Source organism: Blautia caccae, from assembly GCF_040095955.1.
GTDB lineage: Bacteria > Bacillota > Clostridia > Lachnospirales > Lachnospiraceae > Blautia > Blautia celeris.
Genome location: NZ_JBBMFP010000016.1, coordinates 1 through 115343, shown reverse-complemented (window position 1 = coordinate 115343; position 115343 = coordinate 1). Strand labels below are relative to the sequence as shown.

Annotated in this window: 111 protein-coding genes, 2 tRNA genes, 2 riboswitches and 1 other annotated feature (1 of these 116 running past the window's edge); of the genes, 12 read left to right on the top strand and 101 right to left on the bottom strand. The window is 48.4% G+C overall.

Annotation, left to right across the window (positions count from 1 at the left end; genetic code table 11):
• The 10 genes from WMO65_RS17325 to WMO65_RS17280 form a co-directional block, all read right to left on the bottom strand.
• Positions 1-302, bottom strand: the 5' end (the start) of a protein-coding gene (locus WMO65_RS17325; RefSeq protein WP_148392102.1) for a methyltransferase domain-containing protein. It extends 1393 nt beyond the left edge of the window; only the first 302 of its 1695 coding nucleotides appear in the window; its start codon is at positions 300-302; its stop codon lies off the left edge, out of view.
• Positions 295-1068 (bottom strand): class I SAM-dependent methyltransferase, encoded by a 774-nt coding sequence (locus tag WMO65_RS17320; RefSeq protein WP_320998329.1) that lies wholly within the window; start codon positions 1066-1068, stop codon positions 295-297. The genes WMO65_RS17325 and WMO65_RS17320 overlap by 8 nt, the downstream gene beginning before the upstream one ends.
• A 175-nt stretch (positions 1069-1243) precedes the next feature.
• Positions 1244-1615 carry a RidA family protein gene (locus WMO65_RS17315; RefSeq protein WP_033142544.1) on the bottom strand — a complete coding sequence of 124 codons (372 nt, stop codon included), beginning with the start codon at positions 1613-1615 and terminating at the stop codon, positions 1244-1246.
• 124 nt (positions 1616-1739) lie between these two features.
• Complete coding sequence (locus tag WMO65_RS17310) at positions 1740-2507, bottom strand: hydroxypyruvate isomerase family protein (RefSeq protein ID WP_148392101.1); 768 nt, start codon at positions 2505-2507, stop codon at positions 1740-1742.
• A gap of 41 nt (positions 2508-2548) precedes the next feature.
• The gene (locus tag WMO65_RS17305) at positions 2549-4921 is read right to left on the bottom strand and encodes a helicase C-terminal domain-containing protein (RefSeq protein ID WP_148392100.1); all 2373 of its coding nucleotides are present in this window, start codon (positions 4919-4921) and stop codon (positions 2549-2551) included.
• A gap of 82 nt (positions 4922-5003) precedes the next feature.
• Complete coding sequence (locus WMO65_RS17300; RefSeq protein ID WP_148392099.1) at positions 5004-5195, bottom strand: hypothetical protein; 192 nt, start codon at positions 5193-5195, stop codon at positions 5004-5006.
• A 23-nt stretch (positions 5196-5218) separates the two neighbouring features.
• Entirely contained in the window at positions 5219-5446 is a 228-nt protein-coding gene (locus tag WMO65_RS17295; protein ID WP_033142504.1) for an HPr family phosphocarrier protein, read from the bottom strand.
• A 363-nt stretch (positions 5447-5809) separates the two neighbouring features.
• Positions 5810-6652 carry an Mrp/NBP35 family ATP-binding protein gene (locus tag WMO65_RS17290; RefSeq protein ID WP_033142505.1) on the bottom strand — a complete coding sequence of 281 codons (843 nt, stop codon included), beginning with the start codon at positions 6650-6652 and terminating at the stop codon, positions 5810-5812.
• A gap of 31 nt (positions 6653-6683) precedes the next feature.
• Complete coding sequence (locus tag WMO65_RS17285) at positions 6684-7058, bottom strand: metal-sensing transcriptional repressor (protein ID WP_033142506.1); 375 nt, start codon at positions 7056-7058, stop codon at positions 6684-6686.
• Positions 7059-7139: 81 nt separating this feature from the next.
• Positions 7140-7370, bottom strand: coding sequence for a hypothetical protein (locus WMO65_RS17280; RefSeq protein WP_033142507.1), 231 nt, complete (start codon positions 7368-7370; stop codon positions 7140-7142).
• A gap of 264 nt (positions 7371-7634) precedes the next feature.
• Here WMO65_RS17280 and WMO65_RS17275 point away from each other — a divergent pair, with 264 nt between their 5' ends.
• Positions 7635-8207: a xanthine phosphoribosyltransferase gene (locus tag WMO65_RS17275; RefSeq protein ID WP_033142508.1), complete on the top strand. Its 573-nt coding sequence runs from the start codon at positions 7635-7637 to the stop codon at positions 8205-8207.
• 115 nt (positions 8208-8322) lie between these two features.
• Positions 8323-8844 carry an ECF transporter S component gene (locus tag WMO65_RS17270; RefSeq protein WP_033142509.1) on the top strand — a complete coding sequence of 174 codons (522 nt, stop codon included), beginning with the start codon at positions 8323-8325 and terminating at the stop codon, positions 8842-8844.
• Between the two features lie 108 nt (positions 8845-8952).
• On the opposite strand, the gene WMO65_RS17265 is transcribed toward WMO65_RS17270, so the two are convergent.
• The 3 genes from WMO65_RS17265 to WMO65_RS17255 are packed head-to-tail and all read right to left on the bottom strand — an operon-like array spanning position 8953 to position 10910.
• Positions 8953-9396 carry a GNAT family N-acetyltransferase gene (locus WMO65_RS17265; RefSeq protein ID WP_033142510.1) on the bottom strand — a complete coding sequence of 148 codons (444 nt, stop codon included), beginning with the start codon at positions 9394-9396 and terminating at the stop codon, positions 8953-8955.
• Positions 9397-9418: 22 nt separating this feature from the next.
• Entirely contained in the window at positions 9419-9613 is a 195-nt protein-coding gene (locus WMO65_RS17260) for a hypothetical protein (RefSeq protein WP_054353512.1), read from the bottom strand.
• Position 9614: 1 nt separating this feature from the next.
• Entirely contained in the window at positions 9615-10910 is a 1296-nt protein-coding gene (locus tag WMO65_RS17255; RefSeq protein WP_148392098.1) for a DNA polymerase Y family protein, read from the bottom strand.
• Positions 10911-11051: 141 nt separating this feature from the next.
• On the opposite strand from WMO65_RS17255, the gene WMO65_RS17250 reads away from it, so the two are divergent.
• Entirely contained in the window at positions 11052-12245 is a 1194-nt protein-coding gene (locus WMO65_RS17250) for a metallophosphoesterase (RefSeq protein WP_148392097.1), read from the top strand.
• Between the two features lie 103 nt (positions 12246-12348).
• Here WMO65_RS17250 and selD read toward each other — a convergent pair whose 3' ends face one another.
• The 3 genes from selD to WMO65_RS17235 form a co-directional block, all read right to left on the bottom strand.
• The gene (gene selD / locus WMO65_RS17245; protein ID WP_148392096.1) at positions 12349-13392 is read right to left on the bottom strand and encodes a selenide, water dikinase SelD; all 1044 of its coding nucleotides are present in this window, start codon (positions 13390-13392) and stop codon (positions 12349-12351) included.
• A gap of 495 nt (positions 13393-13887) precedes the next feature.
• On the bottom strand, positions 13888-14643 hold the full coding sequence (locus tag WMO65_RS17240; protein WP_033142514.1) for an exodeoxyribonuclease III: 756 nt from the start codon (positions 14641-14643) through the stop codon (positions 13888-13890).
• A 20-nt stretch (positions 14644-14663) separates the two neighbouring features.
• Positions 14664-15164, bottom strand: a complete 501-nt coding sequence (locus WMO65_RS17235) for a DNA-deoxyinosine glycosylase (RefSeq protein ID WP_033142515.1) — start codon at positions 15162-15164, stop codon at positions 14664-14666.
• 218 nt (positions 15165-15382) lie between these two features.
• Between WMO65_RS17235 and WMO65_RS17230 the strand changes: the two genes are divergently transcribed.
• Positions 15383-16798 carry an amidophosphoribosyltransferase gene (locus WMO65_RS17230; RefSeq protein ID WP_148392095.1) on the top strand — a complete coding sequence of 472 codons (1416 nt, stop codon included), beginning with the start codon at positions 15383-15385 and terminating at the stop codon, positions 16796-16798.
• A 100-nt stretch (positions 16799-16898) separates the two neighbouring features.
• Here WMO65_RS17230 and WMO65_RS17225 read toward each other — a convergent pair whose 3' ends face one another.
• From WMO65_RS17225 to WMO65_RS17075, 31 genes are all read right to left on the bottom strand, one after another.
• Positions 16899-17645 (bottom strand): sugar phosphate isomerase/epimerase family protein, encoded by a 747-nt coding sequence (locus WMO65_RS17225; RefSeq protein WP_148392094.1) that lies wholly within the window; start codon positions 17643-17645, stop codon positions 16899-16901.
• A gap of 38 nt (positions 17646-17683) precedes the next feature.
• A complete protein-coding gene (locus WMO65_RS17220) occupies positions 17684-17821 on the bottom strand; it encodes a hypothetical protein (RefSeq protein WP_187370564.1) in 138 nt (45 codons plus the stop codon).
• 307 nt (positions 17822-18128) lie between these two features.
• On the bottom strand, positions 18129-18995 hold the full coding sequence (locus tag WMO65_RS17215) for a YitT family protein (RefSeq protein ID WP_148392093.1): 867 nt from the start codon (positions 18993-18995) through the stop codon (positions 18129-18131).
• 19 nt (positions 18996-19014) lie between these two features.
• Positions 19015-20001 carry a diaminopimelate dehydrogenase gene (locus WMO65_RS17210; RefSeq protein ID WP_103731835.1) on the bottom strand — a complete coding sequence of 329 codons (987 nt, stop codon included), beginning with the start codon at positions 19999-20001 and terminating at the stop codon, positions 19015-19017.
• Between the two features lie 100 nt (positions 20002-20101).
• Positions 20102-21439 carry a sodium-dependent transporter gene (locus tag WMO65_RS17205; RefSeq protein ID WP_148392092.1) on the bottom strand — a complete coding sequence of 446 codons (1338 nt, stop codon included), beginning with the start codon at positions 21437-21439 and terminating at the stop codon, positions 20102-20104.
• A 161-nt stretch (positions 21440-21600) separates the two neighbouring features.
• The gene (locus WMO65_RS17200) at positions 21601-22521 is read right to left on the bottom strand and encodes a carbohydrate kinase family protein (protein ID WP_033142522.1); all 921 of its coding nucleotides are present in this window, start codon (positions 22519-22521) and stop codon (positions 21601-21603) included.
• Entirely contained in the window at positions 22518-23894 is a 1377-nt protein-coding gene (locus tag WMO65_RS17195) for a family 4 glycosyl hydrolase (protein ID WP_340299659.1), read from the bottom strand. The genes WMO65_RS17200 and WMO65_RS17195 overlap by 4 nt, the downstream gene beginning before the upstream one ends.
• A 13-nt stretch (positions 23895-23907) precedes the next feature.
• Complete coding sequence (locus WMO65_RS17190) at positions 23908-25452, bottom strand: L-serine ammonia-lyase, iron-sulfur-dependent, subunit alpha (RefSeq protein ID WP_207708205.1); 1545 nt, start codon at positions 25450-25452, stop codon at positions 23908-23910.
• Positions 25439-26638, bottom strand: coding sequence for a M20 metallopeptidase family protein (locus WMO65_RS17185; RefSeq protein WP_187370562.1), 1200 nt, complete (start codon positions 26636-26638; stop codon positions 25439-25441). The genes WMO65_RS17190 and WMO65_RS17185 overlap by 14 nt, the downstream gene beginning before the upstream one ends.
• A 26-nt stretch (positions 26639-26664) precedes the next feature.
• On the bottom strand, positions 26665-27342 hold the full coding sequence (locus WMO65_RS17180; protein ID WP_148392088.1) for a PIG-L family deacetylase: 678 nt from the start codon (positions 27340-27342) through the stop codon (positions 26665-26667).
• Positions 27343-27355: 13 nt separating this feature from the next.
• Entirely contained in the window at positions 27356-28171 is an 816-nt protein-coding gene (locus WMO65_RS17175; protein WP_033142525.1) for a carbohydrate ABC transporter permease, read from the bottom strand.
• A gap of 33 nt (positions 28172-28204) precedes the next feature.
• On the bottom strand, positions 28205-29107 hold the full coding sequence (locus WMO65_RS17170) for a carbohydrate ABC transporter permease (RefSeq protein ID WP_148392087.1): 903 nt from the start codon (positions 29105-29107) through the stop codon (positions 28205-28207).
• Between the two features lie 72 nt (positions 29108-29179).
• Entirely contained in the window at positions 29180-30466 is a 1287-nt protein-coding gene (locus WMO65_RS17165; protein ID WP_349064553.1) for an ABC transporter substrate-binding protein, read from the bottom strand.
• 34 nt (positions 30467-30500) lie between these two features.
• Positions 30501-31502, bottom strand: a complete 1002-nt coding sequence (locus WMO65_RS17160; RefSeq protein WP_081960470.1) for a LacI family DNA-binding transcriptional regulator — start codon at positions 31500-31502, stop codon at positions 30501-30503.
• Between the two features lie 293 nt (positions 31503-31795).
• Positions 31796-32845: an NAD(P)-dependent alcohol dehydrogenase gene (locus WMO65_RS17155; RefSeq protein ID WP_033142529.1), complete on the bottom strand. Its 1050-nt coding sequence runs from the start codon at positions 32843-32845 to the stop codon at positions 31796-31798.
• A gap of 204 nt (positions 32846-33049) precedes the next feature.
• A complete protein-coding gene (locus WMO65_RS17150) occupies positions 33050-34228 on the bottom strand; it encodes a phosphoribosylaminoimidazolecarboxamide formyltransferase (RefSeq protein ID WP_033142530.1) in 1179 nt (392 codons plus the stop codon).
• A 27-nt stretch (positions 34229-34255) separates the two neighbouring features.
• Positions 34256-34969, bottom strand: a complete 714-nt coding sequence (locus WMO65_RS17145; RefSeq protein WP_054353517.1) for an IMP cyclohydrolase — start codon at positions 34967-34969, stop codon at positions 34256-34258.
• A 91-nt stretch (positions 34970-35060) separates the two neighbouring features.
• A riboswitch (ZMP/ZTP riboswitch) is annotated at positions 35061-35139 on the bottom strand.
• Positions 35140-35354: 215 nt separating this feature from the next.
• Entirely contained in the window at positions 35355-36554 is a 1200-nt protein-coding gene (locus WMO65_RS17140) for a class I SAM-dependent rRNA methyltransferase (protein WP_033142532.1), read from the bottom strand.
• A 21-nt stretch (positions 36555-36575) separates the two neighbouring features.
• The gene (locus tag WMO65_RS17135) at positions 36576-37505 is read right to left on the bottom strand and encodes a helix-turn-helix transcriptional regulator (protein WP_158587347.1); all 930 of its coding nucleotides are present in this window, start codon (positions 37503-37505) and stop codon (positions 36576-36578) included.
• A 104-nt stretch (positions 37506-37609) separates the two neighbouring features.
• Positions 37610-38203 carry a M48 family metallopeptidase gene (locus WMO65_RS17130; RefSeq protein ID WP_148392086.1) on the bottom strand — a complete coding sequence of 198 codons (594 nt, stop codon included), beginning with the start codon at positions 38201-38203 and terminating at the stop codon, positions 37610-37612.
• The gene (locus tag WMO65_RS17125) at positions 38197-39069 is read right to left on the bottom strand and encodes a methionyl aminopeptidase (protein WP_148392085.1); all 873 of its coding nucleotides are present in this window, start codon (positions 39067-39069) and stop codon (positions 38197-38199) included. Before WMO65_RS17125 ends, WMO65_RS17130 begins: the two co-directional genes overlap by 7 nt.
• A complete protein-coding gene (locus tag WMO65_RS17120; RefSeq protein WP_148392084.1) occupies positions 39066-39728 on the bottom strand; it encodes an SGNH/GDSL hydrolase family protein in 663 nt (220 codons plus the stop codon). The genes WMO65_RS17125 and WMO65_RS17120 overlap by 4 nt, the downstream gene beginning before the upstream one ends.
• Positions 39729-39731: 3 nt before the next feature.
• Positions 39732-40274: a GNAT family N-acetyltransferase gene (locus WMO65_RS17115; protein ID WP_148392083.1), complete on the bottom strand. Its 543-nt coding sequence runs from the start codon at positions 40272-40274 to the stop codon at positions 39732-39734.
• A gap of 2 nt (positions 40275-40276) precedes the next feature.
• A complete protein-coding gene (locus WMO65_RS17110) occupies positions 40277-40774 on the bottom strand; it encodes a GNAT family N-acetyltransferase (protein WP_148392082.1) in 498 nt (165 codons plus the stop codon).
• A gap of 631 nt (positions 40775-41405) precedes the next feature.
• Positions 41406-42002 carry a rubrerythrin gene (gene rbr / locus WMO65_RS17105; RefSeq protein ID WP_033144017.1) on the bottom strand — a complete coding sequence of 199 codons (597 nt, stop codon included), beginning with the start codon at positions 42000-42002 and terminating at the stop codon, positions 41406-41408.
• Positions 42003-42080: 78 nt separating this feature from the next.
• On the bottom strand, positions 42081-42680 hold the full coding sequence (locus WMO65_RS17100) for a cytidylate kinase-like family protein (protein ID WP_148392081.1): 600 nt from the start codon (positions 42678-42680) through the stop codon (positions 42081-42083).
• 169 nt (positions 42681-42849) lie between these two features.
• Entirely contained in the window at positions 42850-44316 is a 1467-nt protein-coding gene (locus WMO65_RS17095) for an FAD-dependent oxidoreductase (RefSeq protein ID WP_148392080.1), read from the bottom strand.
• Positions 44317-44415: 99 nt separating this feature from the next.
• Complete coding sequence (locus WMO65_RS17090) at positions 44416-44850, bottom strand: MOSC domain-containing protein (protein WP_033144025.1); 435 nt, start codon at positions 44848-44850, stop codon at positions 44416-44418.
• Positions 44851-44855: 5 nt separating this feature from the next.
• Positions 44856-45836 carry a GTP 3',8-cyclase MoaA gene (moaA, locus tag WMO65_RS17085; RefSeq protein ID WP_033144018.1) on the bottom strand — a complete coding sequence of 327 codons (981 nt, stop codon included), beginning with the start codon at positions 45834-45836 and terminating at the stop codon, positions 44856-44858.
• 119 nt (positions 45837-45955) lie between these two features.
• The gene (locus WMO65_RS17080; protein WP_033144019.1) at positions 45956-46495 is read right to left on the bottom strand and encodes a rubrerythrin family protein; all 540 of its coding nucleotides are present in this window, start codon (positions 46493-46495) and stop codon (positions 45956-45958) included.
• Positions 46496-46527: 32 nt separating this feature from the next.
• On the bottom strand, positions 46528-46878 hold the full coding sequence (locus WMO65_RS17075) for an MmcQ/YjbR family DNA-binding protein (protein ID WP_033144020.1): 351 nt from the start codon (positions 46876-46878) through the stop codon (positions 46528-46530).
• 131 nt (positions 46879-47009) lie between these two features.
• Positions 47010-47272: a binding site (T-box leader), on the top strand.
• A 72-nt stretch (positions 47273-47344) separates the two neighbouring features.
• Between WMO65_RS17075 and ilvB the strand changes: the two genes are divergently transcribed.
• Complete coding sequence (ilvB, locus tag WMO65_RS17070; RefSeq protein ID WP_330425239.1) at positions 47345-49063, top strand: biosynthetic-type acetolactate synthase large subunit; 1719 nt, start codon at positions 47345-47347, stop codon at positions 49061-49063.
• A gap of 12 nt (positions 49064-49075) precedes the next feature.
• Positions 49076-49573 (top strand): acetolactate synthase small subunit, encoded by a 498-nt coding sequence (gene ilvN / locus WMO65_RS17065; RefSeq protein WP_033143634.1) that lies wholly within the window; start codon positions 49076-49078, stop codon positions 49571-49573.
• Between the two features lie 62 nt (positions 49574-49635).
• On the opposite strand, the gene WMO65_RS17060 is transcribed toward ilvN, so the two are convergent.
• The 8 genes from WMO65_RS17060 to nikB form a co-directional block, all read right to left on the bottom strand.
• The gene (locus WMO65_RS17060; RefSeq protein ID WP_052099708.1) at positions 49636-51906 is read right to left on the bottom strand and encodes a sensor domain-containing diguanylate cyclase; all 2271 of its coding nucleotides are present in this window, start codon (positions 51904-51906) and stop codon (positions 49636-49638) included.
• Between the two features lie 136 nt (positions 51907-52042).
• Positions 52043-52237 carry a hypothetical protein gene (locus WMO65_RS17055; protein WP_148392079.1) on the bottom strand — a complete coding sequence of 65 codons (195 nt, stop codon included), beginning with the start codon at positions 52235-52237 and terminating at the stop codon, positions 52043-52045.
• 124 nt (positions 52238-52361) lie between these two features.
• Positions 52362-53264 carry a LysR family transcriptional regulator gene (locus tag WMO65_RS17050; RefSeq protein WP_158587346.1) on the bottom strand — a complete coding sequence of 301 codons (903 nt, stop codon included), beginning with the start codon at positions 53262-53264 and terminating at the stop codon, positions 52362-52364.
• 50 nt (positions 53265-53314) lie between these two features.
• On the bottom strand, positions 53315-54274 hold the full coding sequence (locus WMO65_RS17045) for an oligopeptide/dipeptide ABC transporter ATP-binding protein (RefSeq protein WP_148392077.1): 960 nt from the start codon (positions 54272-54274) through the stop codon (positions 53315-53317).
• Positions 54264-55052, bottom strand: a complete 789-nt coding sequence (locus WMO65_RS17040) for an ABC transporter ATP-binding protein (RefSeq protein WP_054353681.1) — start codon at positions 55050-55052, stop codon at positions 54264-54266. The genes WMO65_RS17045 and WMO65_RS17040 overlap by 11 nt, the downstream gene beginning before the upstream one ends.
• A gap of 10 nt (positions 55053-55062) precedes the next feature.
• Positions 55063-56682: an ABC transporter substrate-binding protein gene (locus WMO65_RS17035; RefSeq protein ID WP_243128796.1), complete on the bottom strand. Its 1620-nt coding sequence runs from the start codon at positions 56680-56682 to the stop codon at positions 55063-55065.
• 20 nt (positions 56683-56702) lie between these two features.
• The gene (gene nikC, locus WMO65_RS17030; protein ID WP_148392076.1) at positions 56703-57527 is read right to left on the bottom strand and encodes a nickel transporter permease; all 825 of its coding nucleotides are present in this window, start codon (positions 57525-57527) and stop codon (positions 56703-56705) included.
• Between the two features lies 1 nt (position 57528).
• A complete protein-coding gene (nikB, locus tag WMO65_RS17025; protein ID WP_243128795.1) occupies positions 57529-58467 on the bottom strand; it encodes a nickel ABC transporter permease in 939 nt (312 codons plus the stop codon).
• A gap of 188 nt (positions 58468-58655) precedes the next feature.
• Positions 58656-58835, bottom strand: a riboswitch (cobalamin riboswitch).
• A gap of 196 nt (positions 58836-59031) precedes the next feature.
• Between nikB and WMO65_RS17020 the strand changes: the two genes are divergently transcribed.
• From WMO65_RS17020 to WMO65_RS17010, 3 genes are all read left to right on the top strand, one after another.
• A tRNA-Tyr gene (locus WMO65_RS17020) sits at positions 59032-59113 on the top strand.
• Positions 59114-59148: 35 nt separating this feature from the next.
• Positions 59149-59234, top strand: a tRNA-Leu gene (locus WMO65_RS17015).
• 412 nt (positions 59235-59646) lie between these two features.
• Positions 59647-60576 carry an AraC family transcriptional regulator gene (locus WMO65_RS17010; protein WP_148392074.1) on the top strand — a complete coding sequence of 310 codons (930 nt, stop codon included), beginning with the start codon at positions 59647-59649 and terminating at the stop codon, positions 60574-60576.
• A gap of 233 nt (positions 60577-60809) precedes the next feature.
• On the opposite strand, the gene WMO65_RS17005 is transcribed toward WMO65_RS17010, so the two are convergent.
• From WMO65_RS17005 to WMO65_RS16895, 23 genes are all read right to left on the bottom strand, one after another.
• The gene (locus WMO65_RS17005; RefSeq protein WP_148392073.1) at positions 60810-62936 is read right to left on the bottom strand and encodes a glycoside hydrolase family 13 protein; all 2127 of its coding nucleotides are present in this window, start codon (positions 62934-62936) and stop codon (positions 60810-60812) included.
• Positions 62937-63392: 456 nt separating this feature from the next.
• Entirely contained in the window at positions 63393-65225 is a 1833-nt protein-coding gene (gene ftsH, locus WMO65_RS17000) for an ATP-dependent zinc metalloprotease FtsH (RefSeq protein ID WP_148392072.1), read from the bottom strand.
• Positions 65226-65252: 27 nt separating this feature from the next.
• Complete coding sequence (hpt, locus tag WMO65_RS16995) at positions 65253-65774, bottom strand: hypoxanthine phosphoribosyltransferase (RefSeq protein WP_033143648.1); 522 nt, start codon at positions 65772-65774, stop codon at positions 65253-65255.
• Complete coding sequence (tilS, locus tag WMO65_RS16990) at positions 65767-67110, bottom strand: tRNA lysidine(34) synthetase TilS (protein WP_118594126.1); 1344 nt, start codon at positions 67108-67110, stop codon at positions 65767-65769. Before tilS ends, hpt begins: the two co-directional genes overlap by 8 nt.
• A 41-nt stretch (positions 67111-67151) precedes the next feature.
• Positions 67152-68639 carry a SpoIIE family protein phosphatase gene (locus WMO65_RS16985; protein ID WP_033143649.1) on the bottom strand — a complete coding sequence of 496 codons (1488 nt, stop codon included), beginning with the start codon at positions 68637-68639 and terminating at the stop codon, positions 67152-67154.
• A gap of 120 nt (positions 68640-68759) precedes the next feature.
• Entirely contained in the window at positions 68760-69059 is a 300-nt protein-coding gene (locus WMO65_RS16980) for a septum formation initiator family protein (RefSeq protein WP_186971126.1), read from the bottom strand.
• Positions 69010-69486, bottom strand: coding sequence for a spore cortex biosynthesis protein YabQ (gene yabQ, locus WMO65_RS16975; protein ID WP_225305391.1), 477 nt, complete (start codon positions 69484-69486; stop codon positions 69010-69012). Before yabQ ends, WMO65_RS16980 begins: the two co-directional genes overlap by 50 nt.
• Before the next feature lie 13 nt (positions 69487-69499).
• Complete coding sequence (yabP, locus tag WMO65_RS16970) at positions 69500-69787, bottom strand: sporulation protein YabP (protein WP_033143659.1); 288 nt, start codon at positions 69785-69787, stop codon at positions 69500-69502.
• 105 nt (positions 69788-69892) lie between these two features.
• Entirely contained in the window at positions 69893-70132 is a 240-nt protein-coding gene (locus WMO65_RS16965; protein ID WP_033143651.1) for an RNA-binding S4 domain-containing protein, read from the bottom strand.
• 7 nt (positions 70133-70139) lie between these two features.
• Positions 70140-70415, bottom strand: coding sequence for an HU family DNA-binding protein (locus WMO65_RS16960; protein ID WP_018593723.1), 276 nt, complete (start codon positions 70413-70415; stop codon positions 70140-70142).
• Between the two features lie 181 nt (positions 70416-70596).
• Positions 70597-72333: a phospho-sugar mutase gene (locus tag WMO65_RS16955; RefSeq protein WP_033143652.1), complete on the bottom strand. Its 1737-nt coding sequence runs from the start codon at positions 72331-72333 to the stop codon at positions 70597-70599.
• Positions 72334-72532: 199 nt separating this feature from the next.
• A complete protein-coding gene (locus WMO65_RS16950) occupies positions 72533-73507 on the bottom strand; it encodes a CotS family spore coat protein (protein WP_033143653.1) in 975 nt (324 codons plus the stop codon).
• Positions 73508-74366: 859 nt separating this feature from the next.
• Positions 74367-75704: a CCA tRNA nucleotidyltransferase gene (locus tag WMO65_RS16945; protein ID WP_148394024.1), complete on the bottom strand. Its 1338-nt coding sequence runs from the start codon at positions 75702-75704 to the stop codon at positions 74367-74369.
• 1 nt (position 75705) lies between these two features.
• Positions 75706-77145 (bottom strand): proline--tRNA ligase, encoded by a 1440-nt coding sequence (proS, locus tag WMO65_RS16940; RefSeq protein WP_033140986.1) that lies wholly within the window; start codon positions 77143-77145, stop codon positions 75706-75708.
• Between the two features lie 44 nt (positions 77146-77189).
• Positions 77190-77675 (bottom strand): deoxycytidylate deaminase, encoded by a 486-nt coding sequence (locus WMO65_RS16935; protein WP_148394023.1) that lies wholly within the window; start codon positions 77673-77675, stop codon positions 77190-77192.
• Positions 77676-77701: 26 nt separating this feature from the next.
• Positions 77702-78331 carry a uracil phosphoribosyltransferase gene (gene upp, locus WMO65_RS16930; protein ID WP_033140988.1) on the bottom strand — a complete coding sequence of 210 codons (630 nt, stop codon included), beginning with the start codon at positions 78329-78331 and terminating at the stop codon, positions 77702-77704.
• A 19-nt stretch (positions 78332-78350) separates the two neighbouring features.
• Positions 78351-78779, bottom strand: a complete 429-nt coding sequence (rpiB, locus tag WMO65_RS16925) for a ribose 5-phosphate isomerase B (protein WP_033140989.1) — start codon at positions 78777-78779, stop codon at positions 78351-78353.
• A 104-nt stretch (positions 78780-78883) separates the two neighbouring features.
• Positions 78884-79933 (bottom strand): L-threonylcarbamoyladenylate synthase, encoded by a 1050-nt coding sequence (locus WMO65_RS16920; RefSeq protein WP_103731497.1) that lies wholly within the window; start codon positions 79931-79933, stop codon positions 78884-78886.
• A 96-nt stretch (positions 79934-80029) separates the two neighbouring features.
• A complete protein-coding gene (locus tag WMO65_RS16915) occupies positions 80030-80725 on the bottom strand; it encodes an N-acetylmuramoyl-L-alanine amidase (RefSeq protein WP_033141014.1) in 696 nt (231 codons plus the stop codon).
• A gap of 63 nt (positions 80726-80788) precedes the next feature.
• Positions 80789-82999 carry a bifunctional diguanylate cyclase/phosphodiesterase gene (locus WMO65_RS16910; protein WP_148394022.1) on the bottom strand — a complete coding sequence of 737 codons (2211 nt, stop codon included), beginning with the start codon at positions 82997-82999 and terminating at the stop codon, positions 80789-80791.
• Between the two features lie 145 nt (positions 83000-83144).
• Entirely contained in the window at positions 83145-83939 is a 795-nt protein-coding gene (locus WMO65_RS16905; protein WP_225305365.1) for a hypothetical protein, read from the bottom strand.
• Between the two features lie 15 nt (positions 83940-83954).
• Positions 83955-85673: a glycosyl hydrolase family 18 protein gene (locus tag WMO65_RS16900; RefSeq protein ID WP_148394021.1), complete on the bottom strand. Its 1719-nt coding sequence runs from the start codon at positions 85671-85673 to the stop codon at positions 83955-83957.
• 223 nt (positions 85674-85896) lie between these two features.
• Positions 85897-86112, bottom strand: coding sequence for a hypothetical protein (locus tag WMO65_RS16895; protein ID WP_033141016.1), 216 nt, complete (start codon positions 86110-86112; stop codon positions 85897-85899).
• A 504-nt stretch (positions 86113-86616) separates the two neighbouring features.
• On the opposite strand from WMO65_RS16895, the gene WMO65_RS16890 reads away from it, so the two are divergent.
• Positions 86617-87360 (top strand): adaptor protein MecA, encoded by a 744-nt coding sequence (locus tag WMO65_RS16890; protein WP_054351883.1) that lies wholly within the window; start codon positions 86617-86619, stop codon positions 87358-87360.
• Between the two features lie 77 nt (positions 87361-87437).
• On the opposite strand, the gene WMO65_RS16885 is transcribed toward WMO65_RS16890, so the two are convergent.
• Complete coding sequence (locus tag WMO65_RS16885) at positions 87438-87638, bottom strand: DUF1858 domain-containing protein (protein ID WP_033140994.1); 201 nt, start codon at positions 87636-87638, stop codon at positions 87438-87440.
• A gap of 259 nt (positions 87639-87897) precedes the next feature.
• Here WMO65_RS16885 and fdxA point away from each other — a divergent pair, with 259 nt between their 5' ends.
• Positions 87898-88068, top strand: a complete 171-nt coding sequence (gene fdxA / locus WMO65_RS16880; protein WP_033140995.1) for a 4Fe-4S ferredoxin — start codon at positions 87898-87900, stop codon at positions 88066-88068.
• Between the two features lie 48 nt (positions 88069-88116).
• On the opposite strand, the gene WMO65_RS16875 is transcribed toward fdxA, so the two are convergent.
• The 16 genes from WMO65_RS16875 to argC all read right to left on the bottom strand — a co-directional run bounded on the left by WMO65_RS16875 (position 88117) and on the right by argC (position 104879).
• Positions 88117-88842: a helix-turn-helix domain-containing protein gene (locus tag WMO65_RS16875; RefSeq protein ID WP_148394020.1), complete on the bottom strand. Its 726-nt coding sequence runs from the start codon at positions 88840-88842 to the stop codon at positions 88117-88119.
• A gap of 98 nt (positions 88843-88940) precedes the next feature.
• Positions 88941-89723 (bottom strand): SDR family oxidoreductase, encoded by a 783-nt coding sequence (locus tag WMO65_RS16870; RefSeq protein WP_181014417.1) that lies wholly within the window; start codon positions 89721-89723, stop codon positions 88941-88943.
• On the bottom strand, positions 89716-89886 hold the full coding sequence (locus WMO65_RS16865) for a hypothetical protein (RefSeq protein WP_187370720.1): 171 nt from the start codon (positions 89884-89886) through the stop codon (positions 89716-89718). The genes WMO65_RS16870 and WMO65_RS16865 overlap by 8 nt, the downstream gene beginning before the upstream one ends.
• A gap of 48 nt (positions 89887-89934) precedes the next feature.
• Positions 89935-90888, bottom strand: a complete 954-nt coding sequence (locus WMO65_RS16860) for a uroporphyrinogen decarboxylase family protein (RefSeq protein WP_033140997.1) — start codon at positions 90886-90888, stop codon at positions 89935-89937.
• A 64-nt stretch (positions 90889-90952) separates the two neighbouring features.
• On the bottom strand, positions 90953-92122 hold the full coding sequence (locus WMO65_RS16855; protein ID WP_033140998.1) for an iron-containing alcohol dehydrogenase: 1170 nt from the start codon (positions 92120-92122) through the stop codon (positions 90953-90955).
• A 14-nt stretch (positions 92123-92136) separates the two neighbouring features.
• Positions 92137-93624: an alpha-L-fucosidase gene (locus tag WMO65_RS16850; RefSeq protein ID WP_033140999.1), complete on the bottom strand. Its 1488-nt coding sequence runs from the start codon at positions 93622-93624 to the stop codon at positions 92137-92139.
• A 16-nt stretch (positions 93625-93640) separates the two neighbouring features.
• On the bottom strand, positions 93641-94474 hold the full coding sequence (locus WMO65_RS16845; protein ID WP_052099383.1) for a carbohydrate ABC transporter permease: 834 nt from the start codon (positions 94472-94474) through the stop codon (positions 93641-93643).
• An 11-nt stretch (positions 94475-94485) separates the two neighbouring features.
• Positions 94486-95370, bottom strand: a complete 885-nt coding sequence (locus tag WMO65_RS16840; RefSeq protein ID WP_148393895.1) for a carbohydrate ABC transporter permease — start codon at positions 95368-95370, stop codon at positions 94486-94488.
• Positions 95371-95437: 67 nt separating this feature from the next.
• Entirely contained in the window at positions 95438-96841 is a 1404-nt protein-coding gene (locus tag WMO65_RS16835; protein WP_052099386.1) for an ABC transporter substrate-binding protein, read from the bottom strand.
• A gap of 51 nt (positions 96842-96892) precedes the next feature.
• A complete protein-coding gene (locus WMO65_RS16830) occupies positions 96893-98095 on the bottom strand; it encodes an ROK family transcriptional regulator (protein WP_052099388.1) in 1203 nt (400 codons plus the stop codon).
• Between the two features lie 279 nt (positions 98096-98374).
• The gene (locus WMO65_RS16825) at positions 98375-99589 is read right to left on the bottom strand and encodes an ROK family transcriptional regulator (RefSeq protein WP_243128873.1); all 1215 of its coding nucleotides are present in this window, start codon (positions 99587-99589) and stop codon (positions 98375-98377) included.
• Positions 99590-99848: 259 nt separating this feature from the next.
• Positions 99849-100283 (bottom strand): DMT family transporter, encoded by a 435-nt coding sequence (locus WMO65_RS16820; protein ID WP_033141002.1) that lies wholly within the window; start codon positions 100281-100283, stop codon positions 99849-99851.
• A gap of 167 nt (positions 100284-100450) precedes the next feature.
• A complete protein-coding gene (locus WMO65_RS16815) occupies positions 100451-101653 on the bottom strand; it encodes an aspartate aminotransferase family protein (RefSeq protein ID WP_033141003.1) in 1203 nt (400 codons plus the stop codon).
• Entirely contained in the window at positions 101637-102536 is a 900-nt protein-coding gene (gene argB, locus WMO65_RS16810; protein ID WP_033141004.1) for an acetylglutamate kinase, read from the bottom strand. The genes WMO65_RS16815 and argB overlap by 17 nt, the downstream gene beginning before the upstream one ends.
• 58 nt (positions 102537-102594) lie before the next feature.
• Positions 102595-103818 carry a bifunctional glutamate N-acetyltransferase/amino-acid acetyltransferase ArgJ gene (argJ, locus tag WMO65_RS16805; protein WP_033141005.1) on the bottom strand — a complete coding sequence of 408 codons (1224 nt, stop codon included), beginning with the start codon at positions 103816-103818 and terminating at the stop codon, positions 102595-102597.
• A 20-nt stretch (positions 103819-103838) separates the two neighbouring features.
• The gene (argC, locus tag WMO65_RS16800; protein ID WP_187370709.1) at positions 103839-104879 is read right to left on the bottom strand and encodes an N-acetyl-gamma-glutamyl-phosphate reductase; all 1041 of its coding nucleotides are present in this window, start codon (positions 104877-104879) and stop codon (positions 103839-103841) included.
• A 456-nt stretch (positions 104880-105335) separates the two neighbouring features.
• On the opposite strand from argC, the gene WMO65_RS16795 reads away from it, so the two are divergent.
• Entirely contained in the window at positions 105336-106565 is a 1230-nt protein-coding gene (locus WMO65_RS16795) for an argininosuccinate synthase (protein WP_033141008.1), read from the top strand.
• A 246-nt stretch (positions 106566-106811) separates the two neighbouring features.
• Here WMO65_RS16795 and WMO65_RS16790 read toward each other — a convergent pair whose 3' ends face one another.
• The 6 genes from WMO65_RS16790 to WMO65_RS16765 all read right to left on the bottom strand — a co-directional run bounded on the left by WMO65_RS16790 (position 106812) and on the right by WMO65_RS16765 (position 115061).
• Entirely contained in the window at positions 106812-109184 is a 2373-nt protein-coding gene (locus tag WMO65_RS16790; protein WP_033141009.1) for a ribonucleoside triphosphate reductase, read from the bottom strand.
• A 244-nt stretch (positions 109185-109428) separates the two neighbouring features.
• A complete protein-coding gene (gene hflX / locus WMO65_RS16785) occupies positions 109429-110670 on the bottom strand; it encodes a GTPase HflX (RefSeq protein ID WP_033141010.1) in 1242 nt (413 codons plus the stop codon).
• A gap of 271 nt (positions 110671-110941) precedes the next feature.
• The gene (locus WMO65_RS16780) at positions 110942-111568 is read right to left on the bottom strand and encodes an ABC-2 transporter permease (RefSeq protein ID WP_187370708.1); all 627 of its coding nucleotides are present in this window, start codon (positions 111566-111568) and stop codon (positions 110942-110944) included.
• Entirely contained in the window at positions 111546-112457 is a 912-nt protein-coding gene (locus WMO65_RS16775; RefSeq protein WP_148393891.1) for an ABC transporter ATP-binding protein, read from the bottom strand. The genes WMO65_RS16780 and WMO65_RS16775 overlap by 23 nt, the downstream gene beginning before the upstream one ends.
• Positions 112450-112833, bottom strand: a complete 384-nt coding sequence (locus WMO65_RS16770) for a GntR family transcriptional regulator (protein WP_033141013.1) — start codon at positions 112831-112833, stop codon at positions 112450-112452. The genes WMO65_RS16775 and WMO65_RS16770 overlap by 8 nt, the downstream gene beginning before the upstream one ends.
• A 44-nt stretch (positions 112834-112877) precedes the next feature.
• On the bottom strand, positions 112878-115061 hold the full coding sequence (locus WMO65_RS16765; protein WP_148393889.1) for a family 78 glycoside hydrolase catalytic domain: 2184 nt from the start codon (positions 115059-115061) through the stop codon (positions 112878-112880).
• Between the last annotated feature and the right edge of the window lie 282 nt (positions 115062-115343).

The following is a 115343-nucleotide window of genomic DNA, read 5'->3' as shown; positions in this document are numbered from 1 at the left end:
TCCACACCCAGGCTTCCGCCCCTGCATTCAAATGCCTCCCTGCATATGACCTTGACGATCACCACCGTCCCGTTGATCTTCTTTATTTTCAGTTTTTCCGCCAGCTCCATGGCTGCCTGTATGCCCACATATTCCCCAGCATGGACACCAGCCATGATGAGAACGGTCTTCCCCGGCTTTTCTCCGTTTAAAATAGCTGCCGGCAGTTTAAATTTTCCCTCCGCCAGTTCCAGTAATCCACTGCAGGATTCCCCCGGTCCCGCTTTCATATTGCCAATCGTAAATGTTTTCGTATTAAGCATAAACTTTGCTGTCCCCTTTCCGTCCATGAATCATAAACATGGGTGTGGAGCCGTAGTTCAGCTTCTCCTCTTCACTCCAGACCCGTTCCCAGACCTTCGTATCTGTATGTATCTCGGCAAATCCTGTTTCTTTTAATATCTCTGCATCCCAGCCCGGACGCGTTTTGGCGGACAGGGGCATCTCAAGGGCGATCTGCTCCATGGCGTCAATATCTGTACACAGGTAATGATCATCCAGGCTATGCTGCTCCACATTTTTCCTGTCCTGCTCATAGGCCTTCCGCTTTTCCTCATCGTAGAGATAGCCGTACCAGTTGGCATCAAAATTCAAAAGCCTGCCGCCGGGTTTCAGCACCCGGTACCATTCCCTGTAAGCCTGCCACGGTTTTTCCAGATTCCAGGTCAGGTTTCTGGAGATCACCACATCGAAAGTATTGTCCTCAAACCCGAGGTTCTGGGCATCCATCCGGTAAAAGTCAATCCTTTCACACAGACTGCCCGCGTTTTCCATAGCCTTATGAAGCATCTCCCTTGTATAATCCACTGCAGTGACACGGTATCCCGCCTCTGCCAGGATCATGGGGAAAAAGCCCGGGCCTGTGCCAATGTCCAGTATCTTGATTTCCTCCTTGGGCATCTTGGGAAATTCTGCCTCCAGCACATCCAGCCAGGCTTCTTTCTGCATTCCCTCCAGCTCCTTGTGATTCACTTCGGAATACCCCTCCGTGCGGGTACTCCAGTATTTTTCTATTTTTTCCAACAGCATTTTCATTCTTCCGTCCTTTATATACTCTCAAGGATATCAAAAGGTTTCGGGGCAGAACAAGACAGTCCCCCTGCCCCGGAGCCTTTTGATATCCTGACCACTTTACTTTATCAGAACAAAAAAAATGCCACAAGCCCCATGGGGGGATTATGGCATTTCAATATCCGCATTTTTGTTAAATTTCAGCGATGGCTTCCACTTCGCACAGCACATTCTTAGGCAGAGTCTTTACTGCCACGCAGGAGCGTGCTGGTTTGCCTGTGAAATATTTTCCATATATTTCATTGAATGCTGCGAAATCGCCCATATCTGACAGAAAACAGGTTGTCTTAACTGTCTTCTCATAGCTGCTTCCCGCCTCTTTCAGCACTTCGCCCAGGTTCTTCATCACCTGTTCTGCCTGCTCCTCGATAGTCTTGGCTGTGATCTCACCTGTAGCCGGGTCAATGGGAATCTGGCCGGATGTGAAAACCACACCGTTTAAAATCATTGCCTGTGAATATGGTCCGATCGCCGCCGGAGCCTTATCTGTGCTTACTACCTTCATAAAAATATCTCCCTTCTGAATTACAAATCTTCCCCTTTTATCCCGGGGAATGTATATATTATACGTTTCCAAAAGGGAACGGTCAAGTCAAAGTAACGCTGTTTCCTCTGTATGCCCCCAGAATTTACTGCCGATATAGCCCTCCCGCCAACTTCTTTGCGTAGGCAAGTCCTGTCCCCGGCACGTCCTCCGGGAAATATTCCAGTCCCATGTAACCCTCATATGCCCCGTCCTCGATTGCCTGAAATACATAGGGGTAATTGATCTCCGACTGATAAAGCTCATGCCGTCCCGGATTACCTGCCGCGTGGAAATGCCCTATATATGGAAGATACTCCCGGATCCTCCGGACCAGATCTCCCTCTGTGATCTGCTGATGATAGATGTCAAACAGCATTTTTACATTTGGACTTCCCACCTCTTTTATGATCTCTGCCGCCTCATCCGAACCGGAGAGAAAATATCCCCGATGGTCCACTCTCAGATTCAGCGGCTCCACCACCAGGGTGACCCCTTTCTTTTCCAACAGAGGCGCACAGGCTTTCAGTCCTTCCACCAGTGACTTTCTCTGCAGTTCCCTGCCTGCCCCTGTATCCGCCCCGGTCTGTGTTATCAGGCATCTGCAGTTTAAACGCTCTGCAATGTCCAGCGTCTCCTCCAGTCCTTTCACATAGTCACTGCGAAGCATAGGGTCCATAAGGCTGATGAATTTTGTACAGAATGCCGCAACACAGAACCCTTTTTCTTCCTGGTATTCCCTGAGCTTCTGTATATCCTTATCCTCCCAGCCCCAAAATTCAATGGTATCCAGCCCGTTTGCCAGCACATCATCAATGGCATCCCTCATGTCTTTTCCTGCATAGACTGCGTCCACGCACACAGAAATCTTCAAATCGTTTCCCTCCTTTTGTCAGTAAGTCAGCATAACCTGTATCACCTGTCCCGGGTCTCGGCCTCCCAAAATTTTTCCACCCTCTCCCTCTCATCCCCCAACGAACAAACCTCATACCCTTCCCATTCCCCCGGAAACAACTCCCTATAGGCCCTCTGCAGAAATCTCTCATCCAAAAGCAGCACAACCCCTCTGTCCTCCTTCGTCCGTATCACCCTCCCGGCGGACTGCAGCACCTTATTCATCCCAGGATATCTGTAGGCATACTCAAACCCCGCCTTATTCTTCTCATCATAATAATTTTTCAAAATCTCCCTCTCATACCCCACCTGCGGCAGCCCTGTCCCCACCAGAATTGCCCCGATCAGCTTCTCCCCGGTCAGATCTATCCCTTCCGAAAAAATACCGCCCATCACACAAAATCCTACCAGCGTCCCATCCGATTCTCCCTCAAACCGTTCCAGAAACGCTTCCTTCTCCCCCTCGGTCATATTTCCTGACTGCAGCACACACTCCAGCCCCATCCCCAGACTCTTCTCCTCAAAGATTTCATACACATCCTGCAGCATCCGGTAAGAAGGAAAAAACACCATATAATTCCCCCTCTTCACGGTTACGGTCTGCAGAATATACTGCGCCAGCTTACCATACTCCTCCTCCCCCCGCCTGGTATACTTACTGCTCACATCCCTGGCAATGAGGAGCTTCAGATTCTCCCGCGGAAACGGGGACGCTGCGCAGATGGCATAATCATCCTCCCTGGTGCTGAAGAGCGACCTGTAATATCCCATAGGCAGCAGCGTAGCGGAAAAGAACACGCTTCCTCTCCCCTTATTCAAACACTCCTGCAGATTCACCTTGGGATTCACACAGAACAATGTCAGATAAAATCTCCCCTCTGCCCCGTGATGCGTATAGATCACATAGTTCTCATCCACCAGATCATACATATTTAAAAAATGCCGCACTGCAAAGGAAAACTCCAGCACAGTAATGCGCACCTTTTCCTCCTGCTCTCTCTCCAGAAAATTTTCCATCTCTCCCAGAAGATTCATAAGCTGCAGCGCCAGCGCCCCTATATTTTCCATTACCCTGTACTCATCCTGGCACTCCCTCTTATATTCCAGCAAAACCTTATTACACTTTTCCAGAATCCTCTCCAGCTTTCTGCTGTGCTCCTTCACTGCTTTCTTCACTTCCAGAAAATCCTCTTTACAGAGCACCGCGCTGTACATATTCCTTCCCCGGTCTACCAGGTTATGGGCCTCGTCAATCAAAAACAGATAATCCCCCTTCACGCCATCCCCAAAAAACCGCTTCAGATACACATTCGGATCAAACACATAATTATAATCACAGATCACCGCGTCCACCCAGGTGGAAGTATCCAGACACATCTCAAAAGGACACACCTGCCACTTCCGTGCCTGCATAAGCAGTTCCTCCCGCTGATACGTGTCCTGCTCTGTCAGAAGCTCATACACCGCGTCATTCACTCTGTCAAAATGCCCATTGGCATAAGGACACTTCTCAGGATTACACTCCACCTCATCCATCAGGCACATTTTTTCCTTGGAGGTGATCGTGAGTGTCTTATACGACAGTCCTTTCCCTTTGAGAATAGAAAACGCCTCCTCCGCCACCGTCCTGGTGATCGTCTTGGCTGTCAGATAGAAAATCTTATCTCCATAACCTTCCCCCACAGCCCGCACAGCCGGAAAAAGGGCTGCCATAGTCTTCCCAATCCCGGTAGGCGCCTGAATAAACAGTTGTTTCCCGCTCCTGAATGTGTGATAGACCCCGGCTGTCAGATTCTTCTGTCCCTCCCGATACACATAAGGAAACTCCAGCCCCTGCATGGACTCCCTGCGTTCCATCCTTCTTTTATACTGAAAATAAGCCCATTTATAATACTGCCCCATCAAATCCGAGAACCACTTTTTCAGCGCAGACACAGACATCTCTTCCCGGAAGCGCTTCACCTGTTCCGTCTCCAGCTGGCAATACGTCATCTGCACCCCGATCTTTTCTAATTCCTTCTGCGTCCCGTAAATATAGGCATAACACATAGCCTGTGCCCTATGAACCGGCACCGGCTCCTCCAGGAATTCCAGATCCCTGTAAACACCCTTGATCTCATCAATGGTAACTCCATCCTTCTCCTCTATGATCCCATCTGCCCTGCCTTCCAGCCGGACAACAAATTCATCAAATTCTTCCTCCCACACCAGGGGAACCTCTGCCCGATAAGACAGCCCCATCTGCTTCTGTATTTTCCGGTGTACCTTACTCCCTTTCCTCATAGCCTCCCGGTCCGCAGACACTGTCCTCCGGTTATCCAAATTCCCACTGCGCAGTATAAACTCCACCAGATTCCTAACCGATATCCTGATAACTTCCTTCATCTCATCCATACCCTTATTCTAACACAGAACCTATGTTCCTGTACATCCCCTCTCCCCCAAAGCCTCTTCTTCCATCTCCGCCCTATTCTCTTCAATCTTTTTCACTCCCCTCCTCTTTTTTCACCCATACCACAGCCAGCCCCAGGGTAAGCGCGGCGGAAGCGGGAGGGGGAAGGGAATTCCTGTGGGCGGTGCGCTTACCCGTCCACCAACCTGTTGTCTCCACAAACAAAAAAAGAGCGGAAGCCCCACCAACGGTGTTCTTCCGCTCAAAAATTAACATATCAGTTCCTGAGAAATCCCCCTCTAAGCAATCGCATATCTGTCCAGAAACCTATCGAATCTCTCATCATGCCCATTGCATCTTACTGTGAGCACACGCGTCAAATCCATGCTCAAAACCCCAAGGATTGACTTCGCATCAATGATTACTCTGTTGTAAAAAACATCGATATCAAATTCACATTTGCTCGCTTCGCTGACAAACTCTTTCACGTCGCCTGTCTCGTTCAGCTTAATCTGGCGTTGTACCATATTTACCATCCTTTCTTTAAGAAACAACACGCCAACTGATATTTTAGTTATGTCTTGATTCTTTGTTGTTAGGACGTATTATGACAGTTCTTCCTGATTTTGTCAATATTTCGACATAATTTTCCTTTCTTCACCAAAAGCCGCTGTTTTCCCACGTTTTTTAGTAAAAAGAACAGGAATATTTTTGTCGAAACTTGTCTAAACTGTGCAGATTGACGTTTCCCTTTATCCATGATATACCAGTTTTCATTTTACACAGAGAAATATTCCTAAATCAGGCACCCAAATTTTGTCACTGTATCCGTTTCCTGCCCTCTGTAAGTGCTTACTGCCGCACATTTTCAGGCTGCACACCTGCATTTCTCAGGCTTTCGGCAGATACTGCAGGGAGCCTTTCAGATATTCATTGATGACGTCCGCATAACCGCCGGCGTCCACAATGGCAGCCAGTTCAGGCTCCAGAGGCATCTTGGCAATAACCGGAACACCCAGTTCCGCGCCGATAGCGTCCACTTTGCTCTCACCGAACACGTAAATCTCTTTACCGCAGTCAGGACATTTTACAAAGCTGTAGTTTTCCACCAGACCGATCACCGGCACATTCATCATCTTGGCCATGTTGTAAGCTTTTCTCACAATCATATGCACCAGATCCTGGGGAGATGACACAATGACAATACCGTCCACCGGCAGAGACTGGAACACAGTCAGCGGAACATCTCCGGTTCCCGGAGGCATATCCACGAACAGATAATCCAGCTCGCCCCATATAACATCTGTCCAGAACTGCTTTACCATGTTGGCAAGGATCGGACCTCTCCAGATGACCGGAGCCTCCTCCTGCGGCAGAAGCAGATTGATGGACATAATTTTAATATCATTCTTTGTCAGAATCGGATAAATGCCGTTGTCATCTGCTGTCGCAGAACCTTTGATGCCGTACATCCTGGGAATGGAAGGCCCTGTGATATCCGCATCCAGAATACCCACACGGTAACCTTTGGATGCCATCTCATTGGCCAGTGACGCAGTCACAAAGGATTTGCCTACGCCGCCTTTTCCACTGACAACCCCGATAACCTTTTTAATATCGGAATATGCATTCAGCTCTTCTTTGGGGATTCCGCCGCCGTTTGCATGGCTGCATCCCTCACAACTTTTTTTATCACAGCTCTTGCTGTCGCATTGTTTCTTTTCTTCACTCATGATTCTTTCCTTTCCCACTGCGGTTTATACTTTATTTCATAAACCTGTCAATGGCTTTATTTAATTCTTCCAGGGCCTCTTTATCCCCGCTCTCCACTGCATCCACGATACAGTGCTCAATATGATCCTGCAGGATCACCTTTCCCGTATTGTTGATGGCCGCCTTCACTGCCGAAAGCTGTATCAGCACTTCACTGCAGTCTCTGCCGTCCTCCACCATGCGGCGGATGGATTCCAGATGGCCGATGGCTCTGGACAAACGGTTCAGCACCGCCTTGGTATGGGTGTGGGTGTGAGTATGGGAATGGGAGTGCCCATGCCCCTGTGCGCCGGCATCTTCATGCACATGCTCAATCACTGTACCGTCCGGAAGACTGTGTGTATGGACATGTTTTGTCTCTTCCATTGTGGTTTCCTCCTCGCGCTTTCTCTATTATATCAAACCCAGAAAAAAAAGCAACGCCTTCCCTGTTTATAATATAAGAAACTAAATTTCCGAAAATGTAAATCTCTGATGTACATCCGCTGTCATCACATCATAGACCACACTCCCGTCTTCCTTCTCTGTTTTCTCCATGCGGAGTTCTTTCTCAGACCTGAATTTTGCCTCCAGCCATACCTCGGGACTCTCCATATCCACTTCCCGGATGAAATTATCCCTGGAATGGTTTCCGGGACACTGGTTAAATATCTCATGTATCACTTCATATGTTTTCATATCTTTTCTTCCTTTCCTGGTGCCGCACAGAACCTGCCGTTCCATGTAGACAGTCTTAATCCAATTTCTTATATCTTATCACAATCGTGCAGATTTTGTGTCATTTTTCCCTCATATTTTACAAAAAATTTAAAAACAAATTGCCAAGCCAGGATAAATATCGTATTATGATAGTTACCAGAAAAAACGGAAGGCCTCTGACATCTGCCTTATACGGCAGCATAGGGCGCAGCTTCCGACACGTAAAATCAGGGAGGAATTCAAATGCAGCTTTTAAAAGAGCGTATTCTAAAAGACGGCACGGTAAAGCCGGGTAATATACTGAAGGTGGACAGCTTCCTGAACCACCAGATGGATATACCATTCATCAACGAGATTGGCAAAGAGTTCAAAAACAGATTTGCCGACTCCCCTATCACTAAAATCCTGACCATCGAGGCCTCCGGCATAGGCATTGCCTGTATCGTGGCACAGTATTTCGGCGTCCCGGTCGTATTTGCCAAGAAAGCCCAGAGCCTGAATCTGGACGGTGAGATGTACACCACCAAAGTCCAGTCCTTTACTCATAAAAAAGTATATGATGTAATATTATCAAAAAAATTCCTGCAGCCTGAAGACCATGTGCTCATTATTGATGATTTCCTGGCTAACGGATGCGCGCTCCAGGGCCTCATTGAGATTGTGGAGACAGCGGGCGCAACCCTGGAAGGGGCCGGCATCGTCATTGAGAAAGGCTTCCAGCACGGAGGAGACGCGCTGAGAGAAAAAGGCATCCGTGTGGAATCCCTGGCGATCGTGGATTCCATGAGCGATGATTCCCTCACCTTCCGCGACTAGGTTTTACGGGGCAGTCCAAAACTGGACTGCTCTTTTTTTATGAAACTGGCTCTTTATAGAATGCCAATTTTCCGCTATATTGGGTAAAAGAAAGTCTATATAAAGGAGTGGTTTTATGGAAAACAAAACGAAAAAGATAGTAATGACCGCACTTTTCGCGGCACTGGCCTGTGTTGCCACCATGTCCATCCGCATTCCCACACCGGGTACCAGCGGTTACATTCATCCCGGAGATGCCATTGTCATTCTGGCCGGAATCATTCTGGGGCCTGCCTACGGATTCCTGGCAGCGGGAATCGGTTCCTGTCTGGCCGACCTGCTGGGCGGATACTTTGTCTATGTTCCCATCACCTTTGCCATCAAGGGTCTGGTTGCACTGTTCGCTGCCCTTGCCTATAAAAAAATAGCAAAAGACAGTAAAACAGCCTGGGCAGGCGTCTTTGCAGGCGGAATCATTGATATGGTTCTCGTGGCAGGCGGCTACTGTCTCTGTGAATTCTTCCTATACGGCACAGCCGCTTTCCTGAGCGTTCCCTCCAATCTGATCCAGGGTGCCAGCGGACTGATCATCTCCCTGATCCTCTACCCGCTTCTCACAGCGGTACCTGACATTAAACGTATGATTGCCTCAGCGTGATATCTGAATAACAAAATTTTACATCACATAAAAGATGCGGCCGGGATGCCGCGGCTCTTTGTTCCCAGACGACAGCCGCAGTGCGATCCAAACCGCATCTTTTTTATCTTATAAATCTTTTATCATCTGAAAATAATGCAGCTCTTCATATCCCAGCCTCTCATACAGCGCGATCGCTCTTTTATTGCTGTATGTGGCTTCCAGGCGGAATCTCTTTGCATGGGCATATTCCTGCTCCAGCCAGGCAAAGACCTCACTGCCGTATCCTTTTCCTCTGGCGTTCTCCATAAAATACAGCTCTTCCAGCCATACCGTAAGGCCGCCGGCCTCGTTGCTGAAGGTAAAGGCAAGGAGCAGATATCCAACCACACCGCTTTCATCCTCCAGCATCAGTACTCTGGCATGCTCCCTGCTTCTCAGGCACTCCTGAAGTGTTGCTTCAAAATGCTCCTGGGGCACTGTGTGGATGCATGCCTCCCCGCCGTAAAATTCTTTCTCCATCTTAAAGAATATCTCTCTGTCTTCTTCTCTGATATCTCTGATCGTCAGCATAAATACGATTGTCCTTTCTCTGCTATTTTTCTGTTTCCATTTCAAAAACTTTTTTCATCATCTCACAGTTTCCGCTGTGGGGACACTTACCGTAATCACAGTCGATCCTGTCAAAATGCAGTCCATATTCATCCTGTACAAATTCGCATATGGCGCTCCTGGCCATATCATAGTTCTTACAGTATCCGTTTACGAATTCTTCCACTATCCCGCTCATTTTACTCTTCCTTCTCTTTCTTCTCCCAGTTTTGGGTTATGCCCTCGGCGGCACTTATCTCAGGAGCCGGAAGTTTACCCTCCGGATGGCCTCCGGCCATATTTTCGATGGGCTGTTTCAGGAAAGATGCCCGCATAATAGACCCTGTCCCGAATTTCCTGCGGATCTCATCCACCGCCTGGTCCATCTTTTCCAGTTTATCATAATCCGTATGGTCAAACAAGGACAACTGCCGCCCGCTTTCTTCTCTGGAAACACGGCTTGTCCGCACGCCCAGAAGACGGATCGGTGCTCCGTCCCACAGCTCATCAAACAATCTGCAAACCTGCAGGTAAAGCTCTGAGGTAATATTGGTAGGCGCTCTCAGCACGGTCTGGTGAGAGACCGACTGCAGTTCATAGTCCTTGATCGTGACCGATACCACCTCAGCCTTCATGCCGTCGCTGCGCAGCCTGGATGCCACTGTCTCACACAGGGAAAGCAGCACCTGCTTGGCGGTATCCTCATCCACCACGTTAAACGCTATGGTTGTGCTGTTGCCGTATCCCTTGTTATCCTCCTGCACTGCCTCCACCACTGCACTGTCCCTGCCGTTGGCTGAATTCCAGATAGCTTCCCCGTGTTTTTTCAGATGATGCTTCAGAATTTCCACATCCGCGGCAGCCAAATCTCCGATGGTATAGATTCCCAGCTTCTTCAGCGTATTTTCCGTGGACCTTCCCACAAACAGCAGCTCAGATACGGGAAGAGGCCACATCTTCTCCTGAATTTCCTCCGGAAACAGGGTGTGTACCTTGTCCGGCTTCTGAAAATCAGATGCCATTTTTGCCAGAAGCTTATTGCTGGAGATTCCTATATTTACAGTAAATCCCAGGTCTGTTTTAATACGGTCCTTGAGTTTATAGGCAAAGGCCACGGGGTCTCCCAGCAGCCGCTCCATACCTGTCATATTCATAAATGCCTCGTCAATGCTGTATTTTTCCACCTCCGGCGTATATTCTCTCAGGATATCCATAAACTGTTTGGAAAATTCCCTGTACATCCCGTGATGTGAAGGAATAATCGTCAGGGACGGGCATTTCCGCATGGCGTCCACAATAGGCTCCCCTGTCCTGACGCCGAATGCCTTGGCCGGAATGGATTTTGCAAGAATGATACCCCGCCTTTTCGACTTGTCCCCGCCCACTGCGCTTGGTATTTCACGAAGGTCCACACTCCCTCCGTTTTTCAGCCTGTAAACTGCCTCCCAGGAGAGAAATGCACTGTTTACATCAATATGAAAAATGACGTTCTCCAATTCTATCCCACTTCCTTGCTCTTCCTTAATCTTTCTTAATCTCTATTATATCAGAACATATGTTCTATGTAAATACTTGACAAAACTTCCAACCTATTCTATTCTGGAAGAAATAAACTGAACCCACAAAAGGAGTCTGCTATGCTGGCTATCATACTCGCACCATTTTATCTCTTGATCAATTATTATGTTGTCCGCTGGATCATCCGCTGGACAGGCACCTGCCACAGACATTTGAAGTCCCGGCCATTCCGGGTGGTTTTTCTCAGCATTTATATTTTCATGTGCCTGACGCCCCTGACCTCCTATCTGGTCTCTGCCAATCCCTGGCACAGCTGGCTGAAACGTCTTTTCAACTACTGGCTGGGCACATTTTTGTATATTGTACTTATCATTCTTATCTTTGACCTGGTAAGGATCATACTGAGACATACAAACCGGATCAAACAGGAAACTCCTTCCAAAAGGAGCACCTTTATCCTGAGCGGCGGTGTGGCTGCCTGCCTCATCATCTGCCTGAGTGCCTACGGAATCATCCACGAACACAAGGTCTATGTAAACCACTATGAGGCCCAAGTGGAAAAATCCGGCGGAAAACTGGACCATCTGAGAATCGCCCTGACTGCGGACCTTCACCTGGGCTACAGCATCGGCACCTACCATGTAAAATCCATGGTAGACAAAATAAACGCTGAACATGTGGACCTGGTCTGCATTGCCGGTGACTTCTTCGACAACGAATATGACGCTGTGCAGTACCCGGAAAAAACCATTTCCATCTTAAAGGAGATAAAGAGCACCTATGGCGTATATGCCTGCTGGGGCAATCACGACTTCAAGGAAAAACTCCTGGCCGGATTCACAGTCCCCATCAAAAACGGCCAGCACACAGACACCCGGATGGATGATTTCCTGAAACAGTCCGGCATCCGGATTCTGGATGACAAGGCAGTCCTCATTGACGATTCTTTCTATCTGGCAGGCCGCAAGGACCCCCAGCGCTCCAAAAAGATGAAGGAAGACCGCCTGTCCCCGGAAGACCTGCTGCAGGATCTGGACCGGGACAAACCCATACTGGTCATTGACCATCAGCCCAAACAGCTTCAGGAGCTGGCAGATGCCGGCTGCGACATAGACCTCTCCGGCCACACCCATGACGGACAGATGTTCCCGGGTAACCTGACCACAAAACTCATGTGGGAAAACTCCTGCGGCGAGTTAAAAAAGGACAACATGTACTCCTATGTAACCTCCGGTGTAGGCGTCTGGGGACCGGCCATGCGTGTGGGAACAGACGCTGAGGTCATGATCATTGATGTCTATTTCACAAAATAACACACTGCGTTTTTAAAAGAACCGGCAGCTCCTACTCTTGCTGCCGGTTCCCTCAATGCTTTAACCGTCTGCCCTGCTTCTCCCACAGTGCCGTCCGCTCTTCCTATCGTACAATCAGATACTTATCCTGCAGATCCGTGACAGCTCCCACAATACCAGCCTTCAAAGGGTACCCTGCCTCTGCAAGCCTTACAAGCACGTTTTCCGCATCCTCCCTTTTCAGACTCACCAGAAGCCCTCCTGAAGTCTGGGGATCAAAGACCAGATCCTCCATCGCCTCATCCACCTGTTCCTCCAGCCTTACATCCTTCTTATTAAACGCCTTATTTCTGTAAGTTCCCTCCGGAACCAGCCCCATAGAGGCATAAAAAAGAGCATCCGGCAGCACTTCCAGCTTATCTGTCTGGATCACAAGCGATTTCCCGCTTGCTCTTGCAGTCTCCAGAGCATGACCGGTCAGTCCGAACCCTGTCACATCCGTACAGCTATGAACCTCGACCTCCCTGAGCACTTCCATAGCCAGCTTATTCAGGCAGCTCATACTCTCAACAGCCTTCCTCTCCGCCTCCTCAGAAGCCATTCCCGCCTTCACAGCCGTATTGATCAGTCCCACACCCAGAGGTTTTGTCAAAAGCAGCACATCCCCCGTCCTTGCTCCCCCGTTCTTCCAAATCCTGTCCGGCTTCACAAACCCGGAGACACAAAGCCCATATTTCGGCTCCTCATCATTGATCGAGTGCCCGCCTGCCAGCACAGCCCCTGCCTCCTTCACCTTAGAAGCCCCGCCTGCCAGAATCTCCCCCAGCACCTCAGCTCCCAGACAATTAGGAAACGCAACCACATTTAAAGCAAGCCGCGGCTCCCCGCCCATTGCATACACATCACTGAGCGCATTTGCCGCCGCAATCTGCCCAAACGTAAACGGATCATCCACCATAGGCGGAAAAAAATCCACGGTCTGTATCAAAGCCACCTCATCCGACACCCGATACACCGCCGCATCATCCGCCGTCTCAACCCCAACCATCAATCTATCATCCTTGGCCGCAGGCAGCCTCCCCACCACCTCCGCCAAAATCCCCGGCCCAATCTTAGCCGCACACCCCGCACTCTTAGAAAACTCCGTCAACTTCACCCCAACACTCATACTAATCTCCTATCCAAACACATCTCTCTCAACCTACCCTATCTCTTTCTAACTCTAAACAAATCTTCTCCTGTCATCCACCCTAAATCACCCTATAATGTACCCAAAACAGTGGCCATCCCAATGCCCAAAACCAGATTTTAACTCGTGTACACCTGTTAAAAAATATAGATACTACCAATTTCAAAATATCCAAAACAAAGGCTCCCATTTACTTTGCCAAAAAACCGTGGGATACCAGCCACCAGGGAAGCAGGCGGTGAGCGGAGGGCAGCCGGGGCAGAGGGTATCAGGCAGGCGGTGTTTCACGGAGCGGGCGGAAGATCCACCTGCCCCAGACACTTAGCGAAGAGCCCTAAGGCGATGAGCTTAGTGACTGGGAGCAGGTTAGCTTCCACCCAGCGGAGTGCTCCGCCTGCCTGATACCCTCTGCCCCGGCTGCCCTCCGCTCACCGCCTGTTTCCCGTCCGCCCTATACCCCCCCCCTCTTTTATTTTACAAATCTATAACCACCTCAACCGGACAATGATCCGACCCCAAAACCTCCGTATGAATCCCCCCAGAAACCAACTTCTCCTCCAACCTCCGCGAAACGCAGAAATAATCAATCCTCCACCCTGCATTTTTCTCCCTGGCCTTAAACCGATAAGACCACCAGGAATAAATCCCCGTCTCCTCCGGATAAAAATACCGAAAACTATCCGTAAACCCAGCCTCCAGAAGCTCCGTAAACTTACCCCTCTCCTCATCCGTAAACCCGGCATTATGCCTGTTCGTCTTAGGATTCTTCAGATCAATCTCCTTATGCGCCACATTCAGATCCCCGCACATAACAACCGGCTTCTTCTCATCCAGCTTCAAGAGATACTCCCTAAACGCATCCTCCCACTCCATTCTATAAGAAAGCCTTGCCAGTTCATTCTGTGAATTCGGCGTATAACAGGTCACAAGGTAAAAATCCTCATACTCCAGAGTGATCACCCTGCCCTCCTGGTCATGCTCCAAGATCCCGATTCCGTAAGCCACGGAAACCGGCTTCTTCCTGGCAAAAATCGCCGTCCCGGAATACCCTTTCTTCACCGCATAATTCCAATATGCATAATACCCCTCCGGCGCAAAATCAATCTGCCCCTCCTGAAGCTTCGTCTCCTGCAGACAGAAAAAGTCCGCGTCCGCAGCCTCAAAATACTCTATAAATCCCTTCTGAACACAAGCCCGCAGGCCATTCACATTCCATGATATAAATTTCATATATTTCTCCTCTCTGTCCCTTACAGATATTTTAAAATCTCCCGGTAAGCTTCCAGGATCGTTTCATATTTCATACCGCAGTTTGCCGGGCTGGTAGACGGAAGCTGTATCACCGGCACCCCTGTATGCGGCTCACAATACTTCCGGTAAAGTGCCGCCGCCTTCTGGCCGGTGGCAAAGACAGCCTGTACAGGTGCCGCATCCAGCACAAGAGACATATCATTGGCCCTGGGATTTTTAATACTCCCGTCATCCGCCCCGCGTATTTCACAGCTTTCCAGCACGTCCCACACGGCAACCTTATGAGCCAGAAGCATATTCTTCTTCTCCTCTGTCGTCACGGGAGTCTCCTCACCCAGCACCTCTCCCATCACTTTCCAGAACCGGTTTCTGGGATGCCCGTAGTAAAATCCTTCCTCTCTGGATTTCGGAGAAGGCATGGTCCCCAGCAGCAAAACCCTGGAACTGCTGTCATAAACCGGCGCAAATGTATGCTTCACATATTCTGTCTGATTTTTCATGGACCCACTCCTCAAATTGTAGAATTTTACTTCTTTCGTCCCCATTATACACTATTTTTTCTCTCCTGCGAAGTAAAAAAAGTTGGCAAAACGACTTTACGAACGCTGTCCTATGAGTATATAATAAAGACTGCATCGGAAAAACCGCAGAAAGTTACCACACAGCATGCTTTCTGTAGTCACATTAACAGAATTCTTATGAAAAAGGAGAAAAATCAATGGGTGGAATATTTGGAGTAGCTTCTAAATCCAGCTGCACTCTGGATTTGTTTTTCGGAACAGACTATCATTCTCATCTAGGCACAAGAAGAGGCGGTTTGGCAGTCTATGGACCAAATGGATTCAACCGTTCGATTCACAATATCGAAAATACCCCTTTCCGTACCAAATTCGACGGAGACTTAAACGAACTGGAGGGAAACCTGGGTATTGGCTGTATCTCTGACAATGAGCCGCAGCCGCTTTTAGTACAGTCACATCTGGGCAGCTTCGCTATCACTACCGTGGGAAAAATCAACAATATGGATGAACTTGTGGATATTTCCTATAAAAACGGATGCACACATTTCCTGGAAATGAGCGGCGGAAGCATCAATCCAACCGAGATGGTGGCGTCCCTGATCAACCAGAAATCCACCATTGTGGAAGGTATACAGTATGTGCAGGAGCTTGTGGACGGTTCCATGACTCTGCTTCTGCTCACCCCGAAAGGGATCTATGCCGCGCGTGACCGTGTAGGCCGTACCCCTGTCATCCTGGGCAAAAAAGAGGATGCGTTCTGCGCATCTTTTGAAAGCTTTGCTTTCTTCAACCTGGGATACGAAACCTATCGTGAACTCGGACCTGGCGAGGTCGTATTCCTCACCCCGGAAAGCGCTGAAACTTTAGTAAAACCCCGGGAAGAAATGAAAATCTGTTCCTTCCTGTGGGTATACTACGGCTATCCCACCTCTACCTATGAAGGCATAAATGTAGAGGAAATGCGTTACGAGTGCGGCAAAAAGCTGGCACAGCGCGATGCCCAGAGAGAAAATGTGAAGCCAGACCTGGTTGCCGGCGTTCCTGACTCCGGTATCGCCCATGCGATCGGCTACGCCAATGAATCCGGCATTCCTTTCTCCCGCCCGTTTATCAAATATACACCGACCTGGCCCCGCTCCTTCATGCCGACTCAGCAGAGCCAGAGAAACCTCATCGCGCGCATGAAGCTGATTCCGGTGGAAGCGCTGATAAAAAACAAGAGCCTGCTGCTGATCGACGACTCCATCGTCCGCGGAACACAGCTTCGCGAGACAACTGAATTTTTATACAGCAGCGGAGCCAAAGAAGTTCACATCCGTCCGGCCTGCCCACCGCTTCTGTTCGGCTGCCCGTACCTGAACTTCTCACGTTCCAAATCCGAAATGGATCTGATCACCCGCCGCATTATTGCAGACCGGGAAGGGGACAATGTCTCCGAGGAAGTGCTTGCTGATTACGCCAACCCCGATTCCGCCAACTATAAAGAAATGCTGGAGGAGATCGGCAGACAGCTTAACTTCACAACACTCCACTATCACCGTCTGGATGATCTGACAACTTCCATCGGACTGAGCCCGTGCAAAATGTGTACCCACTGCTTTGACGGCAAATAATTACACAAGAAAATAAAAGGCAGCCAGGTTTGAAGCGCCCCCAAAAAAGTCAGACTTTTTTTGGGCCATTCAAACCGAGCTGCCCTTTTTATCATAAATTTCACAAAACCTGAAGCGCCGAAACAGACTGCAGCACATCTTTTTTCCCGCTGCATTCCACTGTAAAAGACACCTCCGGATTATTCCTCTTCACGATTCCGATAACCTCTCTATAATCCAGATTTCCTCTTCCCAGTCCCATGTGTGTATCCCTGTCTCCCAGATTATCATGCACATGCATATGCCTGATATAACTGCCAAACAATTCCGCCCACGCAGCGGCCGGCATCTCCGAATAACAATGAGCATGCCCTATATCCAGACAAATCCCAAAATCAGGATGATCCACCTTACGGGCCACTTCCAGAATCGGTTCTGCCTCCCTGTCAAACACATTTTCCATCACGATCTGAATCCCATCCCGGCCATCCAGAAACCGTTTATAAAACTCAGCCACCCTGTCAGCCCATCCTATGAGCAGATACACATCCGGCACATAACAGGTATGGAACACCAGCTTCTCAGCCCCCAGCCTTTCTGCCGCCTGATACGCCTGATCATACCGTTTCCTGGTAGCATCCAGGACCAGCGAATCAAACGCCATGGGATTCAGATCCAGAAAAGGCCCATGAAGCACCAGCTTCCCACACCCCATTTCCTCCAGCCTCTTTTCATAATTGTCAATCTTCTCCTCCAGACGGTCCAGATTCTCGGAGATTGAAAACTCAATACTCTCAACTCCGGCCCCTGTCCTCTCTATCACATCTCTCATATCCACATCGTCCAGCAAATGACTCACATAAATCATATTTCACCCACCCAGTTTCATAATCCATTTTTCACAATCTATCCTTCATAATACCACAAATCCCACCATAAATCTCCCCTTTCCAAACATTTTTCCCACCTTATCCTCCCTATTCTTTCCGGGCTTTCTTTTCCAGACTTTCCTCCCAAAACCGTTCCTTTACCCTCAAACGCCATCCGCAGCTACCTCTTTCCGTCCCCTTTAAAAAACCAGCCGGACCTGGCCGCAGGCTTCCCTGTACGGACGTTTAAGAGCGGTAGAGAATCTTACAAGATCCATGCGTTAGCAAGCACTTAGTGAAGAGCCCTAAGGCGATGAACTTAGTGCGGCTTACGCATTAGCTTGGAAGTTCTCTGCTCTCGCCCGTACAGGGAAGCCTGTGGTCAGGTCCGGCGTCCGGAATAATCCTTATAGACTACAGCCCTACACTGATTTTTCAAAAAATCTCACAAAAAAAGGACCGCCTAAGCAGTCCTTTTCCTATCAATAATCCGTCTTCTGATAAAAATGCCCTTCCAGAAAATCTGTCTTGATCACATTAATAAACGCCTTCGGATCCGCCTTCCGCACCCTGGTCACCAGCACCTTCGCCTCCGCGCTGGAAACCACGGAATACAGCATCTTCCGGCCTTCATTAGAATAACACCCGGTAGCCGCAAACTCAGTCGCGCTGTGATTTGTCACCTCATAAATCTCCTGGTACACTGCATCCGGACAATCCGTAACAATAAACAGCGTCTCCTTCTTATACGCTGTATGCAGCATATGAATGATCTGTGTGGATGTAAACTGGAAAATAATAGAATAAAGTGCCTTATCCCATCCAAACAGAATACCCGCGATCACCAGCACACATCCATTACCGAGTAAAATGAAATTCCAGACATCCTTATTTTTCTTTTCCGCAAAATAAATAGCAATAAAATCAGTACCGCCGCCGCTGGTTCCGCCCATTAAACAAAGGCTCACAGCAAAACCATTTAAAAGCCCGCCGAATACAGCGATCAAAAGAATGTCCTGCGTGATCGGCTGGGAGGGGATGATATCGGTTAGAATACTGGTCAATACTATGATCATCGCAGAACTTACAGTGAATTTCTTACCGATGGCTTTGAAACATACAATTGTCGGTACAGCGTTCAATAACAGATTGACCAGAGTAAACGGCAGTGCAATTCCCAGAAACCGTTGAAAAACAGTCTGAATCAACAAAGTCACCCCGTTGAAACCACCCGGATACAATCCTCCCGCTCTGACAAATGTCTTGATATTAACAGCCATAATGATAGCTCCGGCAAGGCCAAACACTACCCGTTTAGCTTCTTTTTTTATATCAATATTCGCTTTCATTTTTCCTCATCTGCTGACCTTACAGCATGTGTTTCCGAAGTTCCTCCGGAGATTTTACAGTTAAATAAGCCGGTGCAATATCGAAGACGGTCCTGCATCCGCTCTGTCCTTCCCTGTTCAGACGGTACGCCGCCCTTGCGTAAGCCACAATAACAGAGGATGTGAACTCCGGGTTGGAATCCAGCTTCAGGCTGTATTCGATCACATGACTGTGCTCCTTCTCCCATCCCGTCTTTCCTGTACGGATCACAAATCCACCGTGGGGAAGACCTGCATGCTCTGCCTTCATCTGCTCTTCGCTGATAAAATGCACGGTTGTCTCATACTCGTCAAAGTAATTCGGCATGGTCTTGATCTCTTTTTCAATCTTCTCTCTATCTGCGCCCTCTTCTGCAACTACGAACACCTCACGGGTATGCTTTTCACCTGTTGTGAGTGTGGGGTTCTCTCCGTTTCTGACTGCTGTAAGCGCTTTTTCCACAGGAATGGTATACTGTCTTGCATCCACAACGCCCTCAATCCTTCTGACTGCATCGGAATGTCCCTGGCTGACGCCTTTTCCCCAGAACGTGTAATCCGTTCCCTCCGGCAGAATGGCATTGGCATACAGACGGTTCAAAGAGAACATTCCCGGGTCCCAGCCAACAGAGATCAGGCCGATCTTCCCGCTCTTCTTTGCCGCTGCGTCCACATCCGCAAAATGCTCCGGTATTTTTGCATGAGTATCAAAGCTGTCCACCACGTTGAAATACTGTGCAAACTCAGGTGTCTGCTTCGGTAAATCCGTCGCGCTTCCGCCGCACAGGATCAGAACGTCGATCTCGTCCTTCATCTTCACAGCTTCATCCACATGATAAACCTTTGCAGTCTCTGTCATGATATGGACATCTGCAGGATTACGGCGTGTAAAAACAGCAGCCAGTTCCATATCCGGGTTCTGCTTCACTGCGCATTCCACTCCGCGTCCCAGATTACCATAGCCTAAAATTCCGATTCTTATACTCATCCTTTACCTCTCCTGTCAATTTTTCTTATAGTGTTTCCCTTTTTCGTCCCACTAAGTATAACAAATTCCCTTTTTCACTTCAACCTGCAAAATTCATAAATCAACCGATGCCACCGTAAAAAATTCCTAAAATATATACAACAAAAGTCAGTCCCACAAAGAGATATTTCGTGGCAGGCTCAAACCATTTTCCCAGCTTTCCGGCCCGTCCCATCTGCACCTGCTCCCTGGCAAATCCCCTGGGTGCGACCCAAAAAAACATCACCGCCGCCAAAAGCGCTCCCAAAGGAATGATATAGATGGACACCACATCCATCCAGACACTGACCATATCAGCGCTTTCAATAAAAACACCCACGGCTGCCGCTGCAAACGCAGTAATGACAACCGCCATCTTCCTGGAAAGCCCAAACTGTGCCTGAAGCGCTTCGATAGGCGTTTCAAACAGATTCATCAGGGAAGTCACAGCCGCAAACAACACAGCCACAAAAAATACCACTGCGAATACCTTTCCAAACGGCATCTGCCGGAACACCTCCGGCAATGTAATAAACATGAGCGGCGGTCCTGCGGATACATCAAGCCCAAAGGCAAAGACCGCGGGAATCACCACCAGTCCTGCAAGGATTGCCGCGCAGGTGTCAAAAAATGCCACATTTCTGGCGCTCCCCACCACATCCACATCCTTTGACAGGTAGCTGCCGTATACCAGAGTGCCGGAACCTGCCAAAGATAAGGAAAAGAATGCCTGCCCAAGGGCAAACACCCATGTTTTCGGCTGCGCCAGGTATTCCCATTTCGGCACAAAGAGATACCTATACCCTTCCCCCGCATTTCCCAGTGTCAGCACGCGCACCATGAGAAACAAAAAGAATACAAAAAACAGAGGCATCATGATCTTGTTCATCTTCTCGATTCCCTTGGAAACACCAAGAGCCATAATAAGGAATGTCACAGCCAGTCCGGCCATATGCCATCCCACGCTTCCAAAGTCACCTGCTATCTCCCCAAAATAAGCGGAGACATCCGCGGCATGGAACATACTCCCTGAAAGTGATCCCCACAGAAACCGCAGAAACCAGCCAACCACCACAGAGTAACCGATGCCGATGGCCAGTGAGCCAAGGACCGGGATCATGCCGATCAGCCTCCCGCCCTTCCATCCGCGCATCTCCATCACTTTCCCAAAAGCCCCCAAAGGCCCGGTCCCCATGGCGCGCCCAAAGGCCATCTCCCCCACCACACCGGAGAAACCGAGAATCGCCACGAAAATGAAATAGGGAATCAGGAAAGCCGCACCGCCGTACTGCCCGGTCCGGTAGGGAAACATCCATATATTTCCCATCCCCACCGCGGAACCTACACATGCCACAATAAAACCAAATTTTGAACGGAAAGCATCCCTGGTCTGGACAGTTCCCGCTGAATCCTTTTTCATATTTTATCCCATCCTTTTATGTAAAATTAAGTCCTTTCAAAGGATAGCACACAACGCATGTACTGTCCACATATTCCAGTCCTCCACGCCCTGTTTGCAAAAAATGCCGGCTCTGTACCATAAACGATACAGAACCGGCCCAATACCTGTCCGCAGTTTTCTCAGCTGATCTTCTTTTCTCTGCCGTATATCTCATAAAAATATTTCAGCAGCTTCTCCTCGTCCATCTCCGCGGACAGACACCCCATCTCTGTCACGGCATTTCCTCCCGTGATATTTCCAAACCGTATGCAATCCCCCAGGTCATATCCGTAATACAATCCGTACATAAAGCCGGCTGCAAAAGCATCCCCTGCCCCGGTGGAATCCACATGTCTCACCGGGAGCGGCTCTATGATATGGAGTTCTTTGTTTTCCTTATACAGGCAGCCCGCGTTTCCGTTTTTTACAATAGGATTTTTCAAATGCTCGGACAGCCTTTCCAATGCCTGTACCGGTGTATCCGCCCCGGTTATTTTCATGGCTTCCATGGAGTTCGGTATAAAATAATCCACATACGGAAAAGCATCATAATACCACTCCAGGCTCAGCATGTCACTCCACGCGGAATCCAGGACAATAGTACATCCGGCCTCTTTCAGAGGCCTGCACAGATCCTTCTGCTCAAGAGAAAGGAATGCGATCCGGCATCCTTCGTAAAACTCATATATTTTCTTTTTCTCCACTGCAAACGCCGCTTCCTCCGGCTTATAGGAGACAATCCCCCGATCCTGCATACAGGATACCACACAGCTCAGGGTAACCGGGTCCTCCTCATCCGTGGAGAGCATATTGGTGTATTCGATCTTATCTTTCTCCAGTTCTTTTACCAGATATCTGCTCAGCGGCCCTTCTCCAATATAGGTTGCCAGCTTTACAGGTACGCCAAGCCTGGACAACTGGATAAGAGTTGCCACCGCTCCGCCTCCGAGCTGTTTGGAACAGCTCTCGCTGTATACCTCCTCCCCAAGCTTTGGCATTCTGCGGGCGTTTCCGAAAATAATATCCACATTGGCGATTCCAAATCCCCCTACACTGTTCATACCTTCCATCCTCCTGTATACTCCTCATAAATCTCCAGATACTCCCTGAGCAGTTCCTCTGCCAGGGAATAGGAATTCACCAGAGGGTTCACCATAAGGGCATCTATGGCCTTCTTTGCATTGCGTTCCACTATGGCCTGGGCAGCTGTTCTCTCATAATACTTGACTGCACAGATGAGCTGCTTTGCGCTTTGGGGCAGAGTATACGGCCCGGGTTTCGGCACTGCCCCTGCTTTTGAAATATGACAGGATACTTCAATCACATCCGTATCCTTTAACCAGTCCACAGTTCCCTGGTTGGGCATACAGAGAATCATCTCTCCCTCTTTCCCTGTGATTTTAGCCCGCATAAGTGCCAAGGCTACCCCTGCATATCCGCCTTCATCTTTTGTATTCAGATCAAATTTCGGAATACAGGCATCATCCCTCGCCACAGATGTCTCGCCCTGCATATAATTGCTCTCTCTCGTATATGTATGATCACGGTATATTTCCAGCATTTTGTCAAAATCTTTTCCGGCATCATACCGGCCCAGCTCCTGCAGCATACAGTCATTGATCCTCTTGATCCTTTCGCCCCTGGTCTCGCCGGTCTTCTGTATATTCTGCAGTGCCTTTTCCCTGTAATAGAAATAATAGAGATATTCATTGAGCATGCACCCCATGTGCTGTGCCAGCTTCGGTTCAAAATACCGCATGTCCGTCTGCTCATAGAGCCTGGGATCCTTTAATATCTCCGGGAGCATCTCCCTGTTCTCTTTTTTTACACTGGTAAAATAAGATAAATGGTTCAGACCTATGAGATGCACCTGAAAATCCGAAGCCTCGGCCTTGTAAAGCCCGGCCACCTGCCGCATAAACCCGGAGGGAGCATCGCAGATTCCATACACAAAGGAATATCCCTGATCTCTTAAAGCCTGTGTCACAAGCCCTGCAGGATTGGTAAAGTTAAATACCATCACATTAGGGGCAGCATATCTGCGGATCAGTTCACAATAGTGCAGCAGGGTGGGAATGGAGCGAAGGGCCATGGCAAACCCGCCTACCCCGGTTGTCTCCTGTCCTATCACTCCATGCTTCAGCGCTACCCGCTCATCTATGATACGGCTTTCCTCTTTTCCCGCGCGGATGGTGGTGATGATAAAATCCGCCTCCCACACAGCCTCCTTTTCATCTGTTGTGCACACATAATGTACGGAAGGCGCTGTCCTGGCAAAGACCTCCTTTACCATTGAGCCGAAAACCCTGACCCGCTCTTGATCCGTATCCATAAAAACAACCTCTGTTATGCCAAGGCTTTCCGCCTGTTGTGCCAGACATTTTGCCAGCATCAGACTGCGTGAACCGCATCCGCCAATGACTGTTAACTTCATAAGCCTTCCTCCTTCAGTTTCCCATCATAATTTCCAAAATCTTGCTGTCCGTCTCTCTCATGCCGTCTTTTCCGATTCTGCCCACTGCCTCAATGGTCTCGTCTGCATTTTTACCCACAATACCCTCTCCCTCCATAAAGCGGCACTGGTTTTTCGCCATCTCATAGGCCAGAAGGCCTGTTTCCACAGACATGGCGATTTTTGCGGCACAGGAGGGCTTTGCGCCATCACAGAGCATGCCTGATATGGTAGCCAGTGTATTTGTGATAATATCCTCCATCACAGCAAGCGGCGCCTGATCCAGATATGCGATGCCGCAGACTGCGGCACATCCGGCATTGACTGCCCCGCAGTAAGCAGAGAGCTTCCCGATTCCACGTTTTATATAAATAGAAATAAGATTTGCAAAGATCATTGCACGGTGCAATGCCTCCCGGCTCTTATCCTTTTTTTCCGCATAGATAGATATGGGGACCGCAATGGTGATTCCCTGGTTTCCGCTTCCGCAGTTTGCCACTACAGGCAGAACGCTTCCGCCCATTCTGGCATCACTTCCGGCTGCCGCATAAGCTGCCAGCACTGCAGCGTCTTCCTCTTTGTATAAACGCAGAAGATTTTTCCCCACCTTTGCCCCATAATCGTTTTTCATTCCTTCTTCCGCTATTTTCCGGTTGCAGGCGATCTGCATATCCAGAATATCCTTTAATTCTGCTGTACCGGTCTCACCTGCAAACTCATATATATCTTTTAATTTCAGATCATCCTCATTTGTCTGTGTGCTGCCAACGCACTCCCGGCGCTGATACTGCTTTGTGATATCTCTGCCGTCTTTCTGTACTTTTGTTATATGGATATGGCTTTTCTGGATCTCCACCAAAGCGGTATGTTCCCCTTTTCGCAGGTCAATACGCACATACAGAGGTTCCTCCATCTCTGCCAGATGGATACTGTATGTACTCTCCTCCCGCACCAGCTTTCTCACTGTGTCTGCGTCATTGGCGGTGAGTGTGTTCAGTACCTCCAGTTTGCGTTTTGGATTTCCCCCCACGATTCCACAGAAGGCAGCTTCTGCTACCCCCTTCAGGTTTCCGGTGTTGGGTATGATCACACTTTTTACATTTTTTAATATATTGCCGCTGACCCATATCTCCATATATTCCGGAATGTCACCCAGAATCTCTTTGGCACAGGCCGCCGCATAGGCAATGGTTCCCGGCTCCGTACATCCAAGAGCCAGCATGATTTCCTCTCTCAGCAGTTTATTGCAGGTTCTGTCCCTTCTTTCTCTGCTTTCTGTATCCTGAAGCGCCTGTATGAAGACCGCCTCTATTTTCTCCTTTGTCGGTACCCCTTCCATAACCATTTCGCCATCTATATAAAAGCAGGGTACATAAGTGAATTTCCTGCCTGCAGGCAGTTCTCTGTCCCGCTCTGTATCCAGAAAGCGTATCTCGATCTTTTCATATTTTTCATTGCTCCTTCGCAGTTCCTCCATCAGCCCAAAAGCCTGTCTGCAGTATCTGCATGTAACTCTGTATATCATCTCAATGGTTTTCATCTGTCTCAAACCCCTTTTCTGCAAATTCGGATGCCAGAACACAGAATGCAGCCGTGCCTTCCGCCAATATGGATTCATCAATCTCAAAACAACTGCTGTGAAGAGGATACTGCTTTGCCTCTTCTTTTCGCCAGCAGCCCAGCCGCAGAAACAGGGACGGGCACCGGGCGCCGAAATATGAAAAATCCTCTCCCAGCATAGCCGGTTCTCCCTCTGTGAGGATCTCCGCCTCCTGCAGCTTCTCCTTGAGCACGCGGGCCGCCCAGTGTGCTGCTGTTTTGTCATTGACCGTTGCAGGATAACCGGAACTCATATGGTACGTCCCTTCCATTTCCCAGGCTTCTGCTATGGATTTTGTCAGTCTTTCCAGGCGGTGTATGATTTTCTCCCTCACATCCGGGTCATAGGTCCTGATGGTGCCTTCCAGATATCCGGTCTCTGCTACAACATTATATTTCTCTCCGCATTGTATCCGGCAGATGTTCACCACTGCTGCCTCCTGGGCAGATACCGTATCGGCTGTAATATTACCAATGGCATTTACCAGTGCAGCCATGGCGGGAATGGGATTTCTGCAGAGATGGGGAGATGCCCCGTGGCCTCCCTTTCCTTTTATCTCAATGCCGAACGCATCGGGCTGTGCCATAACAGGTCCCGGCATACAGGTTATGCTGCCTGCTCTCTGCGGCCAGACATGAAACGCAGCTGTAAATTCCGGCTTTGGCTCATCCATGACTCCCTCTTCGATCATACGCCGGGCACCTCCCTGCTGTTCCTCGGAGGGCTGGAATAAAAAGACCACATTGCCGTGCAGACACTCCCTGCACTCCTGCAGAAGCCTGATACACCCAAGAAGTACAGCCATATGGACATCGTGCCCGCAGGCATGCATGACCCCAGGATTCTCAGACTGCCAGGCAAGACCTGTCTGTTCCGTCACCGGCAGAGCATCCATATCCGCGCGGAGGGCAATGGTATGCCCGGGCCTCCCGCTTTTGATGACTGCGTATACTCCTGTATCTGCACAGGGCCTGCACTCTACCTTCCATTTTTTCAGTTGTCCGAGAATCCATTCCTGTGTTTTATATTCCTGTCCCGAGAGTTCCGGATGTCTGTGGAGATGGATGTAATAGCTTTTTATCTCTGCTTCTGCCTCCCGGACCTTTTGGTAAAAATCAATTTTCACTCTGAACACCTCCCCGAAGCGTCTGCCTATTCTCCAGATTTTTTTCTCATAAGATTTGAGAGACTGTCCACTGTAATACTGTGCCCTAAAAACAGGCCCTCCGCATACTCTGTCCTTGCATCTCTCCCGTATTCCCTGGCAAGGCTCATAGCATAAGGCAGCACATCCTGGGAGCTGTGTGCCGTACAGGCACGTTTCTTTATCTCTATGACATCCGTGATATCCACATAGATATCAGGCCTGCGCCGGTTGGTCCTGTTGTCCGCCCCGAAAAAGAGAAGGGCATCATAATGCCAGTCCGTATCGTCATCCGCATATTTTTTCAGTCCCGCTGTAAAGCAGGCTGCCTTTGTTATTTTTGACACGGCTGTGTGGTCGGGATGATAATCCTCCTCTAAAAGTGTGAGAACAAACCGCGGTGAGCATTTCCGCAGATGCGGTATCAGAGCGTCCACTGCTTCCTTAGAAAAATACATGCCGGCATCCGGAAAATCCAGCATGGCAAAATAGTCAAGCTGCAGTATGGCGGCTGCTTTTTCCGCCTCCTCTTCTCTCACGCACTTCTGTGCATAACCTCCTGATTCTCCTCTTGTAAAAATCACAAGACCTGTTTTCAGTCCCTCTTTCTTTGCCTTTGCAAAGATACCCGCTGCGCAGACCTCCAGGTCATCCGGATGTGCGCAGACTGCCAAGATATCTATCATTTCATTGCCTCCTTTACTGTTTTACGCCTGTTGTGGCAATCCCCTCCACAAACTGTTTCTGGAAGAGGAAGAAAATTATGATCATGGGCAGTATGGCGATAATGCCGCCTGCCATGACCTGAGGATAATAAGTTGTATGTTCCCCGATCAACATAGCCAGCCCGGCTGACAAAGTCATCTTATCCATAGAGTTATTCACGATCAGCGGCCACATCAAATCCTTGAATGTGGAGATCGCAGTCAGTATTGCCAGAGATGACAGCGCAGGTTTTAAAAGCGGCAGTAAGATCCTGTAATAAATCTGGAAAAATCCGCAGCCGTCCAGCATAGCCGCCTCATCCAGGCTCCTGGGAAGCCCTTTAAAAAATTCCCTCAGCATAAATGTTCCGAATGCGCTGAATATCTTCGGAAGCCACAGGGCCGTCACGGTATCGGCCAGATGCAGCTTCACCATAATGTCATAATTGGGCACCAGAAATATCTGTCCCGGAACCATTAAGAGCGCCAAAAGCACGATAAAGATCACATCCCTGCCCGGAAAATGCAGCCTGGCAAACGCATAGGCGGCCATGGAGCAGATCAGCAGCTCTATCCCTATGGTAAATAAAAGAACTAAAAACGTATTCACATAAAAATCAAAAAACGGAAATTTATCTACCACTTCCCGGTAACTTCCCACGGTAAAAACTTCCGGAAAAATCGTAGGCGGTATCTGAATGCTCTCCTCGTATGACTTAAAGGAAGTCAAGATCATCCATAGAAACGGACCCACCGTCACAACCGCACACAGGATAAGCAGCAGATACACCGGCCATTTTCTTTTTTTCATCATTCCATTCTCCTTTCCGCGTCCTGCTGCGCATCAATCATCATAAAATACCAGTTTTTTCTGGCATATCATCTGCACCGCAGTAATTGCCAGAATCAGGAGAAACAGCATCAGGCTGATCGCCGCCCCATAGCCCTTATGGAACTTTACAAAGGACTGCTCAAAGAAATAAGTGACCAGAGACCTGGATGCCTCCGTTCCGCTGCTTCCCTGGGGGATCATCAGATAGATAAAATCAAAGATCTGAAAAACATTTATGACTGTTGTGACGCACACAAAGAAAATGGATGGGGACAGCAGCGGCAGTGTGATCTTAAAAAACCTCTGCACTCCATTTGCCCCGTCAATTTCAGCGGCTTCCCTGTAGCATACCGGAATCCCCTGCAGTCCGGCCAGCAGCACGATCACCTGATATGCCACGCTGGCCCAGATAAATACTATGGAAATAGAAAACAACACGATCCGGGAATCCGACAGCCAGGCCACCGGCTCCACGCCGAATTTTCCCAGTATCTCATTGAAAATACCGAATTTATAATTCATCAGCCACTTCCATAAGAGTCCGATCGCAGCCGGCAGCGTTACGGCCGGCAGGAAGATACAGACCCGGAAGGCTCCGATTCCCTTTACCTTGGAATTGAGCAGAACAGCCAATAACACAGCCAGTATCACCACCAGCGGCACGCAGATGACCACATACAGGATGGTATTGATAAACGCCTGATAAAATGCGTCATCCTGGAATAGCTTCACATAATTCTCCATGCCCACAAACTTAGGTATTCCGAAACTGGACTTGTTTGTAAAGCTGTAATAAACGTTCTGAAAAAACGCCCCGATAAAAAACACGATCACCCCTGCCATCAGCGGCGCAATCATCAGGTATCCTGCTATTATCTCCCGGCGCCTCAGGGAACCCTTTTTCTGTCTTTTCATCAAACACCCTCTCCTGTCGTTTTAAAAACGGAAGTGCTGCAGATTCGTTCTGTGCAGCACTTCCATCCCGTTTTATGATTCACTGTCCAATGCGCTCTGTGTTGCTTCCTGCATCTGTTTACATCCCTCTTCCGGAGTCAGTTCCTTTGCAAAAATCTTTGCTGAGATTTCATTTACAGTGGGAAGCCATTCTGCCACGCTGGATGATGTCGGGAAGGGGAATCCTGTCTCAGCCACATCGAATATGACATTTACATCTACATGCTCTGCTTTGTAATACTGCTGTGCGCTGATCAGTGCAGGGACATCAATCTTCGCCTCTGCCTGCATCTTATTGGACTCTTCTCCTGCCAGATATTTCACCAGTTTCCACGCTGCATCTTTATCTTTGCTGCTGGAATTGACTGCATATCCAAGGCCGCCGATGACACTCTGATTTCCGCTTTCCTTTGCGGGCATGGCAATGGTTCCCACCTGCTCTGCAAAGCTTGCTTCGTCAATGACTGCTGTTTTCCAGGAGCCCATGAAAAGGATGGCCCCCTTCTGGGACAGGAACAGATCTGTTCCCTTCGTATCGGAGAGCACTTCACTTCCCGGCATCAGGCCTTCATCCATCAGTGATACCATATCTATATATGCTTTTACGGTTCCCTCCTGGTCAAAACCTGCTTTCTTCATATCATCACTCAAAACATAACCGCCTGACTGGTTGATAAAATTAAAGAAAGACGGCTGTGGATCCAGTTCCATCAAAATCGGGTATTCATCGGAGCCTGCTTCTTCAATCTTAGCTTTTAACTGTCCTGCCAGATTCTTCATATCCTCCCAGGTCCACCCTGCCTGTGGTTCCTCCACACCGTATTTTTCAAAAATACCTTTGTTGTAGAAGACCTGTACAGTGTCCATTCCCTTCGGCATACAGTATTGCACATCATTGTAATTGTAAGCATCTTTTACAACACTTACATAGTCATCCATATTTACCTTATCCTTCTCAATGTATTCGTCCAGGGGTTCCAGAACACCGGCCTCTGCGTATTTGGGAAGATATGTATTCATCCAGAAAACATCTGCTGCACTGTCGGAGCCCATGGCTGCATCCAGCTTTGTCCAATACTGTGACCACGGCGTCAGCTGCAGTTCCACATCAATATCAGGATTTTCTGTCTCGAATTTCTCTACGATCTCATCAAACACCGGTTTCTGCACTTCATCCCAGAGTGCAAATGAGATTTTTGTCTTCTCTGAGCTGTTATCCTTTTTTGCCTCGTCTTTACCTGCATCTGCCTGGGAGTTTCCGCAGGCTGCCAGAGAACCTGCCATTAAGAGTGTCAGCATCATACACATTCCTTTTTTCATTTTGTACCTCCATACCTTTCATCTTTCCGTATTTTTATTTCCTGTTTACAGTTTCCTTTGATATTGCTTTACTTTTCTGGTTGACAACACAGGTTTCTCCCTGTTCCAGCCGATAGGGCAGTGTGATCTCTATATTTTCTTCCTTTTTCTGATTCTGGAACGTATCCAGTGTCTGTTCTATCATTTTTTTAATAGGCTGGCTGATGGTAGTCAGTTTCGGTGTCACCTGTCTGGATAAGCTGATTCCGTCAAATCCCATCACAGATACGTCCTCCGGAACTTTCAGTCCCACCTCAGACAGCGCACTGATCACACCCAGGGCTGCTTCATCGCTGAAAGCAAAGGCAGCCGTAAAAGTGATCCCTTCTCTGATGGCCTGTGCAGTCATCCGGTAACCGCTGTCATATGTCAGCTCACCATATTTCACCTTATTCTCATCAAACTCCAGACCGAATTCCTCAAAAGCTCTTTTGCATCCTGTAATACGCTGAAATCCGGAACTGATGCTTTTCGGATAATCGGATAAGATCAAAATCTGTTCGTGCTGCAGGTTAAGCAGATATCTGGCTCCCTCATGGGCGGCTGCCAAATCATTGATATGGATCATCTTACATCTCTTGTCAGCACTGATCGCACCGAACATGACCGTCTTGATATTCTTGGCTGCTATGTAATTCAGCATATCCTGGTCTGCATTTTCCTCCAGATAGATAACTCCCGTAATATCCAGCTCTTTAAAAAATTGTTTGTATGCCTCCCCCTGTTCCGTAACAGGGATAAATACCATCCTGTATCCGTATCTCGGCACGGCCTCCAGCAGCTCTCTCAGCACCTCGCTGAAATACGCCAGCTTCAGGTTCGGAATCAGAACAGCTATGACACCGGGGTTTTTCTGCTTATACACAGGTGTATATGCAAGCTCCCGGACAGCCTCCTCAATCCGCTTTGCCGCCTCTGTTGTCACAATGTTCTTCCCGTGAAAATATCTTGAAACAGTGGCCGGTGATACTCCTGCTCTTTTCGCCACATCTCTTATGGTTGCCCCATTTACATCACCTCTCTTTTGTGCACTTTACAATGTTTTCCAGTATTTTCTACCCTTCCCTTGTGCTTTTCAACCAACTTTATGAGACTTATTATAGAAACAGCCATGTAAAATGTCAATATTGTTTCATTTATTTCACTTTTGTTTCATGAGTTTCATATGATTTCTTTCAATTTACTAATAAAATCCCTCTTTTTTCTGTCCCGCCTCCCTGATTTCCCGGCACAGAAAAAGCCTCACCGGCATTTCGCTGCCAGTGAGGCTCTCCTCTTCTATCTAATTATTTATTCATGAATCTTAATAACTGCTTTCACAATATCCGCCTTGTTGTTCATAGAGAACTCCATAGCCTTGTCCGCTTCATCCAGCGGGAATTCATCTGTCACAATACCTTTCAGATTGATCTTGCCGTCCGCAACTGCCTGGATCGCCATAGGATAGATATGACGATAGCGGAATACGGTCTTAAAGGTCAGCTCCTTATCAAGGGCAATGCTCATAGGCAGGGTCACTTCCCCTGTCCTGCTGTATCCCACGAACACAATGGTAGAGCCTTTTCTTGCCATAAGGATCGCCTGTCTGGAGGTCACTTCCGCGCCTGCAGTCTCGATCACCACATCGGTTCCTCTGCCGCCGGTCAGCTCTTTGACCTTAGCCACAACATCCTCTTTTGCACCGTTAATGACGCCTGTGGCACCCAGCTCCATGGCTTTTTCCAGACGTTTATCCATCACGTCCACAACATAAACTTCGCTGACACCTCTGGCCTTTAAAGCCATCATGGAGACCAGACCGATACAGCCTGCGCCCATGACAACAGCCTTCTGTCCCAGATGAGCATCTCCCTGGATCGCAGCATGGAATCCGACTGCCAGAGGCTCGATCAGAGCGCCCTCCAGAGTGCTGACATTGTCCGGCAGCTTGAAGCAGAGATTTGCCTCATGGGCAACGTATTCCTGGAACACACCGTCAACCGGCGGAGTTGCAAAGAATACCACGTCTGGGCAGAGATTATACTTGCCTTCCTTGCAGAATTCACACTGTCCGCAGGTTTTTCCCGGCTCCAGTGCCACACGGTCACCAACCTGCAGATGCTTAACATCCTTACCGACTTCCACTACAACTCCGCCCGGCTCATGGCCCAGTACGAAAGGCGGTTTTACCACGTAATCCCCGATTGCCCCTGTCTCATAATAGTGCAGGTCAGAACCGCAGATTCCCACATAATCCAGCTTTACCAAAACCTCGTCGTCCTTTGGCTGGGGGATGGGTCTTTCTTCAAAATCCATCTTCTGGATATCCGTCATTATTGCTACTTTCATCATGCCTTCCATCTCTTGTTTTCCTCCTCTTATGAATGTACATTATGTGACTTCATTATAAGTCAGAAACGTATATATCACAAGTGAAATTCATGTCTTTTTCCTTCAAATTTCTTTGAATTTTTTTATTCCGATTTCTTCCATAATAAAAAAAGAGGCAGGGATAAAACCGGAAATTCCGGTCTTATCTCTGCCCCAAAGCGGAGGCGAAATCAATTAGTGATGGAACAGACGAATGCCTGTAAATGCCATCGCCATATTGTACTTATTGCAGCACTCAATGACTGCGTCATCGCGTACGGAGCCGCCCGGCTCTGCGATGTATTTTACGCCGCTCTTGTAAGCGCGCTCGATATTGTCTGAGAACGGGAAGAAAGCATCAGAACCTAATGTAACATCTGTCAGCTTGTCCAGCCATGCGCGTTTTTCCTCACGTGTGAACACTTCCGGTTTCTCTTTGAAGATTTTTTCCCATGCTCCGTCAGCCAGAACATCCATATATTCCTCACCGATGTAAACATCAATGGCATTGTCTCTGTCAGCACGGCGGATACCGTCGATAAACGGCAGATCCAGTACCTTCGGGCACTGTCTCAGCCACCAGTTATCAGCCTTCTGGCCTGCCAGACGGGTACAGTGTACACGTGACTGCTGGCCTGCGCCGATACCGATCGCCTGTCCGTCTTTTACGAAACAGACGGAATTTGACTGTGTATATTTCAGTGTGATCAGAGAGATCTTCAGGTCCATCAGCGCATTTGCAGGAATCTCTTTATTCTCTGTCACAATATTGGAAAGCAGCTCATCATCAATGGAAAGCTCCTGTCTTCCCTGTTCAAATGTGATGCCGAATACCTCTTTATGCTCCAGCGGAGCCGGCTGGTAATCCGGGTCGATCTTGATCACATTGTAGTTGCCGTTCTTTTTCTGTTTCAGGATTTCCAGTGCCTCATCGGTATATCCGGGAGCGATAACACCGTCGGAAACCTCTCTCTTGATCAGCATTGCTGTGTCTTTATCACACACATCAGACAGGGAGATAAAATCTCCGAAGGAGGACATTCTGTCAGCGCCCCTTGCTCTCGCATAGGCACATGCCAGCGGTGATAACTCGCCCATATCGTCTACCCAGTAGATTTTTTTCAGCACATCTGTCATAGGAAGTCCCACTGCCGCGCCTGCCGGAGACACATGTTTAAAGGAAGTCGCTGCCGGAAGCCCTGTGGCTTTTTTCAGCTCTTTCACCAACTGCCAGCCATTAAAAGCATCCAGGAAATTAATATATCCCGGCTTGCCGCTTAAAACTTCGATAGGAAGCTCGCTGCCGTCAGCCACATAGATTCTGGAAGGTTTCTGGTTCGGATTACATCCGTACTTTAACGCTAATTCTTTCATATTCCGATTCTCCTTTATGCTTTTCTATTATTTATTTTTATTCACGATCCTGGTTTCATACTCACCGGTTGCGATATCTATATAACGTACAAACAGAGATACTTTATTGTCCTCATTCAGGCTCTCCCACACATCTTTTGTGAATGCATCGATATCATTGGGAACTCCCACCAGCTTCGGTTCTCCCTCAAAACTCGGCAGCGGATTGCCGTCATGCATATAAGTATGAATGAAATGTCCCTCTCCGTTAACCGGGTTTTCATAGGTAAATGTATAACGGCAGCAGCTCTCAGGATTGCCGTTATTGCTCTTTAAAATAGACATGGCATAGTGGTATGTGCCGTTCTCCACCTGCATGATACCGGAGATTCTCGGTGTATAATTAGGGCCGTCCGGCTCAAATTCACGAGTTCTCAGGGACTGCTCAAAGGAGATTCCCTTTTCCATACCTTCATAGACAGTGTCTGTCTGGTCACCGTTGGTGACAATCGTCTTATTTCCGATCACACGTACCGGTGCATATATAATCAGGCTGGGATCAGTCAGCTTAGACGGGTCAAATGCCTGGGTGCGGATACCCTCTCCCTCTTCAACGAACACACGGTTTCTGCTGTTCTCACTTCTGCCCATGATAAAATATGCAGTAACTGCCTTTGTTCCATCCTCAGACTTACCAATAACAATTCCCCTGCCCGGGTACGCATTTTCTCTCAATTCATTTTCAAGTGATAACATTTTCATGAATTCCTTCTCCTTCTCATTTTGACCATAATAAACTGCTGCCGACCAACCGACAACTTTTCATAACAACAAAAAAAGCCCACACTCTGAACATACTTGCCCAGACGGTCGGCTTCCAACACTTATACTCCCTGTGGTTCATTCCACTTCCGTCAGTCATATAAGCAATTTAAACATTATCACGGAATTCTCCCCTTGTCAACGCTTTTTTGACAATTTTTGCAGCCAGAGCAGAATCCATAGCGGATTTTGAGCAAAAGATCAAAAATGACAGCTTTACCGCAAAAGCAAATCCCCACTAATATACGCTGCGCCCCTCCGCGCCGGTACCAACAGGCCAGCCATATCTGACTGGCCCTCTGCATAGTCTGCTGTCCGTTTCTTTTTATCCCTCACACACCTGAAAAATATAGAATTTCAAATAATAAGACTCCTCCGCGGCCCAAAGAATCGGATGATCTGCTGCCTGTGTCCGGTACTCCACCTGCCGCAGTCTTTTGTGCACATTTCTTGCCGCCTGCCCGATGGTCTGTGTAAACATCTCATAGGACATAAAATGCGAACAGGAACAGGTAGCCAAAAATCCCCCGTCCTTCACAAGCTTCATAGCCCGCAGATTGATTTCCCGATACCCCTTCACAGCGTTCTTTACAGAATTCCGCGATTTGGTAAACGCCGGCGGGTCCAGTATTACCACATCGAACTTCTTCCCCTGCTCCTCCAGCCTGGGAAGCAGCTCAAACACATCCTCACACACAAATTTTACAGTCTCTGACAACCCGTTCAGCGCAGCATTTTCCCTTGCCTGCTCAACAGCCAGTTCTGAGGCATCCACGCCCAGCACGCTCTTTGCCCCTGCAATCCCTGCATTCAGTGCAAATGACCCTGTATGCGTGAAACAATCCAGCACCTCTGCATCCCTGCATAATCTCTGGATCGCCAGTCTGTTGTACTTCTGGTCCAGGAAAAATCCGGTCTTCTGTCCGTCTTCCACATCCACCAGATACTTCACGCCGTTCTCGCAAATCTCCACCTTTGTATCAAAGGGTTCCCCGATAAATCCTTTTACCAGTTCCATCCCTTCCTGTCTTCGCACCTTGGCGTCACTCCGCTCGTAAACACCGCGGATCACCACACCGTCCCGGGCCATCTCCTCCTTCAGAAGTTCCAGTATCTTCCCCTTCAGCCTGTCAATCCCAAGTGCCAGTGACTGTACCACCAGCACATCAGAGAATTTATCCACAACAAGTCCCGGCAGAAAATCCGCCTCACCGAAGATCACACGGCAGCTGCTTGTATCCACTGTTTTTTTCCTGTATTCCCAGGCATCCCTCACCCGTTTCCTCAGAAATTCCTCATCTATTTCCTGCTCTGACTTCCTTGTCATCATACGGATTCTGATTTTGGAGTTGGTATTGATAAATCCTCTGCCCAGGGGATAGCCGTCAAAATCGTGAACGATCACCATATCCCCATTCTCAAAACTTCCCAGGATACTGGCGATCTCATTGTCATATACCCACGGACCTCCCGCTTTCAGGGAACGTCCCTCCCCCTTCTTCAGTGTCGCAATTGCAAGACTCATGTGTGTCTTCCTCCATTTTCTCTATTTTTTCTGTCCCAGCACAATATAAGCGATTCCGCAGAACAGGCCGCCTACCGGGAATAGGACCCAGCTCACCTGCCAGGCATTCTGCAAAAAACTCCAGAGCAGGAAAACTGCCGTTGTCACGATCATGATGCAGGCTGACCATTTGGCAGCCAGCGGCATATGGCTTTCCTCATCCAGCATACGCAGCTGCTCCGGTGTCAGACGCTCACGGTACAGCGGATCATGCTCTTTATTGTACTCCTCTATATTATATTTGCTTTTTGCAAGGCCTGTATGGACCAGAAGCATAACACCCACACTGACCATGAGAAGCATCACAAAGCTGTAAAATGCGGATGCCTCCACCCCAAAAGGCGCAGGCAGAAACTTCTGCAGTTCATCTGCCACAATACTCATCAGAATGATCCCGATACCTGCTGCGATCCTCACTGAAAAGACGCGGTTAAACCGGTCTGTCTCCTCCTCCGTATAGAAGGGCTGGATGTAAGGATGCTTTTTTGTAAAATCGCTGTGCCGGATTCCTGCAACCACCACCGTCAGTACAGCTACGATCACAAAGGGCAGCATCACAATATCCTGCAGATTTTTCATAAAACCTTCCATCCCCTCAAAAAGAGTGGTGAAGGCACCTCCTATTATCAGTAATCCCACACATAAAGTAACTGCTTTTCCAAAGCTGTTCATGTGCTCTTCATATTTTGAGGAATCTTCTACACGCTCCGCTTGTGCGTCTCCCCGCATAAGGGTATCCATACTGCAGGAAAACAGATCACAGAGCTGCAGGATTTTTTCCATCTCAGGATAAGAAGTGCCTGCTTCCCATTTGGAAATTGTCTGTCTGGACACCTCCATCTTCTCTGCAAGCTGTTCCTGTGTGATCTCCTCCCTCTTCCTGTAATACTGCAGATTCTCTCCAAAACTCATAATGATTTCCTCCATTTCTTAATCTTGATTTTGGAATCATTATAGAATTGCGTTCATGTAAACACTACCAATTTCCTGTTGCTTTTGAGGAAATCCATGTAAACTTACGGTTGCACCCCGCTGTTTAAGCGGGTTTTCACACTTTTCCACCGGGGGCAGAACGCATCCATATATCCATAAAAAATCCGGTTGTGTCCCCGTTCTAAAAGGTGGACCAGCTCATGGGTGACCACATATTCCAGACATTCCCTGGGATATTCCCCCAGCCAGACATTGAGCCAGATCCTCCTTTTCTCCACATTGCAGGTACCCCACCTGGTTTTCATATCCCGCAGGCGCCACTCCTCGGCGTGGACACCCACTCTCTCTTCACACTCCTGTATGACCTGAGGCAGTATTTCCTCCAGACGTGTTCTGCACTCCCGCTTCTTTTCCTCCCGCTCCGGGCCTTCATATAATTCCCAGGGCTGCGGACTCTTTCTTTTTCCCTGCCGTTTTGCTTCGATCCAGTCACTTCTCTCCCGGATGAAACGTCTGATATCATGTTCCGGCATCCGAAGCGGTGCGGATACACGAACGCTCCCGTCCGCGCCCACGCGCAGATACATATTGCGGATGGCTTTTTTTGTGACCTGGATGTCCAGTCCGTTCTCCGTAAGATGATAAATCTTTACACTTTTCCCGGAGGTCTTTACCATGCCAGGACCTCCGGTCCGTTCTCTGTCACAAGCACCATGATCTCCCACTGGGCGGAGGGCAGTCCGTCCTCTGTATAAACAGTCCAGCCGTCTTCGTCATCAATAAAGATATCACTGGCGCCCATATTGACCATAGGTTCTATGGTGAACATAAGTCCCGGCGCCATCACCATGCCTGTATCGGCCCTGCCGATATACCCAACCCATGGGTCCTCATGGAAATCCAGGCCAATACCGTGCCCTCCGATTTCCTTCACTACGCTGTAACCGTTTTTCTCTGCATGCTCATGGACTGCCTGGCTCATATCCCCCAGAAAACCCCAGGGCCTTACCTGCTCCAGTCCCTTTTCCACACACTCTTTTGTGACACGCACAAGGCGCTCCTTCTCCTCCCCCACGTCACCGATACAGAACATTCTGGAGGAGTCAGAGTAATAGCCGTTCAAAATCGTGGACACATCCACATTGATGATATCCCCCTCCTTAAGAATGATCTCTTCTGAGGGAATGCCATGACACACCTGATTGTCAATGGAGGTGCAGACGCTCTTTGGAAATCCTTCATAGCCGAGAGGGGCCGGCACTGCCCCTGCCTTTGCGGTGATGTCATATACCCAGCGGTCAATTTCGGCTGTAGATATTCCCTCTTTGATATGCTCTGCAACATAATCCAGAATGGCAACATTGATCTCAGCGCTCTTCCTGATCCCGGCAATCTGCTCCGGTGTTTTAATGATCTCCCGCTTCGGGACGATTCGCCCCTGGGACTGCAGATGAATCAGCTTATCATCAAAAGGCCCGTGGCATTTTTTATATTTTTTCCCGCTGCCGCACCAGCAGACATCATTTCTCCCTAAACGATTCAATTTATTTCCTTCCTTTCCCTTAAAATCTCCCTTAATTTTTCTGTCACAGCCTCCGCAAAAACTCTGTGTCCCTCAGGGTCCAGATGGACAGAATCCTCCGCACCGGGCATAGTCACAGACGCCGCATCCAAAAAGGCGCAGCCCTGCCGCTTCGCTGTCTCCCTGTAATATCCGGCCAGCTCTTCGGAGATCTTCACTGCCCGCTCTCCGCCGAACATGGGGGAGAATTTGTGGTCCACGATCTCCTCCCGGATCTTAAGAGGGGATACCAGCAGGATCTCCGGCACCGGCTCCCGGTTCTCCCGGAAATACATCTTTATGGTCTTCACCAAAGTCTCCGCTCCTGCTGCCACATCGGACGCAGACAGGGAAAACCGCTGTTTTATATCATTTGTCCCCAGCATCAGCACCACCACATCCAGAGGACTGTGGCTTTCCAGACAGGGAATCAGATATTTCAGCCCGCTTTTCATCCCTTCAATGGGATCATCCCAGACGGTCGTCCTTCCATTCTGTCCTTCCTCGATGATTCGAACCTGTTCCTCCTTCAGGGCCTCCTGCACCAGACTGGTCCAGCGCACGCCCCAGGGAAAACGGCCCCCGGTCACGCCGTCATATCCGTGGGTATTGGAATCTCCATAGCATAATACATTTTTCATCTCTTATTTCTCCATTGCCTCGTATTCTTCTCTTGTAATGCAAAACAGATCATGGGGCATGTCGAGCCCATAGTAATGCTTCACAAAGGAACCTGTTATCTTCATGCCGTTTCTTCTGGCCACATTCCGGGACGACGTATTGTTATCCCGGATAATAGAATAGACTTTATCAGCCTTTAATGTCTCAAACGCGTAATCCCTGCAGGCCCTGGCAGCTTCCGCAGCGTAGCCGTGGTGCCAGAATTCTTTACAGAACAGATATCCAACCTCCAGCACCTGTTCTTCCCCGCATTCCTGCATGGTAAGGCCGCACTGGCCGATCAATTCTCCTGTCTCTTTCGATATAACTGCCCACAGGCCAAAACCATACTGCCTGTAACGGGCAAGCTGCCTTTCCAGCCACTCCTCTGCCTCCTCATCGGAAAAAGCATGGGCATAGGCATACATCACTTCCGGGTCCTGCAGCATTTTGTTCAGAGCTGCCTGGTCTTCCCTGCACAATTCCCTGAGCACAAGACGCTCCGTCGTAAGCACAGCATTTTTCATGATCATAACTCCTTCTGATATGCGATCCTCGGTGTTCCATCTTCCATGTATACAGTTCCGCAGCGTTTGAAACCATTCTTTTCAAATACCTGCTGCATAGGTTTATTATCCCTGTGGGTATCTCCCCGCATGTTGCCGCACCGGGCCAGACACCACTGTACACAAAAAGAAGCCACGCCCTTCTTTCTCCCTGCAGAGGCTATCCGGTGCAGGAATCCATAGGGCTTTTCATTCAGCCAGCAGCCATTCTCTATCCTCCGGTAATTGGGTTCTTCTCCTGTCTCGAACATAAAAACACCCTCTGTTCCGTCCGATGACTCACAGAGATATAAGGCGCTGCGGTTTAAATCCTTTTCTATGTCTTCCCGCGCCGGGTAGCCGTTTACCCACTGTCCGGGATTGCCGTTCTCTGCCTTGTACTTTCTGGCATGCTCATACAGGGACATGACTTCATCTATATCTTTTTCTTCTGCTCTGCGAATATGAAACTCTGCATCCATCTCTGTCTCATCCTCTCCTGTGATTCACTCCGGGGCTGCCATGACCGGATAATGGCCGTTCCACAGAATACGCATACACCTGCGCATGGCCCCCAAAGCACGATATGCACAGTATACCACGGTTTTTTCTGTTTTTCCACCGGGCCTGCAGGATTTATCTGAGGTTCCCGTTGTATGAATCCTTTATAATTTTCAGATAATAATATAATTTTCATTCTCTTTACAGTTACATGAATTTTTATTGATAAATTTTCATTTTACTTCTTGACAAATGAAAACATGACTGTTATAATAAAGCCATAAACAAAGAGAGAACAAAATAAAAAACAGAAAGGACTGATACCACCGAAAACGTAAATTACCATTCATAATTTTAAAGAAAGGAAGGTACGGACCACCAAGAACATAACGATTTAACCCATAATAAAAAAAGGAAGGTAAAGTCCCATGGACACATCAGATTAAAAGAGTCATTCGGAATGTAAACTTCGAATGACTCTTTCCTATTGTCTGAAAAACATTCTGCTGCATCCTTCCATACCGGAAGAATGTTGTCTGCTGTCTGCAGTACATGAAAGAAACCCTTCAGGATTTCTCCCAAAGGGTCTGGTTCATAATACTGCATACTGTTTTAATGTGCAAACGGTGAAAGCTCCAGCCGGATAAAATATCCCTGGTCATGGGAACATACCGGACATTTCTTAGGCGCTTCCTTGCCCCAGTGGATATAACCGCATTTTAAGCAGATCCATCCGGTCTCCACATCTGATACAAAGAGATTCTTGTCCTCCAGAAACTGTGCGAATTTTCCGAAACGGTCTCCATGGAATTTTTCAATATCAGCGATCATATGAAAAGAATTCGCGATCTGTGTAAACCCTTCCTCTTTCGCCTTATCCCCGAAGTTCTTATACACATCATCATGCTCTTCATATTCATTGTGCTGTGCCATACGGAGAAGTTTATCCATATCCGGAGAGATATCTACCGGGTAACCGCCGTCGATCTGAATGGTCTCCCCTGCCATCTCCTTTAAATGCTGGTAAAAAATGTAGGCATGCTGGCGCTCCTGGTCAGCCGTATAGTTGAACACAGCTTCCACAACATGCAGATGTTCTTTTTTCGCCTGGGCTGCTGCAAAGGTGTAGCGGTTTCTGGCCTGACTTTCGCCTGCAAAGGCGCGCATCAGGTTCTCTTTTGTTACGCTTTCTCTAAAATCTACAGACATACAATTGCCTCCTGGAATTTATTTTCCATGTTATTTTTTCCAGAAGATACAATTTTATACCTGAATGTTACAGCCGTATCAGATGGTATTGTACAGGGCAACCAGGATTTCCAGGATCTGTTCCCTGGTAAAACGGCTGCTGTCCAGACACAGGTCGTATCCCTTCATGCTGCCCCATTTCTCGTCTGTATAGTTGTTGTAATAGTATTTTCTCTGTTTATCCACTTTTTTTATGAGCTGCTCTGCCCCTTTTTCATCCCATACGGTCCGCGCCCGGATAGTTTTGATCCTTTCCTCCATAGGCGCGTAGATAAAGACACTTCTGCAGTCCGTTTTATCCCTGAGAATGTAATTTGCGCACCGTCCTACGATCACACAGTCTTCCCTCTTTGCAGCCTCCTCAATGATCTCCGACTGCGCATTGAACAGCACATCATTGAGAGGTTCATAGTGAAACTGACGCTCCATGGCCATATTCTCATCAAAAGAGTATCTCCAGGGACTCTCCCGCTTCTCATCCACTTCCTCTAACTTCTCCTCCGGAAGGTTCTTTTTCTTGGCCGCAAGTGTGATCAAATCCTTGTCATAATACTTGATACCCAAATGTTCCGCCAGATCCTGGGCGATCTTCCTTCCGTTACTGCCAAATTCCCTGCCAAGTGCTATCACTTTACCCATAACATACCATCCTTCCCTATTCACATGGCGCCGGAGGGCTCTGTCCCTTGCAGAATCCTTCGGCTGCGTTTTCCGGTATCCGCAGGTTTCAGTCTTCCGGCTTTTCACCGACAAAAGACTGAACTCTTATCTTAATTATACTAAATTTTCGCAACTTTTACAACTTTTTTCAATGGGAATCTTCCTCCTGCGCAAGCGCGATTCCCGTCTGTGCCGGGCCATCCACACAATGCCCCATATGGTCGAACCTGGAGCCGTGGCAGGGACACTCAAAACATTTTTCATCGGGATTCCATTCTAACTGGCATCCCAGATGGGGACATTTTGCGGACACCAGATAGATTTCCCCCTCCTCATCCCTGTATGCCCCCACTTTTTCCCCGTCATACTCAACAATGCCGCCGTGTCCCACAGGAAGTTCCTCCAGGTCACTTCTTCCCGGTGTGAAAATACGCCGGCTTAAATCCTTCACCGCGTGGACACTGTCCTTACAGAAATTCCCGGCAGAAGCCCTTGGGGTAAACCGCTGGGGAGAAAAGATGCCGAACACTTTCCCGTCATCTTCCTCCCCCAGGATACTCTCCGTTATCATACCGGCCGCTGCCATGGAAGAGCTCATTCCCCACTTTCCGAATCCCGTGGCAGCATACCAGTCCGGAGTCTCCGCAGAAAACCTGCCGATATAAGGAATCTGGTCCATGGGCATGCAGTCCTGGGCAGACCACTGGTACCGCACTCTGCTGCCCGGATAGAATTCTGCTGCTTTTCTTCTCAGAAGTTCGTATTTGCCCCCGGTACGATTTTCTCCGGTGCGGTGGCCTCCGCCGCCGAAGAGCAGATACTCCCCGGCACTTCTGAAAGACCATGCCTGTTCCCTGTCTACGCCCAGATACATTCCCTCCAGCTCCGGCACCTGTTCAAGCCCCACTACATAGCTGCGCTCCTGGTGCATCCGCATAAAATAATATCCGGGCATATTGAGAAAGGGGTAATGGCAGGCAAAAACTATTTTTTTCGCCCTGACACTCCCGTTCTCCGTGACCAGCCTGTCCCCCTCTGCCTGCAGCACTCTTGAGTGTTCATAGACTGCCAGGTCACGGGCCGCTGCTTCCAGAAAAAGAAGGGGATGGAACCTGGCCTGGTTTTCAAACCGCACTGCGCCTGCCACCTGAAAAGGAAGTTCTGTCTCCTTGGTAAAGGAGGCTTCGATGGAAAGCCCGGCAGCACACTCAGCCTCCTCCTTAAGAAGTTCAGGTGCTTCCAGTGTGTATAAATATGCAGGACATCGGACAAAACCGCACGCAATCTGTCTGTCCTGTACAATTTTCTCATACCGGTCTATTGCCTTTTGGTTTTCCAGGCTGTACTTTTCTGCTGCTTCCCGCCCGTGTTTTGATAAAAGTTTCTGATATATCACTCCATGCTGGGAAGTGATCTTGGCTGTTGTCTTCCCCGTCTGTCCTCCGCCGATCCTGTCCGCTTCCAGCACAGCCACGTGAACTCCCTGTTCTTTGAGTAAGTATGCAGTCAGTATCCCGGCCATTCCGCCTCCCACTACAGCCACATCCACGGTGATATCCTGCATAAGCATCGGAAAATCCTGTATTTCTGTTTCATCCATCCATAAACTTTTCATGGCAACCTCCATTTTGTATATCCTTCTTCCTAGAATGCGCCTGATGCTTTCAGGATATACAAAAAACAGGGGCCGCTTTTTATGCAGTCCCTGTCTGTGTCACACTTCCTCGATCACCATCTCATCGCCTACCCGGATCTTCCCTCCGTGGATCACCCTGGTAAACACGCCCTCTCTCGGCATGATGCAGTCACCCATCTTCTTAAATATCTCACAGCCGTGGTGGCATTCCTTTCCGATCTGTGTCAGCTCCAGCACCACGTCGTTGCAGCGGAATCTTGTCCCAATGGGCAGGTTCTTAAAATCAAATCCGCTGACCACCAGATTCTCACCGAATGCGCCGTCCGCCACCTCAGCGCCCCGGTTTCTGAAATCCTCTATCTTTTCATAACTCAGAAGACTTACCTGACGGTGCCATTTTCCCGCATGCGCGTCTTTTTCAATGCCAAAATCTTCTATAAAGCTGGCCTCCTGAATGTTCTTTTTCTGTGTTCCTTTCTTTTCGCTGATACACACAGCAAGTACCTTTCCCATCTCATTCATCCTCCAATTTCTGACATCTTTTTGTTTTCCAGCCCTTCCTCCTGCGCCTCGCCAAAGCGGTGGCTTCTGGGCTTCTCAAATATGATTTTTTCAGCCACGGCTCCGATCTGCTCATCTGAACTTCCGTCTCGGAGCAGGCTGCGCATATCTGCCCCGTGTGAAAACTGCAGGCACGGTTTTAAAAATCCCTCGGACGTGAGCCTTACCCGGTTGCAGTCTCCGCAGAACTTGTGGGAAATGGCGCTGATAAATCCGATCTTCCCCTTAAAACCATCCGGCAGTATATATGTACTGGGACCGTTTCCGAATCTGCCGCTCAGGGAATCCGCTTTGCCGTAAGCTTTCTCCAGCAGATGCCGTACATGGTCCTCGGTCTCTTCGCCGCAGTATTTTCTTCCGTACCCTATGGGCATCATCTCAATAAACCGCACGTCTATGGGTCTGTCCTTCGCAAGCCCCGCAATGGGGATCCACTGGTCCTCGTTGACTCCGTGCAGAAGCACACAGTTTACCTTCACACGCACATCAGGGAACTGAAGGGCCTTATCCATTCCCTCCAATACCCGGTCAAGTCCTTTTCTCCTGGTGATCTTCTCAAACATCTCTTCTGTCAGCGCGTCAAGGCTGATATTCACTGCGTCGATTCCCGCATCCGCCAAATCCTGCATCTGTTCCCCCAGCAGGATTCCGTTGGTGGTAAGCGTCACGTTGTCGATTCCCGGTATGCTCTTTATCATTCTCACCAGCTCTGCCGCATTCTTTCTCACAAGAGGCTCCCCGCCGGTGATCTTTACCTTGCTGATGCCTTTGAGGGCTAAAATACGGCACAGTCTGGTAATTTCATCATAAGTTAGAATATCGCTGTGTTCCACCTGTTCGATACCGCCTTCCGGCATGCAGTACATGCAGCGCAGGTTACAGCGGTCCGTGATGGATATGCGGATATATTCTATATTCCGTCTGTATTGATCCAACATAATTTTATCTTCCTGTTTTTCTTAATATATCTACAGTATACCTCAAATTTACCGAAATTGCACCTATAACTTTGCCCAATTACGACATTTTACACAAAATACCAGCAGTGCATCTGCCGTCAGTAGTCCTCACAGTTCAATCTGAAATACCCCTGGGGATAACCGCACACCGTACACCTTATTGGGGCACAGTCCCCGTAGGCCAGATGGCCGCAGTTCATGCAGATCCATACTCTGTCCATATCCTTGCAGAATACATGATTGGTCAGGATATCCTGGGTCAGCTGCTCAAAACGATAGTCATGATGCCTTTCAATCTGCGCCACCTCTCTAAAAAGCCTGGCAATTCCCTTAAAGCCCTCCTGCTCCGCTTTTTCGGCAAAAGACGCATACATGTCTGACCATTCTCTTTTCTCATCCTCATGGGCCTTCTCCAGGTTTCTGCTGGTTTCCGGTATCTGCCCTCCGTTCAGTACATTCTGCCACAGCTCCGCATGCCGCTCCTCATTGCCTGATGTCTCCTCAAAAATGTCCGCTATGTTCATATAGCCCTCTTCCCTGGCCTGTTTTGCATAAATGCGGTATTTTCCGCTGGCCTGCAGTTCTCCTTGGTAAGCTTTTATCAGATTCCTAAAGGTTTCGCTCTCTCTTAATTCCATCTTCTCTCCGCTGTTTCCTGTTTTACAATATTCTATGTACGGCGGGTAGATTTCTTTCCTCTCACCAGGTCATAACTTTCCTCTATCATTCTGTATATCTCTTTCTCAGGTATGGAGCCGTCCAAGATCACGGAATTCCAGTGCTCTTTATTCAGATGATAGGCCGGAAGCACTGAGGTGTAGGTGCTCCGCCAGAAATCCCTCCACTGGGGGTCTGTCTTTAAATTCACCCAGATATTGCCCTCCCGCTCAAAAATCCATGCAAATACTTTTCTGCTGCTTTTCATTCGGATGACGGTCCAGTTCGGGTCATGAAACGGATAGTCCTCAAACACATCCGGCATTTTCAGACAATACGAAACTGCTTCCTCTCTAGTTCTCATATATGCCTCCTTTCTTTCAACACAGTTTCAGTATACAGGATTCCATATATCCCGTCAAATTGTTCATTTTTGACCCATTGACAGAATTCAATTTGTGTGTTATGCTATAAAACAATTAAAAAAGCATTTTGTTAAATGCGGTGACGGGGAGGAGTACATACCCAGCCGGCTTTCAGAGAGAAGATGTCTGGTGCGAATCTTCAGCAAGGAAGTATGGAAGTAGCCCCTGAGCAGTGAGCCCAACAGAGATGTGATATCTCTCAGTAGACCTCAACGTCTCTTTCCCACGTTACAGGGAAAACAGTATCGATATTTCTCTTAGTATCCGTACTGGCAGAGCGCAGGATTTTTCCTGAAATCAGGTGGTACCACGGATGACTTATCCGCCCTGAACTGAATTCTCAGTTCAGGGCGTTTTTCATTCTGTAAAAACCATCTAACAATGAGTTAAAGGAGGATTTTGTCCATGACAGGAAATGAATTATTTGTAAAAGCACTGCAGAAAGAAGGCATTGATTATCTCTTCGCATACCCGGGCGGTTACGCCATCGACATTTTTGATGAGCTGTATAAACAGGATTCCATCCAGGTGATACTCCCCCGCCACGAGCAGGGTCTGATCCACGCCGCAGACGGCTATGCCAGAGCTACCGGACGCACAGGCGTCTGCCTGGTCACAAGCGGCCCTGGTGCCACCAATCTGGTCACCGGAATCGCCACTGCCAACTATGACAGTGTTCCCCTGGTATGCTTCACCGGCCAGGTTCCCACAAATCTCATCGGAAATGACGCCTTCCAGGAGGTAGACATTGTGGGGATCACACGCGGTATCTGCAAATACGCCGTGACCGTACGCGACCGGAACGACCTTGGCCGTATCATCAAGGAAGCCTTCTATATTGCCAATACCGGCAAAAAAGGTCCTGTCCTCATTGATCTTCCAAAAGATATCATGCTGCAGGAGGGTGACGAACACTATCCCAAGGAGGTTCACATCCGCGGCTACAAACCAAGCAGCGGCGTACACATGGGACAGTTAAAGAAAGCAGTCAACCTCTTAAAAGAAGCCAAAAAGCCCCTGTTTCTCATGGGCGGCGGTGTAAACATCGGCAGGGCCAACGAGACTGCCCTGGCCCTTGTGGAGACCACAAGAGTCCCTGTTATCACTACTATTATGGGTAAGGGCTCCATTCCCACCAGCCATGAACTCTATGTGGGCAATGTGGGAATGCACGGCTGCTATGCGGCCAACCACGCCATCAGCGAATGTGACCTGCTCTTCTCCATAGGAACCCGGTTTAATGACCGAATCACAGGCAAGATCGAGGAGTTTGCCAAGAATGCCAAGATCGTGCATGTAGACATTGACACAGCCTCCATCTCCAGGAATATCCAGGTGGATATCCCCATCGTGGCAGACGCAAAGGACGCTATGGAGGCACTGTTAAAGCACGTAAAATGCTGTGAACATAAAGAATGGCTGGAGCAGATCGACGGCTGGAAGCAGGAACATCCTCTTGATATGGACCAGAACAAAGGCATCACCCCACAGAAGATCGTGCAGTGCATCAACGAACAGTTCGAGGAAGGCATCTTTGTCACGGACGTAGGTCAGCATCAGATGTGGGTCACACAGTATCTGGAAATGAACGAGAAAAAACAGCTTCTCACCTCCGGCGGCCTTGGCACCATGGGATACGGGTTCCCTGCTTCCCTGGGCGCAAAATTCGCCTATCCGGGCAAGCCTGTAGTCTGTGTCTCCGGTGACGGCGGCATGCAGATGAACATTCAGGAGATGGCTACTGCCGTATCCTACGGCCTTCCGGTCATTATCTGTATCTTCAACAACAGCTATCTGGGCATGGTGCGTCAGTGGCAGCAGCTCTTCTATGACAAGCGCTACTCCTCCACCTGTACACGCCGCAGAAAGACCTGCAGCGCCAACTGCAAGGGCCCGTCAAAGGACTGCCCGGAATACACCCCCAACTTCGTAAAACTGGCGGAGAGCTATGGCGCGTATGGCATGCGCGTGGAGAAAGAGGAAGATATGGCCCGGGCCTTCCAGTTTGCAAAGGGCAATACGGATGCCCCCACGATTCTGGAATTTATCATTGACAGTGATGAGCTGGTACTGCCTATGGTACAGGGCGGAAAACCGCTGCATAACATGATTTTGGACTGCTAGGAGGAGAAGAATATGAAGAAAAGATGGATTTCCTTATATGTAGAAAATGAAGTAGGTGTGCTGGCAAAGATCGCAGGCCTGTTCTCCGGAAAATCATACAACCTCACAAGCCTCACCGTGGGCACCACAGAGGATCCCACCATGTCACGGATGACCATCAGCGTGGAGAGCGATGATGCCACCTTTGAACAGATCAAAAAGCAGTTAAACCGCTGTGTGGAGGTCATCGAGGTCATTGACTTCACCAATTCCCGCATCCACAGGAAAGAAGTTCTGTACATTAAGATCAAGGACTGCGACGAGGCTGTGAAGACGGAGATCTTCCGCATTGCAACTATTTTCCATCTGGCTGTCGTAGACTACGGCAAAACAGAGATGCTGCTGGAGAGCCTTCAGACAGAAAAACGGAATGATGAGATCATTTCCTATTTCTCCAGCTACTTTAAGAATATTGAGGTGGTGCGCGGAGGAAGTGTTGCCATCAAAGGTGTCAGCATCCAGGATAAATAAAAACAGAAAAAAGTGGAGCCATGCCCATCACAGCATGACTCCGCTTTTTCTATTGACCGGTACTACTGCCGGTCCTCTCCTGCCTCTTTTTTCAGATCCGTAATATCATGGCAGGTGAGCAGGACTGCCTGCTCCCCCTTCCACTCAATAAAGCATGCGTCCGCTGATGTCCACACCTGAAGAAAGGGATTGTAAACCTGCCGGACGCAGCGGGGATGCGCGCTGTCCAGCGCTTTTGCAGGACAGAAATCACAGGGCGTATCCCGGCGGAAGAAGGCTTTATGGCAGGTAACCCCCGGCTTTGCCTCAGGCACCCATATTTTCGTCTTCCGGTTAATATACAGCATTTCTTTTGTCTCCGGATGTACCACATAGATCCAGGAACTCTGATTGTCAAGGATTGCTTCCAGGGATGCCGCGTTCTGCACCGCATTGTCCTGGGCCCGGAGTTTCAGGAGAAAGGTACTCAATATCTGCGCGATGAATACCAGTGTATTTACCTGTTCCTGGGTCCAGTAACGGTTGACACGGCACTCGTCAAAGCCCACAAATCCCTTGAACTTCCCTTTGTCGTAAATAGCGCACTGCAGCATGGACTTGATTCCCTGGGGCTCCAGTATCTCCCGCTGCTGCGGTGTCAGTGCATCTATGTCACGGCAGTAAAATACACCGCTCTCGTTGAAATTGCTCTGGTATCCGCCCTCCAGATCATCTGCATAGGGCACATGCTGAAGATTTCCAATCTCCGGCCACACACCCTCGTTGCACCATTCATATGTATTCTTACAGTAGTCCGGGTCCTCCTCATTCTCAAAGATGTAGACACGGCTCACGTCAAACTGGCGCCCGATCACCTCCAGTATGGCATTGACTGCTGTATCCGGATTGGAGGATTTATAAAGTATCCGGAACACATACTCAAACAGGCGGAGCTCCACATTGCCCTCTGTCTCCTCATCCGAATCTATCCTGGTATTGGCCGCACTACAGGGCTTCTGGGGGAACTCCTCTGAAAAAAGCTTTGCATCTGCTATGCAGTATCCATTCTTTCCCCGGTTCTTAGCACGGTACAGTGCCTGGTCTGCCCGTTTAAAAAGTTCATTGTAGGACTGGCCGCAGTCCGGGAAGACAGCTATGCCGATGCTGCAGGACAGCTCCACATCTGTCAGCTCCTGTACTGCCATCTCTCCTATGGCTTTCATGATCTGGGCTGCTTTCTGCTCAGCCAGGGAGACATCCGGTATCTGTCCGAGAAACACTAAAAATTCATCTCCCCCTACACGGCCTACAATATCCTCACTGCGGAACTGCTTCTGGATCGTGTGCGCAACCTCCGCCAGAAGGGCATCACCGAAGAGATGTCCCATGGTGTCATTCATATGCTTGAAATTGTCCAGGTCAATGATCATAAGTGCAGACTTCCTCTCGGGTCCGCTGCCTTCCAGAACCGCCTGGATATATTCCTGACTGGTACCCTTATTATACAGCTTTGTCAGCATATCGCGCTGGGCGCGCTCCATAAGATTCTGTGCCTTTCTCTTTTCGGCATCAATATCCAGAATGGCGCCCACAGCCCGCACCACGCGCCCTGACTTGTCCGCCAGCCCCGTGATCCGGATACGGCACCAGACAGGCTTCTGCTTACCGCTTACGATACGGATTTCCTCCTCTGCGTAATGCTCTCCGCTGCGGATGCGCATCAGCAGCTTGGAAAAAAGAATCTGGTCCTCCTTCAGGATGTATGGTGCCTTCCAGAAAAGGCGGCTGACATGCTGTGTGACCGGAGGACAGCCGAATTTTTTCTCCCAGTTCCCTGTAAAGGTCATGGTGTCTGCCTGGATATCCCACTCAAAAAGAATATCTGTGGTCTGGTCCATGATGATCTGGTGCCGTTCCAGGGAAATGCGCAGCTTCTCTTCCAGCTCCTTACTCCGTGTCACATCCACCAGCACACAGCAGAAATAACCAGCGCCCTCTTCGTCGCGGACCAGATGACCCTTATCCAGAACCCATATGGTACGTCCGTCCCCGCGGGTCATCCGGTATTCCAGCTCCTTGTCCGGTCCAAGGGAAATCTGCCTCTGCACTTCCTCCAAAGTGCGCAGGCGGTCTCTGTAATCTATCATTTCCCAGAAACTGTTCCGGAATTTATCACTTATCTCCTGCCGTGTATATCCCAGCATGGACAAAAATCCTTTATTCATCTGCAGAAGCGTCAGCCTTTCATCAAAACGGCAGGAAAACATTCCCCCCGGAATATTATCGCTCAGTATCTGCAGGTCACGGCCGCCGACTTCTTCCGGCAGCGGCATTTTGTGCTCTTCGCTCTTCATATTGTCATATGGCTCCTATTTGTTATCCTCTGTATCCGGCTATGATTGGAAAACAGAGTTAACCACGTTCATTTTCTATCATTCTAACAAATGCCCTGTAGTTATGCAAGGAACAAAAAGAGGAAAAGCTTTATTTTTACATCCATCCGTTGACCCAGGCTATAGGGCACACCACAGCGGAGGCCAAAACACAGACCGCTCCCAGAATAAAAAACGGTACCCCGATAAAAGTGCAGAACAGCGCTATGCACGGATGTCTCCGTGCAAAACGGGCTGCTGTTGTGTCAAACCGATATTCTGCTCTTCGGATCGTCTCCCTGATATATTTCATAACTGTCCCTCCTATGGCATTTATCCTACCACCCGCCGTATTAAAACGGTAAAAGTGATATACAGATGAAATAAAAATGCCATAAAAGAGTTCTCTGCAAAACGGCTTTGATGCCCGGAAACCTTTATTCCAACCCTTCTTTCACATATTCAATATATCTCCTGCTGCACCCCCCAAGCTCCCTGCCGGCACGTTTAATATATCCGCAGCACACTTTCACCCTGCAGTCCTCCAGCTCAATTCTGTGTATCCTGCTGTCTCTGTGCAGTCTGGAGTCCATCAGACAACTGATATTTCCCAAATCTGTTTTCAGCAGAAGCTGGGTCATGGCATGGTCACTGCACACCTCCACACCTCTGTAGAAAAACTGGGAATCCACCAGCTTTTCCTTCAGATTACCGGGATGCTGAAACAGGGGAATCCCCTCTTCCAGGTTCTGGACAAAGCGTATCTTCTGCAGTTCCGCTTTTGTTACACTTTTCCTGTCATAATAGGGATTGCCGGGGCCTGCGAACAATACAAGCCTTGTCTCCTTTAACATATGGAATTCCAGATGCCTCTGCTCCAGCATACGGTCAACCGCATTTTTCTGAAATTCCGAGACAAAGACAAATCCCAGTTCTGCACGGCGGTGTGTCACCTGATGCAGCACCATTTCCAGGGTACCTTCCAGATATCTGGCCTGCAGGTTCTGTTCCCGCCTGTAAAATTCCGCAAACAGACCGGCCAGAAGGTTGCTTGGCATGGAGGAAAGACAGAACACTTCTGACTTAACGCTTGTCTGCACCTGCTGGATCACCTGCATGTCTTTTAAAATCCTGCGCGCCTGTTCATAGACCAGTTCCCCCTCCACGGTCATCTCCACACCCTTCTTACTCCGCCTAAGAAGACGGACCCCCAGGCTTTTCTCCATCTTGCCGATCGTCATGCTCACATGCGGCTGTGTTGTATACAGCATCTCCGCCGCCTTGCTGATCGAACCGGTATCCACACTCACCACAAAATACTGCAGTTGTTTCATCTCCATTCCTGAACCCCCGTCTTCTCTCTTGTCTGATAAGAAATATCTGCTTTTTTTTATCCAAAGCGGTGGCAGGCTGCCTGGTGACCCGGCCTGATTTCCCGAAGCTTTGGCTTCTCTGTTCTGCACCTGCTGCCGCAGAAACTGCATCTGCTCTGAAACGGACATCCCTCCAAAACGTCAAGTGGACTTGGGACCTCCCCTTCAATGCTCCTGATCTCACAGTTCTGCTCCATATGTATGGAAAACAGCGAGCCCAGCAGCGCCTGCGTATAGGGATGCACTGCCCTGGTCCGCACTGCCTCCCCCGGTATCACTTCCACAATATGCCCCAGGTACATCACAGCGATCTGATGGGCAAATGCCTGTATCAGCGCAATATCATGACAGATAAATACAATACTGATATCCTTCTCCTTCTGGAGCTTTACCAGAAGTTCGATGATCGTCTTCTGTATGGATACGTCAAGAGCCGAAGTGGCCTCGTCGCACACCAGCACCTCAGGCTCCAGGGAAAGTGCTCTGGCTATCCCCACCCTCTGCCGCTGTCCCCCGCTCATACTGTGGGGATATCTGTATAAAAAGTCCTCGGAGAGCTCCACCATCCCAAGCAGCTCCTTTGCCTTCTTCTCTTTCTCACTCTTCTTCAGCCGTTTAAAATTCATGAGCGGCTCTGTCAGGATATCTATGATCTTCATCTTGGGATTAAAAGAAGCCAGCGGGTCCTGAAACACCATCTGCATGTTCTGGCGGTTCAGCCGTTTTTCCTTTTCCGGCAGATGTACAATGTCCCTGCCGTGGCATAGGATCTCACCGCTGGTAGGGGCGTCCATCTGGATCAGCATCCGCACAAGGGTGGATTTTCCGCAGCCGCTCTCCCCCACAATCCCCAGGGTCTTTCCTTTGTACACATTCAGACTGATGTCACTGCAGGCAGTCAGTACCTTTTTTCCCGGCGCGGAAAACTGTTTTACAATATGGTTTGCCTTTAACACAACATCCGATTCATGAAACAAAACGTTCACCCTCCATTTCCGGAACAGCCTGCAAAAGACTTTTGGTATAATCACTGACCGGATGATTCATCACCTCATCCCGGGTACCCTGATCCACCACTTTGCCGTTCTGCATGACAACCAGTTTATCCGCCATATAGGCAGCTACGCCAAGGTTATGTGTCACGATAATAATCCCTGTCTCGTATCTGTCTCTCAGCTCCATCATCTGCCGCACGATCTGCGCCTGTGTGGTCACATCCAAAGCGCTGGTGGGCTCGTCAGCCAACAGAAGCTGAGGCTGAAATGTCATGGCCATGGCGATTCCCACTCTCTGGCGCATACCGCCGCTCAACTGGTGGGGATAGCTCTTCATAATGTTTTCCGCGTCGGCCAGACGCATCTTCTTCAGCATTTCTGCAGCCTTGTTCCAGGCCTGCGGTCTGGTAACTCTGCTGTGGGTACAGATATACTCCACATACTGTTTTCCGATCTTCCGAATGGGGTTGAGGGTTCCGCCGCAGTCCTGGAAGATCATGGACATTCTGGTTCCTCTCAGATTTCGCCACTCCTCCCCGGATTTCTGTGTGAGTGCCTCCCCTTGGAAATATATCTCACCGGCGCTTATATATCCCGAACCGGGGAGCGCTCCCAGCACTGCCCGGATCACCGTTGTCTTGCCGCTGCCGCTCTCACCTACTATGCTGACAATCTCGCCTTTTTTCATGGAAAGCTGAAAACTCTCCACTGTGGGCTCCTGCTTTCCGTAACGGACTGTCAAATCCTTGATCTCAAGCATATCCTCTCCTCTATTCAGCCAGGGAAATGTCCTTGGTCAGCCAATAATAATCCATGGGATACATCTTCACCCCTGTCACACTTTTTGATGAAAACAGATAGGTGGTCTCATAGCCGAAGAACACCGTTGCCGCGTCATCCATGATGAGCTGCTGTATCTGCATGATCAGATTCTTTCTTGTATCCTCATTAAATTCTGTGACAAGCTGGTCCAGAAGCTCATCCACCTGCGGATTGCTGTATCCCATCTGGTTGGAGGATGAGGTGCTGTACCAGTTCTCACGGAGATATTTTTCCGGGTCACCGGTGTTTGCCACCAGGACATTCCAGATGAGCATGTCAAATTCTCCGGAATCTCTCATGTCAAGCAGAGTCTCATAGCTGACTGTATTCAATTTTACATTGATTCCGATATCCTTCAGGCTCGCCTGTGCTGCCTGCGCGTAGACATTGAGCTCCTCGCGGCTTGTATATATGACAAAATTCAGCTCCAGTTTTTCTCCGGAAGGTGTCTCCACAAATCCATCCCCGTCTGTATCCTTGTAACCTGCTTCCTCCAGAAGCGCTTTCGCGCCGTCCGGGTCATATGCGTTTTCATCCTTCAGCTCATCGAAGCCAAAATCAAGTGTGGGGGGAACCGGAGCTTTTCCCGCTGTGGCTCCGCCTTCCAGCAGGGTATCACAGTAAGTTTCCTTATCCAGCCCTCTGATGACCGCCTGGCGCAGTGCTTTATCACCAAGCACGCCATTCTGGTTCATAAAGGCATAGGTGGACCGCAGGGACTCTAACTGCTGTATATTATATTCCCCGCTGTCCTCAAAATCTGCCAGATTCTCCGTCTTCAGATTGTACGCGATCTGCACTTCATCTGTCTGCAGGGCCATGGAACGCGTTGTCTGGTCATCTATGCACTTAAGCGTCACCTTGTCAAGAGGCACTTCCCCATCCCAGTAATATTCGTTGCGGACTACAACGCAGGAATCTGTGGGGCTGAAAGATTCCACTGCGTAAGGTCCGGTACAGATGGGACCTTCCATGGCAAAGGCGTCCGTATCCGCCTGGGTATCCACAATGAGGAACAGCGGGTCTGCCAGACTTCCCGGCAGGATGGCCACCGGCTCTTTTGTCTTGATAAGCAGGTTCTGTCCGTCCACCTCCATGGATGCAGGCTCAAAGAAGGAGACTGCCCTGTCGCTGAGCTCAAAGGTACGTTCCAAGGATGCTTTCACAAGCTCTGGTGTCATGTCATCCCCATTAGAGAACTTGACTCCCTCACGAATCTTAAACGTCCAGGTGAGCTGGTCCTCGCTGATCTCCCAACTCTCTGCCAGGCAGGGCATGATCTCGCCGTTTTCATCAAAACGCACCAGCGTCTCCCCGACTCCGTATCTGGACACCACCCAGCTGAAATACTGCTCTGTAGGCTCCAGAGTATCCGCAAAGCTTGTAACGCCTATGGTGATCTCACCGCCGTCTCCGCCTGTTTTATCTAAGGCGGAGTTCTCCCCGGAAGCTGCCGTATCCTCTGTATCCGCCTTTTCCCCGGCGCTGTTTCCGCAGCCTGCCAGCAATCCCGCTGCAAGACTTCCCGCCAGCAGGGCACACATGATTTTTCTGTAAAATTGATCCATATCTCTTTTCTCCTTCTGTTTTACTCTTGTTTTGGGTCCAGGATATCCCGGATACTGTCGCCCAGCATATTGAAGACGACCACAACGACTACAATGGCAATGCCGGGATAGATCATCAGCCAGGGGGCTTTGGATATGTAGGTTCTGCCCTCATTGAGCATCAGCCCCCATTCCGGGGTGGGCGCCTGCGCCCCGAATCCCAAAAAGGACAGGGATGCCAACTCCAGCATCATGGTCCCAATATCTGTGGCTGCTGTCACCACCATGGTTGTGATCATGTTGGGGATCACATATTTCATAATTATGCTGCCCCTTTTCGTTCCTGTTACAACAGCCGCCTCAATATACAGGTTCTGTTTGATCTTCAGGACCATACTGCGGGCAAGTCTGGCATATTTTGTCCAGCTCACAGCCGAGATGGCAATAACGGCATTTACCATATTGGGCCCCAGAAGACCTGCTATGGCGATTGCCAGCACCAGACCGGGAAAGGAGATCATCATATCCGCAATCCGCATGATCACAGCGTCCACAGCTCCGCCAAAATATCCCGCCAGAATTCCAAAAGCAGTCCCCACCACAAAGATGACCGCCACCAGACACAGCGTCATGGTCAGGGATGACCTGGTTCCGTATATAACTCTGGAGAGCACGTCCCTCCCCAGCTTGTCGGTTCCCCAGACATAAGTGCTCCCCGGCTCCTTTAGAGAATCACTCATCACAGCATCATAGGGGTCCCGCGGAGCGATCCAGGGCGCAAAGACAGCTATTGCCGCAATTGCCAGGGCCAGAAGAAGAAAGACGGTAAACTGTTTGTTGTTCTTCAAAAATCTTAATACCTTCAAATCACCGCTCCTCCTTTAATCTGGGATCCAGACGGGTATAGGAAAGGTCAACCAGCAGATTGATTCCCATGTAGAGCAGTGCGATCCACAGCACATAGCCCTGTACCAGGGGATAATCCCTGCAGGAAATGGCTTTTACCGCCATACTGCCCATGCCCGGCCAGTTGTAAATGATCTCCACCACTGCGGTTCCTCCCAGAAGACTTCCCAGGGAAAGACCCAGCAGGGTCACCAGCGGCAGCATGGCATTTGGCAGCACATGCTTCCACAGAATTGTTCGCTCCCTGATTCCCCGCATGCGGGCACCCGTCACATAATCCTGGTTCAGTTCCTCCAGAACAGCTATCCTCACCTGTCTTGTGTATTTTGCGGACATGGCAATAGCCAAAGTCACGGCGGGAAGGATCAGGGATTTGAAATCCGTGCTTCCCCCGGAAACGGTTACCCACCGCAGCGTCACACCGAATATACTCAGAAGGATCAGTCCGATCCAGAAGTTCGGAACCGATACTCCAAGGAAGGTCAGCGCCCGCACCAGATAGTCCACCCATTTATTCCGGCAGACTGCTGATAAGATTCCCAGCGGAACGGATATCAGCACCATGATGACCAGAGAAGCCAGCGCCAGTTCCAGTGTGGGCCGGAAACAGGATACCAGTTTGTCCACCACGGGAACCTTCATAGAATAAGAAGTTCCCATATCTCCGGTCATCACTCCCTTCAGCCAGGTTCCGTACTGCACCAGAAACGGTTTGTCGAGTCCCAGTTCAGCCCTTGTCTTTTCCAGAAGTTCCGGCGTGGGCACATTGCCGCACTCTGTTAACATGATCTCCGCCGGATCCCCCGGCGACAGATAGGTGAGTCCAAATGTAAAAAAACTGATCCCCATCAGTACGATCACAATCTGGACCAGCCTTCTGCCTGTGTTTTTCTTGTTCAACCTTTTCACCTCCATTGCTATTAACAGCTCTGAGATATCTGCGGTCCGCATCGCTGCCGGATGCAGCCGCGTTCCTTCTGCGCATCAAAAAAGGACAGCCCGATACACAGACTGTCCCTAACTCTCAAAATTTACCTAAAAAATGCAGAATCCTGCCCTTATTTCAAGAGTTCCCATCAGCCGTGCGAAACATCTTAAAGATATAAGCAGTTCTCCTGACTTCAGTTCAGCGCACCCGGATACCTTCCCGGACTTCTGTCCAGTGGCATAACATCTGAGCGCTCCCTGTCACAGTGGCGGGACCGTACCGGACTTGCACCGGTTTCTCTTTTCATGCTGCAATAGCAACTTATATCCTGTATGATCAATCTCTAAGTCTTTATTATACTTGAATATTTATGGATTGCAACTTTTTATACATCACAATTTGTTATAGATAAAAATTTCCCATCCATTATCTATCCGCTTCATTTCAAATAAATACCGAAAAAGCCCTTGCAATCTGGAAAAAATCTGTTATAATAATATCTTGTCAGAGAGAACTGACATATCTAAATAAAACATGGACGGTTTCCCGAGTGGCCAAAGGGGACAGACTGTAAATCTGCTGCAAATTGCTTCGGTGGTTCGAATCCACCACCGTCCATTTTATCGGATAGGTTCGCCTATCCGATATCTTTTGCCGCAGTGGCGGAACTGGCAGACGCCCGGGACTTAAAATCCCGTGGGTAGTGATACCCGTACCGGTTCGATTCCGGTCTGCGGCAGTAATCAGGAAAGGCTTAAACAAGTAATTGTTTGAGTCTTTTTTGTGTTGTATAACTGCCGCAACAGTGACTACAGAGAAATTACCTATAGTTGCGTACTATATCAAAGCTATTACTGTATGAATTTCATATCCACACCATTTGCATAGAGCAGTGTGGCACAACTATAGTGTAGATCGTGGATTCTGATACGCTTTAGCCCCGTTTCCTTTGTGCCTGTGTCCGTCTCCCGGATACCGCACCAGCAGAACATGGCTCAGGTAAGCGTGGTTCGTTAAATATTAATAATAGATATGTTCCAGATATTTTTTCTATGGTATGATATAAATATAGAATTATACAATACTCGGCTTAAAATGTTGCGACAGCAATTTATATATTGAGTATACTTTGTTTGAAGGGAGGGAGATTTTTGGATTTATTAACCCGTATGGATTTGGCACTCGCGTATGTGGAGAATAACCTGACAGGTGAGATTGATCAAGAAGTGCTGGCACGAATTGCCTGTTGTTCAATTTATAACTTCTCTCGGATGTTTTCATTTATTACCGATATTTCGCTAACGGAATACATTCGCAGAAGGAGGCTGACGATGGCAGCAATGGAACTGCAGCAAGGTGGCAATATCAAAGTGATTGATCTCGCTTTAAAGTATGGTTACGATTCGCCGGTTTCATTTTCACGCGCGTTTCGAACACTCCACGGGGTTACACCGACGGAAGCGCGCGCTGGTGGTGTAACACTTAAAGCATACCCAAGAATTTCTTTCCAAATTTCAGTCAAAGGAGAGAAAAGAATGGATTATCGCATTGAAAACAAAGAGGCATTTCAGGTTTTTGGCTACGAGGGTATTTTTAATACAGATGGAATAGGTGTTAATGCAGATATTCTGCATGATAACGCTGTACACCCAAACAATCCTCATGAGCTTTGGAATCAAAATTACGTGAACGGTGCATATGAAAAACTTGCGGCAGATGCCGGTGATTTACCTCTGTTTGTCAGCCCCGGCTTATGCAAGGTACATGGGGTATGTGATTATAAACAAACGGAACCCGGGACATTCGCATATATGCAGTGTGCATTCAGAAATAAAAACAGCAAGGTTGACGGATATACAGTTGCGAATATACCTGCCAGCACATGGGTAATATTTCCGTCTGAAAAGTTTAAATGGGATAATGTTGTCGAAGTTGTAAATAACTTGCATAAGCGTTTTTTTTCTGAATGGCTTCCTACCGCTGAATATGAGCAGGTGAATGGTATGAACTTTGAGATTTACGGCGGGGATTCCGATATGGGCTACGTTGAACTGTGGTATGCAGTAAAGAAAAAGGTATAGCAAACGTGAATGGGCTGCTCTGCAATATGTGGGGCAGCCCCAGTTCTCTTTAGAAATTAAAACGTGAATTACTTGCAAAATATAAAGTGTTTTTCATTCCATTAATTACTAATAATAGTTAAATCATGCACAGATTATAGTTATCTGCACAGATGATGAAACTGTAATAGTTCGATTCCGGTATGCGACATGATAAAAAGACCGGCACATTCAGCCGGTCTTTTTGTATGCTTTTAATCATTTCTTCTGTCTTTATCCACAACACATTTAATCACCATGGCTCCGTGGGAGGGCACTCTCATCCGCACAACTCCGCCCTTACAGACATGAATCTTCTTAATCAGGCTATAGCCGAAGTCACCGGTCACGATGAGCTGTTTAAAACGCGCTTCCCTGCTCCTGGATATCCCCAGCTCCCAGACAGACAACTCCACCATCTTGGTCTGGTCACTGTTGTTCACAGCCACCACAGTTTTTTCCCTGTCCGTAAATCTGCCGTAGCACAAAAGCTGGTAATCATTTGCCAGGAACTTTAAAGAGCCGTCTATCAGCTCCCGGTTCCCCTTGTGAATGGCGATCATGTCCCTGTGGAACTGGATCAGTTCCCTGTCCTCCCGGCCCCAGGGATATGTTCTCCGGTTGTCCGGGTCCGTGAATCCGCACAGTCCGGCTTCATCTCCGTAATAGATCGTGGGTGCACCGGGCCATGTCATCTGCATGACTACCGCTTCCCTGAAAACTGCCTTGTTGATGTCCTGCCCTGCTGCCTCGGAACCCAGATGCGCCACACGGCCCACCTTGTGGTTTGTCCTTGTAAGGAAACGGGAATGGTCATGGTTGGACAGTTCATTCATGGCAGTCATCAGAGACGGTGCATAAAAGCTTGCCATATGATACTGCATGGCACTGATAAAACAGTCGCTGTTGCCATACATCCCCTCACTGTACTCGTCACTGTGCTTTTCCATTCCGGTCAAAAACCAGGTGACCGGCTCCATAAAGGCATCATAGTTCATGACAGTATCCCACTGGTCACCCTGGAGCCAGGATTTTGCCTCACCATAGTGCTCGGCCAGAATAATAGCCTCCGGATTGGCTTCTTTCACATTCTTTCTGAAATCCCGCCAGAACTGGTGATTATATTCATTGCTGTGTCCCAGATCCGCTGCCACATCCAGACGCCAACCATCCACATTATAGGGCGGTGACACCCACTTCCTGGCAATCTTCATAATATATTCATACAGCATGGGGGAATCCTCGTAGTTCAGCTTAGGCAGTGTATCATGCCCCCACCAGCCGTCATAAAACTGGTTATACGGCCAGTCAAATTCATTGTGGAAACGGAAAAACGTGCGGTAGGGACTATCCCCTGTAATGTACGCGCCCTTCTCGTATCCCTCCTGGTGCTCATATATCCGCTCCCTGTCAAGCCATTTGTTGAAGGAACCACAGTGATTGAACACGCCGTCCAGAATCACCTTCATACCTCTTTTGTGCACTTCCTCCACAAATCTGGCAAAAAATTCATTGCTGGCCTCCAGGTTCTCATAATCAGTCACTCTTTTAATGTATTTGGAGGCATGGGAATTATCCTTGTCGCCCCAGTTCAGGGTATCCCCGCCGTCACTGACGATCTTCCCGTAATGGGGATCAATATAGTCATAGTCCTGGCTGTCGTACTTATGGTTGGAGGGGGAGACAAAGATAGGATTAAAATAAATCACATCTACCCCCAGCCCCTGCAGATAGTCCAGCTTATCCCAGACCCCCTGCAGATCACCGCCGTAGAAATCCCGCACATCCATGGACTGCGGCCAGCGGTACCAGTCCTCCACTCTCTGTACATGTTCGTCAATATAGCAGTATTCTCCTGTCACCACATCATTGGCCGTATCGCCATTGCAGAAGCGGTCCACAAATATCTGGTACATCACCGCGCCTTTTGCCCATTCCGGAGTCTTAAAGCCCGGCACAATGCCAAAGGAATAATGCGGGTCTATCTCCCGCACCACGCCCATCCTGTTGTAATAACAGTTCAGTTTGCCTGTATATATCTCAAAATAATACCTGACTGTCTCAGTGCCCAGGGAAATGTTGGCTTCATAATAGTCAAATCCGTCCTTGGAATCAGCCAGGTCCATTACTTTTTTCTTATCCTCGTATACCAGATAGACCAGATCCACATTGTTTTTCTTTGTGCGGATCCTCACATTTACAACGTCTCCCGGTTCCGGTTCAAAAGGTGTCCTGTAATTTTCTGTCTCATCACTGAACACCGCACGTTTATTGAAAGCAGGACGCATGTTCGTCACATACTCCTGAATTTTCTGTGCATTCTTCATATATTCGTAATTCATAATGCATCCTCTCCATCATTCAGTCGAAAAAGTTGCCGGTCATGGGTCTACTTTCCCATCTTTCATCTATTTTATCCCACTCTTACTGCATATACAACCATTTTTTTGAAAACAGACACTTTTATACAAAAAATGACAACTTTTGTATAAATTCCCACAGGAACAAAATATATCCTTCAGAAAAGCCCCGAAACAGCCGGTGTCCTCAGAAAAGTAAAAGAGACAGTCTTACGACTGCCTCTTTTGGAGAAGGTATTTCTTCTTATGGGGTGTAGCAAAAACTATATAATGTATTGGGGGGTTTTTACAGTTATTATAATACCATGCAGCACGGAAAAAGTGTGCACAATCTTAAATAAATTTTTAACGATTTTTTGACCAATTTTACACGCATCAAAAATCGGCATTTCCCATTCTTTCGGAAATCTGTACAAAACCCGCCGCAAAACCTACATTTTAGCTTTCTGCCACCGCATTTTCCTGAAATAACGCCTCGAACTCTTCCCGTCCGATTTTTTCCTTTTCCAACAGCAGCTCCACACATTTGTGAAGAACATCCATATGTGCACTGATCAATTCTTTTGCCTTGCCGTAAGACTCGTCGATGATCCGTTTTACTTCACTGTCGATCAGAGCCGCTGTCTGCTCACCATAATTTCTGGCGTGGGCCAAATCCCGGCCGATAAACACTTCATCTTCATCGGAACCGTAATTGATAAGCCCTACTTTATCCGACATACCAAACTGTGTGACCATGGAGCGGGCAAGCTGTGTCGCCTGCTTGATATCCTGGGAGGCACCTGTTGTCACATCCCCGAATATAAGCTCTTCCGCCACACGTCCGCCCAGGTCCACAATGATGTTCTCCAGCATTTTATTCTTGCTGTTGAACATTTCGTCCTGCTCCGGCAGAGGCATGGTATAACCTGCAGCTCCCATTCCGGTAGGGATAATGGATATGGTATGCACAGGGCCCATCTCCGGCAGCACATGGAACAGGATCGCATGGCCTGCTTCGTGGTACGCGGTAATCTTCTTTTCCTTTTCGGAAATCACGCGGCTCTTCTTCTCCGCTCCGATTCCCGTCTTGATGAATGCCTGGCGGATATCCTTCTGGGTCAGAAAATATCTGCCGTCCCTGGCAGTGATAATCGCTGCCTCATTCATCAGGTTCTCCAGGTCAGCACCTGTAAAGCCCGCTGTAGTCCTGGCGATCTCTTTTAGATCCACGTCCTCGCCGAGGGGTTTCTTCCTGGCGTGAACCTGTAATATCTCTTCTCTTCCCTTCACATCAGGTCTTCCCACGCCCACCTTACGGTCAAAACGGCCGGGGCGCAGAATTGCCGGGTCAAGAATATCCACACGGTTAGTAGCTGACATTACGATGATGCCCTCATTGACACCGAAGCCGTCCATCTCCACCAAAAGCTGGTTCAGGGTCTGCTCCCTCTCGTCATGGCCGCCGCCCATGCCAGTTCCCCTTCTTCTGGCAACCGCATCGATCTCGTCGATAAATATAATACAGGGCGCGTTCTTCTTGCCTTCCTCAAACAGATCCCTCACACGGGAGGCACCCACACCTACGAACATTTCCACAAAGTCGGAACCGGAAATGGAGAAGAACGGAACGCCCGCCTCTCCTGCCACGGCTTTTGCAAGAAGAGTCTTACCTGTTCCCGGAGGGCCTACAAGCAGCACTCCTTTCGGAATCCTGGCGCCTACTTTTACATATTTCTGAGGACTTTTCAGGAAATCCACAATCTCCTGCAGCTCCTCCTTCTCCTCCTGAAGACCCGCCACATCTTTGAATGTAACGCTCTTTTCGCTGTCCACCGTCATCTTGGCGCGGCTCTTGCCGAAATTCATCATCTTGGCATTACTGCCGCCTGACATCTGCCGGCTCATAAGATTGAACACAAAAATGACCATGATACCCACTAAGATAAGAGGCAGGATGGAAGACATAAAAGTATTGTCTCCGGGTACGTCCCCCACTTTTGGTTTCACACCCTTTTCCTCCAGGAAATCACTTAATTTCTGCACATCTGTTGTGTTGAACTGTTCCTGGTCCCCGCTTTTCAACTCCACACTGACTTTGCCGTAGGGACTTATTTTTTCGGGATGGATATACACTTCCACAACCTGATCATTCTCAACTGCGACTTTGAATTCTGCCTCGCTGTACTCGTTATTCACTGTAAGCTGCCGGCTGAAGAGCCAGTATCCCCCTATGACCAGTACAACGATCAAGAGGACGCTGGGCAGCCAGCTTTTTGCCTGTCTGTTCACGTCATGTTCTCCTTTCACCTTATATCACTATAATTCCACCACACCAATATAAGGCAGGTTTCTGTATTTCTGTGCATAATCCAGCCCATATCCCACTACAAATTCGTCCGGGATATTAAAGCAGACATAATCCACTTTCACGTCCTTCACTCTGCGCTCCGGCTTGTCAAGAAGTGTACAGAGGCGGAGGCTGCTGGGCTTCCTCTGCTTCAGCACCTCTATGAGATAGCTCAGTGTCCTGCCGGAATCAATAATATCCTCCACGATCAGGACATCCTTGCCCTCTATACTCTCATCCAGATCCTTTACGATCCTGACCACACCACTGGAGCTGGTGTCATCCCCATAGCTGGATACTGACATAAAATCAAGGCTCACCGGAACATTGATCCTCTTTGCCAGCTCACAGGTAAAAAACACGCCGCCCTTGAGCACACAGATCAAATGTACCTGCCTGCCCTCATAATCCCTGCTTATCTGCTCTCCGATCTCACGGATCTTTCTGTCCACATCCTCTTCGCTGATCAGCTGTCTGATTGTCTCACTCATCTTCCATTTCTCCTTTGACCTGTACTTCGATTACTGTTTTTGTCTGCTCGGTAATTTTGTAATATTCACTGATACGGTACCCCACTACCCATACGATGTGGGAACCGTCCGCCAGCAGGGTCAGGTTCTCCCGCTCCTGCCTGGGAATCTTGCAGTCTATAAGATAATCTTTTAATTTTTTTCTTCCTCCCGCCGGGGTGACAGTCAGATAATCTCCGGGCTGCCGTTTTCTCACGGTGAGGTTTCCTTTTATTTTATCATAATCGAACCATTTCGTATACTTTTTTTCAGGAATTTGCTGGTTTTCCCGGGAAAAAACATGGAATTCCAATTCTTTTTCGGGAATTTCCCGTTCTGCGTTTTTATAAAACAGAAGATTGCCGTAGGACTGCTGTACCGTGATGCCATGTGCCAGGGATTTCTGCCTCCCTGTCCTGTGCCCCAGCAGCTCAAGGGCCTCCTCCACATGGACGGAGGTGATGTCTTTTTCCCCTCCCGCCAGATATGCCAGCACGCGCTTTACCACGTAAGCCTGCATGACAGGGTGTTCACCGGAGATCTCCTTTGAAAGGATGATCCCGCCCTCTTTTTCCCCGGCATACCTACTATAAAGCATATCCGCCTGCTGCCCAAGATATTCCTCCACAGATAGAAAAGTTTGCGCGGCCCTGGCAATGTGCTGCGCGGCGCGGGGATTAATTTCCTCAAGCTGCGGCAGGACTTTTTGACGGATTTTATTTCTGGTGTAGGACAGCTCCCGGTTGGTGCTGTCCTCCATCCACGCAATGCCTCTTTTTGTCAGCCATTTTTCGATGCCGCACCTTCCCACACACAAAAGGGGACGGATATAGACTCCGTCCCCCATCCGGCGCACAGGATGGATTCCCGCCAGGCCCGCGGCTCCGCTTCCCCTTGCCAGGTTGTGAAGGACCGTTTCTGCCAGGTCATCCCGGTGGTGGGCAAGTGCCGTGCTTTTCGCGCCTGTCTTTTTACACGCATCGCCAAACGCCTGCTGGCGCACAGCCCGTCCTGCCTCCTCCACCGTCATATGTCTCTCGGCGGCAATCCGCTCCACATCATAGGAATACACTCTGCAGGGTACGGACAGCTCCCTGCACAGCCTGACCACGTACTCCTCATCCCGCTTTGCCTCACTGCCGCGAAGCTGATGGTTTACATGTACTGCCTGTACGGAAAACGGCACCTTTTTCTGATACTCCCATAACAAAAACAACAGGCACACCGAATCTGCCCCGCCGGATACCCCGGCGATCACCCGGTCGCCCGCTTCTATCATTCTGTACTGTTCTATATAAGAAAATACCTTTTCTTCCATATTTTTTCCTTGGTCCATTGGGTATTTCAGTCCTTTCTTACTCACTTTTTCCACAGGCCTGCTGCAAGCACTGTCATATCATCACTGGCTTTATACTCGCACTGGGCCAGTACCCGCTCCAGAATCCCTCTTCCCAGGTCCTGTGCTGCTTCTGCGTGGGTCTGCAGGATGATCTCTTTCATGGTATCCTCCGCATTCTCAGGCGGCAGGGCGTCCAGCACCCCGTCTGTCACCATGATGATAAAATCTCCCTCGTAGAGCTTCTTGCTGGTAGATTCATAATCCACCTGCTGGACCAGTCCCAGAGCCAGGCTTGTGGAGGAAATGGCTTCCACCCAGTGATCTCTCTTGATGAAGGTGGTGGCTGCGCCGGCTTTCAGGAAATGACACATTCCGGAGTACAGATCCACAATGGAAATATCCACCGTGGAGAATTTTCCTTCCCTGGTCTGCAGATTCAGAACGGAATTGACCATTCTGGCTGCTGTCTCACCGGTAAACCCGGAATCCACAAACTGCTCCAGCATGTCCACCACGTTCTCACTCTCCCGGCAGGCCTCCAGGCCGGATCCCATGCCGTCGGACAGGCACATGAAAAACTGGCCGTTGTCCTCTGTTGTGCACATGTAATTGTCACCGGATATAGTCTCCCTCTCCTTTGTCACCTTCGCCACCCCGTACAGCATCTTGAAGTTCACTTCCTCCACAAAACGGATGACCGTGAACTCCCGGGTGATCAGGGTCTTGCCCTCCACCTTGGGGGTCATTCTGCTGCCGCTCATTTTCGAGAGCACTGCCCCGGCCTCCGAGGCGGAGATACAGGCCTGTCCCTTTGCCCGCAGCTCGCAGAAATACTGCAGCTTACCGTCCGGCTGCTCCAGCATCCAGACATTTCTCAAAAGTATATGCTTCTTTTTCAGTCTCTTGGCAAATTCCTCCCGGAACACAGGGTCCGTCTGAACAATGTCGAACAAATCCCTGGACAGCACCTTCATAAGCTGTGCCATCTCTCCCAACTGTTCTGCAACCGCAATCCGGTTTTCCAAAAGTTTATTATTCCACATCAGATTCTGTCGTTCTCTCTCCATTAACCTCTGCATTTCCTGCGTAAGCTTGCCCTGGTTGATGCAGACCCCTGTGAGCTCCGTCTTCGCCACCCTGAGTTTCTCCTCGTCCCCTTCCTCCATAACACGGAAAAGGCTGTAGACTCTCTGGTATGACTGCACGGAATGCTGCTTCCAGCAGATATGGTTTGCCGGGCATGTCTTACACTGTCTCTCTCTAAGTTGTTCCACCAGTTCTTCCAGTTCCCCGCCTGATAAGTAATCTTTACGGTATGGCATGCCGTAAAAGCTGTCTGCAAGTTTCTGGAAAGAACGTGCATAGCGCTGCATTTTCTCTTTCTGTGGATGCTGGTCGTACACCAAAGTGGCTGCACTTTTTTTCATGTCTGAAAAAATAGTTTTTGCCATGTCCCGCAGTATCAACAGGGCGCTGACCACGAGCATGGCAATGATCCATTCCTGCATCTGGTATTACCTCCCCTGAATAAGCAATCGCTATCAAAGGTGTATTATAGATGCTTTTGGCTTCAATCTTTGTCAAAAACACGCTGCAGAAGTGAAAAACTTTTAGACAAAATCCGTTCCTTATTCTTCCTCTTTAAAGATAATCTGATTTCCTTCCACAAGACCCAGTTTGTCCCTGGCCACTTCCTTGGCGTATTCATCTGTCTGCATGTACTTTTTCAGTTCATCAATCTCTTTCGTCCGAGCTTCCTCGTCTTTTATTTTAGCGCTCACTTCGCTCTTTTTCGTCTCGTACTGTGCTACTTTTCCTTCTAATCTGCTGCTTTCTGCCATTAAACCTATAAATAAAACACCTACAACAAACGTCACGCTAACCATGGCGATCTTGTTCTGCAGGCTTTTTTTCTTTTTTCTTCTCATTCTGATTCTTCCTGACTTTTCGTATCGACTTTTGTTTGGATAAGGAAATTTTAACCCCTGACAGCCAAAATTTCAACCTTTTTCTCAGATAGTACAGTGGTTTCAGCGGTATTTTTAATAAACACTTAATCTTTGACAAAAAAGCGGAAAGATACTTCACCAGAAAACCGCTCAGGCCCCAATGATAGATCAGCGCGCCAAGACATATGCCCGCCAGAGCATATACCCGTATGATCCCATCATTTTCCAGATAAATGACGGAGAAAAGAAAAACGCCTGCCACGCACCAGTATAGCAGGTCCTCCAGGCTAACAAATAAATCATTGTGGGATATGACATTCCGGAAAATACGGAGTATATCGTAAGCTGCCGCAAGCAGGACTCCGGCCAGAAAGGTCCTGCAGAAAAACAGCAGCTCCTGCTGCATATATCCGCTCATATTACTTAAAGAGCCTCTTTAACATGCCGTCTCCGCCCTTGGACTTCAGAACCGTCCCCTGGCTGTAGACAAGACTGTCCACCTGGCCTGCTATGTCCACCTCCTGTTTATCCAGATCGAGACGGGTCACATGGAGTTCAGACCCTTTTATAGTCAGCATGCCGGCATTTGTGATCAGACTGATCTCCCCGTCATCAAAAGCCACCACATCTTTTACTCCGGATATGCTTCCCGTCTCCCTGTCAGTCATTTGGAGCTTATGTCCGGTCTTCACCTGCTTCTCTTCCAAAATAACAAATCCCCCATATATCTCTCTTAAAAGATTATATGGGGGGTTCAAAAACAATATACCTTTTCCATTCACATTCGGTAATTTCACAGAATGCGGCCGTGCCTAAAGATAGCGGAACAGTTCACTGGCCGCCTCTTTTTTCACAGTCTCCTGTACGTCCAGTATTTCCACACGCACATTCTTGCTGCCGAACTGAATCTCCAGGATATCACCGGCCTTCACCTGAGCGGATGCCTTGGCGGGCTTGTCATTGATCAGGACACGCCCTGCATCGCAGGCCTCATTTGCAACGGTTCTGCGTTTTATCAGGCGGGATACCTTTAAATACTTGTCAAGTCTCATTTTTCTCTTATTCGTTCACAGCGTCTTTTAAAGCTTTGCCTGCTTTGAATTTCGGAGATTTGGAAGCTGCGATTGTCATAGTCTCGCCAGTCTGAGGATTTCTTCCCTCTCTTGCAGCTCTCTCGGATACTTCAAATGTACCAAAGCCGACTAACTGAACTTTTTCACCTTTCTTCATCTCAGCAGTTACAACATCGATAAATGCTTTTAAAGCTGCCTCTGCGTCTTTTTTGGATAATTCTGTTGCTTCAGCCATAGCTGCAACTAATTCTGTTCTGTTCATGAGTATTTCCTCCTAAATGAATTCTCCCTTATTTCTCAATAAGTTTCATAGTCTCATAGGGCTTTTTACCACTTACCCGGTGAAAGCCTACTGTTATTTATACCTTTTTTCCCTGTGTTTGTCAAGCACATACATTACGCTTGCAGGGAATTTTTTTGAATCTTCGGGCAAATACCCCTTTTTACATCATTTTATCTATTAATTCCTTTACAGCCTGTCCAAGTGCAGCGGATTTCTCGTCTGCATCTGCCAGGGATGTACCCTTGATTCCATAGTATAATTTGATCTTAGGCTCCGTGCCGGACGGACGAACGCATACCCATGCATCATCAGTCAAATCATAGTAAAGTACATTGGAGCTTGGAAGTCCGGTTGCCTTTACCTCTTTTGTCTCCATGTCCACAACGGTGTCTGCCTTGTAGTCTCTTGCGGAGGTCACCTTGTACGCACCGATGGCGGACGGCGGGTTCTTTCTCAGGTTCTCCAGGATGGTCTGGATCTTCTCCAGGCCCTCGATCCCCTTCAGGGTGATGGACTGGATATCATCTTTGTAGTAGCCGTATTTGTCGTACATGGCGATCATGGCATCCCACAGTGTCATATTTTTTGTCTTGTAATATGCGGCAGCCTCACAAAGAGCCATAGTTGCCACAATGGCATCCTTATCCCTTGCGTGGGTACCGATGAGGCAGCCGTAGCTCTCCTCAAATCCGAACAGATAGGTACCTTTTCCTGATGTCTCAAATCCCAGAATCTGCTGGCCTATGTATTTGAATCCTGTCAGCACTTCAATGAAGCGGATGCCGTAATGTCTGGCAATGGCTCCTGCCATATTGGTGGTAACAATGGTGGATACCATGGCACCGTCCCCCGGCAGTCCTCCGTTCATTTCTTTTCTCTGGCCGATCTCATAGTCAGCCAGCAGGCAGCCTGACATATTGCCGGTAAGGGTATGGTATTCCCCTGTCTTACTGTCTTTTACACGGACACCCAGACGGTCAGCATCCGGGTCAGTGGCAAGCACCAGATCTGCATCCACCTCTTTGGCAAGCTTTAAGCCCAGGTCAAAAGCCTCATCTGCTTCAGGGTTTGGATAGCTGACTGTAGGGAATTCACCATCCGGCAGCTCCTGCTCTTTTACTACATATACATTTTCAAATCCCAGCTCTTTTAACACGCGTCTTGCAGGAATATTTCCTGTGCCGTGCAGAGGGCTGTACACGATTTTCAGTTCTTTTGCCATGGCTTTGATGGCATCCATGTGGATCACCTGGCTTTTCAGCTCTTCCATATAAGCGTCATCCACTTCCTGTCCGATCACCTGGTACAGGCCGGCTGCCTTTGCTGCCTCCTCGTCCATGGTCTTAACAGCGGCAAAGTCTGTGACTTTTTTTACCTCGTCCATGATTCCTGAATCATGAGGCGGTGTGATCTGGGCTCCGTCCTCCCAGTAAACCTTGTATCCGTTGTACTCCGGCGGGTTATGGCTGGCTGTGATATTGATTCCGGCAATACATCCAAGCTTTCTCACTGCAAAGGAAAGCTCCGGTGTGGGGCGCAGGGAATCGAAAATATAGGCTTTTACACCGTTGGCAGCCAGGCACAGCGCTGCTTCTTTGGCAAATTCCGGGGACATGCGGCGGGAGTCATGGGCAATCGCCACGCCCTTGGCCTGACCGTTCACTGCTGCTATGTAATTTGCCAGACCCTGTGTGGTCTTTCTCACTGTGTAGATGTTCATGCGGTTAACACCGGCACCGATCACACCTCGAAGACCTGCGGTACCAAATTCCAGCTCTTTATAAAAGCGTTCTTTCACTTCATTTTCATCATTTTCAATTGCTTTCAACTCTTTTTTGGTATCTTCATCAAAATACGGGTTGGAGAGCCATTCCTCATAAAGCTTTTTGTAGTCCATATTCTACTACCTCCCTGTGCAACGTTGATTTATAGCGGACGTCCTCGGCACCAACTCCTCTATGGCCTGCCGGACCGCTCCTTTATGGGTCATCACAGCCCGCAGCCTGCGTATTGAGCGCTGCGGACAGTAACTATGAAATACATTATACACTATCACCGATGAAAATTCAAACATTGCACAGGGGTTTTCAGAAACTTTATACCGAAATATTTTCGACAAAGTTCATCCAATTATCATGCTGGGCTATGAGTTTCTCCAGTTTTTCCAGGTTTTTCTCGGAAATCCATGCTTTGCTGTGGGAATAGTAGTAGTTTGCCAGCTTCCAGAATTTCTCCGGATAGGCAAAACGGATGCGCAGGTTCTCTAACTCCTGCACATTCATAGGCTTCTCCTCATGATAGGCCAGAAGCATCTGCCGCCCCATCTCCAGGTCCCAGTTATGCTTTTCCAATATTTTGCGCATGAACTGGTAGAGATCCTCCATCTGGACATCATAGTGCCACCGGTCAAAGTTGATGACAGCCGTATTCTGGGCAAGCATCAGCACATTGTGCTGGTTGTATTCCCCGTGGCATACATCCCCTGTCTCCAGGGACCGGCACCGCAGATCCTCATAATCAGAGCAGTTAAGCCTCCTCTGGGCCTCCTCCGCATGCCACAGATAACAGGCAATGCTGTCCAGATACCTGAGCTCAAAATCATTTTTCCGCCGTTTCTGGCAGACAAATTTACGGATCTTCCGCAGCTCCCTGTTTTTCCTTTCATATTCCATGAGAAGCGGTTCCTTGACATAGTGTGTCTGGACCGGCATTTTCATTGTTTTATGTAGACTCGCCAGGGCTGTTACGCTGCGTTTAATGTCTTTCATAGACTGGGTGTCACATTCTCTTCCTTCGTACCACCGCTTTACCACATAGGGTATGTTGTCTTTGTCGGCTGAGACGTATGCGCCTTCCTGGTTAGGAAGGAGTGAATCCACGCTGATCTGATTCCGGGTACTTACAATCTCCAGAAGCTTAGCCTGATAACCAAGCTTTCTGGGCGAGCCGTTATATTCACGGATTTGAACCAGACCGGCCTGGGTGTCGCAGATGAGTGCACCTCTTCCGCGGTATGTGGATTTTGCTTCCAGTCCGTATTGCTCCAGTACGCTGAGACCCCTATCATACACTTCCTTGTCCCCCTTTACTTTGTGTCCTCTCTATTTTATGCAGGAGATTAGAAACGTAGAAGGCGAAAATATATGCAGGCGGACGACAGCAGGCGGGGAGGGCGGGCGGGGGGAAGGCAGGGCGGCTCCTGGCTCCGTTCCCCTCAGCTAACTTGCTCCCAGTTGCTAAATTCGTCAGCAATGGCTTCCTCATTAATCAACTGGGGCAAGTGGATCTTCGGCTCTCTCCACAAAACACTCGCCTCCCTGCCTTCCCCCCGCCCGCCCTCCCCGCCTGCTGTCTGATTATAGGAGTGCTGCGGTTGGCTTTCGGCTTGCCTGTTGATATGAGCACTGCGGTTGTCGGTCTCCTTGTCCGCTCTTTTAATGACTGCGGATGGAAATAGCTCACCCATAAGCTCACCCATAACAAAAAAACCATTGACACCACGATCATTCCTCGCAGTATCAACGGTTTTTTACTTTTCCCCTATACGAATTGTTTCTATAACAATATACAGCTCCAAAAAATCACTTCCGCTATCCCAACGCATCTCCCGATTCCAACACCTTCCCTCACCTAAAAACTCCTCACGGTGAGGACTTTTCCCTCACAGCTATCTGTTCTTCGCTGTCAGCCCGAACAGCCGGTGTGATGTGAGGGCAGGGGAGGCGGGGATACAGGCTGGCGAGTGTCTAGCGGAGAGAGCCGAAGATCCACTTGCCCCAGTTACTTAATGAAGAGGCCCTTGCCGATGAATTTAGTAAATGGGAGCAAGTTAGCTGAGGGGAACGGAGCCAGGAGCCAGGCTGTATCCCCGCCTCCCCTGCTCTCACGCCGCACCGGCTGTTCGGGCGTCCGCAAAAGCCACTCCCTTGCTTATCCTCTCCCCAACTCCCTCTCAACAATCCCCATCAGCCTCCCCTTCTCATTAATCTCCGGCTCCTCCAGCACCTCTTCCAGCAGCCTATTAAGCATCCCCCCAATTTCCGGCCCCGGCGTCATCCCCGCTGCTATCAAATCTCTTCCATTGACAGCCAGCGTCTTTACCGAAACACACTCTTTCCTCTCCAGCACCCCTCGGTAAATCTCCTCCACCTTCCGTATCCGCTCCAGCTTTTCCTCCCTGCGGTACTCACTCTGCGCCATAGTATCCGCATACTGCACCTTCAGCAGCAGAGGAAACAGATCCTCCCCTACCTTATTCAGTGCCCTGCGGACAGCTTTTGCATTGGGTTCCGGACGGTAATCATGCCAGTAAACCAGTTTTGTCACCTTTTGAATGGTATCATTGTCCAGCTTCAGCCTTCTCAGAACATTCCTCGCAGTCTTCTCACTTCCCGTACTATGCCCTTTAAAATGGTCCCTGCCGTTCTCATCCGTAGTCCTGGAAGCCGGTTTTCCGGTGTCGTGAAGGAGCATGGTGAAACGCAGGATCTTATCCGCTTCCACATATTCCAGGCTTTTCAGCGTGTGTTCCCCCACACTCAGACAGTGATGCGGCGTATTCTGCGGTGTTTCCATCATGGCATCAAACTCCGGAAGGACCACCTTTGTGATACCTGCTTCCCAGGCTGTTTTCAGCAGATGTGGATTTTTCGATACGAGAAGCTTTGTCAGCTCCGTGGCAATGCGCTCCGCACTGATCTTTGCCAGTGTGGGGGCAAGCTCCTGTGCGGCCTTTTTTGTCCGCTCCTCTATGGAGAATCCAAGCTGCGCCGCAAATCGGACGGCACGCAGAATGCGCAGGGCATCCTCTGTAAAACGCTCATATGGGTCGCCTACACAGCGGATGATCCCCTGTTCCAGATCCCGGATACCCCCGAAGGCATCCACAAGCCCCTCCCTGTCATTATAGGCCATGGCGTTGATGGTAAAATCCCGGCGGCGGAGGTCTTCCCGCAGTTCACCTGTGAAGACCACCTCTTTTGGATGGCGGCTGTCTTCATATTCCCCGTCAATACGGTATGTGGTCACTTCAAAGCCTTCCCTGCCAAGCATCACGGTCACAGTGCCGTGCACAAGCCCTGTGTCCACAGTGCGGCGAAACAGTGATTTGACCTCCATGGGTTTTGCTGATGTGGTAATGTCCCAGTCCGCCGGAGATGAATGGAGGAGGCTGTCACGAACACAGCCTCCTACCGCATAAGCATCATATCCATGTTCCTGCAAGGTTTCTATTATCTCTTTTACTCTCTTAGGAACTTCTATTTTCATTCTAGTACGCACGCCCCCAGTAGACCATCTTCTTAGCCGGTTTGCCGCAGCAGACACATTTGTCTGATAAGTTTTCCTGCTCAAAAGGTATGCAGCGGGATGTTGCCTGGACGTCCTCTTTGATCTTGTCCTCACATTCCTGGCAGCCGCACCACATGGCCTTGATAAATCCCGGTTTCTCGTTGACAGTCTGTTTGAACTCTTCATAATCAGTTGCCACATATGTGTGTGCATCACGGTGTGTTCTGGCACGCTCCAGCATATCACTCTGCATGATTTCCAGAATTTCCGCTGTCTTCTCTGCCAGAGCATCAAGGGATACCACTGTCTTCTCTCTGGTGTCTCTGCGGACAATGACTGCCTGGTTGGCCTCAATGTCTTTTGGACCGCACTCGATGCGGACCGGAATGCCGCGCATCTCCTGCTCTGCGAATTTAAATCCCGGGCTCTTGTCTGTCTCATCCACTTTCACACGGATTCCGGCAGCCTTCAGTGCGTCGGAAAGCTCACGTGCCTTTTCCAGAACACCCTCTTTTCTCTGCTGGATGGGGATCACCACTGCCTGAACCGGAGCGATCCTCGGGGGAAGCACAAGGCCGCTGTTGTCGCCGTGCACCATAATGATGGCGCCGATCATACGAGTGGTCATGCCCCAGGATGTCTGGTGTACATATTTTAATGTGTTGTCCTTGTCTGTATACTGAATGTCAAATGCCCTGGCAAATCCGTCGCCAAAGTTGTGGCTGGTGCCTGACTGCAGTGCTTTTCCGTCATGCATGAGGGACTCAATGGTATAAGTAGCCTCCGCGCCTGCGAATTTTTCCTTGTCTGTCTTGCGGCCTTTGATCACCGGGATCGCCAGCACCTGCTCACAGAAATCCGCATACAGGTTCAGCATCTGAACGGTTCTCTCCTCTGCTTCCTCTGCAGTGGCATGGGCGGTGTGGCCCTCCTGCCATAAGAACTCCCTGGAACGGAGGAAGGGACGTGTTGTCTTCTCCCAGCGTACCACGGAACACCACTGGTTGTATACTTTCGGCAGATCCCTGTGGGACTGGATGTCTCTTGCGTACAGGTCACAGAAAAGTGTCTCAGAGGTTGGGCGGACGCAGAGTCTCTCCTGGAGCGGTTCCAGACCGCCGTGTGTCACCCAGGCAACCTCCGGCGCGAATCCTTCCACATGGTCCTTTTCTTTCTGGAGCAGGCTTTCCGGGATGAACATGGGAAGATATACATTCTCCACACCGGTCTCCTTAAAACGTCTGTCCAGCTCGTGCTGGATATTCTCCCAGATCGCATAACCTGCCGGTTTGATCACCATACATCCTTTTACACTGGTATAGTCAACCAGCTCTGCTTTTTTTACTACATCGGTATACCACTGCGCAAAATCTTCCTCCATGGAAGTAATGGCCTCTACCATTTTCTTGTCTTTTGCCATAGTAATGTTTTGTCTCCTTCTACTGTTTATTTTTGTACAGACAGCTACACGTCAAAGCTGATGTTTCTGCCTGTGTGATTATATTTATAATAACGGACTCCCGCTGCGTCAAGCATTCGTTTGGAAGCCTGGACAGACGGAGTATCCGCGTATTTATCACTGTCATAGACAATGGTCTTGATTCCTGCCTGGATAATGGCCTTGGCACATTCATTGCAGGGAAACAGAGATACATAGAGCTTTGCTCCCTCCAGTGAATCGCCCCTGTAGTTTAGGATGGCGTTCAGCTCACTGTGGGTCACATAGAGATATTTTGTGTCCAGCTCCTCCCCTTCCCTTGCCCAGGGAAACACATCGTCTGAGCATCCTTTCGGGAAGCCATTATAGCCCATAGACAGAATCTTGTTGTCCGGGCTTACTATACAGGCTCCCACCTGGGAACTCGGGTCCTTGGAACGCATTCCCGAAAGCTTTGCAACCCCCATAAAATACTCATCCCAGGAAATATAGTCATTTCTCTTACCTGTCATTTTCAAAACCTCCCGAAAAACACCTGTTATTTTGTCCCGAAAATACGGTCTCCGGCGTCACCAAGGCCCGGCACAATATAGCCGTGGTCATTCAAATGTTCATCCAGGGCACCGATATAGATGTCCACATCCGGGTGTGCTTCGCTTAAAGCCTTCACACCTTCCGGCGCTGCGATCACACACATGAAGTGGATATTTTTCACGCCTTTTTCCTTCAGCATAGTGATGGCTGCCTCAGCGGAGCCGCCGGTGGCAAGCATGGGATCTGTGACGAAAACTTCACGCTCTTCACAGTCAGCCGGCAGTTTGCAGTAGTATTCCACCGGTTTCAGGGTCTCCGGGTCACGGTACAGACCAATATGGCCCACCTTGGCAGCGGGGATCATGGTGAGCATACCTTCCACCATGCCCAGTCCGGCACGGAGAATGGGAACTACTGCCAGTTTCTTGCCTGCCAGTTCTTTGACCGTTGTCTTTGTGATCGGTGTATCTATCTCAATATCTCTTAACTTCAGGCCTCTGGTGGCTTCGTATGCCATGAACATGGCGATCTCACTTACCAACTCCCGAAATTCCTTTGAACTTGTCTCTGTACGGCGGATGATGCCGATTTTGTGCTGAATGAGCGGATGCTCCATTACCTGTATTTTACCCATTTGTTTTCTCCTTTGTCTTCTATTCTTCGATCAGGTCGATTCTTCTCTGATGTCTCTCCTCACCGGAAAACTCTGTATTCAAAAAGGTATCCACAATCTTTACAGCCAGCCCCGGTCCTACCACGCGGCCGCCAAGAGCCAGTACATTGGCATTGTTGTGCTGTCTGGTGGCCTCAGCGCAGAAGCAGTCTGTGCACAGCGCCGCACGGATTCCTTTCATCTTATTTGCCGCTATGGAAATGCCGATGCCTGTGCCGCAGATCAAGATCCCCTTGTCACACTCTCCGCTCTGAATGGCCTTCCCCACTTTTCTCGCGTAGACGGGATAGTCCACTGACTTGTTGCTGTCACATCCGAAGTCCTTGTATGGAATCTTGTGTTCCTCCAGATATCCGATGATCTCCTGTTTCAGCTCAAATCCGCCATGGTCACAGCCTAATGCTAACATTTAAATTTCCTCCTGTATTTTCATTTTTTATCGCTCTGCAGTTTATGTGCCTGCACACGGAAACGGCTTGTCCGGCATATGTCTGCCCACCGCCCGCAGGCCTGTTAAACATGTATCAGATGATGCCCTGCCGCCTTGAGAAGCCGGTTCATAATGGCCTGTCCCATTCTGGGCGTATCAAAGGACTCTGAAAAAATATGATCTACCTGCTCCTCATCAAACTCTCTCAAAAGCCCGAACAGATGTCTCGCAATGGTCTCCTCATCCTGCCGTGTTCCGATACTCTTTATGACCTGGGCCTCATAGGCGCCCACAGTCTCATCCGTGCCGATGACGCCCACACGTTTTCCCTGAGCCTGCAGTTCACGGCTTTTTTCATTGATGGTTTTAATAACCTGCTCCGTGCTGCCTTCCACAATGGTCAAGCCGGCATTGGGGGCGTAGTGACGGTACTTCATTCCCGGGGCCTTTGGCTTTACCTTTTCATCCGTGATCAAAAGACCCTTGTCCATCCGCACCGGGCCGATCACCTCCTCAGCCATCTTCTGGCTGATATATCCGGGGCGCAGGATTACGGGTATCTCCTCTGTAAAGTCCACAATTGTGGACTCCAGCCCGATTCCCACATCTCCGCCGTCCAGGATCATATCCACTTTTCCGGTCAGATCTTCAGCCACATGGGCAGCCCTGGTGGGGCTTGGACGCCCGGATGTGTTGGCACTGGGTGCAGCAATATATCCTCCGCCGAGACGAATCAGCGACAGCGCTACCGGGTGGGAGGGCATCCGCACCGCTACGCTGTCAAGGCCGCCTGTAGTCTCATAAGGCACCGCATCGCTTTTTTTGAAAATCATGGTCAGAGGGCCGGGCCAGAACTTTTCAGCCATCTTTCTGGCTTTTTCCGGAATCTCACTGACAATCCGGTCCAGGCTCTCCATATCCGCAATATGGATGATCAGCGGATTGTCTGAGGGCCTGCCTTTTGCCGCATATATTTTCTCAGAAGATTCTGCATTCAGCCCGTCTCCGCCCAGCCCGTACACGGTCTCTGTGGGAAACGCAACCAGGCCGCCGTTTTTCAGGATCTCTCCCGCCTGCCTGATCACAGATTCATCGGGGTGTTCCCTGTCTACTGCCAATATTATGGTCTTCACGTTTTCTCTCTTCTTCCTGTCTGTTCTTTACATACATAACCATAATACCATTGTCTCTATGGTTTTTCCACAATTTTTTTACAGCCGGTGAGAAATTCAGGACTCCGCGTCTCCCAGATATGTAAGAATACCGTCCCGGACCGCTTCTGCCACCTTATCCTGGTATTCATCTGTCTCCAGAAGGCCCGCCTCTTTTGTATTGCTTAAAAATCCGCATTCCACAATATTTAAGATCCCCTCGCTGCGTTTCAGCAGATAATAGGTGGAATTGGCCTTCTCCACTCTCGGTCTGCTCACATCAAGCTGGCTGTTCATGGCATCCTGAATGCATTTTGCCAGTTTCCCGCCCTCTGCTGAGTGAGTGAAATAAAAAACCTGGGGGCCGCAGACCGCCTCGTCAGGATAACTGTTCTGATGGATGCTCACAGTGAGCAGGGGCTTCTTTTCCCTGATAAGCTCGCACCGCTTCTGCATATCCTGTACCTTCTTGTTTCTGCTGTCCGCGTCGTAAAGGCCGCCGTCCTCAGATCTGGTCATGATCACCTGATACCCTTCTTTTTCCAGAAGCTTCTGGAGCTTTTTCGATATTTTCAGGTTGATCTCCTTTTCCTCCAGTTTCTTTATGCCCACCACTCCGGGATCCATACCCCCGTGTCCAGCATCCACAACGATGACGCCTTTCTTTCCTTCCGCTTCCTTGCTCACCAGCCGCGCCCCTTCCCTGGAGAGCAGAAATGCAGAGGCAAGCAGAAGAACAGCCATTCCCAGTTCCACAACACGTCTTTTCTTCATCACAAAAAAATCCCTCAAAGCCTATTCGTTAAAGTATATGCTTTGAGGGACTTTCCTAATCTTTTAATTTCTGCCCGGCTGCAGTTTTTCAAAAAACTGTTCTGCCGGAACCGGCCGTCCGAAATAGAAGCCCTGTATGAGCCGCAGGCCCATGCTGCTCACTCTTCCGTATTCCTCTTCTGTCTCCACACCCTCCAGGCAGACCTGTTTCCCCACATCATTGCACAGTTCTGTGATGGAACGGATAAATGTGGCGTTGAACAGATCCGTGGTGATTCCCTTGACAAATCCTCTGTCTATCTTCACAATATCTGCAGGTATATACTTTAGCATAAAGAGGGAAGAATACCCCACGCCAAAGTCATCCATTGCCACCCGGACACCCATTTCCCGAAAGCTCTCCAGTGTCTCCCTGACTATGGCATCCTCCTTGACAAAATAGGACTCTGTCAGCTCCAGTGTAAGATTTGCGGGACTGAGTTTTATTTCGTCCAGGGTGTCCCTCACAAAGGACGTCAGATCCCCTTCCAGGAACTGCTGATAGGACAGATTCACACTCATGTTGAAATCAGGTTTCTGTTCACACCACTGTCTGCACTGGGCGGCGGCCTTGCGCAGGATCCACATGCCCATAGGAACGATCAAACCGTTCTGCTCCAAAAGAGGTATGAACTCACCGGGTGACACATCCCCGTATTTGCTGCAGTGCCAGCGGGCCAGCGCCTCGGCTCCGTAAAGCCTGCCTGTCTTTGCATCCACCTGAGGCTGGTAGCAGACAGAAAATCCGGCAAAGCCCCGCTCTATACTCTCTCTGAGCATCTGCACCATTTCCAGTTTTTTCTCCTTCTCCAGGGGAATCTCCGGAGAATAAATCGTCATCCGGTTCTTGCCCTTGACCTTGGAGCGCTCCAATGCATAGTTCGCGCACTTTAAGAGGTCCAGGTAATTGTCCGCATTCTCAGGGCAGACCGCGTAGCCCCCTGATATGGTACAGTAATATTTCTTTCCGCTGTACTCCTGCTGGCGTGTATACTTATTCTGGATCTTTGAAAAGATCTCCTGCGCGTCCTCTTCGGTACCGTTGGTAAGGATAATTCCGAACTCATCCCCGTCAAGGCGGTAAAGCCTGGCATTATCAGGGAGCATAGCACTTATATTTCCTGCCGTTATCCGCAGGATCTCATCCCCGAACATCCGGTCATACAGGTCATTTACATTCTTAAAGGCATCCATATCCAGGATCATGATCCCGATTCGGGTGATCTGGCTGCCGTCCATAAGGTATTTCTTGATACTGCCCTCAAATTCAAACCGGTTATACAGGCCTGTCATATGGTCAATCTGCTTTTCTTTGCCCAGATTCGTGATCATGCCGGCAAACATATCCGGTTTTCCGTACTGGTCGCGGATCAGCTTGCCTCTGCACCTCAGCCAGATCCATTCTCCCTCCGTATTCTTAGCTCTGTATTCAATGTTGTGTTCCTCTATACGTCCGTCCGCGATCTCCTGATTACTCTCAAGGAAATGTGCCTCATCATGGGGGTGAATCAGGCCGATCCAGCAGGCTGCCGCGTTCTCCACCACCTCACCCGGCAGGCCAAATTCCTGCACCATGGCCGGAGGATAACGAAACACGCCGGTCTTCATATTGCCTATAAATATGTAGTCATCTGTACTCTCTGTCAGCGCGTCATACAGACGAGCCTGGTTATATTGAAATTCATCCTTTGATTCCGCTTCCGAATCGTTGTATTTTAATCTGTTCTTTGCCCGCATAATATGATAATTACGCTTCTGCATATACATCAATTCATCCGTTTTGGCTATGATATCGGAAACTGTAAAGCAGTCCTCAGGATAGACTTCCACTGCTCCATAAGAAAAAGACGGCTGGCACTCCAGTCCGTAATCTTCCCGCTCTCTCTCCAGTATTTCCAAAATCTTCTGTATGCGCTTATCCGCGCAGATCAGCTCTTCCCCGTAAAATGCCACGATGAACTCATCACTGCTCAGACGGAAAATCACATCCTCCGGACACAGACAGCGTCTGGAAGCAGATGTGACAAACTGAAGCACCCTGTCACCTTCCCCGTCTCCATAACGATTGTTGATCCAGTTCAGACTGTCAATATCAAACATTGCCACTGTCAGCATTTTCTTCTCTTTTTTGGCTCTCTTGACGATCAGTTCCAGCCTGTCCTTGCCTTCCCTTCGGCTGGATACCCCTGTCAAAGAATCCATTGCTGCCAGCTGCCACAATTCCCTGTGCTCCATAACGCCCTCTCCTACACGAAACCCTTTATCCCTCTGCTATCTTATCATTGTAAATGGCAGCAGGGAGAGATACAAGTGTATTTTACCACATATTTGAAATAAATTCAAAAAACCCCGGGACTTTATCCTCCCGGGGCAATGAATCTTATTTTTCGTTTTCCAGTTCTTCCTCAAGAAGGGCTTCGTCTTCCTCACTCAGCAGCCTGGATATCTGCATGGCAAGTTTGGAGTCTTCGTCTTCCTCCTCCTCAAACTCTTCCAGCTCCGCAATATCATCCAGAGCATCTAAAAGGTCCAGCTCCTGGGTGTCTCCCAGGTGCAGCTCCTCCGCATCCTCCACCGGCTGGGGAAGTTCCACTTCCGGTTCTTCCTCAATGTCATTGAGTGAAGTGGGCATTGTGCTGATGATCTGGTGCACCTCTTTATAGGAAGCCATGAAACGCTTCTGCGCCTGGTTGATGAGCTGAACGATCTCATTCATCTCATCCTGGACAGCTATGTATTTTTTCTTGCCTTCCCGAAGCTTGTCATCGATCTCAGACTGTACAGCCTCCACCCGCTGTTTTGCCTCTGCCTCCGCCTCGGAAATCATGGTGTTGCATTTCTCCTCAGCATCTTTGATCATAGCATCTGACTTTAACTGAGCGTCAAAGACCAGTTTTCCGATGCTTTCATAATTGTCAATATACTTCTGGTATTTCTCGTGGATCTCCATCTCCAGTCGCTCCTGGTGCGCGTCCTTTAACTCAATGCGCTTCATAAGCTCTGCGATCTTGGCATCCTTTTCTGAGATGAGCTTTTTCAGTCTCAACTGTTCAGCAGCAGCTTCATCCTTCATTCGCTGCACCTGTTCTAATACGTCCTCCTTATCAAATCCCCCCATGATCGTGGTTTTAAATATTTCATGTTCTCCCATTACTCCACCTGTTCCTTTCTGCATCACATCCTGCTGTTTTTACTGCAGGTACTGGCTGATGGTATTCCACACGTCAGCCCTCTCAAATCCCAGTTTCCATTCTGCCACGCCTCCCAGCTCATACTTCTGTACAAGCTGCATCTTGGCATCCAGTGACTGCTCATCCTCCAGCCACATCTGATATAAACCATTGTCTGTTGACAGCTCCGCATAGTTCTGCGAAACATCCTTGTTCCAGTACATTTCCATGCCCATCTCTGTCACAATTTTACTTGCCTGGTCCATACCCATGATCTCACTCGTTACAGTGCCGGCATTGTCAGTAAACCAGAGCCTTGTATAGAAGGGAACTCCGTTGATCACCTTATTCTTCGGAACTTCCTTTAAGGTCTGCTGGATTCCCTCCTCCACAAAAGGCAGGGAGGCGACAGAACCTGCTTCCTCTGTTCCGTCTGTGTGTTCATCATATCCCATGATAATGACATAATCCGCCACGATTCCCTGTTCCTTCCTATTATAAAAGGAGGTAAACTGCGGAACCGGATTGTCTACAGACAACACCAGGTTATTTTTCCGACAGGATATGGACAGTTCGCGTATAAACTGGATAAAATGGGGCGCCTCCTCCTGCGTCAGTGCCTCAAAATCCACATTAATGCCGTCCAGCCCTACCCTTACTGCCTCTTCTATGAGTTTCTGAATGAGATGTTCCCTGGATGTGCGGTTAGACAGCGTGTCCAGAGTGCTCACATCTTTGTTGAAATTGTCGATCAGTCCCCAGACTTCCAGCCCCTTTTCATGGGCCAGGTTCACGTAATCCGCACTGGCAAGGGAGGAGATGGTTCCCTCTGCTCCGGTAACGGAAAACCAGGTAGGTGAAATCACATTGATCCCCGTAATGTTCTCCAGTGTCTGGGCAAGTCCTGCATTGGCATCCTCTGATGTAACCTGGTGCCATGCCAGATTGATCTTGTGGTCTCTTGTCAGGCTGGTAAACTCCTCTTTATAGCTGCCGTCATATTCTGCCTTCTTCTCCTCAGGGGCTGTGAGGTCCTCCTTGGACACATAGCCGTTGAAGCCGTCAGAAGTTGCTACCTGGGACCAGTTATCCAGCTCTTCTATAAGCGTCAGTTCCGTTCCCTTTGCCACATCCGTCAGAATATCACTCTTGATGCCCCCGCGGTAACGGATCACGGTATCGTTCTTTGCTTTTACGATCTTTTCACTGCCCCACTGATAGCGGATCACCGCTTTGTTTGGACTTTCGGTCACCGTACTGGTGATCTCCATATATTTCTGAATAAAATCAAGGGCCAGATAAATTTTATCATCTGTCTGGCGGATGATTTTATAACCTTCATCTTTATTTTCACCATTCACCGTATAAGACGTGCTCTCCGGTGCTATGGCAAGAATCTCCTTTGGTGTGGTGTAGAGCATCTGGCTGCTGTCCGCTTCCCAGTAAAAACGCCCTCCCAGCACATTTGACACTGTTTCATAATCCAGATAGACCCTTCCGTCCATCCATTTGCCCTTCGTATCACTCACTGTATTCTGGAGCACCAGGGCCACGTCATCCTCTTTCTCCAATCCATAGTAAGTGTTCAGATCCATTCTCGTATCGGAAGGTGTATGTCTCTTGATCGCGGCAGTCAGCACTCCCACAGCTGCAACCACAACGATCAGAAGGATGACTACCAGCACCATAACGGCATTGCTGTTCCTTCTTCTCCTCCGCCTTCTCTTCTTTTGACTCATAATTAAACTCCTTATTTTTTCTCGCATTTCTCCACCATTATAACATACTTTTTCCGTTCGTCATTACTTTCTTCGACAATTTATATTTTTTTAATAGTAGGAAATTCGGGAAAACTTAACAGCCGGATTGGGGAAAAGCCCTGAAACTCCCAGGGTTTTTCCCTGTTCCGGCCCCCTGTTATACATACCGGGAACGCAAATATTACAGGGTTACATCTATGGCTTACTCATTTTTCACGAAATCAAACTGCAGTCTTTCCACCTCCCCTCTTTCGTTCTGCACATAGTCGCGCATATAGACACCTTCCTCTGCGATACTGCATGCCTGTTCAATCTCTTCCGGCGTGCTGGGGCTTCCGTTTAGTAAAAGGGGAATCCCCTGACGCCGGTAAGTCTCCAGCTCACATCGGAGCGCTCTGGTTTCCTTGTCTTTCTTCATGTTTGCTGTGGACAAAAGTTCGTGATATATTATACCTCTGTCCTCTCCTTTCTTCTTGAAACGCGGTTCCAGTATTACAGATAAAGAAAGGCGCTGTAATCCCCATAATAAAAATAAATCCATGGTCTTAGTGTTCTGTCACATGGGATCATGCAAATCGTACAGAATGTACTCTCTGCCTGCGGTCAGACGCCGCCTGAAATGAAAACTTAGAATATTGTCATTGACGAAGGCCTACGGGATATCATCACTCCCCTCTGTAAAATATTTTACAGCACTCCTTCTTTGTCTGTGAAAATCATTATATCATACATGAATTTGTCTTAGCAAGCTGTTTTATGTAATTATTTTCCTTTTTTATCATATTTTTAATTTTTTCCACATATATGAAAAAAGTATGAAGCGCTTTACATACCGGCGTTTCATAGTATATAATATAAATGAGATACCAGCATCTTTGTTTTGCCAGACGGCAGAACCGACAGATAGACAGGATGTGATAAAATGAAGATAGAAAAAATCAACGACAACCAGATACGTTGCACGCTCACAAAGGCTGATTTGGAAGACCGTCAGATTCGTTTAAGTGAACTGGCTTATGGTACGGAAAAGGCCAAAGACCTGTTCCGTGATATGATGCAGCAGGCAAACTATGAATTCGGTTTTGAGGCCGACAATATACCGCTGATGATCGAGGCAATCCCGGTTTCTGCCGACAGCATTATCCTGATCATCACCAAGGTGGAAGACCCGGAGGAACTGGACACACGTTTTTCTAAGTTCACACCTTTCGGCGGACCTGCAGGAGACAATGCTCAGCCTCCTTTAGAATTTGAGGGAGCCGATGATATCATCGATGTATTCCAGAAAATCTACGAGGCAAAAGCAAAAAATGCAGCCAAGAAAAAAGGAGTAAAAACCCCGGCACCATCTGAGACACCGGAAGTACCTGTCCGTCTCATACGGCAGTACCGTTTTCAGGACCTGGACGGCGTGATCCGTGCAGCCCGCGGCCTGAACAACTTCTTCCAGGGCGTAAACTCCCTGTACAAAGACAGTGCAACAGGGGAATATGAGCTGGTGATCCACCAGTCCGAGAATACTCCATCCGATTTCAATAAAGTCTGCAACATGCTCTCCGAGTACGGAAAAGGCAGTGCCTTCTCACAGGCAGGGGAAGCCTATCTCCAGGAGCACAGCGAACGCATCATTGCTGATAAAGCACTACAGAAATTAGCAGCCCTATAACCGGATGCTGGTAAAAGTAAAAAGCCCCGGCGGACCTCCACTTCTTTGTGGAGACCGCCGGGGCTTTTCACTTTTCATTATTTATCTGCCAGGAAATCGTTGATCTGAGCAGTCAGAACATCTGCGTCAATTCCATGAACCATGGCAGCTTCTTCCAGGCTTTCACCCTGAGCGGAAGGACAGCCGATGCAGTGCATACCGGCTCTCATCAGAATCGGAACAATATTTTCATCCACACGGAGTAATTCGCCGATTGTCATATCTTTGGAAATTGTCATGATAGTTTCCTCCTTTTTTCGTACTGTGTATTATTATAAACTCTTTTTCTCCTATATTCAACTGTTTTTCTCCGGTTTTCTTTTTCTTCTCGAAATTCACGGATTGTTTAGAAATAAAGACTTGTATTCTAATACCAAATATATTAGAATATGCGTAAGAGCTGAATCTTATACCATCGAATTTTCCCAATGTACTGCTGCTGCAGGTCCTGGGCCAGATCAGGTATGATTCAGAAATTATAAAAGGAGGATTTTAAGTATGGCATACGTAATTACAGACGAATGTGTAAGCTGTGGAACCTGCGAAGGAGAATGCCCATCTGAAGCTATCTCCCAGGGCGATGACAAATACGTTATCGATCCGGACAAATGTGTTGACTGCGGAACTTGTGCAGAAGCATGTCCTACAGAAGCAATCGTAGAGGGTTAATAACTTTAAAAAAACACAAACCTGTATCACGCAGGTTTGTGTTTTTTATTATCTTTTTTTCTTAAACAACTTTTTATTCTTCTGCCGCTCCTGTTCCATGGCTGCTGCCACTTCCCTGCGGGATTTCTGACATATTCTGATTCTCTCATCCAGCCTTTTATAACGCTCTTCCCCGGAATGAAGGGTCCGCATCCGTTCCTTTACCAGCCTGTCCAGTATTTCCATAAATTCAGCCGGTACCCTGTTGTCCGCTTCTGTTGTCTCGGCCTTTCCTACAGACTGCGGCGGCCTGCCTGTCACGGCTCTGTTCTGAGCTGCCCGGTTCTTTTTGCCGGATGCTTTTCTTGCAGATGCCTTTCTGTTTTTTCTGGCAGCGGACATTTCCCTTTTCTGCTCTGCAGGCTCTGCGGTCCTCTGCCGTACCGGTTCACATGGCTTGTCCTGGTTATGGTTTGATCTTTCCTGACTTTTCACAGGCTGCGGCTGTTTAGGTGTATTTTCCTGTGTCTTTTTACTGTGTACTGCCTCTTCCCGGTTTTCTTCATCCTTATATAAAAAGGGAATCAGGCTGCCAATCTCTTTTAATGCAAGTCCCTTTTTCTTCAGTTCTTTAATAGCCAGAAGTACCTGGATATCATATCGGGTGTAGTATCTGTGTCCCATTTCGTTTCTGTCAATCGGCAGGTGCAGCTCATCTTCCCAAAAGCGCAGGACATGGGACTGCACGTCCAAAAGCTTCGCCGTCTCAGAAACCGAATAGCTGGTTTCACTCATATACTGACCCCTTCCATTTTGCGTCTTTCTTTAAGAAACATTATAGCAGGGCATGGAAAAATTGCAAGAAAATGTGTTCGACAAAACCTGCCGGAATATCACTGGCAGACATAGGCGCCGTCCACAATCAGGTCGGTTCCGGTCGTATACGCGGAAGAATCCCCGGCAAGATATAAAACCGCCCCGATAAGTTCCTCAGGAGTCCCCATCCTGCCGTATGGCATCATCCCTTTCCAGGCGTCCTTCAGCTCCTGGGGGGTGTCTACGGACATAGGCGTGGAGATGTATCCCGGACTTAAACTGTTCACCCGGATGCCATAGGGAATCCATTCCAGGGCCAGGGACTTTGTCAGATGGATAACTCCCGCCTTCGATGCATTGTAGGAAGCCTGCCACTGAGGTATATTTACAATGGTCCCTGACATGGATGCCATGTTGATGATGCTGCCGTGTATCTTTTTCTGTACCATAAGGCGTGCAGCGCTCCGCGCCATAATGTACTCCCCGGTCAGATTCACGTCAACCACCTGCCTGAACTCCTCTATGCTGGCCTCAAAGGTGCTTTTGTGAATGCAGATGCCGGCATTGTTAAACAATACATGAATACCGCCGCTTCTCTTTTCAATCTCCTCCACTGCCCGGTCCACACTCTTCTCATCGGTCACATCAGCCTTGATGTCATAGGCTTTATTGCCGTCCTCCAAAATGAGTTTCACCGTTTCCGCTCCTCCCGAACGGCTTATAACGACAACCTCGGCTCCCGCGCTGGCCAGCCCTCTGGCCACTACCTGTCCGATTCCCCTGTTTCCGCCTGTTACAACAGCGGTCCTGCCTTCAAGTCCAAAAAGTTTGTCAAGATAACTTGCTGATTTTTCAGACACGGTTATATCCCTCCTTTAGTTCTCTGTAGATTTCTTCAATATCTGCGATTCTGGGGTTTGCCTGATAATCAGGCAGTTCATGTCCCCTTTCTGCTATTTTTCTAAGTATATCATATGCAACACCGAATTGGCGGAAATTCAGCCACATTCCCATATTTTTCATCAGTTTTTCTATTTCTCCGCAGCACTCCGATGCAGCCCTGAAACCGATTTATATACTTCCGTATTTATGCCATGCTTCCAACATTGCCCTGTAATTCTCAATTGGTGTCTCAATCGCAACGGCATTGGAGTTGCCGAAGATAAAACCCGGATACTCCCTGCACTCCAAAAGAATTCTCTTTGCCTCTTCATACACCTGGTCCGGCGTTGCAGTCAGCATTATTCCACAGTCCAGATTACCACAGAGTGTCACTCGATTTTCCATAAATTCCTGAACTCTCCTGATATCCATACCCGCAAGCGGATCAATTGCCTGAAGGCCATCCACACCTGAATTCCTAATATCCTCCAATAGCAGATCAATGTTACCATCCGTATGTAAAATTGCCGGAACCCCTTGACTGTGCAAATAATCTGAAAATTTCCGCAAATATGGAAAATACCATCGCTGCTGCTGTTCACGATTGAAAAACGGTGCCCGATTGTCCGCTACATCAGATCCTGTATAAATTGCATCCGCACCTGCATCAATCAGACGTTTCGAGTTTTCCAAAAAGCTGTCATAAATCTTTTTGCACATCTCATCAATTACTTCCGGTTCATCAAACATCTGAAAACAGAATTCCTCGAATTCTTCACCAGAAGGCATTGCAATCACGCCGGCACAGGAACATACAACAGCAAAATCAGGTGCAAGCCTCCTAATATTCCTAACAAGTTGCACCCTATCCAAGTCCGGAAGTGTATAAAAACAATTCCAGGGATTGTCAGGGATTGACACTGCCGAAAATCCCAGTTCTTCACCACACTTCACCAGGATTTCTGCATCCTTTTGCAGCGCACGGCTTCTTTCTGTCTCCGTCAGACTCAAATACTCTTTTCCGGACACAAAATGTTCGCCTCCCACCTGATCCCAAATATGAAAATGCAACTCCCACAGAGGTATTTCCTTCTGTGCTTCCCCATGCCTCAGCACTCTTAAAAAATTTTCTCTTCTGGACAACGTTTCTGCTCCTCCATTTCCTTTATCGAAATTTTCTTATTTGCCTTCTAAACCTTCTGATTTTTCAGACACGGTCATATCCTTCACTCAGCTCTCTGTATATTTCTTCAATATCCGCGATTCTGGGGTTCGCCTGATAATCAGGCAATTCATGTCCCCTGTCTGCTATTCTTCTAAGCATCTCATATTCAACACCGAATTGGCGGAAATTCAGCCACATTCCGATATCTTTCATCAGTTTTTCTATTTCTTCGCAGCACTCCGATGCGGCCCTGGAATCAGAGACATCTTTCAGGGCAGGATTGAAAATGCGTCCCACCTCTGCAAATTTTTTCTCTGCTGCCAGACAGGTGAACCGTAAAAAGGACGGATATGTCAAGGCCAGGGATTCCCCATGCATGATCTGAGGGCAATGTCCGCTGATCGTCATACCCACACCGTGGGGAAGTGTCACGCCTGCGTTGGCAATAGCCAGACCTCCGCAGGTATCTGCCCAGGCCATCCCTTCCCTGGCTTCCATATCTTCACCATCCTTTACCGCCCTTCTCAGATATTGGGCAGCATATTTTATCCCTTCAAGTGCGATCATGTCCGTATACGGAGAAGCTTTTACATTGATATAGCTCTCAAAGCAGTGACAAAAAGCGTCAAAACCGGTGGATGCAGTTATATGGGCAGGCATGGATACTGCAAGCTCCGGGTCGATCAGCGCAACGCGGGGATAAATCAGGTTGTTAAAAATAGCACTCTTGGTACAGGTCTTTGTCTCCGTCATGACTGCAACCTGCGTGACCTGTGACCCTGTCCCCGCTGTTGTGGGAACTGCGATCACAGGCAGCGTTGCCTGCGGCTGCGGATTTTTAAAAAACAGATAATCCCACGCCGTGCCTTCGTTTGCGGCTGCCACGGCAATGGCTTTTGCCGTATCCATGGCAGAACCACCCCCAAGACCGATCACAACCTGGCAGCCTTCTTTTTCGGCAATAGCAGTTCCCTCCTCCACACATTTTGTAGTGGGATTCTGCGATACTTTGTCAAAATGAAAAACGGTAAGGCCGCTGTTTCGCAGGCTTTCTGTAATCCTGTCATATAACTTTTCCCTGGAAGACTTTTTTTTGCCGGTAACCAAAAGGATTTTATTTCCAAGGCCTGCTGCCAGACCGGGAAGCTCTTTAATACAGCCGCTTCCGAAAATAATTTTTGTTGTCTGTTCATATTCAAACTTTTTCTTCATACGCACGCCCCCCGTCACATATAAATATTCTTTCTCTTGATTTTCAGGACAGTAGCAATGTTGTTTTTCCTGGCCTTTGCCGTGTCGATAAGAAGAACATCACCTTCTGCACTCCATGTAAGCGGCTGTCCGTCACCTAAAACGGTTATGCTTTCAATCTCCTCCTTATAGACCATTGGAAGTATATGATGCAGCGCCACCTGGTCTCCTATTCTTCCCAGCGCAGATGCATAGATATACTCATCTCTCATGGTATACCGGATGTCCCTCGGTGTATATTCCACTTCATCCATCTCACTAAAGGCACCGGAACCGGTCATTTTAGTAGGACCCTCCTCTGCTGTACGCCACGGTGTGGTATCATAGACTGCCTCTCCGTTTTCCTCTAGCCATGCCCCCATTTCCAGCAGTATTTTCCTGGCTTCTTCCGGGATGGTTCCATCCGGCTTTGGCCCCACGTTCAAAAGCAGATATCCATTTTTGCTTACATTGTCCAGCAGATAATGGATCAGGGATTTGGCTGATTTATATTCTGCATCCTGCATATATCCCCAGGCTTCTCCCGCGTCCACTGTAGTGTCCGTGATCCAGTCATGGTATGTAGCTTCCGCAAACCTTCCCTGTTCCAGGTCAATCAGACCCGTGCCCACAGGCAGGTGGTTCCATTTGTAGGAGACAACTGTCTTCTGACCATTTTTCTCCGCCATATCCCTGTAGTAAGTGAGAAATTTTCTCTGATAATAATCATTGATAAAAGCCAGACCGAAATCAAACCATATGTAATCCGGGCTGTATGCATCTATGACTTCTTTCAGCTTAATAAACCATTTCTCATGAAACGCCGCGCTCGGAAGGTCCTGTGCGATCCACTGCCTGTCTATAGCGCCGTCCATGGTATCGGACCAGCGGATCGGTTCCGGCAGATATCTTTTGTCAGATCCCCAGTCCATATTATGCGCCTCGCCGTACAGACCTGCGTATCTTGGGTCTGAGGTGTCATATTCCTTTACCCAGTGAGGATAGAATTTCCAATTTTCCGCATGGTGGAAAGCTGTCATGAAGTGCATACCCTGCTTCCGCACTGCTTTTTCCAGTTCTCCTACCACATCCCTCTTAGGCCCCATGGCTGCTGCATTCCATTCATTGACACGGCTGTCCCACATGCTGAATCCATCGTGGTGTTCCGCCACAGGACCTGCAAATCTCGCACCTGCTTTTTTAAATAATTCTGCCCATTCCGCAGCGTCAAATTTTTCCCCGGTAAACATGGGGATCAAATCTTTATATCCCGTCTTGGAAGGGTGTCCGAAATGCTTGCAGTGATAGGCAAACTGGTCGGTCCCCTCCTGATACATCTTATACGGATACCAGGAAACATTTGGACCAAATGCCGGCACACTGTAAACACCCCAGTGTGTATAAATCCCGAATTTTGCTTTTTTCATCCAGTCCGGTGTCCGGTAATCCGTCAGTTCTTTCCAATCCTTTACTTTTATCCCCATAATTTTCTTCTCCTTTTTATTTGTTGGCACCGCTTGTCAGCCCTTTCACTACATTTTCCTGCAGTACCAGATACATGGTAAGAGGCGGCAGAATGGCTATGAAGATAGCTGCCATCAATGCGCCGTAATCACTTTTCCTGGCTCCCACAAAATTAAGCAGACCCACCGAGATGGTTCTGAGTTCCGCCTTACCTATAAACACCATGGAGACCAGAAGGTCATTCCATGTGTACATAAATACAAATATACCAACTGTTGCGATCGCAGGCTTCACAAGGGGCAGAACAATCCTTGTAAATACCTTATATATACTGCATCCGTCAATGATCGCGGCTTCCTCCAGGGATGTGGGAAGGCTGTTCATGGAGCCTGTTATGATAAAGGTAGCCAGCGGCATATGGGACGCTGTAAAAAGCAGGATCAAGATCAGATAATTATCTCTGATATCAAAATTATTGATCGCCCAGGCCAAAGGTACAATGATACTCTGGATTGGCACCATCATTCCCATGACAAAATAAACTCTGACAGCACCCTGTCCCTTAAAACGCAGGCGGGAGATTGCAAAAGAAACCATACTTGCAGCCAGAGCCGTAAGTGCCAGTGTCACAATCGCCAGAAACATGCTGTTTAAAAACTGCCTTCCTATATTTCCTATTTCAATGGCTGTCTTATAATTTTCAAAATGAAATTCCGAAGGAAATTTGAATGGTGAAGTAAAAATTTCTGTATTTGTCTTAATAGATGAAATTATAACGAAATACAGCGGATAAATGAAAATAAAAAGAAAGAAAAAAGAAACCAGGTATAATATTATTTTTTTCGTTATTTTTCTAGTATGATCGTTCATTTTCTTCCTCCTTAATACTCCAGCCGTTCCCGTTTTGTAATGCGGAGACTTATGACAGTAAATATAACGCTCAAAATAAAGATATAAACACCGATAACAGATGCCTTTCCGAAGTCATTGTACCGGAAAGCCTCTTTGTATAAAAGTGTACTGGGCACATCGGTCAGACCGTTTGGACCTCCCTCTGTCATAACATAGACCAGATCAAACGTTTTCAATACTGCGGTTACGATCACAACGATGCTGGAAATGATCGATTCCCATATCATTGGAATGATAATATGGAACACTTTTTTTAATCCCACCGCTCCGTCCAGTTTTGCTGCCTCCACCACATCGTCAGGAATCCCTGAAATAGCAGCGTAACTGACAGTCATATGAAACCCGATGCCGCACCATGTATTCACCAGAATAATAGTTGTCATGGCCGTATTCTTATCTACCAGCCAGCTTTTCACCAGACTGTCAAGACCAATTCCCTGAAGCATGGTATTCAGAACTCCTGTGGGCATCAGAATAAAGTACCAAAGAAGACCAATAACGGTTGTGGAAAGTACCTGAGGTACAAAATACGCAAACTTAAAAAAACGATATCCCCTAAACCGCTCACTGAGCATAACCGCCAGCAGAAGCCCAATGGGAAGCTGCGTACACAATGTCAGCACCATGAACCACATAATATTTTTGATGGAATGCCAGAACATGGCATCTGTAGCAACCGCCTTAAAATTACTGAATCCCACAAATACCATGGGGACATTTTTGATTCCATTCCACTTAAAAAAGGACATGACCAGGGAACCGCCGATAGGAACCATTAAAAGTACTGTATATAAAAGGAATCCCGGCATCAGAAAACATAACACTGCCTTTTTATTCCTTCTTATTCTCTCCATTGCTGTACCTCCTTTTCTGAAAAGGCCGCTGCAGAGCCAAACTGCAGCGGCCTGATGTTACTTCCGGTTACTGGCCTGAACCAGCCGCTTCCAACCGGCTCTGAATCTGTTCTGCCGCTTCATCTGCTGTCATTCCGGTAAGTGCGCCGATAAATGCTTCTCCCACAATATCCTCCAATACTGCCACTGTGTCGTAAGCCCAGGCATCACTGCCCCATACCTTAACATCATTTTCCTTTATCGTGAGCAGATCAGCAAGAAGAGGACTCATCTTGTCAGTTTCCAGTTCAACATCATTTCTGACTGGAATGTTGCCGCAGTCATAGGCATATCTCTGCTGGGTCTCCTTGCTGGCAAACATGCTGGCAAGCTCCCACACATATTTGAGTTTCTCCGGTTCATCCTTCAGGTGACCACCCAATTCCAACTGTGACGGATATGCAATATCATTGTCCTTAAATTCTTCCCTGTCAGTGAAATACGGCATGCGGAATACACCTACATTGTCCTCCATGTCTTTAAGTTCTGCGATCCTCCAGCTTCCGTCAAATGACATGGCTGTCTGTCCGCTGACAAACATAGCTTTTTCTGTCTCATAATCAAGGCCCAGATAATCTTCCCCGAAGATTCCTCTGTCTGCCAGGTCCTGTATAAACGCAATCGTTTCCACTACATCTTCATCTGTCCATTTTGCTTTTCTTCCGCCCAGTTCCTTTGCCTTTTCCACTCCGCACATCTTGTAGAGAAGTCCTGTCTGGATATGTACTACCCGCCATGCATTGGTAGCACCTACAACCCATGGCGTGACCCCTGACTCTTTGAGTTTATCGCATACATCATAGAATTCATCCCAGGTCTCCGGTGCTTTTTCAATCCCTGCTTTCTGGAACAGTTCTTTGTTATAATAGAAGACTTCCATCTGATTGTTAATGGGCAGTGCGTATGTCCCCTCTGTTCCGACAGACGACAGTTCCATCATATCAAGAAGTGTGGAATCCACATTGTCTTTGATATCCGGTGTCTCTGCAATTAAATCGGTCAAGTCCAGAAAAACTCCCGTGTCTGCATATTCCTTCATGATACTGATACCGGGCCACTGGATAATGTCCGCCACATTGCCGGATGCAACATCTGTTTTGAACTGGTTCGTAAAGCTGTTGCTGTCATTCGTACTCTCATCCTGGATAGTGATATCCGGGTATTTTTCCTGAAATTCCTGAAGAACCTCCTCTTTCAGCTTAGTTCCGCTGTCAGCGCCTGACATTCTTGTAAGAAGACGGATTGTGATCTCCTCCCCGCTCCCTTCCTTTTCAGAATCTGTTTTTGCCTCATCTGTCTTTGTCTCTGTCTTACTTTCAGCATCCTGACCTCCGCTGCCCGCGTCCGTATTGCCGCCGCAGGCAGAGAGTCCTGCTGATGCCATAACTGCTGCCAAAAGCACTGCGATTTTCTTTCTCATTCCTTTACTCATAATTAATACCTCCATAATTTTTGCTGTACCCTTAGGACATTTTTTCCGGATCTAATTCCCATATTTTATAAACTTCTTCAGCACCAGGGATGCGGATCCGACTGCGGTGCCGTTCTCACCCATCTGAGAAATAACCAATTTCACCTGCCTTCCTGCAAATTTCATCTGCCTCTCGCGAAGCACTTCCTTTACTTTCTTTAAAAAAATATCACCTGCGTTGGTCAGACCCCCAAATAAAATGATCAGGTCTGGGTCCAGCAGATTAATATAATTTGCCAGTCCGATTCCAATATACTGCATGGCCCGTTCTGTTATCTGTATTGCCAGACGATCCCCCAGACGCGCCGCTTCAAATACTGTTTTCGCTTCAATACGATTGATATCTTCATTAACCAGTTCCATTATTTTCGTTGCATTGCCTTCCAATACAGCGATCTTGGCATCTCTGGCGATAGCATTTCCCGACGCGATAGCCTCCAGACAGCCAAGGTTGCCGCAGTTACATTTTGGCCCGTTTTTCTCCAGGATGATATGGCCAATCTCTCCGCTGCTTCCTGAACTTCCCCTGTAAAACTCCCCTTCCCGCATGATAGCAGAACCAATTCCGTGTCCCAGATTTACCACCAGAAAATTTCTGGAATCCACACCTGCCCCGAAATAATATTCTCCCATAGCCAGTGCCCGGTTTGCGTTCTCAATTGTAATATCCATCTTAAACCGTTCACGGATGGGTGTTAACATGTCAACATTCTCCCATTTAAAATCAGGGGAAAACAGAACCTTTCCGCTTTTCTCATCCAGAATTCCCGGCATGCCGATTCCCATACCTAATATCTGCTTCCTGGACAGTCCGCTCTCGCGTATCACATTCTCTATCACCTGAATCAGCCTGGATATCCATACCTCAGGCACAGCTGTGCCTCCAGTCTCCATGATTTCACGGATAAATACCTCCCCGGCAAGATTCATCATCAGCACATTGGTTTTACTGCGCCCTACCCCTACTCCGATAATATATTTCGAGTCTGGTACCAGCTCCAATAACTCCGGGCGCTTTCCCCCGCTGGATTCACCCTTTCCCACATCCTGCACAAACTGTTTATGAGAAAATTCCTCTGTTATTTTCATGACTGTTGGAATACTAAGGCCGATAGTCCGCGCAATCTCCGCGCGGCTGATAGGCCCTTTTCTTCTTATCAGATCAAAAACCATACTCCGGTTCATCTGCGCCATTGCAAATTTATCATATTTCACTTTTATCTGCTCCTTACCAACTTACTTAATTTAACTAACTAACTGAATAAAAAAAATAATTTCGCTATATTTAGACAAATTATCTTTTTTTTCTTTCCGGTACGCTCAGATGTCTTCCATATTTCGGAGTTACTTAATTAACTTAACTAACTTTATATGTGAATTATAACGTACTGTCCTTTCATTGTCAACCCCTTTTTGTGCATTTTAACATTAATTATGGAGAGATGATTGGGGCGCCGAAAAGTCCCTGAAAAACTTCGCGGGGCGTCCGACTTCTCAGAACGCCCCGCCCTTTTCTATAAACAGCCTTGTCAGCATAGTGGCAGCCCCAATGGCTGTGGCACATTCTCCCAATGTACCAATTCTTATCACAACATTTTTTCCGGTATACTTCATTTTATATTTCTCAACGGTTTTCTGCATCTGCTCAAAAAATAAATCCTGGGATTTTGTCAGACCGCCGGCAAGAATGATCGTATCCGGGTCCAGCAGGTTAATACTGCTGGCTATGGCTATTCCCACATACTCCATTGCCTCCTCTATAACTTTCCGGCTTAATGTATCCCCCGCCCTGGCTGCCTCAAACACCATCTCTGCTTCTATTCTTCCCTGTTCAGATACCATTCTGCTGACCAGACTCTGCTTTCCCTCTTTTATTTCCTGCTCCATCCGTTTCGCAATGGCATTGCCGGAAGCCAGCGCCTCCAGGCATCCTCGATTGCCGCAGTCGCAGAGCGGTCCGTCAGACTCCATGATCATATGCCCGAATTCACCGCAGGTTCCGCTTTTTCCATACAGTAACTCTCCGTTCTCAATAATAGCAGCTCCTATGCCGTACCCCAGATTGATGCATAATATATATTCTGCGTTCTTTGCTGCACCGTAGGTGTATTCTCCAATTGCCAGAGCACGGTTTGCATTTTCTAAAAGAATCCTGAAATCCGGAAGGCGGTTTTGAAAAATGCGCATCAGAGGCACATTTACCCAGTTAAAATCAGGCGAGAAGATAACATCCCCTTTTGCATAATCCAGAATGCCCGGCATACCGATGCCGATTCCCATAAAACGTTCTTTGGAAATACCGCTTTTTATGATCAGGGCCTCCACATGGGATGCTATTTTTTCCAGAAACTGTTCCGGCTTTTTGATATCCTCCTCTGTGGTAGGAAAACATTCCTTTGACATAATGACAGCCGCCATATCGATAATCACGATCTTCACGTAATGGCGGCCGATATCTATTCCTGTTATGTAATAAGCGTTTGAAACAAATTCCAGTAAATCAGGTCTTTTTCCTCCTGTAGACTCACCTTTTCCGATAGTTTTCACCAGATTCTGCCGTTCAAATTCCTCTGTGATCTTCATCACTGTAGGAATACTCAGCTCAGCCTTCCTTGCGATCTCCGCTTTGTTGATCGGGCCTTGTGTCCGAATCATCTCCAGCACTATCTTCTTGTTCAACTGTGCCATCATAGCCTTGTTATATGACATTCTCTTCCCTCATTTTTCTCCCTGACGGACTCTCGTAATTCCTTGGTGTTTTTTTCCAGAGTTTCTTCTTTTATTTTAATCTAGGCCATTCATTTTTTCAACTGTTGATTTGCAGCTTCTGTGTAATAAGTCCAGGCAGGTCTGCGTATATACAGACATCCAGCCCCTCCCAAAGCGATTTTCTGTTCTCTGCTTTTGCAGACGGCCGGCAGAAATTTCTGCCGGCCATCCAAAATACGTCTTTCCTGTTCTTCCATTGTCATGTTTCCCACTTAAATATGACGATACCAGCAATAGCCACTGCCATGCCGATCAGCTTTCTCCATTCAAAACCAACCTTCTCCACGCCGAAGATACCGAATACTTCAATCAGATACGCCACGGCAAGCTGTGCGATCACAATGAGCATTGCCGCACGGGCCGGGCCCAGGGAAGACATGCTCTGGATAACGGTTACGGTGATAAAAGCGCCTATGACTCCGCCCAGTAAGATGTATTTATGATCCACTCTTGCCAGGTCGGTTATCTTGTCTCTTCCTGTAAAGAGCCAAGCTGCAATACAGACCAGAAACGCTGAGATCTGCACCCATCCTGTGGATACCCACAAGCTCGTCTGTTTTGTCAGCGCTGTATTGAATACACCCTGTACGCTCATCAGCGCACCTGACAGAAGTGCAACTAAAAGACCCCACATAAAAAATCCCTCCACATCCTTTTTCTAACTAGAATGTCCCGATAGGCTGTTTTTATGCGAATCTTTATGGAAATGGCAAAACGGACCATCCATTTCGGACAGTCCGCTCACTCTTTTATAAGAATGCAGCAGGTCTGCGCATTTCCTGTGCTGACCGTAAAAAATTATCAGTCAGGCAAAAAGCTTTTCTCCAGCTTTTCAATCATTTCATCCACATCCGCCTCTGTGATCACAAGCGGAGGTACAAGACGAAGAACATCACTTCCTGCAGAAATGACAAGAAGGCCGTTCTCTATGGCTTTTGTCACGATCTCTCCCACCGGGCGGCCGGAGACAACAAGACCCTGCATCAGGCCTTTTCCCCTTCTGGCTGTGAGGAAATCATATTTTTCTGTCAGGGCATCCAGCTTTTTCTCCAGATATGCAGACACTTCTTTTACATGCTCTGTGATCTTTTCACTCTCAAACAGGTCAAAAACTTTGCTGACTGCCGCGCAGGCAAAAGGATTTCCGCCGTATGTGGTTCCGTGGTCACCGGGTACCAGGGAATTCTCTGCTGTCTTTTTATTCAGCACAAAGGCCCCGACAGGAACACCACAGCCCAGAGCTTTTGCGGTTGTCATCACATCCGGCTCCACGCCGTAATCCTGGAAGGCAAACATACATCCGGTCCTGCCCATGCCGCACTGGATCTCATCCAGGATCAGCAGGATATCATGTTCGTCACACAGGGCACGCACACCTTTTAAGAACTCCGGTTCTGCCGGGTAGATGCCGCCCTCACCTTGGACAGTCTCCATAATGACGGCACAGGTCTTCTCCGTGATCTGGCTTTTCACACTCTCCAGATCATTGAAATCGGCAAATTTAATACCGCCGATCAGAGGCTTGAATGGCTCCTGATAGTGAGTATTTCCCGTTACGGACAGAGCGCCTAAGCTTCTGCCGTGGAAGGAATGCTTCATGGCAATGATCTCGTGGTCTGTTTTCTTGTCCTTCAGCCAGGCATATTTCCTGGCCACCTTGATCGCACCCTCAATGGCTTCTGTGCCGCTGTTGGTGAAAAACGCCTTGTCAAGGCCGGAGGCTTTTGTAAGCTTCTCAGCCGCTTCCACCATGGGCACATTGTAGAACAGATTTGACGTGTGGATCACTTTATCGATCTGGTCTTTCAGTGCCCGGTTATATGCCTGGTTGTTGTAGCCCAGAGCAAAAACAGCAATGCCTGCTGCAAAATCCAGATATTCTTTTCCGTCCACATCGTAAAGACGGACGCCGTCTCCCTTTTCAAGAACCACCGGAAAACGGTTGTAGGTGTGGAGAACTACATTCTCCGCCCGTTCCATATATGCATTACTCCTGGTCATCATGATAATATTTCCCCTCGCCTTTCCTCAGAATCGCTGTACCGATCCCTTTATTTGTGAAAATTTCCAAAAGCAGGCAGTGCGGAATCCTGCCGTCCAGAATATGGACTCTGGAAACTCCCTCCTCTATGGCATCAATGCAGTTCTGCAGCTTTGGAATCATACCGCCTCCCACATTGCCGTTTTCGATCAGGTTCTTCGCGTCTTTTACAAAAAGTTCGGAGATGAGGCTGGAAGGGTCCTCCGGATCTCTGTACACGCCCTCAATATCTGTGAGGAATGCCAGCTTCTCCGCTTTCATAGAGCATGCTATGGCACATGCCGCGTCATCCGCATTGATATTGTAAGTGGCAAAATCATCTCCCAGGCCGATCGGACACACGATAGGAAGGAAATCCTTTTCCAGCAGATCATAGAGAATCTTTGGATTTACGGTTTTTACATCGCCCACATAGCCGATATCCTGACCGTCGGAGAGTTTTTTGCTGACATTCAGGAGGCTGCCGTCTTTTCCGCTGATTCCCACTGCCTTTACACCCAGGGACTGCACCAGGGTCACAAGCTCCTTGTTCACTTTTCCAAGGACCATCTCCGCGATTTCCATGGTCTCATCGTCTGTCACGCGAAGGCCGTTTACAAACTTTGCCTCTTTTCCGACCTTACCCACCCAGCGGCTGATCTCCTTGCCGCCGCCGTGGACAATGATGGGTTTAAAGCCAACCAGCTTTAAAAGTACCACATCCTTGATCACGTCGCGTTTGAGCTGTTCATCCACCATGGCGCTTCCGCCGTATTTTACAACAATGACTTTCCTGTTAAAACGCTGTATGTACGGGAGCGCCTCGATCAGCACCTCCGCTTTATCAAGATATTTCTGATTCACCATTTCTCTATATCCTCCGTCAAATATTTGTGTAACTGTTCCGTCTTTGAGACATTATGTATTATGAGCGGTAATCCGCATTGATCTTTACATAGTCATATGTCAGGTCACATCCCCATGCGGTAGCTTCGGCATCCCCCATCTTGATATCCGCAATGGCAGTCACTTCTTTTTCTGACAGGATCTTTGTGGCCTCCTCCTCGCTGTATCCGGTTGCCACGCCGTCCTCTATGATCTTCAGGCTGCCCGCTGCGCTCTCAAAGTATAAATCCACTTTTTCAGGGTCAAACTGCGCTCCGGAATATCCCATGGCGCACAGGATACGTCCCCAGTTGGCGTCGTGCCCGAAAATAGCGGCTTTCGTAAGGTTTGAGGTGATGATGGATTTGCTCAGGGTCACTGCCTGTTCTTTGCTTTCGGCGTGGATCACCTTTACCTCGAACAGTGCGGTGGCGCCCTCTCCGTCTGCTGCGATGTGTTTTGCCAGCCAGGTATTTACATAGCCAAGAGCCTCTGTAAATTTTGCATAATCTTCATTTTTTTCTGTGATCTCCGCATTCTGTGCCTGTGCGTTTGCCAGAAGGAGAACCGTGTCATTGGTGGAGGTGTCGCCATCCACGGAAACCATGTTGTAGGTATCCTTTACACTGTCGCTGAGTGCTTCCTGGAGCAGTTCTTTGCTGATATTCACATCCGTGGTCACAAATCCCAGCATGGTGCACATATTGGGATGGATCATGCCGGAGCCTTTGCACATTCCGCCGATGGTCACTTTCTTTCCGTCTATCTCCGTCTCCACCGCGATTTCCTTCTTCACGGTGTCTGTAGTCATGATGGATTCCGCGGCCAGGGTGCCTGCTGCTGCCGTTTCCGAGAGCAGGGGCACCATTTTCTTCACGCCTGCTTCCAGAATATCCATGGGAAGCTGTTTTCCGATCACGCCTGTGGAAGCCACCAGCACAGAATCTTCCGGGATTCCCAGAATCTCGGCCGCCGCCTGAGCTGTCTTTTTGCAGTATCCAAAGCCCTCTTCCCCTGTACAGGCATTGGCGATCCCACTGTTGCAGACAACCGCCTGCGCTGCCGGCGCATGATAGACAATCTGCTGGTCCCATTTGACAGGGGCTGCTTTTACAACATTTGTGGTGAAAGTACCGGCCGCTTTGCAGGGTACTGTGCTGTATATCATAGCCATGTCCTTGGCATTTCCTTTTTTGATTCCCGCCGCGATTCCCGCTGCCTGAAATCCCTGTGCTGCGGTCACGCCGCCGTTAATAACTTTCATCTGCTTCGTCCTCCTATCACTTACGGGAACATGGGCACCAGCTTCAGGCCCTCTGTCTCCTCAAATCCAAACATCAGATTCATATTCTGCACCGCCTGGCCTGCCGCACCTTTTACCAGGTTATCAATAGCGCCCATCATGATCACGCGGTTTGTTCTCTTGTCGATTTTAAAATTCACATCCACAAAATTGCTGCCCTCCACCCATTTCGTCTGCGGGCATACATCCTGATCCAGGATGCGGATGAAATACTCACTGCCGTAATATTTTTCATAGGCTGCACGGATGGTGTCATAGTCTGCGTCCTTTGTCAGGGAGGCATAGGCAGTCACCAGGATTCCCCTGTTCATGGGCACCAGATGGGGGGTAAAATTCAGACAGAACGCTCTGCCTGCCGCATACCCAAGCTGTTCTTCTATTTCCGGTGTATGGCGGTGGGTTGCCACACCGTATGCCTTGATATTTTCATTGACTTCACAGTAGAGATTGTCAATCTTTGCTCCCCTGCCCGCTCCTGAGGTTCCTGACTTTGCGTCAATGATCAGTGTCTCCGGCCGGATCAGACCTTCTTTTACCAGAGGATAACAGGTTAAAATGCTGCAAGTGGTATAACAGCCCGGGTTTGCCACCAGGCGGGCCTTTTTCACGTCCTCCCGGTTGAGTTCACAGAGGCCGTAGACGGCTTCTTCTATAAAGGACGGGGATTTATGCTGGATTTTGTACCACTCCTCGTATACTTTCACATCCTTTAAACGGAAGTCTGCGCTCAGATCCACAATCTTTACTTTGGAGAGGATCTCTTCATTCACCAGAGACGCGCATAAGCCCTGGGGTGTTGCTGTGAAAATCACATCCACTTCGTCGGCCAGGGCCTCCATATTGTCATCCATACATTTGTCATCCACCAGCTTGAACATATTCTGGTAGACCTCGTAGTATTTTTTATCTATGTAGCTTCTGGAACCGTACCATTTGATTTCCACTTCTTTATGATTTAAAAGTAATCTGACAAGTTCGCCGCCGGCGTAGCCGGTCGCCCCGATGATTCCTGCTTTTATCATGTTCTTCAACAACCTTTCTTAAGTAATCTTTATCTTCTTTCATTTCCGCAGCGCTTTGGCCGCTTGTGTATACCTTTATCATACTCCAGTTGTTTTGCATAGTAAAGCTTTATCCTGTCTGCAGCATGATGCATAAAAGTTTCCCTCGATTGCATAATCATACATCTTTTCTGTATAATATGCAAGCCTTTTTTTGAGAAATTTTCCAGTTTTTTTCTGACACACACATTTGTTATTCCATATATTAATTAAGGAAACTTTGATATCAGGTAAAATGATACATAAAATTTTTTTACATTTTTTTCATTTTACTATTGCATAAATATTAAAGTTGTTGTATAGTAAATCATGTCGAAAGCAAATACAAAATTTTAGAACGGGGCACACGGGCTGCGGGAATGCAGATTCGGATATGCTCCGGTACATAGAAAAAGGAAAATACAGGAGGATTTTATCATGAAAGAAAAGGTTATCTTAGCATATTCAGGCGGACTGGACACAACAGCACTGATTCCGTGGCTGAAAGAAAATTTTGATTATGAAGTTATCTGCTGCTGTGTAGACTGCGGACAGGGAAATGAGCTGGACGGATTGGACGAACGTGCCAAATTATCAGGCGCATCCAAATTATATATTGAAAACATCATCGACGAGTTCTGTGACGATTACATTGTTCCCTGCGTTCAGGCAGGCGCTGTCTATGAGCACAAATACCTGCTTGGTACCTCCATGGCCCGTCCCGGAATCGCCAAAAAACTGGTTGAGATCGCAAGGAAAGAAGGCGCCACTGCTGTCTGCCACGGTGCTACCGGAAAAGGAAATGATCAGATTCGTTTTGAGCTTGGGATCAAAGCTCTGGCTCCTGATCTGAAGATCATTGCTCCATGGCGTATGACCGATGTATGGACCATGCAGTCACGTGAGGATGAGATAGAGTTCTGTAAAGCACACGGCATCAACCTTCCTTTTGACGCAAGTCACAGCTACAGCCGTGACCGTAACTTATGGCACATCAGCCATGAGGGACTGGAACTGGAAGACCCGGCACAAGAGCCCAACTATGATGACCTGCTGGTTCTCGGCGTAACACCGGAGAAGGCTCCGGATGAAGGGGAATATGTGACCATGACCTTTGAAAAAGGTATTCCCACAAGCCTGAACGGAAAATCCATGAAGGTTTCCGAAATCATTACAGAGCTGAATGCCATGGGCGGAAAGCATGGTATCGGTATCATTGATATCGTGGAAAACCGTGTTGTAGGCATGAAATCCCGCGGCGTATATGAGACACCGGGCGGAACCATCCTGATGGAGGCTCATGACCAGTTGGAAGAACTGATCCTGGACCGCGATACCATGGAGACAAAGAAAAAACTGGGCAGCCAGTTTGCCCAGATTGTATATGAAGGAAAATGGTTCACACCGCTGCGCGAAGCGATCCAGGCATTTGTGGAAAGCACACAGCAGTATGTGACAGGTGAAGTGAAATTCAAACTGTACAAAGGCAATATCATCAAAGCCGGTACCACTTCTCCGTACAGCCTGTACAGCGAGTCACTGGCATCCTTCACAACCGGAGACCTGTATGACCACCACGATGCAGATGGATTCATCACTCTGTTCGGTCTGCCGCTGAAGGTTCGCGCCATGAAAATGGCAGAGGCTGCAAAAAGCCAGAATAAATAAGCCTGTATTTTCTTTTACTTATATTTTTATGCGGAAGGCAGCCGGGAGATATCCCGGCTGTCTTTTTGTATGGCAAAATCCGGTCAGGTGGGTAATCTATAGATGCAGTCTGCCAGACGGGAACCCCCGCCTGACGCTGCCAAGAAATTTATAGATTATCTTGTCAACGCAAAGGCTCCGACAAGATAAGCAAAAATTCATCTTTTTATACCAAAAAGACCCGGCGTTCAGACCGGGTCTCTGTTATTAATCTTCGTCCACGTATCTCTGAATATTGGACGCATTGACATATTTCTTTGTCTCCTCACCATTGATGACAATGAGGGTCGGTGCCTGCATCACACCGAATTTCCGTGCCAGCTCCGGGTTCTTCTCCGCGTCCACCAGCTCGTAGTCCTCGCCTTCCAGCATTTGCTTGGCGATCTTGCAGTTGGGGCAGGTCTCTGTGGTAAAGAGATACTTTGCCGTTACCTGTCCGTTCCTGGTCTCCTCTATCCTCACATCCTCTGCTGTCATGGCCACCGTTTTAGTGCTGCCCTTAAAGTCCGAGTGGGCAATATCATAAACGGTACGGTTCTTGTACTCCTGGCTCTTTCCGTCATTCCAGTTCTGCACCGGACGGTAATAGCCTGTAATACGGCTGTAAACCTCAGCCTTCTTACCGCATTTCGGACAGATAAAATGTTCGCCAGAGAGATAACCGTGGTCTTTGCAGACAGAATATGTAGGTGACAGTGTATAGTATGGCAGACGGTAATTCTGCGCTATTTTTCTTACAAGAGCAGCAGCAGCTTTCCAGTCAGGCAGCTTTTCTCCCAGGAACGCATGGAATACGGTACCGGAGGTATACAGAGTCTGCAGTTCGTCCTGAATATCCAGGGCATCGAAAATATCCGCTGTGTAGTCCACCGGAAGATGGGAGCTGTTGGTGTAATACGGTGTGTCCCCTTCGTTTCCTGCTGTTTTGATATCCGGCCAGCGTTTTCTGTCGTGCTTTGCCAGACGGTAGGAGGTGGATTCTGCCGGAGTTGCTTCCAGGTTGTATAAATCACCGTACTCTTCCTGATAATCTTTCAGGCGCTCTCTCATGTGGTTCAGCACACGTTTGGAGAATTCCTGAGTTCTCTCATCAGACATGTCGCATTTCAGCCATCTGGCATTTAAGCCGGCCTCATTCATGCCCAGAAGACCGATGGTGGAAAAATGATTCTCAAAGCTTCCCAGATATCTTCTGGTATACGGGTAGAGTCCCTCGTCCAGAAGTTTTGTGATCACATCCCTCTTGATTTTCAGGGAACGGGCTGAAATATCCATCATATGGTCCAGTCTGCGGAAGAAATCTTCCTCATCCTCTGCCAGATATGCGATCCTCGGCATATTGATGGTCACAACGCCCACGGAACCGGTACTCTCCCCTGAACCGAAGAAACCGCCTGTTTTCTTTCTCAGCTCTCTCAAATCAAGGCGGAGACGGCAGCACATACTCCGGACATCACTCGGCTCCATATCACTGTTGATATAGTTTGAAAAATACGGGGTGCCGTATTTGGAAGTCATCTCAAACAACAGCTTATTGTTCTCTGTATCTGACCAGTCAAAATCCCTGGTGATGGAGTAAGTGGGAATGGGATACTGGAAACCGCGTCCATTGGCATCTCCCTCGATCATGGTCTCAATGAAAGCTTTATTCACCATATCCATCTCTTTTTTACAGTCTTTGTATTTAAACGGCATCTCTTCCCCGCCTACAATGGCCGGAAGCTCTGCCAGATCATTCGGTACGGTCCAGTCCAGAGTGATATTGGAGAAGGGTGCCTGGGTACCCCAGCGGCTCGGTGTATTGACGCCGTAGATAAAGGACTCCACACATTTTTTCACCTCAGGATAGCTTAAGTTGTCAGTCTTGACAAAAGGTGCCAGGTACGTGTCAAAGGAGGAAAATGCCTGGGCGCCTGCCCATTCATTCTGCATAATTCCCAGGAAATTCACCATCTGGTTGCAGAGCACACTCAGATGCTTGGCCGGGGAGGAGGTGATTTTTCCTTCAATGCCCCCAAGACCTTCCTTGATAAGCTGTTTTAAGGACCAGCCTGCGCAGTATCCTGTCAGCATGGACAGGTCATGGATATGGATATCCGCGTTTCTGTGTGCCTCAGCGATCTCCGTATCGTAAATCTCAGACAGCCAGTAATTGGCCGTTACGGCACCGGAATTGCTCAGAATCAGTCCCCCCACGGAGTAGGTCACTGTGGAGTTCTCCTTGACTCTCCAGTCCTCCACCTTCACATAGCTGTTTACAATCTCTTTGTAGTCCAGAATGGTGGACTTCATATTGCGGATTTTTTCTCTCTGTTTTCTGTACAGGATATAGGACTTCGCCACATCAGAGTAACCTGCCTGAATCAGAACATTCTCCACACTGTCCTGAATATCCTCAACAGAAACCTTTCCCTTTACAATTTTCTTCTGGAAATCTGAAGTCACACGGAGTGCCAGCAGATCCAGCATGTCACTGCTGTATTCATTCTCCGTGGCATCGAATGCCTTCTTGACTGCTTCGGCAATCTTATCCAGCTTAAATTCTGCGATTTCCCCATCACGTTTTACTACCTGAAACATTCCTTTTCCTCCTTATATGTAAAGAAGCAGGACCATCTTGCCGCCCCGCCTCGCATTCACAGAGAATAGCCTCTGTATAAACGCTGTAGGTCTATTGTAGCAAAGGTTATACTTTTCGTCAACCGTAAAAACTACCATATATTGTAAACATTCTTTGAATTTTCCAATATATGGTAGTTTTATTAATCAAATTATTAATTCCTGCGTTACTCTTCTGCGGCCTTTGACCGGTCGGTATAACGGCTTACAGACGTCCGAAAATATCCTTTGGAACCCTTGCTTTTACTGCGATTCCGCCGTCTGTATACTCCTCCTCCATGAGCTGTCCGTACTTGCGGATCTGCTGCAGAATCCCTGCATCTTTATAAGGAATCACGCGCTCCAGATAGATCTGGTCTTCCGTCACGATTTTTTCCAGCACTTCTTTGAGCCGCTCCAGGCCCTCCCCTGTTTTGGCAGAAATGCGCAGCACATGGTCAGCATTAAAATCACTGAGGATCTGTTCTCCGGAAAGTTTATCCTGCTTGTTGAAAAGTGTCACCACCTTTTTATTGGTCACTTCCAGTTCCCGGAGGGTATCATATACCACACGCATCTGGTCTTCCATCTGAGGATTGGAAGCATCCACCACATGCAGAATGATATCCGCGTATTTTGCTTCCTCCAGGGTACTTTTAAATGCCTCGATCAAGTGATGGGGCAGCTTCCGAATAAAGCCAACGGTATCCGTCAGATAGACTCTGGTTCCCCCGGAAAGCTCCAGCATTCTGGTTGTCGGGTCCAGTGTGGCAAACAGTTTGTCCTCAGAAAGGACCCCGGCATCTGTCAGTGTATTCAAAAGGGTAGACTTACCCGCATTGGTATACCCTACAATAGCGGCTGTCATGACACGGTCCCTTTTCCGGCCCTCGCGCAAAAGCTCCCTGTGGCGCTTCACCTGCTCAAGCTCCCGCTTTAACTGGGAAATGCGCTCCTTGATCAGACGCCTGTCCATCTCCAGCTTCTTCTCACCGGGACCTCTGGTTCCGATACCGCCGCCCAGACGGGAAAGGGAATTGCGCAGCCCCACAAGCCGCACTGCCCGGTAGCGAAGCTGTGCCAGCTCCACCTGGATCTTTCCTTCGCTGGTGGAGGCGTGATCCGCAAAAATATCAAGTATCAGAAGAGTCCTGTCCATCACCTTACAGTCCAGCTCCTGCTGCAGGTTGTTCATCTGCACCGGCGACAGCTCATCATCGCAGATAATGCCTGTGGCATCCAGCGCCGTGAGCAGCATTTTCAGCTCCTCCATCTTGCCCTTTCCCACATAGGTACCGGGATGGATCCGCTCTCTTTTCTGGATCACCGTTCCCACCACCAGTGCACCTGCTGTTTTTGTAAGCTCCGCAAGTTCTTCCACGGATTCCTCCGTATCGTCGCCGTCCCCCTCCTGAACGCCTACCAGGATGACACGCTCCTCTGCTTCGTTTAAATCGTATAACTGCATAAAAATCTCCTATAATATGTCTCTGTCAACTTGTCTTCCTGCTGTCCGCAGAGATAATCTGTAAAACTGTCTTATCATCATAACGCTTTTTCTATATGCTGACAAGGGTACATTTTTCACAAAAACATCTTGCAGTACCGTGATGGTTTTCTTTTCGGTAATATGATAAGAATTGAAATGTTCCCCCAATACAGAGCCAGGCGGATTTGTCAGCAGCGTGAATGCAGCTTCACACATGCCGGCAAATCCGCCTGAATTTCCATAAAGACATCTATACACATTCTTTTCTCTCATATATTTTTGAAGAGATAATATAGGATGCCAGCAAAAATACAATACAAAATACTCCAAATCCTGCCACTGCCATGTTCTGGTTCCGATACAGAAAATCTGTCATAGAGTTGTAAAATGCGGAATTTGTAAACATAGAGCTGAAAAATCCCACTACCACAACGGTTCCTGAAAGTAAGTACTGAACTTTTACCACTCCTACTTTATATACGACGGGAATGAAAATTCCCATTAACAGAATGTAAACAGACAATGCCTGCATGATCTGCCATACATGCAAAACGTTTCGATTCATGATAAGACAGACTGCCTCATATCCCGCTGTGCAGAGCAGAAAAAACAGGGTCATGATCAAATACCTCACAGCCACCAGTATTTTCTTTGAACAGGGCGCACACAAGAGTATAACTTCACCTCCGGGATATTTTTCCTCTTCCGTACAAATATTTCCAAACAATATCAATCCCAAAATGTTGACTATCATCAGAAGCGGCACAGCCCCCACATCTATCTGAGCATCAAGTCTCCAGTTCAGGAAAACCGGCATACCGATAATCATCACAAGCATGATCAAAAAATTCTTTTTAACGAGTCTGACATCTTTCATAAACAGTGCTCTTACCATACTCTTCACTCCCCTTTCCCATACATGCCATCAGTATCTCCTCCATATCCGGCCTCTCAAACACCACATCCGGAATCAGACGCTTCATGTCCTCTGTCCTGCTGGTGACAGCGGTAAATCCGTATTGGGTTTTCCTAAGACTGATGCACAGTTCTTCTGCCTCCCCGGTCAAATCCCTGCTGTCACCCTTTGCGATCCTGTATTCCTCCATCAGGGCATCCTTCTCCTTCTGGAATACAATCCTGCCCTTGTCAATGAGAATAACAATATCTGCCACCTTTTCAATATCAGTCGCAATATGAGTAGAAAAAAATACACCTCTGCCCTCCCGCTCCATATACTCCCTGAGACTTTCCAGGATCTGTGCCCTGGTGAGCAGGTCAAGGCCGCTGGAGGGTTCATCCATGATCAAAAACTCCGCATGGTGTGACATGGCAAGCGCCAGGGAAAACTTCACTTTCATTCCTCTTGACAATTCCTGTATCTTCTGTTTCTCGTTCAGGGAGAATTTACGTATCCAGTCCTTATACACGGAATCGTCCCAGTTCTTATACAGGGAAGCGAAAAGAGATGCCGTCTCCTTCAAGGTAAACATTCCGTAAAAGCCTCCGTTATCCGTAACCACACCAATCCGGTTCTTAATCTCCTGTTCGCTCTCCTTCCCTCCATACATATCCATTCCAAGAATATTCACCTGGCCGCCGTCTCTATGTATCAGATTTAAGATGCCTCGGATGGTGGTTGTCTTGCCGGCACCGTTGTTTCCCACAAATCCCGCAATACACCCCTCCGGTACGGTAAAGCTGACATCCTGAAGTTCAAACCTGCTATAGTTTTTCCTTAGATTCCTTACTTCCAGCACATTATCCATTTCCAATCTCCTCGCTTAAAATGTCCAGCATCTCCATGATCTCCTCTTTGCTGATATCCAGCATAGATGCCAGTTTCAAGGCTTCCGTAAGCTTTTCCTCAATCATTCTGCGTTTGGATTCCCTGAAAAGTTCTGTGTTACCGGCCTTTACAAAAGTTCCCAGTCCAACCTGACTGACCACAAACCCCTCTTTTTCCAGCTCCTCATAGACTCTTCTGATGGTCAGCACACTGACCTTCAGATCATTGGCAAAACTGCGGATAGATGGAAGCAGCTCCCCCTCCTGCAGCTCACCGCTCAGGATATTCTCCTTTATCTGCTCCATGATCTGCTGGTACAGCGGTTCGTTGGCCGTGTTTGATATTGTTATCTTCATGACTCACCCCTTTAGTGTGTATCTCTATACATCACACTATACACTTACATATCTCTTGTGTCAATAGCTGAATGAAAAAAGCTGCCGCATGATTCCTGTTGATACAAAGCGATTCTCCCATCCTCCTTTATCACTTTCAACTGCTTTCCTCCAAAGGGGACGGTAAGGCAGAATTCTTTTATGGAATCCGGAATATGGGGTTCAAACCTGTATCCATTATGCTCTCCCAGGTCCGGATGGATCCCCGCCAGTTCCTCGATCAAAATACTGACAGGCGCTGTGGCCCAGGGATGGCATAAGCTGGTATTCCACTTCTGTTCCTTTCCCCATGCCTCAAAACAGGCGGAAGCCCCCTCCCGCAGCATGTTGACCCAGCCGTGTTCCCCTTCATTGACCAGAAGCCTGTATACGCTCTCATAACGTCCTGCATCCGCAAGAGCTTTGAGAACAAAATAACTTGGCATGACACCGCAGCAGAACCCTTTTTCCTCCAGAAAATCCGCTACACGGTCCGCTGCCTCCCCGGGTACCAGCCCGAAATACAGCGCGTACAGATTGGAGTGGAGAGAACAGTGTCCGCTCTGCTTACTGTCTGCAAACAGTTTTCTGTCCGGTCGATAAAAAGCCTCTATATAGGCAGCCCGTATTTTTTCAAAGGAACAGGATGCGGGTATTCCCAGAATCCGCTCTATCTCTGTCAACGCCCTGAATGCCCCTGCATACAGAGCATTGATGACATTGTGGCAGCCTTTTGCCACCACCGGGCGGCTCAGGGTAAAATCATACCCGTCACGCAGATTTTCAGGCCAGTCCACCAGATTCCACTTCTCTGACACCCGGTCTAAAAGCCCGCTTTCGTCCTCATACACAGAAAAATAATTTACAACACCTCTGGCAGTATCATAATATTTTCTCAGAAATCCCTTGTCCCCGGTGAATGCATAGTCTGTCAGCAGAAGCTGCGACCACAGCAGGGAAAAATCAGCGATTTCCTGCATAAAGGCCCCCGGAGCCACTGCCATAAGGCCGGGACAGATGTCTTTTGTAAGGGCAAACTGGTCAATACATTTTCTCAGCATCTCTGTCTTTCCCGTCAGCCACACCTGGGAACGTGACGTGACCACCGCGTCCCCCAGATACTGCCCCTTCTCTCTTGTGGGACAGTCAAGATATGCCTCCTGGGTACCGTATTTTACCGTGTTTCTGCACATGGAAAATATGCCTGCCAGTTTTTCCTCTGTGGTTCTCAGTGTACACAGGGAATCCTCCATGGGATAATGACGGATCAGGACGCGGATCTCCAGAATCTTTACGCCGCTTCCAAAGCGGATCTCCGCGTATCGGAATCCTTTGTAGTCATACGGCTCCAGCTCGCAGATTCCGCCGTCCAGTGTCCATATCTCCCGGTATGTGCAGCCACAGCGCATGTCACAGCGGACACTGCCGTCCTTGCGCAGCTCCTCCCCGCAGAGAATCTCCACTTCCGCTCCGGGCGGGCCGGAGGCTTTGATCCGCAGACTGCCTGTGATCTCACGGCCTATGTCCACATACCAGCAGCCATCCTCTTTTTTTACTGTTTCCGGTGCCCTTTCGTATACAGCCAGCATTTTTGTGGGCTGCCTGACACAAGTATAGTCTGCCCACTCTGCCTTTATCATAGGCTCCCACCGGCTGTCATCAAACCCGGGAAGATTCCAGTCCGCATCCCAGCGCCGGCTGTCAAAGTTCTCCAAGAACTGCGTCTCATAGCCTGTTGTCTCCCCTGTATAGGCCTCGGATATTTTGTATTTCCAGGAAAGGGGGAGGCATTCCTCCGAACTTCTGCAGATTAGCTGTGCGGTAAGGGCAAAGCGTCCGTCCCCGCTGTTCCACACACGGTTGATAAGTCCCTGGTAATAGAGATGTACTGCCAGCACATTTTTTCCGGGATGCAGAAATTCTGTAATATCTATCTCATTGTAATAATATTTCTCCGGCCACGCCGGGGCAGGGCCCTGTCCTGCAAATCTGCCGTTGACCCACAGCTTGTAGTAATCATCTGCGGATATGCGCAGCAGATACTTCTCTCCGTTCCCCTCTGTCTCCACATCTGAGCGGGCAAGAACATGGAGATTCTGCACCGGAAACACCTGCATGGTGCGCTTTTGGTGTTCTTTGTGATAAGGCTTTTCCGGTTTTATGCCGTCAAACAGAGGGATAGTCAGCCAAACCGGTTCAAATTTTGTCATATGTCTCACTCCTGTTGATAAGCTGAAAATTTCCTAAAATTCATTGTTTCTGCTCTATCATAAGGCATTCAGGTTTTTAAGTACATGTAACTTTTTTGGATTATATGTACTATTTCTCTCTTTCTTATCTCCGAAGGTATGAAAAAAGAATCCAGCAGAAGACATCTATAGTCCAAATTGAAAAACAAAATGCCGGCAGATGGATGTGATATGATACCTCTTAAGTAGACAATGGAAATAACCAAAAGCTACTTAGGAGGTATTTTTATGTCCAAATCACCA

What these genes read in the sequence shown, in the direction of transcription:
- WMO65_RS17150 (WP_033142530.1), bottom strand. Translation starts at nt 34,228, where the DNA reads ATGAAAGAATTAGCGTTAAAGTACGGATGTAATCCGAACCAGAAACCT.
- WMO65_RS17110 (WP_148392082.1), bottom strand. Translation starts at nt 40,774, where the DNA reads ATGGATGCAGAGTTTCATATTCGCAGAGCAGAAGAAAAAGATATAGAT.
- WMO65_RS17155 (WP_033142529.1), bottom strand. Translation starts at nt 32,845, where the DNA reads ATGGAAGGCATGATGAAAGTAGCAATAATGACGGATATCCAGAAGATG.
- argB (WP_033141004.1), bottom strand. Translation starts at nt 102,536, where the DNA reads ATGGTGAATCAGAAATATCTTGATAAAGCGGAGGTGCTGATCGAGGCG.
- WMO65_RS16890 (WP_054351883.1), top strand. Translation starts at nt 86,617, where the DNA reads ATGAAGATAGAAAAAATCAACGACAACCAGATACGTTGCACGCTCACA.
- WMO65_RS17050 (WP_158587346.1), bottom strand. Translation starts at nt 53,264, where the DNA reads ATGGAGATGAAACAACTGCAGTATTTTGTGGTGAGTGTGGATACCGGT.
- WMO65_RS16865 (WP_187370720.1), bottom strand. Translation starts at nt 89,886, where the DNA reads ATGAAAAATATGGGAATGTGGCTGAATTTCCGCCAATTCGGTGTTGCA.
- WMO65_RS16850 (WP_033140999.1), bottom strand. Translation starts at nt 93,624, where the DNA reads ATGGGGATAAAAGTAAAGGATTGGAAAGAACTGACGGATTACCGGACA.
- WMO65_RS17195 (WP_340299659.1), bottom strand. Translation starts at nt 23,894, where the DNA reads ATGAAGTTAACAGTCATTGGCGGATGCGGTTCACGCAGTCTGATGCTG.
- WMO65_RS16885 (WP_033140994.1), bottom strand. Translation starts at nt 87,638, where the DNA reads ATGACAATTTCCAAAGATATGACAATCGGCGAATTACTCCGTGTGGAT.
- WMO65_RS16945 (WP_148394024.1), bottom strand. Translation starts at nt 75,704, where the DNA reads ATGAAAATAGAAGTTCCTAAGAGAGTAAAAGAGATAATAGAAACCTTG.
- WMO65_RS17120 (WP_148392084.1), bottom strand. Translation starts at nt 39,728, where the DNA reads ATGAAAAATGTATTATGCTATGGAGATTCCAATACCCACGGATATGAC.
- WMO65_RS17075 (WP_033144020.1), bottom strand. Translation starts at nt 46,878, where the DNA reads ATGAGAACTAGAGAGGAAGCAGTTTCGTATTGTCTGAAAATGCCGGAT.
- WMO65_RS17095 (WP_148392080.1), bottom strand. Translation starts at nt 44,316, where the DNA reads ATGAAAAGTTTATGGATGGATGAAACAGAAATACAGGATTTTCCGATG.
- WMO65_RS17140 (WP_033142532.1), bottom strand. Translation starts at nt 36,554, where the DNA reads ATGAGTCTTGCAATTGCGACACTGAAGAAGGGGGAGGGACGTTCCCTG.
- WMO65_RS17205 (WP_148392092.1), bottom strand. Translation starts at nt 21,439, where the DNA reads ATGAAAAAGGATTCAGCGGGAACTGTCCAGACCAGGGATGCTTTCCGT.
- WMO65_RS16835 (WP_052099386.1), bottom strand. Translation starts at nt 96,841, where the DNA reads ATGAGTAAAGGAATGAGAAAGAAAATCGCAGTGCTTTTGGCAGCAGTT.
- WMO65_RS17315 (WP_033142544.1), bottom strand. Translation starts at nt 1,615, where the DNA reads ATGAAGGTAGTAAGCACAGATAAGGCTCCGGCGGCGATCGGACCATAT.
- WMO65_RS16820 (WP_033141002.1), bottom strand. Translation starts at nt 100,283, where the DNA reads ATGTGGGGTCTTTTAGTTGCACTTCTGTCAGGTGCGCTGATGAGCGTA.
- WMO65_RS17295 (WP_033142504.1), bottom strand. Translation starts at nt 5,446, where the DNA reads ATGGTACAACGCCAGATTAAGCTGAACGAGACAGGCGACGTGAAAGAG.
- WMO65_RS16935 (WP_148394023.1), bottom strand. Translation starts at nt 77,675, where the DNA reads ATGACAGGTAAGAGAAATGACTATATTTCCTGGGATGAGTATTTTATG.
- WMO65_RS17275 (WP_033142508.1), top strand. Translation starts at nt 7,635, where the DNA reads ATGCAGCTTTTAAAAGAGCGTATTCTAAAAGACGGCACGGTAAAGCCG.
- WMO65_RS16780 (WP_187370708.1), bottom strand. Translation starts at nt 111,568, where the DNA reads ATGAAAGATGTCAGACTCGTTAAAAAGAATTTTTTGATCATGCTTGTG.
- WMO65_RS17320 (WP_320998329.1), bottom strand. Translation starts at nt 1,068, where the DNA reads ATGCTGTTGGAAAAAATAGAAAAATACTGGAGTACCCGCACGGAGGGG.
- WMO65_RS17060 (WP_052099708.1), bottom strand. Translation starts at nt 51,906, where the DNA reads ATGAAGAGCGAAGAGCACAAAATGCCGCTGCCGGAAGAAGTCGGCGGC.
- ilvN (WP_033143634.1), top strand. Translation starts at nt 49,076, where the DNA reads ATGAAGAAAAGATGGATTTCCTTATATGTAGAAAATGAAGTAGGTGTG.
- WMO65_RS17080 (WP_033144019.1), bottom strand. Translation starts at nt 46,495, where the DNA reads ATGGAATTAAGAGAGAGCGAAACCTTTAGGAATCTGATAAAAGCTTAC.
- WMO65_RS16915 (WP_033141014.1), bottom strand. Translation starts at nt 80,725, where the DNA reads ATGAAGAAAAGACGTGTTGTGGAACTGGGAATGGCTGTTCTTCTGCTT.
- yabQ (WP_225305391.1), bottom strand. Translation starts at nt 69,486, where the DNA reads ATGCAGCAGGAGCTGCTGTTTTTCTGCAGGACCTTTCTGGCCGGAGTC.
- hflX (WP_033141010.1), bottom strand. Translation starts at nt 110,670, where the DNA reads ATGCAGTTATACGATTTAAACGAAGCAGAGGAGCGTGTCATCCTGGTA.
- WMO65_RS17210 (WP_103731835.1), bottom strand. Translation starts at nt 20,001, where the DNA reads ATGAGTATAAGAATCGGAATTTTAGGCTATGGTAATCTGGGACGCGGA.
- selD (WP_148392096.1), bottom strand. Translation starts at nt 13,392, where the DNA reads ATGAGTGTTGGGGTGAAGTTGACGGAGTTTTCTAAGAGTGCGGGGTGT.
- WMO65_RS17230 (WP_148392095.1), top strand. Translation starts at nt 15,383, where the DNA reads ATGGGTGGAATATTTGGAGTAGCTTCTAAATCCAGCTGCACTCTGGAT.
- WMO65_RS16895 (WP_033141016.1), bottom strand. Translation starts at nt 86,112, where the DNA reads ATGAAGAAAGACAAGGAAACCAGAGCGCTCCGATGTGAGCTGGAGACT.
- WMO65_RS16965 (WP_033143651.1), bottom strand. Translation starts at nt 70,132, where the DNA reads ATGAGACTTGACAAGTATTTAAAGGTATCCCGCCTGATAAAACGCAGA.
- WMO65_RS16910 (WP_148394022.1), bottom strand. Translation starts at nt 82,999, where the DNA reads ATGGAGCACAGGGAATTGTGGCAGCTGGCAGCAATGGATTCTTTGACA.
- WMO65_RS16845 (WP_052099383.1), bottom strand. Translation starts at nt 94,474, where the DNA reads ATGAACGATCATACTAGAAAAATAACGAAAAAAATAATATTATACCTG.
- WMO65_RS17135 (WP_158587347.1), bottom strand. Translation starts at nt 37,505, where the DNA reads ATGAGTTTTGGAGAGAATCTGCAGTATTACAGGAAGAGGGAGGAGATC.
- WMO65_RS16985 (WP_033143649.1), bottom strand. Translation starts at nt 68,639, where the DNA reads ATGCAGGAATGGATCATTGCCATGCTCGTGGTCAGCGCCCTGTTGATA.
- WMO65_RS17040 (WP_054353681.1), bottom strand. Translation starts at nt 55,052, where the DNA reads ATGCTTGAGATCAAGGATTTGACAGTCCGTTACGGAAAGCAGGAGCCC.
- WMO65_RS17300 (WP_148392099.1), bottom strand. Translation starts at nt 5,195, where the DNA reads ATGTTAATTTTTGAGCGGAAGAACACCGTTGGTGGGGCTTCCGCTCTT.
- WMO65_RS16765 (WP_148393889.1), bottom strand. Translation starts at nt 115,061, where the DNA reads ATGACAAAATTTGAACCGGTTTGGCTGACTATCCCTCTGTTTGACGGC.
- WMO65_RS17220 (WP_187370564.1), bottom strand. Translation starts at nt 17,821, where the DNA reads ATGGCGTTTGAGGGTAAAGGAACGGTTTTGGGAGGAAAGTCTGGAAAA.
- WMO65_RS17285 (WP_033142506.1), bottom strand. Translation starts at nt 7,058, where the DNA reads ATGGAAGAGACAAAACATGTCCATACACACAGTCTTCCGGACGGTACA.
- rpiB (WP_033140989.1), bottom strand. Translation starts at nt 78,779, where the DNA reads ATGTTAGCATTAGGCTGTGACCATGGCGGATTTGAGCTGAAACAGGAG.
- WMO65_RS16770 (WP_033141013.1), bottom strand. Translation starts at nt 112,833, where the DNA reads ATGAAGATAACAATATCAAACACGGCCAACGAACCGCTGTACCAGCAG.
- WMO65_RS17180 (WP_148392088.1), bottom strand. Translation starts at nt 27,342, where the DNA reads ATGATAGATATCTTGGCAGTCTGCGCACATCCGGATGACCTGGAGGTC.
- fdxA (WP_033140995.1), top strand. Translation starts at nt 87,898, where the DNA reads ATGGCATACGTAATTACAGACGAATGTGTAAGCTGTGGAACCTGCGAA.
- WMO65_RS16955 (WP_033143652.1), bottom strand. Translation starts at nt 72,333, where the DNA reads ATGGACTACAAAAAGCTTTATGAGGAATGGCTCTCCAACCCGTATTTT.
- WMO65_RS17250 (WP_148392097.1), top strand. Translation starts at nt 11,052, where the DNA reads ATGCTGGCTATCATACTCGCACCATTTTATCTCTTGATCAATTATTAT.
- WMO65_RS16980 (WP_186971126.1), bottom strand. Translation starts at nt 69,059, where the DNA reads ATGAGAAGAAAAAAGAAAAAAAGCCTGCAGAACAAGATCGCCATGGTT.
- argC (WP_187370709.1), bottom strand. Translation starts at nt 104,879, where the DNA reads ATGATAAAAGCAGGAATCATCGGGGCGACCGGCTACGCCGGCGGCGAA.
- WMO65_RS17005 (WP_148392073.1), bottom strand. Translation starts at nt 62,936, where the DNA reads ATGAATTACGAATATATGAAGAATGCACAGAAAATTCAGGAGTATGTG.
- WMO65_RS17175 (WP_033142525.1), bottom strand. Translation starts at nt 28,171, where the DNA reads ATGAAAAAAAGAAAATGGCCGGTGTATCTGCTGCTTATCCTGTGTGCG.
- proS (WP_033140986.1), bottom strand. Translation starts at nt 77,145, where the DNA reads ATGGCAAAAGACAAGAAAATGGTAGAGGCCATTACTTCCATGGAGGAA.
- WMO65_RS16790 (WP_033141009.1), bottom strand. Translation starts at nt 109,184, where the DNA reads ATGTTTCAGGTAGTAAAACGTGATGGGGAAATCGCAGAATTTAAGCTG.
- WMO65_RS16900 (WP_148394021.1), bottom strand. Translation starts at nt 85,673, where the DNA reads ATGAGTCAAAAGAAGAGAAGGCGGAGGAGAAGAAGGAACAGCAATGCC.
- argJ (WP_033141005.1), bottom strand. Translation starts at nt 103,818, where the DNA reads ATGAAAGTTATTAACGGCGGCGTGACCGCAGCACAGGGATTTCAGGCA.
- WMO65_RS17145 (WP_054353517.1), bottom strand. Translation starts at nt 34,969, where the DNA reads ATGAAAATGTTATCACTTGAAAATGAATTGAGAGAAAATGCGTACCCG.
- ilvB (WP_330425239.1), top strand. Translation starts at nt 47,345, where the DNA reads ATGACAGGAAATGAATTATTTGTAAAAGCACTGCAGAAAGAAGGCATT.
- tilS (WP_118594126.1), bottom strand. Translation starts at nt 67,110, where the DNA reads ATGGAAGAAAAGGTATTTTCTTATATAGAACAGTACAGAATGATAGAA.
- WMO65_RS17190 (WP_207708205.1), bottom strand. Translation starts at nt 25,452, where the DNA reads ATGAAAACCATTGAGATGATATACAGAGTTACATGCAGATACTGCAGA.
- WMO65_RS17200 (WP_033142522.1), bottom strand. Translation starts at nt 22,521, where the DNA reads ATGAACAGTGTAGGGGGATTTGGAATCGCCAATGTGGATATTATTTTC.
- WMO65_RS16795 (WP_033141008.1), top strand. Translation starts at nt 105,336, where the DNA reads ATGAAAGAAAAGGTTATCTTAGCATATTCAGGCGGACTGGACACAACA.
- WMO65_RS16960 (WP_018593723.1), bottom strand. Translation starts at nt 70,415, where the DNA reads ATGAACAGAACAGAATTAGTTGCAGCTATGGCTGAAGCAACAGAATTA.
- WMO65_RS16825 (WP_243128873.1), bottom strand. Translation starts at nt 99,589, where the DNA reads ATGTCATATAACAAGGCTATGATGGCACAGTTGAACAAGAAGATAGTG.
- WMO65_RS16905 (WP_225305365.1), bottom strand. Translation starts at nt 83,939, where the DNA reads ATGCAGAAAGGAACAGGTGGAGTAATGGGAGAACATGAAATATTTAAA.
- moaA (WP_033144018.1), bottom strand. Translation starts at nt 45,836, where the DNA reads ATGTTGGATCAATACAGACGGAATATAGAATATATCCGCATATCCATC.
- WMO65_RS16815 (WP_033141003.1), bottom strand. Translation starts at nt 101,653, where the DNA reads ATGATGACCAGGAGTAATGCATATATGGAACGGGCGGAGAATGTAGTT.
- WMO65_RS16840 (WP_148393895.1), bottom strand. Translation starts at nt 95,370, where the DNA reads ATGGAGAGAATAAGAAGGAATAAAAAGGCAGTGTTATGTTTTCTGATG.
- WMO65_RS17265 (WP_033142510.1), bottom strand. Translation starts at nt 9,396, where the DNA reads ATGCTGACGATCAGAGATATCAGAGAAGAAGACAGAGAGATATTCTTT.
- WMO65_RS16775 (WP_148393891.1), bottom strand. Translation starts at nt 112,457, where the DNA reads ATGGATAATGTGCTGGAAGTAAGGAATCTAAGGAAAAACTATAGCAGG.
- WMO65_RS17305 (WP_148392100.1), bottom strand. Translation starts at nt 4,921, where the DNA reads ATGGATGAGATGAAGGAAGTTATCAGGATATCGGTTAGGAATCTGGTG.
- WMO65_RS17270 (WP_033142509.1), top strand. Translation starts at nt 8,323, where the DNA reads ATGGAAAACAAAACGAAAAAGATAGTAATGACCGCACTTTTCGCGGCA.
- WMO65_RS17115 (WP_148392083.1), bottom strand. Translation starts at nt 40,274, where the DNA reads ATGAAAAATGCTGTGCTTACGACGGAGCGTCTTGTGCTCAGGGAATTG.
- WMO65_RS16855 (WP_033140998.1), bottom strand. Translation starts at nt 92,122, where the DNA reads ATGAAGAAAAAGTTTGAATATGAACAGACAACAAAAATTATTTTCGGA.
- WMO65_RS17090 (WP_033144025.1), bottom strand. Translation starts at nt 44,850, where the DNA reads ATGGGAAAGGTACTTGCTGTGTGTATCAGCGAAAAGAAAGGAACACAG.
- WMO65_RS17225 (WP_148392094.1), bottom strand. Translation starts at nt 17,645, where the DNA reads ATGATTTATGTGAGTCATTTGCTGGACGATGTGGATATGAGAGATGTG.
- WMO65_RS17280 (WP_033142507.1), bottom strand. Translation starts at nt 7,370, where the DNA reads ATGAAAACATATGAAGTGATACATGAGATATTTAACCAGTGTCCCGGA.
- WMO65_RS17290 (WP_033142505.1), bottom strand. Translation starts at nt 6,652, where the DNA reads ATGAGTGAAGAAAAGAAACAATGCGACAGCAAGAGCTGTGATAAAAAA.
- WMO65_RS16875 (WP_148394020.1), bottom strand. Translation starts at nt 88,842, where the DNA reads ATGAGTGAAACCAGCTATTCGGTTTCTGAGACGGCGAAGCTTTTGGAC.
- upp (WP_033140988.1), bottom strand. Translation starts at nt 78,331, where the DNA reads ATGGGTAAAATACAGGTAATGGAGCATCCGCTCATTCAGCACAAAATC.
- WMO65_RS17260 (WP_054353512.1), bottom strand. Translation starts at nt 9,613, where the DNA reads ATGAGCGGGATAGTGGAAGAATTCGTAAACGGATACTGTAAGAACTAT.
- WMO65_RS17235 (WP_033142515.1), bottom strand. Translation starts at nt 15,164, where the DNA reads ATGAAAAATCAGACAGAATATGTGAAGCATACATTTGCGCCGGTTTAT.
- WMO65_RS17240 (WP_033142514.1), bottom strand. Translation starts at nt 14,643, where the DNA reads ATGAAATTTATATCATGGAATGTGAATGGCCTGCGGGCTTGTGTTCAG.
- WMO65_RS17170 (WP_148392087.1), bottom strand. Translation starts at nt 29,107, where the DNA reads ATGAAAAGACAGAAAAAGGGTTCCCTGAGGCGCCGGGAGATAATAGCA.
- hpt (WP_033143648.1), bottom strand. Translation starts at nt 65,774, where the DNA reads ATGAGTGAGACAATCAGACAGCTGATCAGCGAAGAGGATGTGGACAGA.
- WMO65_RS17100 (WP_148392081.1), bottom strand. Translation starts at nt 42,680, where the DNA reads ATGGGTAAAGTGATAGCACTTGGCAGGGAATTTGGCAGTAACGGAAGG.
- WMO65_RS17055 (WP_148392079.1), bottom strand. Translation starts at nt 52,237, where the DNA reads ATGAAATATATCAGGGAGACGATCCGAAGAGCAGAATATCGGTTTGAC.
- WMO65_RS17165 (WP_349064553.1), bottom strand. Translation starts at nt 30,466, where the DNA reads ATGAAAAAAGGAATGTGTATGATGCTGACACTCTTAATGGCAGGTTCT.
- WMO65_RS17215 (WP_148392093.1), bottom strand. Translation starts at nt 18,995, where the DNA reads ATGAAAGCGAATATTGATATAAAAAAAGAAGCTAAACGGGTAGTGTTT.
- WMO65_RS17130 (WP_148392086.1), bottom strand. Translation starts at nt 38,203, where the DNA reads ATGGTAAAGACCTCCGGGAAAAGTGTAAAGATTTATCATCTTACGGAG.
- WMO65_RS17035 (WP_243128796.1), bottom strand. Translation starts at nt 56,682, where the DNA reads ATGGATCAATTTTACAGAAAAATCATGTGTGCCCTGCTGGCGGGAAGT.
- rbr (WP_033144017.1), bottom strand. Translation starts at nt 42,002, where the DNA reads ATGTCTGTAGATTTTAGAGAAAGCGTAACAAAAGAGAACCTGATGCGC.